Consider the following 105,108-nt stretch of genomic DNA (forward strand, 5'->3'; position numbering starts at 1 on the left):
TGCCCGCCGCGTCCCGGGTGTGCACCGTGACGGTGTGCTGGCCGGCCTTGAAGGCGAGCGCCTTGGTGACTGCGGCGCCGGTGGTGGCGACGGTGACCCAGGCCCCCGAGTCCAGCTTGTACTGGATGTCCTTCACGTCCGAACCCGGCGGCGTGAAGGTGAAGTTGCCGGTGAAGTTGCCGGAGGCGTCGGCGCTGCCCGACCAGGCGCCGGCCGGGAAGTCGGTCGAGCCGATGGTGGTCGCGCCGGGCGCGGTGGTGTCCACCGTGAAGGTCTGCCAGGCGGACCAGGTGCCGTTCCAGATCAGGCCGTCGTAGACGGCGGCCCGCCACTTGTACGCGCCGGGGGCCAGCGCGGTGGCCGGGGTCCAGGGGGCGTTGGTGCCGGAGGCGACGAAGGCCGACTTGCCGGTCTGCAGCGCGGCGGTGCCGTTGGCGGCCCAGATCTCGTAGGAGAGCTGGACGGTGTTGCCGTCCGGGTCGCTGGCCTTGCCGGTCAGGGTCGGGGTGGAGTCGTTGGTGAGCGCGCCCGACAGCGGGGAGATCGGCGCGGCCGAACCCGGCTTGGTGTTGTAGGTCACCGACAGGTAGGGCGTGTTGGAGGCCGCGTTGCCGGAGTTGAACTTCTTCCAGGCGTACTCGTCGGTCTCGTCGGTGGCCCGGATGCCCAGGGTGTTGTTGGCGTTGCCGTTGTTGGCCCAGGCCTGCGCCAGCGTGGTGATGTCGGTGTTCACCCAGCCGTCGCCGCAGGTGCTGGAGTAGCCCTTGGTCGAGGTGGAGGAGGCCCACTTCTTGTTCCAACCGGGCTGCGCGGTCCACCGGGTGGCGGTGGTGGCACTGGCCGTGTCCCAGACCTCCCAGCCCTTGGCCGTGCAGGACCAGGAGTGGAAGTTCCAGAGGTTGAGCTTGGCGCTCTGGATCTGCTTGCCGGTGATCTTCGCCATCGGGAACTGCAGGAAGGAGCGGGCCACCTGGCCGGAGCCGTTGTTGCCGAGCTTGAGCTCGGTCTGGCTGGAGACGTCGGTGGCGTAGCCCTGCTGGACGAAGGTGTCGAAGCCGACGCCGAGGTTGACCGCCGGGTCGACGGTGACCGGGTACTGGGTCTTCGGGTCGTTCAGGAAGGCCGCGTCCGGGGTGAGCGTGAGCTCGACGAGGTCGCCGTTCTGACGGACCTTCAGGCCGACCGGGGCGGTGTTCTTGTGGTCACCCGTGCGCGGGTCGACCTGGGCGTCCCACATCACCGGCGCGGGCAGCACGCCCGCCTCCTTGCCGGTCTTCGGGTCGACGAAGGAAACCGAACGGTCCTCGTTCGCCCGGGCGGTGAGGCCCTTGGCGTCCAGGGTCATGGTGACCGAGCCGTTGGCCGCGACGGCCGAGCGGTCCTTCAGCTCCAGGAACTGCTCGAAGCCCGTCCGGGTGGACTCGATGACCAGGTCGGTCGCGGTCAGCGCGTCCGGGTAGCGGGCCTTGGTGCCCTCCAGGACGGGAGTGGGCAGCTCGCCGTGCCAGTTGAGGGTCATGGCCGGGCCGCCCTCACCGCCGTGCAGGGTGACCAGCGGGGTGCTGGGCGCGGCCTCGGCCGCGGCGGCCTCCGCCGACGGGGCGCCGGACTTGGCCTTGGCCTTCGGTGCGGCGGCGCTCTTCCCGGCCAGGGTGAGGCCCAGCGGGTGGCCCTTGGCGGTGACCTTGCCGTCGGCCTGCTGGACCAGGGCGACGTCCACGTCCTGCCACCGGCCGCCCGCGTCCTTGAACCGGACCGGGCCGGTGGCCATGTCCTGGGTGGTCGAGCCGTCCGGGTTGGCCCAGAGCGTGACGGTCTCCGAGCGGGCGTCCAGGATCTCGATCCGGCGGTTCTCCAGCCGGGCCTTGACCCGGGCGCTGGCCTCGTCAGCGGCCGTCGCCGGACCGGCCGGCTTCGCCGCGGGCAGCTCGATCCGCGCGGAGTTCGGGGTGACGGCGAAGGCCTGACCGGTGCTCAGCACCGCGACGCCGCACTCGGCGGCCATCAGTACGGAGAGTGCGACCGCCAGTGGCCGCAGGCCGGCGCGGGTGCTCCGCGGTCCGGAGGACGACGGCGGTGTTCCGCCGCCGGGAAGGCGTGACATGGGTCTCCTTCAAGACATGCCCATGACAGCGATCCGTCGGTGACGGGCCGCTGCCGCGGGCGGTTCGGGGGGAGGAAGGGAAACAGGTGGGACCGGCCGGCCGCCGGAAGCGGCGGAAGGAGCGTGGTGGGCCTCCCTCCGCGCGGGCAGGGAGCGCACCCCGGCCTCCGGTCGGCGCAGGGGGTGTGACGGTGGATCAGGCCCGGACGGTGACGGTCAGCCCGGCGTGCGCGGCCGAGCCCAGCACCCGGGCCAGCAGCAGCCGGGCCCGTGCGGACGCCGCGGCGCGGGAGGCCGCGTGCAGGAAGAGCACCAGGCCGATGCCCTCGGGAAGGGCCAGCGCCCGGACGTGCTCCAGCCCGTCGGCCGGAGCGGCGTGCGCCCAGACCGCGTCCTGCACGGCGCCGGCCTCGTCCGGCCCGGGCGGGCCGGCGCCCGGACGGACCAGGACGAGGTCGACGACGTGCACGGCGCGGCTCCGGCGGCGACCCGCCCGGTCAGGCCCGGCCGGACTTGAGCGGGGCGTCCCAGCCGATGCCCTCGCCCGCCTGGACGGTCCGCTTCGGCGGAGCGTCCCAGCCGATCCCGTCACCGGCCAGGACGGCCTGCACGGGGGAGGCGACGGCCAGCACGGACCAGGCCGCGAGGGCGGTGGTGAGCAGGACGGCGGCACGGCGGGCGGAGTTGGGCACGGTGGTTCCCGGTTCTCTGGAATCTGATCTTCCGACGCCTCGATCCTGCCCTTCCGCCGCCCTCTCCGAGGAGGACCTCCGGCCGACCTGAACCTGCCAGGCAGCATGCTGCCCGGGCCGCCGGGGACGGGCTTGCGCACCGCACGCGCGGAATGTGAAGATCCGGATCACGCGCGCGCGACGCGTACACGACGAGCTGTGGGGGGCTGCCGACGTGCTGGAACTGCTGGGCCTGGATCCGACCGCCGAGACCGTCTACCGCGAGCTGCTGGCCCGCCCGGACGGCTCGCTCGCCGAACTGTGCGAACGGCTCTCGCTCTCCGAGACGGTGGCCCGCGACGCCCTCGACCGGCTCGCCGACCTCACCCTGCTGCGGGCCTCCCGGGACCGCCCCGGCCAGCTGCGCCCCGTCAGCCCGGAGCGCGGCCTGGAGCTGATCCTGCGCCGCCAGGAGGAGGAACTCGCCCGCCGTCAGGGGGAGTTGACGCTCAGCCGGGCGGCCGCCGCACGGGCCGTGGCCGAGTACGCGGACCTGCGCCCGGGCGCCGGCGCGGTGCAGGCCGAGCGGCTCCAGGGGCTGGACGCGATCCAGGCCAAGCTGGAGGTGCTCACCGAGGGCCTGACCGAGGAGTGCCTCTCGGTGATGCCCGGCGGGGCGCAGTCCGCCGCCAGCCTGGAGGCCTCCCGGCCGCTGGACCAGGACGCGATGGCGCGCGGAGTCCGGCTGCTGACGCTCTACCAGGACTCCGTCCGCAACGACCTGCCGACCTTCCTCTACGCCCAGTGGATGGCGGACCACGGCGGCCAGGTGCGCACCGCGCCGATGCTGCCGCCCCGGCTGCTGGTCTTCGACCGCCGGGTGGCCGTGGTGCCGATCGACCCGACCGACACCAGGGCCGGCGCCCTCTGCACCACCGAACCGGGCCTGGTCGCCTCCCTGGTGGCCCTGTTCGAACAGGCCTGGGACACCGCCACCCCGCTCGGCACCGACCCGGCCTCCTGCGGTGAGACCGGCCTCAACCCCACCGAGCGCGAGCTGCTCCGCCTGCTCGCCACCGGCCTCACCGACGAGGCCGCCGGCAAGCGCCTCGGCGTCTCGGTCCGCACCGTCCGCCGCCAGATGGCCGCCCTGATGGAGCGCCTGGACGCCGCCAGCCGCTTCGAGGCCGGCCTCAAGGCGGCCCAGCGCGGCTGGCTCTGAACGCACCGAGGACCCCCGGGCAGCCGCCCAGGGGTCCTCCTGCCGTGACGGTGGCTCAGTCGCGGGCCGCGGCGGCGCCCTTGGCCATCGCGGCCGTCCAGCGCTCCTCGACCCGGGCGAGCTTCCAGTAGCCGTACGCCGCGGCCCAGGTGAGCACGAACAGGCCGACGATGGCGTAGCCGACGAGGTCGAGGTCGATCGCCCCGATCCAGGCCACCGGGCCGGAGGTGATCTCCAGCTTCTCGCCGAGCAGGCCCACCAGCTCGATGGTGCCGATCACCAGCGCGACCAGGACCGAGAGGCCGGTGACGGTCAGGTTGTAGTAGATCTTGCGGACCGGCTTGGAGAGCGCCCACTCGTAGGCGAAGTTCATGAACGAGCCGTCGATGGTGTCCAGCAGGCTCATCCCGGCCGCGAACAGCACCGGGAGCACCAGCAGCGCGTACCAGGGCAGCTGGAAGGCGGCCGCACCTCCGGCCAGCACCAGCAGCGAGACCTCGGTGGCGGTGTCGAAGCCGAGGCCGAAGAGCAGGCCGACCGGGTACATGTGCCAGGGCTTGGTGACCGCCCGGGTCACCTTGCCGAGGATCCGGTTGAGGAATCCGCGCTTGTCGAGCTGACGCTCCAGCTCGGCCTCGTCGTACTCGCCGACCTTCATCTTGCGGAAGACCCTGAGGATGCCGTTGAAGGCGCCCAGGTTGATCAGGCCGATCAGCAGCAGGAACACACCCGAGACGCTGACCCCGATCAGGCCGGTGACGTCGTGCAGGGTGGAGTCGTCCGACTCGACCTGCCCGGCCAGCGACTGGATGCCGAAGGCGAGCAGCGCGCAGAGGCCGAAGACGATCGAGGAGTGGCCGAGCGAGAACCAGAAGCCGACCGAGAGCGGGCGCTGGCCCTGGCCCATCAGCTTGCGGGTGGTGTTGTCGATGGCCGCGATGTGGTCGGCGTCGAAGGCGTGCCGCATGCCGAGGGTGTAGGCGGTCAGGCCCATGCCGACGCCGAAGACCTGGCCGCCGACGTCGTACTTCTCGGGGGCGACCAGGGCGATCAGGGTGAACCAGCCGACGACGTGCAGGGCCAGCACGAAGCCGCCCATGCCGGCCAGCCTGATCCACTCCTCGCGGGTGAGCCGGTCGCGCAGTCTCGCGGGCGCAGCCATCCGGTGGTCCTCCAGGTAAGTCGTACGAGATGCCCAGTGCGCTGAGCTGGGCCATCCTTCCCCCTGACGACTCCCACTTGCAAGCCGTTCGCAACTGCGCCACCCCGGCGCACGGGCTCACTCGGCAGCGCCCGGCGGCGCCCTGACGGCCGCCCAGCTCACACCCCGTCAGGAAATCGACATAAATGTCCCTTATTGTCTGTTCCTGTGACCACGGACACCGAGCGCAAGGACCCCTCCCTCCTCGACCACTCCTTCTTCGGGCACCCCAGAGGGCTGCTGACCCTCTCCGGCCTGGAGGTCTGGGAGCGGTTCTCCTTCCTCGGCATGCAGGCCATCCTGGTCCTCTACTTCGCCGACTCGGTGGCCGACGGCGGACTGGGCATGGCCCAGGGGACCGCCGCCTCGGTGGTCTCCGCCTACGGAACGCTGGTCTACCTGACCTCGGTGGTCGGCGGCTGGGTCGCCGACCGGATGCTCGGCTCCTACCGCGCGGTGCTCTACGGCGGGGTGCTGATCGCCTGCGGCCACTACGCGATGTCGGTGCCCACCGCCACCATGACCTGGGCCGGTCTCGGTCTGATCGTGATCGGCACCGGCTTCCTCAAGCCCAACGCGGCCACCCTGGTCGGCGGCCTCTACGCCACCGACGACGACCGCCGGGACGCCGGCTTCGCCCTCTACTACATGGCCATCAACATCGGCGCCTTCGCCGGCCCGCTGGTCAGCGGCTGGCTCGGTCAGAACGTGGGCTGGCACTGGGGCTTCTCGGCCGCCGCGATCGGCATGACCTTCGGCGTGGTCCAGTACGTGCTCGGCCGCTCCACCCTGCGGCGCGAGCAGGGCCCGGTGCACCCGCTCACCCCCGCCGAACGCGTCCGCTGGACCAGGGGCGCGCTGATCGGCGCGGCCGCGGTGGCCGCCGCCGGGCTGCTGCTGTGGGCCGTCGGCTGGCTCACCATGGACCGCACCGTCGACCTGATCACCCTGGTCTCGGTGCTGGCCCCGATCGCCTACTTCGCCGTCATGTTCCGCTCCCCCGAGGTCAGCCGGGAGGAGCGCGGGCGGCTGCGCCCCTACGTGGTGCTCTTCCTGGCCTCGGTAGTCTTCAACCTGGTGCTCTTCTCCTCGTACACCACACTGGCCCTGCTGGCCGTGGACCACGTGGACAACTCGATCTTCGGCTGGCACTTCCCGTCCAGCTGGTGGACCTCGATCCTGGGCGCCATCGAGGTGCTGCTGGCCCCGGTGGTCGCCGCCCTCTGGGTACGGATGGACCACCGCCAGCCGCACGCCTCCCGCAAGATCGCCTACTCGCTGTTCGCCGCCGGGGCGTCCTTCCTGATCCTGGTCCCGGCCACCGCCGGGAAGAGCGGCGACTACCGGATCGCCGGGCTCTGGCTGCTCGGCTGCTACCTCTTCATGGGCGTCGGCGACATCCTGCTGGAGACCACCGGCATGTCCGCCACCAGCAAGCTGGCGCCCCGTCACTTCGCCAGCCAGACCATGGCCGTCTGGTTCCTCTCGCTCGCCCTCTCCCAGGGCATCGCCGCCCAGCTCACCAAGGTCTACGGCGAGGTCTCCGACGCCGCCTACTACGGCTGGCTCGGCGCCCTCGCGGTGGCGGCCGGGGTCGCGCTGTACCTCGCCCTGCCCTGGATGCGCCGGACCATGCACCCCGTCCACTGATCCCTCCCGGAGGACCCCGATGCAGCACCCGTCGCAGTACCCGTACGGGACCACGCGCCAGGACCTGCGCATCCCGCTCTCCGACGGGATCGAGCTGTACGCCCGGATCTGGCGCCCCGTCACCGACGAGCCGGTGCCCGCCCTGCTGGAGTACCTCCCGTACCGGCTGACCGACTGGACCGCCCCGCGCGACGCCCAGCGCCACCCCTGGTACGCCGGCCACGGCTACGCCTCGGTCCGGGTGGACGTGCGCGGGCACGGCAACTCCGGCGGCCTGCCCGGCGACGAGTACTCCGCGCAGGAGCTGGCCGACGGCGTCGAGGTGGTGGAGTGGCTGGCCGCGCAGCCCTGGTGCAGCGGGAAGGTCGGCATGTTCGGCATCTCCTGGGGCGGCTTCAACAGCCTCCAGATCGCCGCGCTGGCCCCCGAGCCGCTCAAGGCCGTCGTCACCGTCTGCTCCACCGACGACCGGTACGACAACGACGTGCACTACATGGGCGGTTCACTGCTCGCGGTCGACATGCACGCCTGGTCAGCCACCATGCTGGCCTTCGTCGCCCGCCCGCCGGACCCGAAGTACGTCGGCGAGGACTGGCGCCGGATGTGGCTGTCGCGCTTGGAGTCCGTCGAACCCTTCGTCCACCCCTGGCTCACCCACCAGGTGCGGGACGACTACTGGCGGCACGGCAGCGTCTGCGAGGACTACGGCGCGATCACCGCCGCGGTGCTCGCCGTCGGCGGCTGGGCCGACCCCTACCGGGACACCGTCCTGCGACTGCTGGAACACCTCGACGCACCGGTGCGCGGCATCATCGGCCCCTGGTCGCACCAGTACCCCGACCGCGGCCTGCCGCCCGGCCCCGCGATCGGCTTCCTCCAGGAGACCCTGCGCTGGTGGGACCACTGGCTCAAGGGCGTCGACAACGGCGTCATGTCCGAGCCCGCACTGCGCAGTTGGATGAACGAGTCGGTCCCGCCCGCGACCGTGTACGCCAACCGGCCCGGCCGCTGGGTCGGCGACGACACCTGGCCCTCCCCCGACGTCCGCGAGGTCGGCTACGGCCTCGACGACGCGCTGCGCACCGCCGGCACCTCCGCCGACCGCTACGTGGAGGTCCGCTCCCCGCAGCACACCGGCATCGACGCCGGGCGGTTCTTCCCCTTCGGCAACGCCTCCGACCTCCCGCCGGACCAGCGCGAGGAGGACGGGCGCTCGGTCTGCTTCGACTCACTGCCGCTGCCCGAGCCGGTGGAGGTCCTGGGGCGGGCCTCGGTGCGGCTGCGGGTGCGCAGCCGGGCCCGGCGCGGGCAGGTCGTCGCCCGGCTCTGCGACGTCGCCCCCGACGGCTCCTCCACCCTGGTCACCCGCGGCGTGCTCAACCTGAGCTCCCGTCAGGGCCGCGACCGGGTGGTCGAATGGACCCCGGGCGAGGTCGAGGACGTCACCTTCGAACTCGTCTCCATCGCCCACGCCTTCCCCGCCGGCCACCGCCTGCGGCTCGCCCTCTCCTCCGCCTACTGGCCCTGGATCTGGCCCCAGCCCGACCCCACCGGCTTCGAGGTCGACCCCGGCCACAGCCGCCTGACCCTCCCCGTCCGCCACCTGGCCGCCGACGCCGGCTCCCCACCGGTCACCTTCGAACCCCCCGAGCAGTCCGAGGGCCTGGACGTCACCTACCCCGAACCCCTCACCGCCCGCCCCGAACGCCTGCTCATCCGCGACGTCGCCACCGGCGAACACCGCCTGGAGGTCGACCCCAACTACGGCGGCACCCGGATCTACCCCGACGGCCTGGTCTACGACGAACACGCCCTGGAGTCCTACGCCGTCCTCGCCGACTCCCCCCTCTCCGCCACCACCCGCTCCGACTGGACCGTCCGCCTCCAACGCCCCGACCTCGGCTGGGACACCACCGTCCGCACCCGCTCCGAAATCACCTGCGACGCCCACCACTTCACCGTCCACAACCACCTCACCGCCCTGGAGGGCGGGGACGTCGTCTTCGAACGGGACTGGCAACGCCGCATCCCCCGCACGGCGAGCTAGCGCCTTGGACGCACCGGACAGCAGGACTCGACGTGGGTGACCGGGCGCAGGGCTCCGGGGCACCGGCGGGAGGGTACTCCGGGACGCCGCTCGCCAAGAAGATCGGCATCAGGGCGGGCGACCGGGTTCAGGTGTCGCACCGGCCCGGCGGGTGGGAGGTCCCGGACCTGCCCGAGGGGACCACTGTCGCGGCCGGCGGTCCGCAGGGGGCCGATGTGGCCCTCGCCTTCCACCGGTCGTTCGCCGTGCTGGCCACGGAGGCCGCCCAACTGGTCGGGGAGCTCGACGATCACACGATGCTGTGGATCGCCTGGCCCCGGCGGGCGGCCGGGCACGACAGCGACATCACGGAGAACGGGCTGCGGGAGCTGTTCCTGCCGCTCGGCGTCGTCGACGTGAAGGTGGCCGCCCTCGGTGACGACTGGTCGGGGTTGAAGTTCGTCCGGCGCAGGGAGAACCGCGGCTCCCCGAAGCGGTAGGTGGCGGGGACGGGCTCGTCGTGGCCTACAGGTACGTGACCTGGACGATGTAGATCTGCTCGTGCCGCACCACGGTCAGGAACTCGAACATGCCGCCCCGAACGTCGGCCGTACTCCTCGCTGGGGAGGTACTCCCAGGACCAGGTCATGTGCCCAGCGCTCGGTACGCGGCTCGGACGATCTCGGCGGCAGCGAGCGCATGACGCCGGGAGTCATCCGGTTCCACTGCCACCTGCATGAGGTATTCGGCTCGGCGGAGCTTGGAGGCCGTCGCCGGATACCGCTCGATCTCGATCACGACCGCCCATCGCAGGAGGAACCCCCGGAGAGGATCGAGGGTGTCGGAGTCGATGGCCTTCGTGATCGCTTCGGCCTGCTCGCTCTGCATCTCCAGCAGACGGTCCGGGGCTACGACAGCAAGGGCAGCCCTGAGGGCGGTGATGGTCCGCTCAGGGCGCGGGATCAGCTCCTCGGCACGGTGCTCCGGTTGCGCGGTCACGTCTCCTCCGTACAGGTAGGCCGCTACCACGCTACAACGCGGCAGGACCACTGATCCTCCGGTTCGGCCGGCACGACGTCTCTCTCCTCCCGCCAACCGGTGTGGTCAGTGGGGCCGAGCCTCGGCGTGCGGGGGTTCGGTGGACCAGTCGACGCGGGTGTGCGGGGTGGCCTCGATGGTCTCCAGGGACGGGGTGGCGAGGAGGAGGGCGGCGGTGGGGGTGTCGCAGGCGACGTAGGTGGAGAGCAGGTCGTAGTCAGTGCAGACCACCCAGGTGCGGTCCTCGGGCCACCAGTACTCCGGGCCGGAGTCGCCCACGAGCGCGGCCGCCTCGGTGCGCACGGCCTCCAGGCCGGCCAGCGGGGCGGTGCGCAGCAGCGGGGCGTCGAGGCCGTTGGTGACTGCGGCCAGGTCCCAGGCGTAGTGCACGGGCTGATCCCCCGTCACCGTCTCCAGGGCGCCGGCCAGCGCGCGGCGGCTCGCCGCGTCGAGCGCCCCGTCCTCCGCCACCCAGCGGACGGTGGTCACCTCGCCGTCCTCGTCCTGGGTCTCCAGGCCGTCCTTCAGCCAGCGGTGCGAGAGCTCCGGGAGGAACGGGACGCCCGACCGCTCCGCCCACTCCCGCCAACTCGGGCCCTGGACGGCGCCGTCGAGGCTCTCGAAGCGGTGGAAGATCCGGACGTACGCCTGGTACCCGTCGGGCAGCAGCTGGGACACCAGGTGCCCGGGGCCGGGCTCCGGCCGTCCGAGCCGGGCCGACAGCCAGGCGAGTCCGGTGCCGTCATGGGTCCATTCGCGGTGCTCTGTCACGGTTGCGATTATCCCCTGAAGCCACGTCAGGACCTCACAGGTGCTGCCTCGCCGTGGCCACGAACTCGTCGATCAGCAGACGGGTGGCGTCCCGCCGGGCGATGACGTCCGCCAGGTCGGTGGCCCGGTCGATCCGGCCGACCGTCTCGAAGGCCGATGCCGCGACGGCGGCGATCTCGGGCGTCCTGGCGGTCAACTGGACCTGGAAGAGCGCGTGTTGGGCGCGGGAGCGGAGCTCGAAGGAGCGGTTGCGGAGGGTGGGCTCCTCGGCGGCGTCGACGCCCTGGTGCACGCAGTGCCAGTGGTGCAGCAGCGCCTGGCGGAACTCCACCAGCACCCCGGCGAAGGCCCCGAAGGCCTCGATCCGCTCCTGCCGGTGCCGCTCCGCCCGTGCGCTCCACTCCGTCTGCCGAGCCGAACGCTGCTGGAACAGATGGGTGAGCAGGGAGCCGAACAGGGTCCCCAACACGGCTATGACACTGGTGAGTATGGCGCTCATGGAGCCCCATGCAAGCAGATCAGCCCTCCCGGCGCTCCACCCGGAAGGGGAACGGCACCGTCCCCGGGTCCAGCGCGCTGATGCCGCCGTCGACGTTGAGCACCGCACCGTTGACCAGGCTCGCCGCCGGGGAGAGCAACCAGGCCACCGCCTCGGCGACTTCGGCCGCCTCCCCCGCCCGCTCCAGGGGATTGAGCCGGGTCGCCTCCTCGTACGCGGCGTCCACGTCCTCGTGCCCGCTCAGCCGCGCGAGGCGCCCCATCGGGCGGTCGGCCATCTCGGTGCGGACCCAGCTGGGGCAGACCACGTTGGACCGCACGCCCTGCCAGCCGTAGTCGACCGCCACCGAGCGGCAGAGCTGGAGCAGCGCGGCCTTGGAGGTGGCGTACGCGGCGTTGCCGTGCCCGCTGCGAATCGCGGAGACCGAGGCGACGCCGACCACGGCGCCACCGCCCTCCGCCGCCAACAGGTGCGGCAGCGCGGCGCGCAGCACCAGGAACGGCCCCGTGACGTTGGTCCGCAGCACCGCCTCCCAGTCCTCCACCGCGAGCTCCCCGACCGCCCCCGGCCGCCCGATCCCGGCGTTCAGCACCAGCCCGTCCAGCCGCCCGAACCGTTCGACCGTCGCCGCGACCAGCCCCTCCACCTGCCGCTGATCCGTGGTGTCCGCCACGTGCGCGACCGCCCCGGTCTCCCGCGCGACCGCCGCCAACGGCTCCGCCCGCCGCCCGGACACCACCACCTCGTGCCCGGCCTCCCGCAACACCCGAGCGGTCGCCGCCCCGATCCCCGTCCCGCCCCCGGTGACGACCACGACCCGCTTCCCGCCCACGACTCCCCCACTCCCCCGACCGGCCTCGTCCGCCGATCATACGTACGCCGGTCCCAGCAGGGTCGTCAGCGGGCCATCGCCAGGCTCAATTCGGCTGCCTTCAGACGCAGTTCACCGACCTGACCGTCCGTCACGGGCCGCGCCGGCACCTGCACGTCCCTCAGCTCCCAGGCCGGCCCGGAGCCCGTCGGCTCCCACCCCGGCCCGACACCGGCCCGGTCCGCCAGCACCAGCGTCGTCAGCACGAAGCCCTCGCTCAGCGCCCGGATCACGGCGTGCCCTGTCCGCAAGTGCCGGTCCAGCAAGGCCTGCGCGAAGACTCCCAGCACCGGCGGACTCACCTGGGCCTCGTCCGCCCTCATCCGCGAGATCCCCGCGAACAGCCCGAGCTCCTCCTGGAACACGTCCACCTGCTGACGGAACAGGCCTGACGCCCCGTTCGACGGGTTCCACAGCGTCTCGTCACCCACCATGTAGTACTGACTCATCCATCACTCCTCTCGCCGCGAACCAGCGAGAGTAGCGCCACCGCCCGTCGAGGGCCCGTCGATTTCCCCTCTCAGGAAGCGAGGGCTCCGGTCCTGGTCGGCCAGGGCGCGTACTCGTCCTCGTCCTCCGCCGGGGCGGTGAGCACCTCGCGCACCAGGATCTCGACCTCCTCGGGCCGTTGGTCGGCCAGGCGTACGCTCCGACCGTCCGGCGAGGAGACCGAGATCCGTACCCCACCGGCACCCGGCCGGGTCAGGAAGCCGTGCAGCGCCCCGGCCAGTGCGCCCGCCGCCCCGCCGTGCCCGACCGCCACGACCAGCACTCCGTAAGGGAGGCCGAGCTCACCGCGCCAGCGCCGCGCGGCGCGCGCCCGGATCCGGCCGCACAGCAGCGGATCGATCTCCAACCACCGCTCCAGTTCACGCAGTTCGCACACCGCGTCGCCGCCCCGCACCGAAAGCCAAGCCTCCACTGCCCCTCCTCCGCTCCGCCTTCCTTGGAGTCTCGGCGGCCGGAAAACGGTTTGGCAACCCCCTAACGGGGCCGCCGGATCACGGTGTTAGGAGTTCCGACGGGTTCGGTCCGGGCCCTGTCCATTCCCGTGGCGATGCGGCATGATCCCCGCCGTCGGACCCGACCGATCGGTCGGGCCGCCGCAGTCCGCCACCAGCCCGCCCTGGAGGAGCCTTGTCCCGTACCACCCGTGCTTCCCGCCTCGCCCTGGCCACCGCCGCCGCCCTGGCCACCCTCGCCGTCCCGGTCTCCCCGGCCGTGGCCGCCCCCGCCGCCCCCGCCGTTCCCACCGGCCAGGTCTTCCGGGTCAACCCCGTGCAGGCGACCGGGGACCAGTCGCTGACCGACGCCAAGGACGCCGATTCCGCCGTGCCGGCCTCCGCCTACGCGACCGTGGCACTGCGCAACCTCGACGCGAGCGGCGGCCTCTCCGGCCGCTGGGCGGCGGTCCGTTCGGAGACCGGAACCCCCGCGCGGTCGGCCGCCGGGGACTTCCGGTACACCCGCAGCGACGACCGGTTCGAGCAGGTGATGGCGTACTTCTGGGTCAACGAGGCGCAGGAGTACCTCCAGGGCCTGGGCTTCGGCGGCGAGCTGCGCGGGGCCAACGACAAGGTCCAGCAGGTCCGGCTCAACCAGTGGGGATCCGACAACTCCTTCTTCACCGACAAGAAGAACGAGATCCGCCTCGGCAAGGGCGGCGTGGACGACGCCGAGGACGCCGAGGTGATCGTGCACGAGTACGGTCACGCGGTCCACGAGGCCCAGGTGCCCGGCTTCGGCAGCTCGGTGGAGGCCGGATCGATCGGCGAGGCCTTCGGCGACTACCTCGCCCTGGCGGTCGGTCAGGCCGCCCAGGCCCGGTACGGCTGGACCGGCCGGGCCGAGGAGGCCTGCGTCGGCGACTGGGACTCGACCGCCTACACCACCACCACGCCGCACTGCCTGCGCCGCCTCGACACCGGCAAGACCTACGCCGACCGGGTCGGCGAGGTGCACGCGGACGGCGAGATCTGGTCCCGGGCGCTGTACGACGTCCGCAAGGCGCTCGGCGCCCGCACCGCCGACCGCGTGATCGTCAACGCCCAGTTCTCCTTCGCCCCCGACACCTCCTTCTCCGCCGCGGCCCAGGCCACCGTGGCCACCGCCCGGGCGATGTACGGCGACCAGGCGGCGGCGACGGTCCGTCAGGCCTTCGCCGCCCGGCAGATCCCGGGCCTGTAGCCGGTGCGGTGCCGCCGTCCCCGTGGTTCAGCGAAGGGCTGCCGCGAGGGCGGCGGCACCGCTCCGGCGGTGGCCGGCGCCGAGCAGGACGGCGGCGATCCCGGTGAGGGCGTACACCGTCCAGGGGCTGTCCGTGACGGTGCCCGCCAGGGCCATCGCGCCGTGCGGGTCAGTGGCGGCCAGGACGGGGGCCAGATCGGCGCGGGCGGCCTGCTCGGCCTCGGGGTCGCCGATGGTGCGGGTGATCTCCAGGGCACGGCCCGGGTCGGCGGCACCGGCCACGACGGCCACGGCGGCCAGGGCCTCGGCGCGGCGGGAGCGATCGGTGATGGTGTCGGCGAGGCGGGCGGCCCGCCCGGGATCGGTGGCGGCCACCGCCCGGCAGACGCCCACCAGGGCGTGGGGGTAGGCCTGTTGGTCCGCATGGGGGGCGAGGAAGGCCAGTGCCCGGTCCGGGTCGACGGCCGCCAGGGCCTCGGCGACGGAGAGCGTCTCCCAGGGCCTGCAGCGGTCGGGCAGCAGCCGGAGGGCGCGGCCGGGGTCCGCGGCTGCCAGGGCCAGGGCGACGCGGGCGCGGGCCACGGTGCGGGAGTAGCCCTCCGGCAGGGCGTCGGCGAGCTCCTCCGCGCGGTCCGGCGCGAAGGCGGCGACCGAGCGCACCACGTCCTCCCAGCGGACCGAACTCTTCCGGCTCGGACGCTTGTCGGACAGGAAGTAGGTGTCCAGCAGGTACAGTCCGTCGGCCCGGTCGCGGTGGCCGTCGACCCGGGCGCTCTCCACGATGGCCTCGCTCCGGTAGGGCTCCCAGAGGCTCTGTGCCATGTCGATGGCCCTGAAGGGGTCCTCGGCGGCGAGCACCACGGCGATGTCCGCCGTGATCGACTGTCGTCGGTCCGGGTCGGAGACGGTGGCGGCCATGCCCAGGGCCTGCTCGACCGAGGCCTTGGCGACCACCGGGGCGACGGCGGCGAGGAGGATGCGCCGCAGCTGCTTGGTGTCCGCCCGCGCGGTGTGCCGGAGCGCCTGTTCGATCGCCCGTTCCGCGACCTCGGGGACGGCCTTCCGCCCCGGGGACGCCGGCCCGGTGACGGCTGCGTGCACCAGGACCGGGAGCGCCTGCCCCACTAGCGGCCGATGGCCCGGACGGGCCTGCCGGTTGCGGACCAGCCCCAGCTCGCCGGCCGTGTCGGTGCCGAGGTGCTGCGGCAACGGGAGTCCCTCGGCGGCGAGTTGGGCACGGAGGTGCCGGAACAGGTCCGCCGGGGTGAGCATCGGCCCGGCCTGCGGGCTGCCCTCCTCCAGCAGCCGGAGCAGCCGCCCGGTGAACGCGGTGTGCGGCTCGCCGTCCAGCATCAGGGCGGCCCGGTTGGCCGGGGCCGAGGTGAGGGTGAAGGCACCGGAGACCTCCAGCTCGGCGAGGTGCGGCTGCGACGACTCCGCCATCGGGCGGCCCACCGCCCGGCCGCTGAAGCAGCTGTCCAGGATCAGCACGCGGTTCTCCGCCCGACTGTCCAGGAAGGTCTCCCGGACGGCCTCGAAGGGCAGGGCGGTGTAGGGGAGCCGGTCGACGTGGGTGCCGGCCAGGCCCAGGTGGAGCTTGCCCCGCCGGTCGATCAGGCCGTGCCCGGCGAAGTAGACCAGCAGCAGGTCCTCCGCCTCCTCGGCAGCGGCCGCCAACTCCTCCCCCACCCGGGCCAGGTCGGCGTCCGGCGGCACGGTGCGGCAGTGCTCCGCCGGGAAGCCGCCGAGCCCGGGATCGGTCAACACCCGTTCCAGATCGGCGACTCCGGCCGCGACCACCCCCAGATCGGGCAGCCGCTCGTCGCGGTAGGCCGACGTACCGATCAGCACCACCCGCGACCGCCCCGGGTCGACCGCCCGGCTCATGCCTCGACCTCGCCCCGTCCCCCGCCCTCGACTTCGGCCCCGGCCCTGCCGGGCTCCTCCGTGGCGGCGATCACCTGGCGCAGCAAGGCCTCGACGTCCTCGACCCGTTGGGCCTCCAGCTCGACGCTCTGCCCGTCCGGCGAGGAGACCGAGATCCGCACGTCGGCGCCGCGCGGGCGGGTCAGGTAGCCGTGCAGCGATCCGGCCAGGACGGTGACCACCCCGCCGCTGCCGATCGCCGCGATCAACACGTCGTACGGCGCGCCGAGTTCACCGTGCCCCGGCCGGGCGGCCCGCGGCCGCACCTTCCCCCGCAGCTCCGGTTCCTCGTTCAACCACCCGTCGAGTTCCTGAAGTTCGCGCACCGGGTCCCCACCCAGTACGGAGATCCATGCCTCCACTGCCCCTCCTCGCCTCCGGACTCCACGGAGTCTACGACCGGAGGCCGGACGCGGAAGGGCCGACCGGGGTGGTCCCCCGGCCGGCCTCAGATGGTTCCGCTCAGCGGCTGCGGTGGGCCGCTATCAGCTCGGCGTAGCGCAGGCCGCTGGTCTTGACGGTGCGTCGCTGGGTCTCGTAGTCGACGTGGACCAGGCCGAAGCGCTTGTCGTAGCCGTACGCCCACTCGAAGTTGTCGAGCAGGGACCAGGCGAAGTACCCGGCCAGCGGGGCGCCCTGGGCCACGGCGCGGTCGCAGGCGGCGAGGTGCTGCTCCAGGTAGGCGGTGCGGCCGGGGTCGTGGACGGCGCCCTCGGGGGTGACGGTGTCGGCGTAGGCGGACCCGTTCTCGGTGACGTAGATCTTCGAGGCGCCGTACTCGTTCGACAGACGGAGGATCAGCTCCTCCAGGCCGGGGGCGTGCACCTCCCAGTCCATCGCGGTGTGCTCCGCGTTCGGGCCGCGCACCTGGCGGAAGCCGGGCGCCGGTCCGGACGGGTCGTCGGTCACGAACTGCCGGAAGTAGTAGTTCAGGCCGATCCAGTCCAGCGGGGCCCCGATCAGCTCCATGTCGCCCTCCCGGACCGGGAGTTCGACGCCGTAGAGCTTGACCATGTCCTCGGGGTAGCCGCGCCCGAAGACCGGGTCCAGCCACCACCGGTTGATGTGGCCGTCGGCGCGGACGGCGGCGGCCAGGTCGGCGGCCGAGCCGGAGGCCGGCTCGATGGTGCTGAGGTTGTTGACGATGCCGATCTTCGCGCCCGGCACGGACTCCCGCAGGACCTGGACGGCGAGGCCGTGGCCGAGGTGCAGGTGGTAGGAGGCCCGGACGGCGGTGGTGAGGTCCTTGATGCCGGGGGCCATGTTGCCGTCGAGGTGGCCGATCCAGGCGGAGCAGAGCGGCTCGTTGAGGGTGGCCCAGTTGGTCACCCGGTCGCCGAGGCGCTCGGCCACCACGGCCGCGTACTCGGCGAAGCGTTCGGCCGTGGCGCGCTCGGCCCAGCCGCCCCGGTCCTGCTGGGCCTGCGGGAGGTCCCAGTGGTACAGGGTCGGGAAGGGGGTGAGGCCGGCCTCCAACTGGGCGTCCACCAGCCGGTCGTAGAAGTCCAGCCCGGCCGGGTTGACCACGCCGTCGGCCTGCGGCACCACGCGGGGCCAGGCGATCGAGAAGCGGTAGGCGCCCAGGCCCAGCCGGGAGGCCAGGCCGAGGTCCTCCGGCCAGCGGTGGTAGTGGTCGCACGCCACGTCACCGGTGTCCCCGTTGTCGACCTTGCCCGGGGTGTGGGAGAAGGTGTCCCAGATCGACGGGGCCCGGCCGTCCTCGGCGACGGCGCCCTCGATCTGGTAGGCGGCGGTGGCCGCGCCCCAGACGAAGTCGTCGGGGAGAGAACGGAGTTCCATGTCAGCTTGCCTTTCGAAGGGGACGGAGAGGAGGGTCACTTGACGGCGCCGGCGGTGAGGCCGGCCACCAGGTAGCGCTGCAGCAGGAGGAATCCGGCGACCACGGGGACGCTGACCACCAGGGAGGCGGCCATCACCTGGTTCCAGTACACGTCGGTCTGGGTGGCGTACCCCTGGAGGCCGACGGACAGGGTGCGGGTGGTCTTGTTGGTCATCACCGAGGCGAACAGCACCTCGCCCCAGGCGGTCATGAAGGCGTAGACCGAGACGGCGATGATGCCGGGGGTGGCCGCGGGGACCACGATCCGCAGCAGCGTGCGCAGCGGGCCGCAGCCGTCCACCGCCGCCGCCTCGTCCAAGTCCCGCGGGATGGAGTCGAAGTAGCCGACCAGCATCCAGATCGAGAACGGGAGCGAGAAGGTGAGGTAGGTGAGGATCAGCCCGCCCCGGCTGCCGTAGAGGGCGATGCCGGTGGCGTTGCCGAGGTTCACGAAGATGAGGAAGAGCGGCAGCAGGAAGAGGATGCCGGGGAACATCTGGGTGGAGAGCACCGTGACGGTGAAGAGCTTGCGGCCGCGGAAGCGGTAGCGGCTCACGCCGTAGGCGGCGAAGACCGCGATGGCCACCGAGCAGAGCGTCGCGCTCACCGACACGATCAGCGAGTTGACGAAGTAGTCGGCCAGCGGGACGGTCGTCCAGATGTCGACGTACGGACGGAGCGTCAGCTCGCTGGGGATCCAGCGGAACGGGCCCTGGACGTCGCGCAGCGGCTTGAGCGAGGAGCTGAGCATCACCAGCACCGGCGCCAGCACGAAGGCGGTCAGCAGGGTGAGGAACACCCGGCGGGCCCAGCGGAAGGACGAAGGAGGCTTAAGCATCGGCGTCCCTCCGGCGCGAGCCGACGAACAGGTAGACCGCCGTCACCAGCAGCAGGAAGAGCAGCAGCAGCACGGACATGGCCGAGCCGGAGCCGAAGTTCCAGGTGACGAAGGAGGACTGGTAGATGTGGATGGAGATCAGGTCGGCCTGCTCGGGGGCGGACTTGCCGAACAGCACGTAGGGGGTGTTGAAGTCGTTGAAGGTCCAGAGGAAGAGCACCAGCACCAGCACCTGGTTGACCGGCCGCAGGGACGGCAGGGTGATCCGGCGGATCTGCTGCCAGACCCCGGCCCCGTCGATCGCGGAGGCCTCGTAGAGCTCCCGCGGGATGTTCTGCAGGCCGGCCATCAGGGTCAGGAAGGCGAACGGCCAGGTCTTCCAGACCGCGACCACCACCAGGGCCCAGAAGCTGTTCTCGCCGATCAGCCAGAACGGCTTCTCGTCCAGCAGGTGGAGCTGGTCCACCAGGAAGTGGTTCACCAGGCCGGTGTCCCGCTGGAACATGAACGACCAGGTGATCACCGCCGCGTAGACCGGCAGCGCGTACGGCACCAGGAACAGGGTGCGGAGCAGGCCCCGCCCCCGGAACTCCTGCTGGAGGAAGACCGCCGCCGCCGTCCCCAGCAGCCAGGAGAGCCCGACCGCCAGGGCGGTGAACGTACAGGTGACCCAGAACGAGTGCAGCAGCGATCGGCCGATCGGTGCGTCGAAGTCCACCGCCACGCGGTAGTTGGCGAGGCCGGACCAGGGCGCGGCCGACCAGTCCCGGATGAAGAACTGGGTGAGCTGCTTGAAGCTCATCGCGATGCCGACCACCATCGGGACCAGGTGGATCAGCAGCTCCAGGGCGAGCGCCGGGAGCAGGAGCAGGTAGGGCAGGGCACGTCGGCCGAATCGCTGTCGCATCAGATCAAAGAGCTTCCGGCTGTTGGGGGGTGGGAGAAGGAGCGGCGTCCGGGCCGAGTCTGGGCGGCGCCGACGAAGGAGTAGCAGCGGAGCTGCGGCGACTGAGGAGAAGCCGTCCAGGCGACAGCCCGGGCGTCGTGACGCCGCCCCCCAACAGCCGGGAGCTCTAGGCCGGCATCTGCTGCTGGGCCTTGGTGAGTTCGGCCTTGACCGACTCGTCCGTGACCGGCTTGCCGGAGGCGGCCGCGGCCAGCAGGTTCTTCACCGCCGTGCCGACCAGGGTCTCGAACTGGCTCTCGTTCGCCACCTGCGGCAGCGGGGCGGCGCTGGTCTGCAGCACGGTGGCCAGGGTCTTCAACTCCGGGGTGGAGAAGGCGGGATCGGCCTGGGCCTCCTTGACCGGCGGGATGGAGCCGTAGGTCTTGTTGAGCTGGACCTGCTCCTCGTTGCTGGTCATGAACTTCACGAACTGCAGCGCGCCGTCGGTGTTCTTGGTGTTCTTGAAGACCGCCAGGTTGATGCCCGCGACCATCGAGGTGGTGGCCTTGGCGCCGGTGGCGCCCGCCGGGAGCGGGATCGGCGCGACGGCGTAGTCCTCGGGGGCCATGCCGTGCGACTTGAGCGAGGCACCGGCCGCCTGCCACATCAGCATCGCGGCCTTGCCGCTGGCGAAGTCGGTCACCGACTGGTTGGCGGCGTACTCGGCGTTGCCGGGGGCGACGATCTTGTCCTTGGCGATGAAGTCGACGTACTGCTTGACCGCGGCGACCGCCTCGGGGGTGGCGAAGGCGGGCTTGCCGGAGGCGTCGAACCAGTCGGCGCCGTGCTGCTTGCCGAAGGCGAAGGCGTGGTGGACGTTCTCCGAGACGTTGCCGCCCTCGATGGCGAGGCCGAACTTGCCGTCCTTGGTGAGCTTCTGGGCGTCCGTCAGCAGCTCGTCCCAGGTGGCGGGGGGCTGGGCGATGCCGGCCTGCTGGAAGAGCTTCTTGTTGTAGTAGAGGCCGTAGGCCATGGAGTACAGCGGGACGGCCGCCGGGTCCTTGCCCGCCGCGCCGGCGGAGGCGATGGTGGACGGCGTGAAGCGGTCCTTGCCCCCGATCTTGCCGAAGGTGGCCTCGTCGAACGGCAGCAGGGCGCCGGTGGCCTGCAGCGAGGCGGACCAGGTGTTGCCGATGTTCAGCACGTCGGGGCCCTGGCCGGACGCAGTGGCGGCCAGGATCCGGTTCAGCAGGTCGGACCAGGGGACGACCTCGAGCTTGACCTTGATCCCGGTCTGCTGCTCGAACTTTCTCAGTTCGGGCTCCAGGACCTGCTTGTCGTTCTCCAGGCTGGTGCCCTGGTTGCTGGCCCAGTAGGTGAGTTCCTTCGGGGCGCTGTTGTCGCCGCCCTCGGAGGAGGACCCGCCGCCGCAGGCGGTGGCGGTCAGGGTGAGGACGGAGACCAGAGCGGTGGCTGCGGCGAGACGGTGGAAGCGCATGACCGTGTCCCTCTCGGACGAGTGGGTGGTGGGATTCGGGGGAAGTGTGAGCCGCCGTGGAACCGCGAGCTCAGATGCTTACTTCGGACCGTGATTTAACGTGTGAGAAAAGCTGGCGTCAAGAGTCCGCGCAGCGATAGATTCGAGTCAGGAGGGAGACCAGATGGCAGAGCGAGGCAAGCAGACCGTCCGTGACCTGCGACGGGGCAGCCGTTCCACCCTGTTGCACCGGCTGTACTTCGAAGGTCCGCTGAGCAGACAGGAGTTGGGGCGGATCAGCGGCCTGAGCGGCGGCTCGGTCAGCAACGTGGTGGGCGAACTGATCGCCGACGGGCTGGTGGAGGAGTGCGGCTCGGTCGACTCCGACGGCGGCCGCCCCCGGATCCTGCTCCAGGTCACCCCCGACCGGGCGCACCTGATCGGGGTGGACGTGGGCGAGACCCAGGTGCGGGTCGCGCTCTTCGACCTGGCGCTGACCGAGCTGGCCGCCAGCGACCACCCGCTCTCCGACCACGGTCACGACGTGGACCACGTGGTCGAGCTGATGCTCACCGGCATCGGCGAGGTGCTGGAGCGCACCGGAGTGGACCGCGGCACCGTGCTCGGGGTCGGCATCGGCGTGCCCGGCATCGTGGAGCAGGGCGAGCCCGACTCGGACGGGTACGGCGTGGTGGTGCACAGCCAGACCGTCGGCTGGGACGCCGTGCCGCTCGGCCGGTTGCTCCGGGCCGGCACCGACCTGCCGCTCTACGTGGACAACGGCGCCAAGACCCTGGGGCAGGCCGAGATGTGGTTCGGTGCCGGGCAGGGTGCGCGGCACGCGGTGGTCGCGCTGTTCGGCTCCGGCGTCGGGGCCTGCGTGATCGCCGACGGCTCGCGCTTCCGCGGCGCCACCAGCAGCGCGGGCGAGTGGGGCCACACCAAGGTGCACGTCGGCGGGCGGCTCTGCCGGTGCGGCTCCAAGGGCTGCCTGGAGGCGTACGTCGGCGCGGAGGCGCTGGTCGAGCGGTGGGGCGCGGCGCCGCCCGGCAGTTCGGAGAAGGAGGGCCTGGCCGCCCTGCTGGCCGCCGCCGAAACGGGCGACCCGGCGGCGGAGGCCCTGCTCGCCGAGGCCGCCGAGTACCTGGGCGCGGCCATCGCCGATCTGGTCAACCTCTTCAACCCCGAACGGATCGTGATCGGCGGCTGGGCCGGGCTGCTGCTCGGGCCGCGGCTGCTCCCGGGCATCGAGGCCGCCGCCACCGAGTACGCCCTGCGCTTCCCGCGCGCCCAGACCACCATCACCCTGGGCCGGCTGGGCCCGGACGCCGTCACGGTGGGCGCGGCCACCCTGCCGCTGACGCACTTCCTCACCTCGGGCGGGGAGCTCCGCCGGCTCGCCCCCGCGTAGCGGGAACCGGCTGCCGACCGGAGTCGCCGCCTCCAGCGGATCTCCGGCCCGAGACGCGGGAGCGGGACGGGGCGAGATCCGGACGGGGCGAGGGGCGGCGGCACGGCGAACTCCGGAGGCCGTCCGCACGGGTACGCGCAGGGTCCCCCACCTGCGCGAACTCCCTTCCAGGAGCCCGCACTTGGGCGTACACGTCGGGTCTTCCCGGTTTCCGTCAGGTTTCCACCGGGTGCTTGACAGCCGCGAGTTGGGCCCTCCAGACTCCCACCGGGGAGCGCTCTCCGAAGATCCGCCGGTGTGTAGTGTCCACCGCCCGCGCCTCCCGACCCCCACCCCCCACCCACCGCAGGAGAAGCCCGTGAGGCTCACCTCGGCACGCGGCACGGCCGCGACCGCCACCACGCTGGCACTGCTCTCCGGAGCACTGCTCGCCCTGCCCGGCACCACCGCCCACGCCGCCGACGCCCTGATCTCCCAGGGCAAGACGGTCACCGCCTCCTCCACCGAGAACGGCGGCACCGCCGCGGCCCTCGCCGTGGACGGCTCCACCGCCACCCGCTGGTCCTCCGCCGCGAGCGACCAGCAGTGGCTCCAGGTCGACCTCGGCGCCAGCTCCACCATCAGCAAGGTGGTGCTCAACTGGGAGGCCGCGTACGGGAAGTCGTACCAGATCCAGACCTCGGCCGACGGCAACGCCTGGACCACCATCCACACCACCACCAACGGCACCGGCGGTGTGGAGACCCTGAACGTCACCGGCACCGGCCGCTACGTCCGGATGAACGGCCTGACCCGGGGCACCGGGTACGGCTACTCGCTCTGGGAGTTCCAGGTCTTCGGCACCCAGACCGGCGGCTCCACCTGCTCCACCACCGACGCCGCCCAGGGCCGCCCCACCACCGCCTCCTCCACCGAGAACGGCGGCACCCCGGCCTCGGCCGCCACCGACGGCAACTCCGGCACCCGCTGGGCCTCGGCGGCCAGTGACCCGCAGTGGCTCCAGGTGGACCTCGGCTCGGTCCAGCAGCTCTGCCGGGTGGTGCTCAACTGGGAGGCCGCGTACGGGAAGTCGTACCAGATCCAGACCTCGGCCGACGGCAACGCCTGGACCACCATCCAGAGCACCACCAACGGCGCGGGCGGCACCGAGACCCTGGACGTCTCCGGCTCCGGCCGCTACGTCCGGATGAACGGCCTGACCCGGGGCACCGGGTACGGCTACTCGCTCTGGGACTTCAAGGTCAACACCGGCACCGGCCTGCCCCCGATCCAGGGCGGTGGCGACCTCGGCCCCAACGTGATCGTCTTCGACCCGTCCACCCCGAACATCCAGGCCAAGCTGGACCAGGTCTTCCAGCAGCAGGAGTCGGCCCAGTTCGGCAGCGGGCGTTACCAGTTCCTCTTCAAGCCGGGCACGTACAACAACCTCAACGCCCAGGTCGGCTTCTACACCTCGGTCAGCGGCCTCGGCCTCTCCCCCGACGACACCACCATCAACGGTGACGTCACCGTGGACGCCGGCTGGTTCAACGGCAACGCGACCCAGAACTTCTGGCGCTCCACCGAGAACCTGGCCCTCAACCCGGTGAGCGGCACCGACCGCTGGGCCGTCGCCCAGGCCGCGCCGTTCCGCCGGATGCACGTCAAGGGCGGCCTCAACCTGGCCCCCAACGGCTACGGCTGGGCCAGCGGCGGGTACATCGCCGACAGCAAGATCGACGGCCAGATCGGCAACTACTCGCAGCAGCAGTGGTACACCCGGGACAGCTCGATCGGCGGCTTCTCCAACTCGGTCTGGAACCAGGTCTTCTCCGGCGTCCAGGGCGCTCCCGCGCAGAGCTTCCCGAACCCCGCCTACACCACCCTGGACACCACCCCGGTCTCCCGGGAGAAGCCCTTCCTCTACCTGGACGGCGCCGACTACAAGGTCTTCGTCCCGGCCAAGCGCACCGACGCGCGCGGCACCAGCTGGGGCAACGGCACCCCGCAGGGCAGCTCCATCCCGCTCTCCCAGTTCTACGTGGTGAAGGCCGGCGCCACCGCCGCCACCATCAACGCGGCGCTGGCCCAGGGCCTCAACCTGCTGTTCACGCCCGGCGTCTACCACGTCGACCAGACGATCAACGTGACCCGCCCGGACACCGTGGTGCTCGGCCTCGGCCTGGCCACCCTCGTCCCGGACAACGGCGTCACCGCGATGAAGGTCGCCGACGTGGACGGCGTGAAGCTGGCCGGCTTCCTGATCGACGCCGGCACCGTCAACTCCCCCACCCTGCTGGAGGTCGGGCCCACCGGCGCCTCGGCCGACCACACCGCCAACCCCACCACCGTCCAGGACGTCTTCGTCCGGGTCGGCGGCGCGGGCGCCGGCAAGGCCACCACGGCCGTCGTGGTCAACAGCGACGACGTGATCGTGGACCACACCTGGCTCTGGCGGGCCGACCACGGTGACGGCGTCGGCTGGGAGACCAACCGCTCGGACTACGGTCTGATCGTGAACGGCGACGACGTGCTGACCAGCGGTCTGTTCGTCGAGCACTTCAACAAGTACGACGTGCAGTGGTTCGGCGAGCGCGGCAAGACCATCTTCTTCCAGAACGAGAAGGCCTACGACGCCCCCAACCAGGCCGCGGTGCAGAACGGTTCGACCCAGGGCTACGCCGCCTACCGGGTCGGCCCGGACGTCCAGACCCACGAGGGCTGGGGCCTGGGCAGCTACTGCTACTACAACGTGGACCCGAGCATCCGTCAGGAGCACGGCTTCGAGGCCCCGGTCCGCCCGGGCGTGAAGTTCCACGACCTCTCGGTGGTCTCGCTGGGCGGCAACGGCCAGTACAACCACGTGGTCAACTCCACCGGCGCCGCCACCTCGGGCACCGGCACCACCCCGTCCACCGTGGTCTCCTTCCCGTGACCCCGGCCCGCTGACGCGGCGGCCCGCCCCCACCTCGGCGGAGGTGGGGGCGGGCCGGCGGCCTGCGGTCAGGCCAGCTTCTTCATCTGCCGCGCGATCGCCGGGAGTTGCTCGTCGGCCGCCCGGTGCGAGTGCAGCAGGGCCTGCCCCGCCTCGGTGCGCAGCCGGCCGGCCAGCCGGACCGGCAGCGAGACGGTGAGCAGGTGACCGCTCCCCTCGAAACCCTCCACCAGCCATGACACCCACGGGAGTTGGACGCTGGCCGCCGGGCTGAAGGCGATCGGCCGGTGCCCCTCGAAGGCCAGCTCGTAGACCCCGGAGCGGGACCAGGTGGAGAGGGTGAAGGTCTTGGCTCCCGGGTCGAAGCCGAGCGGGACGCACTCGCGCAGCCGCTCCCGGCCGAGCCCGGCGAGGAAGTCACGGTTGGTCCGCAGGCTGAGGTGGTCGGTGAGGAATCCCTCCACCCCGGCCCGGATCTCGGCGGCCAGTGCGGCCGGATCGGCGTCGGCCGGGCAGCTCAGCACGATCTCCCCCAGCACGTTGCCCAGACCGCCGGCCGGCAGGCCCAGGTGGCGGCGCACGTTCACCGGCAGCACCAGGGTGCGGGCCTCGTGGTCCTCGTCCAGCCGGCGGACCGCGGTGACCACATGGGCGCAGAGCACGTCGTTGACCGACAGCCGGCGCCCCGCCGACTCCTCGAACCCGTCCCGCAGCCGGGCGACTTCGGCGTCGGTGAAGTACACCTGTACGGTGCGGTTGGCCCGGGCCGCGACCGCGAACTCCCGGCCCAGCAGCTCCGCCTCCTCCGCCCCGGGGATCCTGAACCCCAGCCGCCCGGAGTCCCGCTCGGGCAGCACCGAGGCCAGGTACGCCTCCCGGTCCTCGACCGGCAGCACCTCCGGCAGCTCGGCGCCGTCCACCGCCGCCGACCAGGCCCGCATCAGGGTCATGAAGGTCTGGACGTCCCCGAGCACGTGGTGCCAGGAGCACCCCAGTGCCGTCCCGCCGTCCGCGAGGCGGGTCAACCGGACGGTGAACAGCGGGAGTTCGCCCTCGTGAACGGCCTGGGCGGCGACGTGGTCGACGTACCCGGAGGCCGCCAGGGTCATCCGGCCGAGCGCCTCGCCCAGGGCCTCGGGGGCGTCCGCCGAGACCATCGGGACGCCCGCGTCGGAGCAGACGATCTCCAGGTCCGCACCGGTGCTCCGCAGCCGTCCGGCGAACATCGGCACCCGGCCCAGCGCCACCGCCAGGCCGTCCGCGAGCCGCTGCTCGTCCAGCGGGCGGTCGTAGAAGAAGACGACGGAGACCGCCAGCTCGGCCAGCATCGCGTCGGAGACCCCGCAACGGATCACCTCGCCGGAGGCCGTCCCGGCCCGGACGGTGCGCACTCGCTCGGTGGTGGTACTGGTGGTGGTCATGGCTGGCCCTCCCGGTGGTTGACCGGCACGATAGCGGCTAACCCAGGTGGTCTACACCATTCGAGAGGCGTACGAACCTCCGCCCGGCACCGAGCAGTTCCGGCAGCGCGGCGGCGAAGCCGGTGGCGGTGCCGTGCCCGGGCCGGTTGACGTGCGCGATCACGATCGCCCCGGGGCCGACCGCGGCCAGCGCCTGCCGCACCTGGGCGGCGCTGAAGGTGGCCCCCGCGTCGGCGTTCACGGTGAACCCGGCCACCCGCTCGCCCAGCTCACCGACCACCCGGACGGCGGTCTCGTCGTAGTGCGCGGTGCCGGAGCGGAAGAAGCGCGGCGGACGGCCGGTCAGTTCGGCCAGCCCCTGGTGGTTGGCGGCCACCTCGTCGTAGACCTCGCCGACGTCCCGGGTCCCGGCGATCCCGTACGCGGAGCGGCCGTCCACCGAGAGCGGGCGGTGCGCGGTGCCGTGGTTGGCCAGCTCGAACAGCGGATCGGCGGCCAGCTCCCGGGCCCGCCCCGGATCGGCCGCCAGCCAGCGCGCGTTCACGAACAGGGTGGCGGGCACGGCGTGCTGACGCAGCGTCCGCAGCAGCGCCTCGTCGCAGCCGCTGCCCCCGGGGCCGCCGCAGGCGTCGAAGGTGAGCGCGACCTCCTCCCCCGCCAGGCGGCCGAGCACGCCGGGCACGTCCGTCCCCCAGCGCCCGGCGGGCTGCCCGCCGTACCGGGCGAGCACCTCCGCCCGGGTCGGCGGGGGCGCGGGCGTCGGGGAGGGCGACGGGCTCGGCGGGTCGGAGGACGGCGGAGCCGAGGACGCGGCGGGTGACGGTGGTCCCGTCACCGGGCCGCCGCAGGCAGCCACCAGGCCCGCCGTCACCCCGCCGAGGAGCGCCCTGCGACTCACTGACATCCCGTCACCGTAGGCGCGGGACCGGTCGGATCAGAGCCAGCCGCGCTGACCGCCCACCGAATGGAGCCACTGGTGCAGGTACCCGGCCCAGTCCGTGGCGTTCACGTCCGCGTGCGCGACGGTGAAGGAGCGGAAGGTGTCGGACCCCTCGGTGAAGAGGCCGCCCTTCTTGTCCATCTCCAGCACCACGTCCACCGCGTGCTCGTCCGCCACGAAGGAGAGCTCGACCTGGTTCAGGCCCGGGTACTGCTGCTGCGGCGCGAAGAACTCGATCTCCTGGTAGAACGGCAGCCGCTGGCGGGTGTTGCGGATGTGGCCGCGCTCCAGGTCCGCGCTCCGGAAACCGAAGCCGAGCCGGCCGAACGCGTCCAGGATCGCCTGCTGCACCGGGAGCGGGTGGACCACGATCGGGTCGAGGTCGCCCGCGTCCACCGCGCGGTCGATCGCCAGCTCGGTGTGCACGCCGAGCACCATGCCGCGCAGCTGCTGCCCGCCGACCGCCGTCACCGGCGTCTCCCACGGCACCGGAATCGCGAACGGCACGGCGTGCAGCGCGCCCTCCTTGAGCTCGAACTCCCCGCCGAGCCGGGTCGGCTGGAAGCGGATGTCCTGGTGGTGCTCGCCCTCGCCGCTCTCCACCTCGACCCTGGCCTGGAGGCTGAGGGTCAGCCCCTCGATCCGCTGGTCCACCTTGCCGCCCTGGATCCGCACCTCACCGTGGAGCGTGCCTCCGGGCAGCACGTTCGGGTCGGCGAGGACCGTCTCCACCGAGGCACCACCGGCCCCGAGACCGGCCAGCAGTCGCTTGAATCCCATCGCGCTTCCTCTCATCGGATCTGCCCCGAGTCTCCCACCTCATCCCCGAATGTCGGAAGTCCCGACCCATCGGTGCGGCATTGTTACGGTCAATTCCCTTGAACAGCAAGGGAATTCACTTAACATTTCCCCCGGCCCGCCAAAACGGGCCTTCCACGGGGGAGGAAATCACACATGACCGGATTCACCGGTTCCAGGGTGCGCACGGCACTGGCCTCAGCCGGAACGTTCGCCCTCGTCCTGCTCACCGCACCTCCGGCCGGTGCCACCACCGGCGCGCCGGCCGTTCCCACCGACCTGTTCAACGGGCTGAACTTCTGCTCCACCGCGCCCGGAGCCCCCACCCGGCTGTGGGGCGGCAACGGGGTCGAGCTGATGGGAGTCCCGCAGCACACCTACCCCACCGGGCACCCCTACCTGGCCGCCGAGTACCGGTTCTGGCCCGTCGAGGACCCGGCCCGGACCGCCACCCTCACCAGCACCGAGGTGAGCACCCGCTTCGAGGCCCCGGTCACCGTGCCGATGGCGGCGCTCACGGAGGGCCCCACCTACGGCTGGGCGGTGCGCAGCGTGGCCGGGAGCGAGGTCTCCGGCTGGTCCGCACCGTGCTACTTCGCCGTCGACAACACCCGCCCGGCCACCGCGCCGCTGGTCACCTCCTCGAACTACCCCGAGGGCAAGTGGAGCGACGGCGGCGAGCCGGTCGAGTTCACCTTCGACGCCAACGGCACGGGGGACGTGGCCGGGTTCGAGTTCTCCTGGGGCGAGCTGCCGGTGCACGGCACCGCGATCGGCCAGTACGGCATCCCCAAGCCCACCGACCCGTACGCCGACGCCGACCACTACGTCCGCGCCGACCGGCTCGGCGGCCGGGCCACCGTCAAGCTGCTGCCGCCGGCCGGCTGGTTCTCCCGCCACACCCTCACGGTGGTGAGCCTCGACCGGTCCATGAACCAGTCCTCCCGGGTGACCTACCAGTTCAACCTGCGGTCCACCGCCCCGTCCGTCGCGGCCGTCCCGCCGCTGGTCGAGTTGGGCACCACCGTGCCGCTGCGGCTGACCCCGAACGCGCACGCGCAGTCCGTCAGCCGGATCGTCTCCTACGCGGTGGAGATCGAGTCGGAGGACGACACCCGGACGGTCGAGGTGGCGGCAAGGAAGGACGGCACGGCCGTCCTTCCGGTCCTGCTGACCGAGGGGACCAGCCTCCGGGTGTCCAGCCGGAGCGCCAACGGCTGGATCAGCGACGAGCGTTGGTGGTTCAGCGGCGAGGCGGTCGCCACCGGTGTCGGCTCGGCGGTCTACCCGGAGAACCGGTGCGGCGGCGGCGTCGGCACCCCGGGCACCTTCACCTTCACCCCGCACGCGCCCGGCGTGGTCTCCTACGTCTACTCCGTCGACGGCGGCGAGGAGCACACCCTTCCGGCCCGCCACCACGGCCGGGCCACCCTCACCTGGACCCCCACCGAGAGCGGTGACCACTACCTCGACGTCCGTGCGAGGACGGCCGACGGCCGCGAGTTCGGCTCCCGCCCCTACGGCTTCTGCGTGACCTGACCCGTCAGGGGCACGAGGAACTGCGCGAGTCCGGAAGGCGGACCGGCGTGGGATCGGGGCACGTGAGCCAGTTGCACGTGTTGCCGTTCCCCTTCCGGCCCTCGGCGGTCAGGCGGACTCGCGGACCACGAGCTCCGGTTCGAAGACCACCGAGGCGGGCCCGGCGGCCGGGTCGGCGACGCGTTCCAGCAGGATGCGGGCCATCTCGGCGGCCATCCGCTCCACCGGCTGACGGACCGTCGACAGCAGCGGAAGCCCGCCGGTGGCCGCGCTGCTGTCGTCGAAGCCCACCACCGCCACGTCCTGCGGCACCCGCCGCCCGTGCTCGGCGAGCACCGCGACCGCGCCCCGGGCCATCAGGTCGTTGGCGGCCACCACACCGTCCAGGTCCGGGTGCGCGGCGAGCAGCCGCGCCATCGCCGCCGCCCCGCTGGCCTGTCCGAAGTCGCCCTCGGCCGACGGCAGGTCACCGAGCACCTCGCGCACCCCCGCCTCCCGGTCCCGCCCGGCGGAGATCGCGGAGGGCCCGGCGATGGAGACGATCCGGCGGCAGCCGCGGTCCCGCAGGTGCCCGGCGGCCAGCCGGCCGCCCTCGACGTTGGCCAGGTCGACCCAGCTCAGCCCGTCGGCCAGGCCCTCCGGCGGGCTGCCGAAGACCACCACGGGCAGCCCGGCCTCCACCAGTCGGCCGGGCAGCGGGTCCCCGGCCCGGGTGGAGACCAGCATCGCGCCGTCGGCGTTGCCCTGCCGGAGGAAGGAGAGCACCTCCTCGCGGGCCGCCGCGTCGTCCGCCAGCATCAGCACGGGGTGCACGCCGAGCGGGCGCAGCGCGCCGATCACTCCGCTGACGACCCGTCCGAAGAAGGGGTCGGTGAAGATCTCGCCCTGCCCGGGCGCACCGGAGAAGACCAGCGCCACCGCCCCGGCCCGTCTGGTCACCAGGGCCCGGGCGGCCGCGTTGGGGACGTAACCGGTGGCGGCCACCGCGTCCCGGACCACCTGTTGGAGCTCGGGGTCCACGTTCCGGATGTTGTTGATCACCCGTGAGACGGTCGATCGCGAGACCCCCGCCTCCCGGGCCACGTCCTCCAGCGTCGCGGGCCGCCGCGCCAGGGCTTCGCTCATGCGGCCGTTTATAGCACGAGCGGGAGGGCAGCCCCGGCGTGATCGCGGGGGCAGACCCGGTGCGGAACGGGGCAGTCCGGGGCCCCGGAGCACCGGACACAGGAATCTCTCATCTACGATCAGCAAGTGCCCAGCTTGACCGGAACCCCGATCCAGATCGTCGCCGTCGTCCTCGCGGTGGTGGCGTTCGTGCTCACCATGTGGCTCTGGCCGCGGCTCGCGGGGAAGGGGTGGAAGGCCTGGGCCGGGCGGATCGGCGCCTTCCTGGTGGCGCAGGTCGCCCTGCTGGCCGCGATGGGCCTGGTGGCCAACTCCTACTTCGGCTTCTACACCAGCTGGACCGACCTGCTCGGCACCAGCGGCAGCCCCGGCGTGGTGGTGGAGCAGCAGCCCGGCAAGGCGGTGGCGCTGCGCGGGGAGCAGAAGGTGTACTCCTCGCAGGGCTCCTCCCGCGAGCGGGCCGGGGTGATCCAACAGGTCACCATCAAGGGCGCCAAGTCCGGCATCAGCGGCGACGCCTACGTCTACCTGCCGCCGCAGTACTTCCAGACCGACTACGACCACCGCAGGTTCCCGATGGCGCTGGTGCTCTCCGGCTACCCGGGGTCGGCCGAGAAGCTGATCTCGCTGCTGGAGTACCCGGCCTCCACGCTGGCCGCGATCGAGTCCGGCAAGCTGCCGCCGACCGTGCTGGTGATGATGCGTCCGACCGTGGTCGGCAACCGGGACACCGAGTGCGTCGACGTCCCGCGCGGCCCGCAGGTGGAGACGTACTTCACCGAGGACCTGCCGAAGGCGGTCGCCGCCTCCTACCGGGTGTCGGACCAGCCCGACCAGCGGGTCGCGATCGGCAACTCCACCGGCGGGTACTGCGCCCTCAAGTTCGCGCTGCGCAAGCCGGACTCGTACCGCACGGCGATCTCGCTCTCCGGCTACTACACCACCCCGATCGACGCCACCACCGGCGACCTGTTCGAGGGGGACGAGCAGCTGAAGAAGGAGAACGACCTGGTCTGGCTGCTGAAGAACCGGCCCGCCCCGGCGGTCTCGCTGCTGCTGGCCACCAGCTACAACGAGTACAACTACCAGGCCACCAAGGAGATGGTCGCCAACTTCAAGGCGCCGACCCGGATGGCGACCATCACCCTGGACAGCGGCGGCCACAACTTCCACACCTGGACCAGGGAGATCCCGCCCGCGCTGGAGTGGCTCGGCAAGCACCTGACGCAGGTTCAGTCCGCCTGAGCCCCGCCGGGGAACGGGGCGGCCGGATTTGAAAGCGGCTCACAGCCGCCCCTCATCGGAATCTCAGGGGGACGCCCGAGCGTATCCCCATGACCACGACCAGTTCCCCACCTCCGACCAGCGAACCGTGGCCCGAGGCTGCGAACTACCCGCCGCCGGAGCCGCCCGCCGCCCCGACGCCACCGGCCCGGGCCGAGGTCCCCCCGCTCTTCCCCTCCCTCCCGCTGCCGGCCACCGGCCCCAAGGGCCCGGCCACCTGGTCCGCCCGGCTGGCCACCCTCCCGGCCCGCACCTGGCGCGGCCGCCCCGACGACCCGGCCTGGGCCCGCCCGGCGCTGCTCGGCCTGCTGGCCCTGACCGCGGTCCTCTACTTCTGGAACCTGACCGCCAACGGCTGGGCCAACTCCTTCTACTCGGCGGCCGTGCAGGCCGGTTCGCAGAGCTGGAAGGCCTTCTTCTACGGCTCCTCCGACGCGGCCAACTTCATCACCGTCGACAAGGCGCCGATGTCGCTCTGGCCGATGGCGCTCTCCGCCCGGGTGTTCGGCCTCAACTCCTTCAGCCTGCTGATGCCCCAGGTCCTGATGGCGGTGGGCACCGTGGCCACCGTGTACGCGACGGTGCGCCGCCGGTTCTCCCCGCTCGGCGGCCTGGTGGCCGGGGCGGTGCTGGCGCTCACCCCGGTGGCCGCGCTGATGTTCCGCTTCAACAACCCGGACGCGCTGCTGGTGCTGCTGCTCACGCTGGCCGCCTACGGCACCGTCCGGGCCACCGAGACCGCGAGCACCCGCTGGCTGGTGTTCGTCGGCGTGATGCTCGGCTTCGGCTTCCTCACCAAGACCCTCCAGGCCTTCCTGGTGCTGCCCGCCCTCGCCCTGGTGTACCTGGTGGTCGCACCCACCGGTCTCGGCCGACGGGTGGTCCAACTGCTCTACGGCGCGCTGGCATTGATCGTCTCCGCCGGCTGGTGGGTGGCCGTCGTCGAGCTGGTCCCGGCCTCCTCCCGCCCCTACATCGGCGGCTCGCAGGACAACGACTTCCTCTCCGTCACCTTCGGCTACAACGGCCTCGGCCGGATCACCGGCGAGGAGACCGGCAGCGTCGGCGGCGGAGGCCGCCCCGGCGGCGGGCAGGGCGGCGGCATGTGGGGCAGCACCGGCATCAGCCGGCTGTTCGACGGCGACATCGGCGGCCAGATCGCCTGGCTGCTGCCGGCCGCCCTGATCCTGCTGCTGCTCGGCCTCTGGGCCACCCGCCGCGCACCGCGCACCGACGGCGCCCGCACCGCCTTCCTGGTCTGGGGCGGCTGGCTGCTCTGCACCGGCCTGACCTTCAGCTTCATGTCCGGGATCTTCCACCAGTACTACACCGTGGCCCTCGCCCCGGCGGTCGCCGCCCTGGTCGGCATGGGCGCGGACGGCCTCTGGCGGGCCCGGGCCAGGGTCCCGTACGCGACCCTGCTGGCGCTGACCGTCGCCGTCACGGCGGTCTGGGCGTACGTCCTGCTCGGCCGCAGCTCCGAGTTCCTCCCGTGGCTGCGCTGGGCCGTGCTCGCCGTCGGCCTGGTGGCGGCGCTCGTGCTGGCCCTCGCCCCCGTGCTGACCCTGCCCGGCCGCACCGGCGCCCGACTCGGCGCGGTGGCCGGCCTGGCCGCCCTGGCGGCGGCCCTCGGCGGTCCGGCGGCCTACGCGGTCGAGACCGTCGCGACCCCGCACACCGGCTCCATCGTGACGGCCGGCCCCCGGGTCGAGGGCGGCAACGGCTTCGGGCCGGGCGGCGGCGGGCCCCGGATGCGGATGAACGGCGACGGCGGGGGCTTCCCGCAGGGCGGCACCGGGCGCGGCCAGTTCCCGGGCGGCACGGGGCAGTTCCCGGGCGGCAACGGCCAGCTCCCGCAGGGCGGCGGCCAACTCCCGGGCGGCAACGGCCAGTTCCCCCAGGGCGGCGGCCAGCTCCCCGGCGGCACCGGTCAGCTCCCCGGCGGCGGCGAGGCCCGGTTCGGCTTCAGCACCGGCGGCATGGGCGGCCTGCTCAACGGCGCCAAGGTCAGCGACGAGGTGGCCCAGCTGCTCAGGCAGGACGCCGACAAGTACACCTGGACGGCCGCCGCGGTCGGCTCCCAGAACCAGGCCAGCTACCAACTCGCCAGCGGCGAACCGGTGATGGCGCTCGGCGGCTTCAACGGCTCGGACCCCTCCCTCTCCCTGGAGCAGTTCAAGCAGTACGTCGCCGACGGCAAGGTGCACTGGTTCATCGGTGGCGGCGGGATGGGCGGCGGCGGCATGGGCGGCTCCAACTGGTCCTCCGAGATCGCCTCCTGGGTGACGGAGAACTTCACCGCCAAGACCGTCGGCTCCACCACGCTCTACGACCTGACGGCCCAGCCCAAGGGCTGACGGCCCACCACCACGCGCCCCTCGGCGGCTCCCCCGCCGAGGGGCGCGTGTGTGCTTGCACACTCCGTTCCGACGCGCCGTCGCGCCGACTTGACCCCCCGTGAGGCGGCTGCTGTGCTGGTGCACCGTCACCGACCGCACCACCGACCCGGGGGAAGAAACGTGCGCGCCCGCAGGACCACACTCACCGCGACCGCCCTGCTCCTGCTGCTCGCCCCGGCCCTCGCCGCCTGCGGCCCCTCCGGCTCCTCCCAGGACAAGGCCCCCTCCTCCGCCGACGGCGCCGCCCTGGGCACCAACCCGCTGCAGAACCCGGACGGCACCAAGCCCGGCCTGGCCCCGATCACCGCCGACGCGGACAGGAAGGCCGCCCGCGACCTGATCGCCAAGGTCACCACCGCCGAGCCCGGCTCCCAAGCCGGGTACGACCGCGACCAGTTCGGCCCGCCGTGGACGGACAACGTCGACGGCGTCCCGTTCGGCCACAACGACTGCGGCACCCGCGACGACCTGCTCGCCCGCGACGGCCGGTCCGTGGCCCGCAAGGACGGCTCCGCCTGCGTGGTCACCGGGATGACCATCTACGACCCCTACACCGGGCAGACGGTGCAGTGGACCAAGCAGCAGGCCACGAAGATCCAGATCGACCACGTGATGCCGCTCTCCTACGACTGGAAGCAGGGCGCCTCCGCCTGGACCAAGGCCAAGCGCGTCCAGATCGCCAACGACCCGCTCAACCTGATCCCCGCCGACGGCTCGCAGAACGCCTCCAAGGGCGACTCCGGCCCCTCCGCCTGGCTCCCGGCCAACGAGGCGGTCCGCTGCTCCTACGCGGTCCGCTTCGCCCAGGTCTCCCTCAAGTACCAACTCCCGGTGGTCCCGGCCGACAAGAAGACCATGCTGGGCCTCTGCGGCGGATAACGAGATGATCACCGGGGCGGTCGGATGATAGCCATGGGCGGTGATCACCGACACCGCCCGGCTCTCCGGCCGCCTGCTCCCCGTCGCCCTGGCGGCCGCCCTGCTCGCCGGGTGCACCTCCGGCACCGAGGCGGCGGCGCCGAGCAGCTCCGCGAGCCCGACCCAGACCACCACCCCGAGTGCGAGCCCCAGCCCGGCCCCGAAGCCGACCGGCGAGGCCGATCCCGCGCTCAAGCCGTACTACGGCCAGCAGTTGGCCTGGGCCGCCTGCACGGACGACCCGAAGACCGCGAAGCTCGACGAGTCCACCGCGGAGTGCGCACGCCTGCGCGTCCCGCTGGACTACGCCGCCCCGGGCGGCGAGACCATCGAGATCGCCCTGTCCCGCCGCCGGACCGCCCAGGACGGCAAGCGGATCGGCTCGCTGGTGCTCAACCCCGGCGGCCCCGGCAGCTCCGGCGCCGGCATGGTCCAACGGGGCACCGAGTTCGGCAAGGACGGCCTGCGCGAGAGCTACGACCTGGTCGGCTTCGACCCGCGCGGCGTCGGCGCCAGCACCGCCGTGCACTGCATGGACGACCGCGCCCGGGACGCCTTCGACAGCACCGACACCCGGGACGGCACCCGCGGCAAGGCCATGGCCGACGCCTGCCGGGCCAACTCCGGCACGCTGCTCCCCCACGTCGGCACCCGCGACGCCGCCCGCGACATGGACGTCCTGCGCGCCGCCCTGGGCGAGGCCAAGCTCAACTACTTCGGCTTCTCCTACGGCACCTACCTGGGCTCCCGCTACCTGGAGCAGTTCCCGGACAAGGCCGGCCGGGTCGTCCTGGACGGCGCCGTGGACTCGACGCTCAGTCAGCTCGACCACGCCGTCCAGCAGAACATCAGCTTCGAGAAGGCCCTGCGCGCCTTCGCCGCCGACTGCGCGCAGCAGAAGCAGTGCAGCCTCGGCAAGGACCCCGAGCAGGCGCCCGCCAAGCTGGCCGCCTTCCTCGACGGCCTGAAGAAGGAGCCGCTGACCACCACCGACGGCCGCTCGCTCACCTCGTCCTCCGCCTGGACCGGCACCCTGAGCATGCTCTACGGCAACGCCACCAGCTGGGAGTACCTGCGCAACGCCCTCGGCTGGGCGATGCTCCGCGACAAGGGCGACTACCTGCAGGCGATGGCCGACGACTACTACGACCGCGGCGAGGACGGCAAGCACAGCAACATGCTCGACGCCTACACCGCGATCCACTGCGCGGACCCGGGCGCGGACGTCCCCACCGCGGCGCAGCTCGCGGCCGCCCGGCAGAAGCTGCACGACGAGGCACCGCTGATCTCGGCCCGCTACACCGACGAGGACCTCTTCGACCCGGACTGCCGCAGCTGGCCCTACCGGACCACCGAGCAGCCCGCCCCCACCAAGGCCCCCGGCGCACCCCCGGTCCTGGTCGTCGGCACCACCGGCGACCCGGCCACCCCGTACGCCTGGGCCGAGCAGCTCACCACCGAGCTCGGCAACGCCACCCTCCTCACCCGCGAGGGCGAGGGCCACACCGGCTACAACAAGAACCCCTGCACCACCACCGCCGTCAACACCTTCCTCACCACCGGCACCCTCCCCGCCCCGGGCACCCGCTGCAAGGACTGACCGCCGCCGGCAGGGCAGCGCGCCAGGGGCGCGAGGAACTGCGCGCCGTGGAAAGGCAGCACCTGCAACTGGCTGACGGTGGTTCAGTTGCCGGTGCGCCGCCTTCCGACCCGCGCAGTTCCTCGCGCCCCTGAGGCCGCTGCCCTGCCGAGCGTCCGCCGTCAGCCCCCGATGGCCGACATGGGGCGGGCGGGCTGGACGAAGTCGGCGGAGCTGATGTCGTGGCCCGGGCCCTTGCGGGCGATGGTGTTGCGCCAGGCGCGTTCGATCGCCGCGTCGTCGGCACCGCCGCGCAGCAGCGCCCGCAGATCGGACTCCTCGGTCGCGAAGAGGCAGTTCCGCAGCTGCCCGTCGGCCGTCAGCCGGACCCGGTCGCAGCCGCCGCAGAACGGCCGCGTCACCGAGGCGATCACCCCGACCACCACGTCCGTCCCGGCGATCCGCCACTCCTCCGCCGGGGCGTTGCCGTGCCGCCCCACCGGCACCAGCTCCCAACGCTCCGTCAGCACCGCGAGCAGCTCGTCCGCCGTGATCATCCGGTCCCGCTCCCACGCGCCCTGCGCGTCGAGCGGCATCGACTCGATGAACCGCATCCGGTACCCGTGCTCCGCCGCGAACTCGACCAGCTCCACGATCTCGTCGTCGTTGACGCCCCGCACCGGGACCGCGTTGACCTTCACCGGCGCCAGTCCGGCGGCCTGGGCGGCGGCGAGGCCCGCGAAGACGTCGGCGATCCGGTCCCGGCGGGTGATCTCGGCGTAGCGTTCGGGCCGCAGGGTGTCCAGGCTGACGTTGACCCGGTGCAGTCCGGCGGCCTTCAGGTCGGCCGCCGTGCGGGCCAGCCCGATGCCGTTGGTCGTGAGCGAGACCTCGGCCCCGAGCACGCTCAACCGCTCCACCAGGCCCGGCAGGCCGCGGCGGAGCAGCGGCTCGCCGCCGGTCAGCCGCAGGGCGGTGATGCCGAGGCGGGTGACGGCGATCCGGGCCAGCCGTTCGACCTCGTCGTCCGTGAGCACCTCGGCCCGGGGCAGCCAGTTCAGACCCTCGGCCGGCATGCAGTAGGTGCAGCGCAGGTTGCAGCGGTCGGTGAGCGAGACCCGCAGATCGGTGTGGACCCGGCCGAAGCGGTCCACCAGCGGGCTTGGTGCGGTGTCCATCTGCCCAGTACAGGGCCCGCCCCCCGGCGAGCACCAGCGGCGGAAGCACCGGCCCACCCCGCTGACCTGCGGCGGCGCCCTGTGCGATCGCACAACTGCCCCGTCCTCCCCACCGGCCCCAGACTCTCCGTACGGGGCCCCGGGGGTGCGCCGTGGAGCAGGATGGGCCGTACGGCACGCCACGCGGTGCGGCGAGCGCAGGAGGAGAGCAGCGGCATGAGTCCCGTGAACGTCCCGGCACTGGTCCTCGCGGCGGGCGGCGGACGCCGCCTGGGCGGGCGCCCCAAGGCGCTGATCACCCGTCAGGGGCGCCCGCTGCTCTCGCACGCGCTGAAGGTGGTCCGCGAGGGCGGCTGCGCCGGAGCGGTGGTGGTGCTGGGTGCCGCCGCCGAGCAGGTCCGGGCCGCCGTGGACACCGGGGCGAGCGTCCTGGTGGACAACCCCGACTGGGAGGGCGGCATGGGCTCCTCGCTCCGCGCCGGGCTGGCCGCACTGCCAGCGGACGCCACCGCCGCCCTGGTGATGCTGGTGGACACCCCGGGCGTCACGCCGGCGGCCGTGGCCCGGCTGCTCGCCGCCCACGCGGCCGGTGCGGACCTGGCCGCCGCCGGTTACCACGGGCGGCGCGGCCACCCGGTGCTGATCGGTGCCCGCCACTTCGCCGAGGCGGCCGCCGGTGCGGTCGGCGACGCCGGGGCCCGTGCCCTGCTCGCCGCCCATCCGGTCGAGCTGGTCGAGTGCGGCGACGTGGCCGTCCCGGACGACCTGGACACCCCGGAGGACCTGGCCCGCTGGGGCGCGGGCTGAACCCCCGCCCGACGGGACCGTGCGCCCCTGACGTGCCCCTGGTCTCTCCCTGAGGATTGCCGATATCCGGGCCGACGGCCGGTCGGATCGGGGACGATGGGACCGACCAGGCCAGGCGACCAGAACGGACGGTGTGCACGATGCCCGGAGCACCGCTGCCCGACGACTTCGACGAGCCGGCGGCGGACCGGCCGCACGGTGCGAGCCCGATCCGCTGCCCGGCCTGCCGCCGCGAGCACCTGTACGACCCGCCGAGCCTGCCCTGCCCCTGCGGGGCCCGGCTGCGGGTGCCACTGCTGCGCGGCGGCATACCGGTGCAGATCCGCTTCCGCTCCTGGGAGGACTCCTGGCTGAGCATGCGCTGCCCGCACTGCGGCCGGGACGACCAGTGGCCCCAGCCGGAGTTCACCTGCAACTGCGGCGCCACCGTCCGCCTCCCGGTGGACCGGGCACCCCGGCTGCAGAGCGCCGGCCCCGGCCCCGGGCACCAACGCCCGGCCGCTCACCGGCCGTTGGACAGCCGCGCGCTCGACGGGCTGGACGGACTGCCGGCCGACCGGCGGCCCAGCGTCCCGGTCCAGGGCGGGCCGTCCGCCTGGGAGTACCGGCCGCCGTTCCGCCCGCACCCGGTGCGCTCCGAGGACGACGCGGTGCTCACCGCCGCCCGCTACCTCCGCTGGCTGGGCTTCGACGACCTGGAGATGACGGAGGATCAGGAGACCTCTCTGGTCACCCTGTTGGGCGGCCGGATGGTGGCCCAGGTGGACGGCTCCGGGGCGCCGGCCGACCTCCGCACGGTGGAGTGCCTCTGGCTGCGCACCCTGCACGCGGAGGAGATCGCGGCGGCACTGTTCAGCCGCTCGGGCTTCACCCAGCAGGCGCTGGTGCGGGGCGAGCAACTGCTGGTGGCGCTCTTCCACCTCGACGAGTCCGGCATCCCGCAGCCGGCCAACGGAGCGGCGGAGGCCCTGCTGGAGACGGGGTGGACCTCCTGATCCACCGCCGCTCCGGCGGTCTGGACCAGTCGATCAGGAGGAGCTGATTCCGGATCATCTCGCGCTCGTGATCTGGTGCACAAGCTCACCCCCGTGTTGAATTGCCGCCACAGCGGCCACGCCCGCTCGCTGGACACCGCGCACAAGGAGGTGGCGTTGTCGGAGCACGGAACGGCCCTGGGGGGCAGCAAGACGGACGCGGTCTGGCGGCTACGGTCCCGGGGATGTTGGCAGGAGGCCGCCGAACTGCTCCTGCCGGCGGCCCGTGACGACCCCTCGACGGCCCTGGCCCGGGCCGAACTCCTCATCGAGCAGTGCATGTTCACCGCCGCGCACTGGGAGCAGGGCGAGGAGGCGCTGCGCGCGGCGGAGGCCCTGGCCGCCTCCCCCGACCAGCGCGCCGCCGCCGCCTGCGCACGCGGTTTCCTGGCCTACGTGGCCAGCGTGCTGGGCCCGCGGGACCGGCTGGACGAGGCCCAGGCCGCGCTCGGCCGGACCTCGGCCCTGCTCCCGCCGGACGCCCCGGGGCGTCCCCTGCTGGACTTCCGGCGCGGCCTGGTGGCGGAGAACCTGCTGCACGACCGGCAGGCGGCCTGGATCGCGTACCGGCGCGCGCACGACGGCGCGGCCGAGCGAGGTGACGAACTCCTGCGCTCCTACACCTGGCGCCACCTGGCCTCGCTGGCGCTCGCGGCGGGCGATGCCGAACAGGCCCGGGAGGGCTTCCGGGCCTCGCTGACGATCCGTGAGGAGCTCGGCTTCACCGTGGGGGTGGCACCGGCCCTGGCGGCGTTGGCCGAGGTCTCGGAGCCGGCCGAGGCGGCCCGGCTGCGGGCGGAGGCCGCCCGGCTGGTGCAGGCGCTCGGCGGCGTGCCGGTCTGGCTCGCGCGGCGGCTGGACACCGTGCCCGCTCCGGCGGCTCCCCCGGACGGCGGAAGCTGACGGGACGTCGGAAGGGGCATCAGCTAAGGTGAGCCTAACCTGTCCGGTGGGACCCACCCCGGGCAGGTCCGGCTCGCCCGTGCGGGCCGGCCCGTACCGCCGTCCCGGGCTCCCCGAGCGCCGGCCCACCTCCGGGGGCCCGCATGACCGCCAGCAGCACCGAGGCCCGCCCCACCGGCCCCGGCCCCGGCCCCCTCGCCGACGGCCACCTCGCCGACGGCCCGCCGCTGCTCGGCAGCTACGCCCGCCAGCACCTGGTCTTCCCGGCCCTGCGGATCCTCGCGGGCCCGCTGCCCACCGGCCGGGGCTGGGTCTCCGCCACCGCGCTGGTCGGCGAGGAATCGGTACGCCAGGAGCTCATCGCCCACGACCAGTCACTGGCCCTGGCCGACTACGGGCAGCTGCTGCGGCCCGACGTGGCGGCCGGCTTCTGCCTGCACCGCTTCGTCTGGCCCGCCGCACTGGCCTTCACCCTGCCGTGGTTCCTGGAGCGCCGGGTGCCCCGGCTGCCCGCCGACCGGGTGGCGATCGACCGCGCGGCCGGGGAGCTCGCCGTCGACCCGGACGGCTTCGCCTGCCTGCCGGACGATCCCGCGGCCCACCTGCCGGGCGCCCGGGTGGTGCCGGACGAGGCCGCCCTGCGGGCCGAACTCCGCTCCGCGCTGACCGAGTTGCTCACCCCGACGCTGAACGCCTTCCGCCCGGCCATGCGGCGCGGCTCGCGCACCCTGTGGGGAATGGCCACCGACGACGTGATCGAGGGGCTCTGGTTCCTCGGGGGCCTGCTCGGCGAGGAGGAGCGGGCCGCCGCCGCGGTGACCGAACTGCTGCCCGGCCCGTCCGAGCGCCCGTTCGTCGGCGGGGCGGACTTCAGGCGGTTGACGGACGGCCCGGCCGCCCGGACCAGGACCCGGGTGAGCTGCTGCCTGTTCTACACGGTGCGTCCGGAAGAAACCTGTCTCACCTGCCCGCGGAGCTGTCCGGAATAGCGCGTTCCGGGTCGGAATCAGCTCGACCATTTCATATGACCGTATGGATTCAACGACTTCGGAATTCCCTCTCCTCGGTGCATTGGCCCGGAATCGGCCGAAAGGCCGTCAGTCATCGGCCATAGTGGTGACTCGCCATCACAAGGCGGGAAAGCGAGGCTGGTTCCGGCCATGAAACTGTCCGATATTCCACTGGGCTGGGCCGTCACGGGCGTGGCCGGTCTGGTGGCGGTCGCCGTCCTGGTGACCTTCCTGCGCACCAGGACCGCGGCCGCCGCGGCCGCCACCGGTGCGACGGACTCCTGGGAGCGCAGCGAGGAGCGCCGCCGCCGCAAGGAGTCGATGTACGGGGTCTCCGCCTACGCGCTGCTCTTCTGCTGCGCGGGCGTGGCGGCGGCCCTCTCCTTCCACGGCCTGGTCGGCTTCGGGGTGCAGAACCTCGGGCTCTCCGGCGGCTGGGAGTACCTGGTGCCGTTCGGCCTGGACGGCGCCGCGATGTTCTGCTCGGTGCTCGCCGTCCGCGAGGCCAGCCACGGTGACGCCGCGCTCGGCTCCCGCCTGCTGGTCTGGCTGTTCGCAGGCGCCTCCGCCTGGTTCAACTGGGTTCACGCGCCCAGGGGTTACGGCCACGTCGGCGCCCCGCAGTTCTTCGCCGGGATGTCGCTCTCGGCCGCGATCCTCTTCGACCGCGCGCTGAAGCAGACCCGCCGGGCCGCCCTGCGCGAGCAGGGCCTGGTGCCGCGGCCGCTGCCGCAGATCCGGGTGGTCCGCTGGCTGCGGGCGCCCCTGGAGACGTACGCCGCCTGGTCGTTGATGCTGCTGGAGGGCGTGCGCAGCCTGGACGAGGCGGTCGAGGAGGTCCGCGACGACAAGCGGCAGGCCGCACTGGACCGCGAGCGCCAGCGGATGGCCAGCCGCCGGGAGCGGGCCGAGATCCGCGCCATCGGGCGCCAGCCCGGCAGTGCCTGGCGGGCCCGGGGGGCCAACCGGCAGCTGACGCCGGGAAGTTCGGAGCCCGTCATAGAACCGTCGCAGAACTCGCAGGGATCGCCGAGCTCCCCGAGCTCCCCGAACTCCCGGGGCTCCGGGGCGACAGCCCCCGCCGCTCCGGCCACCGAGGGCGCGCTGCCGGTCCGGCGCAGCATCGACCTGACGCCGGAGGAGGAGACCATGCCGCTGCCCCGGCTGGACTCCCTGGAGCAGAAGCTCAAGGACCTGGAGCAGCAGTTCGGCTGACGGACCTTCCGGCCGGGCGCGGCTAGACCGCGGGGCGTCGGGCAGCGGCGCGTGGTTGGCCCCCCACGCCCCCGGCGCAACCCTTGACCGGACCGATCAGGCCACGGCCCGGTCCTGCCGCGGCCGCCGCCTGACGGTCCGTCCGGTTCAGTCGGCGGAGAGTTCGAACCACATCCGCTTGCCGCTGCCGCGCGGCTCCACGCCCCAGGCGTCGGCCAGCGCCTCCACCAGCATCAGGCCGCGCCCGGAGGAGGCCTGCTCGCCCGGGGTGCGCCTGGTCGGCCAGAGGTCGGACTCGTCCTCCACCTCGACCCGCAGCCGGGCCCGGCCCTCCCCGGAGCCCTCCCGGTAGAGCCGGGCGGTGAACATGGCGTCCCGGTCGGTGTGCCGGATCGCGTTGGTGACCAGCTCGGAGGCGAGCAGCTCGGCCGAGTCCACCAGCTCCGCCACGCCCCAGCGGCGCAGCGCGTCCCGCAGCTCGCCGCGCAGCTCGGAGATCCGGGCCAGGTCGGCCTGGCCGATCCGGCGGCGCAGCTGCTGCGCGGCCAGCCCGCCCGCCGGGCCGTCCCAGCGGAGCAGCAGCAGCGCTATGTCGTCCTCGCGCTCGGTCGAGTCGGCGGCCAGCGAGGCGATCCGGTCGGCCAGTTCGTCCAGCGGGTCGCGCGGGCCCTCGCCCCGGCCGGGCAGCTCGCGGGCGACGGTGTCGCAGAGCCGGGCGTATCCGGTGTCCAGGTCCATGTCGCGGGCCTCGACCAGGCCGTCGGTGCAGAGCACCACCGTCTCCCCCGGATCCAGCGAGAACCGGGTGACCCGGTACTCCTCGTCCGGGGAGACGCCGAGCGGCAGCCCGCCGGCCACCGGGACGGCGGTGGCGGTGCCGTCGGCCCGGCGGACCACCGGGTCGAGGTGGCCGGCCCGGACGGCGTAGACCACGCCGTAGTCCACGTTCACCTCGGCGTAGGTGCAGGTGGCGAAGTGGTCGGTGTCCAGGTCGGCCAGGAAGCGGGAGGCCCGGGCCATCACGGCGGCGGGCGGGTGGCCCTCGGCCGCGTAGGCGCGCAGCGCGATCCGCAGCTGGCCCATGATCCCCGCCGCGTGCACGTCGTGGCCCTGCACGTCGCCGATCACCAGGCCGACGTGGCCGCCGGGCAGCGGCACCACGTCGTACCAGTCGCCGCCGATCTGCAGGCCGGAGCCGGCCGCCAGGTAGCGGACGGCGGTGGTCACGCCGGAGACCGAGGGCACGGTGCGCGGCAGCATCACCCGCTGCAGGCCGGCCGCCAGCTCGTGCTCGGCGTCGTGCAGCCGGGCCCGGGCCAGCGACTGGGCGACCAGGCCGCCCAGGGTGGAGAGCAGGGTGCGCTCGTCGGCGTCCAGCTCGCGGTCGTCGTCGAAGCCGACCACGCAGACGCCCGTCACCCGGCCGCTGGCCACCAGCGGCAGGAAGGCCCAGGCGCTGCGCTGGCCGTTCTCGGCCATCTGCGGGTAGGCGTCCGGGTAGCGCTCGCGGTACTCCTCGCGGCTGGAGATGAAGACCGGGGCGCGGTTGCGGATCGCCTCGGCGGCCGGGTGGCCGGGCGGGACGGGCGCGCGGTCGTACTGGCGCAGGTCGCCGTCGCGGTAGCCGCTGGCGCCGAGCACCTGGAACCGGCCGGCCTCCAGCGAGGCCAGGATCAGGCCGTCCGGCGGCAGGCCGGGCAGCGGCAGCTCGGTGAAGACCCGCGCCACGTCCCGGACGGTGACGGCCTCGGAGAGCGCCCTGGCCGCCTCCTTGATGAACCGCGAGCGCTCCTCGCGCAGCGCGGCCATCGCCCCGGCGCGCTCGCGCTTGTGCAGCTCGACGGTGGCGTCCCAGACGAAGCCGACCATCCGGGACGGCCGCCCGAAGGCGTCGGCCAGCACCCGGCCGCGGAAGCGGGCGGCATGCAGCTCGCCGCCGGGGAAGACGGTGCGGTAGTAGGCGCCGCACTGGCCGAGCTCGGCGACGGCCCGCTCGACCCGGCGGCGGACCACCGGGGCGTCCTCGGGGTGCAGCATCGCCAGGAAGGAGGCCGCGCTGCGGTCGAAGCGGCCCGGGTCGAGGCCGAGGATGGCGCAGGCGCGCGGATCGCCCTCCAGCACGTCGCGGCGGATGTCCCAGTCGAAGGAGCCGATGCCGTTGGCGGCCATCGCGGGTTCGAGCCAGTCGGGGGTGGAGTCGCCCGTCCTGGTGGGCAGGCCGCGCGGGACCACCGGGGCGATCCGGCCGGCCGCCAGCCCGCTGCCGGCGGCGGCGGGGCGCAGCGCGTTGACCGCCGACCGGCCGTGGCCGGCCGTGCCGCGGGCCGACTGGGCAGGCGGGGTGCGGCGTGCGGGCCCCGCGGACTCGGGCTCAGTCGCCATTTTTCTCCTGCCGCTGCCGTGCCGTCCGGTCCGGGCGGACCGTGACAGCCGTGTGCCGAGTGGGTGGGCGGTGCTCGGGTCGAGGGCGGTCAGTCGAGGCTCGGATCTCCCCGCTGCCTTCCCGGGCACACATTCTCACTATCCTGCCGAAAGATTACTAGTACCGCCTCACCAGCGGGCTTTCGGGTGACGGGGCCGGCCGCACGCGCGGGACGTACCCGAAAGGCCAGGACCAGATGAGCACAGGACGGCGGTGCGGGCAATGAGCCGGGTGCATTTCGTGACCGGGCGGTGACGCGGCATATGCACGGGGGACGGTCGCGGGGTCGGCCGGGAGGGGCGGGCGGGGAGGGGTCGGGCCGGGAGGGGCGGGGCGGAACCGCTCAGGCGGCGCCGAGCTCGAACCAGGTGACCTTGCCGTCACCGCGCAGCTGGACGCCCCAGTCGTCGGCCAGCGCCTCGACCAGCTGCAGGCCGCGCCCGGAGGTGGCGGTCTCGCTCGCGATCCGGCGGCCCGGGAGCCGGGTGGTGCCGTCCTGGACCTCGATCCGCAGCCGGTGCTCGGGGCTGAGCACCGCGTCCAACACCGCGCCGCGCTCGGTGTGCAGCAGCGCGTTGGTCACCAGCTCGGAGGTCAACAGCTCCGCCGTGTCGGCGAGTTCGGGGACGCCCCAGAGGTCGAGGGCGGCCCGCAGGCGGCGGCGGACGGCGCCGACTCCGGTCAGGTCGGCCGGGCTGAGCGCCGCGTGCAGCCTGCGGTGCAGGGCGCAGCCCGGCTCCTGCGGCGCCCGCCCCTCGTGGGTGTGCTGGTCGTGGCCCCTGGCGCGGGCGGAGTCCCCGCCGGCCGCCGTGCTGCTCGAAGCCGTCCGCTGACGCGGGAACCTGGCCTTGCCTTCCATCACGTAACGCCCCCCACAGCCCTTCTCACGGACAGTTGGCCGCGTCGCGTCCCCCGCTGGCGGACTGTCCCGATACCGACGACCATCCTCATGCCCACTGGCGGGGACACGCAACAGTGTGCGGACGGTCACCTGTGGTGAAGCGGGGCTCAGGGGGCTCCGAGTGATCCTTTCCGGGGCTGCCGGGAGGTTTGGACCGCCACCGGCCCCCTGCCGGTGGACCGCTACGGGCGCAGGGCGGTCGCCGCCCGCCGCAGCAGGGCGCACAGCTGCTCGCGCTCCTCGGGGGCGAAGGCCGACCAGAGCGCGGCCTCCACCCCCACCGCGCGGTCGTCGGCCTCGGCGAGCAGGCCCTCCCCGGCCTCGGTCAGCCGGGCCAGCATCACCTTGCCGTGCACCTCGGACTGCTGACGCTCGATCAGGCCCTTGGTCTCCAGGTTCGCCAGCACACCGGCCATGGTCTGCGGGGTGACGGCGGCGCCCCGGGCGAGCTGGGCGCCGGAGCGGTCGGTCCGCTCGGCGAGCTGGAGCAGCACGGCGTACTGCGGCACGGTCAGGCCGAGGCCCCGCAGCGCCTCCACCTTGGCGGCCGTCACGCTCTGCTCGGCCTGCCTGATCGCGGGGCCGAGGCGGAGCCGCGCCCCCTTCGGTCCGGCCAGCAGGACGGCGGGGTCGGTGGCGGCACTCATCAGCCGGGGCTCCATTCACTGGGCTGTGCACGGACGGCCCCAGTATCGACCCGCGCCACCCGCGGTGTCCGGCCCTCCCGCAAGCATCCGCCACACGATTGCGACGCCCGGCGCGCAGAACACCCCGGAACGGACAAGGCTGGACACGGCGGCGCCGTCCGGGTTCAATGGCCGGACAGAGAGTTTGAACGGCGTTCTAAGTTGAGCGGCCGCCGCCACGGCGAGGAGAGCGAGGCACCGTGCGACTGACCCCCACCGAGCGGGACCGGCTGCTGATCTTCACGGCCGCCGAACTCGCCCGCGCCCGGCGGGCCCGGGGCGTGAAGCTGAACGTCCCCGAGGCCACCGCCCTGATCGCCGACGCCGTCTGCGAGGCCGCCCGGGACGGCCGCCGGCTGGCCGAGGCCGTCGAGGCCGGCCGCACCGTGCTCTCCGCCGCGGACGTGCTGCCCGGCGTGGCCGACGTGGTGACGGTGGTCCAGGTGGAGGCGGTCTTCGACGACGGCACCCGCCTCGCGGTGGTCAACGACCCCTTCCGGGGCGCCGGTTCGCTCGGCGACGAGGCCCCCGGCGGTGCGCTGCTGGGCAGCGGCGAGGGGTACGACCCGATCGAGGAGACCCTGCTGCTCCCGGTGCACAACACCTCGGACGTGCCGATCTCGGTCACCTCGCACTTCCACTTCTTCGAGGCCAACCCGCGGCTCGCCTTCGACCGCTCCGCCGCCTACGGCACCCACCTCGCCGTACCGGCCGGCTCCTCGGTCCGCTTCGACCCGGGCGCCACCGTCGAGGTCGGCCTGGTGCCGATCGGCGGGGCCCGGGTGGCGATCGGCTTCGCCGGCCTGGTGGACGGCCCGTTGGACGCCCCCGGCGCCCGCGAGGCCGCGCTCGCCAAGGCCCGGGCCACCGGCTACCTGACCGGCTTCGACGACGCGGAGCTGGACTCGTGACCGCGCCCGAGCTCGCCCCCGCCCCTGCCCCTGCCCCGCTCCAGGAGGCCGGCCGATGACCGCCATCACCCCGCACGACTACGTCTCCGTGCACGGCCCCCGGGCCGGCGACCGGATCCGGCTCGGCGACTCCGGGCTGATCGTCCGGGTGGAGTCCGACTCGCAGGCCCCCGGTGACGAGTTCCTGGCCGGCTTCGGCAAGACCGCCCGCGACGGCCTGCACCTCAGGCCCGCCGCCGTGCGCGACACCTGTGACGTCGTCATCTCCAACGTGCTGGTGATCGACGCGGTCCTCGGTATCCGCAAGACCTCGATCGGCCTGATCGGCGGCCGGATCGCCGCGATCGGCCGGGCCGGCAACCCGGACACCCTGGACGGCGTCGAGGTGGTGGTCGGCACCGGCACCACGATCGTCTCCGGCGAGGGGCTGATCGCCACCGCCGGCGCGATCGACACCCACGTCCACCTGCTCTCGCCCCGGATCATGGAGGCCTCGCTCGCCTCCGGCGTCACCACGGTCATCGGGCAGGAGTTCGGCCCGGTCTGGGGCGTCGGCGTCAACTCCCCCTGGGCCCTGCGCCACGCCTTCAACGCCTTCGACGCCTGGCCGGTCAACATCGGCTTCCTGGGCCGCGGTTCGTCCTCCGACCCGGCCCCGCTGGTCGAGGCACTGGCCGAGGGCGGTGCCTCGGGCTTCAAGGTGCACGAGGACATGGGCGCCCACACCCGCGCGCTCGACACCGCGCTGCGGGTCGCCGAGGAGCACGACGTCCAGGTCGCCCTGCACACCGACGGCCTCAACGAGTGCCTCTCGGTCGAGGACACCCTGCGCGTCCTGGACGGCCGTACCATCCACGCCTTCCACATCGAGGGGTGCGGCGGCGGGCACGTCCCCAACGTGCTCAAGATGGCCGGGGTCCCCAACGTCATCGGCTCCTCCACCAACCCCACCCTGCCGTTCGGCCGGGACGCCCTGGGCGAGCACTTCGGCATGATCGTCTCCGCCCACGACCTCAAGGTCGACCTCCCCGGCGACGCCGCCATGGCCCGCGACCGGATCCGGGCCGGCACCATGGGCGCCGAGGACGTGCTGCACGACCTGGGCGTCATCGGCATCACCTCCTCCGACGCCCAGGGCATGGGCCGGGCGGGCGAGACGGTGCGCCGCACCTTCGCCATGGCCGGCAAGATGAAGCTCGAACTCGGGCCGCTGGACGGCGGGTTCGGCACCACCGAGGCCGGCGACGACAACGAGCGGGTGCTCCGCTACGTCGCCAAGCTCACCATCAACCCCGCCATCGCGCACGGCCTCTCCCACGAGGTCGGCTCGATCGAGGTGGGCAAGCTCGCCGACATCGTGCTCTGGCGCCCGGACCACTTCGGCGCCAAACCGCAGCTGGTGCTGAAGTCCGGCTTCCCCGCCTACGGCGTCACCGGTGACCCCAACGCCTCCACCGACCGCTGCGAACCCCTGGTCCTGGGCCCCCAGTTCGGCGCCCACGGGGCCACCGCCGCCGACCTCTCGGTGGCCTTCGTGGCCCGGGCCGCCGTCGAGAACGGGGACGCCATGCCCACCCGGCGCCGCCGGGTCGCCGTCCGCGGCACCCGGGGCATCGGCCCCGCCGACATGGTCCGCAACGCCCGCACCGGCACCGTCCAGGTCGAGGCCACCACCGGCCTGGTCACGCTCGACGGCGAACCGATCCGCTCGGCCCCGGCCGACTCCGTCTCGCTCAGCCGCCTCTACTTCCTCTGACCAACCCCCGTCCAACCCCCGTCACCCACCGAGGACTTCACACCCATGACCGCCGCCACCCCCGCCCAGCTCGGCTTCCGGATGCCCGCCGAGTGGCACCCGCACGACCGCACCTGGATGGCCTTCCCCACCGACAACCAGACCTTCGACACCCCCGAGCAGCTGCACGCCGCACGGGAGGCCTGGGCCCGGGTCGCCAACACCATCGTCCGCTACGAGCCGGTCACGATGATCGTCAACACCGGCGAGCTGGACGCCGTCCGCCGCTACGTCGACGGCGCGGTCGAGCTGGTCGAGCGCCCGCTGGACGACGCCTGGATGCGGGACATCGGCCCCACCTTCCTGATCAATGGCTCCGGCGAACTCGCGGCCACCGACTGGGTGTTCAACGGCTGGGGCGCGCAGTCCTGGGCCCGGTGGGACAACGACCAGCACATCGCCGAGGAGGTCACCAAGCTCACCGAGGTGCAGCGCTTCGCCTCCCGCCTGATCAACGAGGGCGGCGGCATCCACGTGGACGGCGAGGGCACCGTGCTGGTGACCGACACCGTCCAGCTCGGCGAGGGCCGCAACTCCGACTGGACCAGGGAGCAGGTCGAGGCCGAGCTGCACGCCCACCTCGGCACCACCAAGGCGGTCTGGCTGCCGCGCGGACTCACCCGCGACTACGACGACTTCGGCACCCGGGGCCACATCGACATCGTCGCCTCCTTCGTCCGCCCCGGTGTGGTCGTCGCCCACGTCCAGCCCGACCCCGCCCACCCGGACCACGAGGTCTGCCAGGAGCTGGTCGCCATCCTGCGGGCCTCCACCGACGCCCAGGGCCGGCAGCTGGAGGTCATCGAACTCCCCGCCCCCACCGTCCTGTTGGACGAGGAGGGCGAGCCGGTCGACTACTCCTACATCAACCACTACGTCGCCAACGGCGCCGTCGTCCTCTGCGCCTTCGACGACCCGCGCGACCAGGTCGCCGCCGCGCTGCTCGCCGAGGCCTACCCGGGCCGCACGGTCGAGCTGGTCGACGCCCGCGAGATCTTCGCCAACGGCGGCGGGATCCACTGCATCACCCAGCAGCAGCCCAAGCCCTGACGCCCCGCCAGAGCCACGAGGGCCGTCCGGCACACCACGTGCCGGACGGCCCTCGGCCGTTCGAAGCTCAGAGCCCCGGGGCCCACTCCCGCCGGTAACCCGGGTGGTCCACGTACGGCAGGGCGAGCAGGCGCAGGGTCGCGAGCGGGGTCACCGGCGGCGGCGCGAAGCGGGCCCCGGTGTCGTCCCGGAGCCAGCGGCCGCCGTCCTCCTCGACGTGCAGCGGCCCCATCCACCGCAGGCCGCACCCGGCGTCGAAGGCGTGCTCCACCCGGCAGGCGGGTGCGCACTCCGCGTTGGCGAGCTCCAGCAACTGCTGCTTGGCGGCGGTCTCGGCCAGCACCCGCGAGGGCCTCCAGCGGGCCAGGTACCGCTCGACCGGCGTCGCGGCGTCGGCCGCCCACCACCCCGACGCCGCCTGCGGGTGCGCCTCCAGGGCGGCCTGCCGGTCCTCGGCGAAGCGGGCCCGCAGGAAGGCGGGCAGGTCCTCGGTCATGCGGACATCATCCCCTGACCTGACACAACCGCAGGCCGTTTCGGACCACCCTTGTGCGGCGGGACGTCGGCCTGCGAAGATCACCAGCCCGACCGGTGCGGTCGGGCTGGAAGGATCACGGGGGTCCCGATGAACATCCGCGCCATGGCCGCAGCAGCGGCCGCCATCGCCATGGCGGCCTGCCTCACCGACGCCACCTCCGCCTCGGTGGCCCACGTCCTCAGCGGCGTGACCCCCTACGCCAACTACACCACCCCGGTCGCCGAGCACCTCGACCCGCAGCAGCAGATCTACGTCGGGGACTGAACTCCCCTCCACCCTGGGCCGGTTAGGCTGACGGCATGTCGGGACACGTCGAACCGCTGCTGCCCGCCGGGTACCGGAGCCACCCCGTCCGACCCGAGGACGTACCCGCGGTCGAGGCCCTCCTGGCCCGCTGCGAACAGGAGTTGTACGGCAGGGCCGGCCACGGCGCCGGGCAGGTGACGGCCGACCTGGCGCGGCCGGGGCTGGTCGCCGAGCTGGACACCGTCGTGGTGCGGGAGACGGCCGGGGCGGTGGCGGGCTGGGCCTGGGTGGACCGGCGGTCCGTGGTGCGGGTGCATCCGGAGCACCGGGGGCTCGGACTCGGGGCGGCACTGCTCGACTGGGCCGAGGCCCGGGCCAGGGCGGCCGGCGGGGAGCAGATCACCCAGGTCGTGCCGGACGCCGACGCCGCGGCCGTCTCCCTGGTCCGCTCGCGCGGGTACCGGCCCCGGGTCACCGAATGGCTGTTGGAGCACACCGCGACCCTCGCGGACCTCCCGCCCGCACCGCCCGGCAGCACCGTCCGCCCGTACCGGGAGGGTGACGGCCCGGCACTCCACGCCCTGGTCCAGGACGCCTTCGACGAGTGGCAGCAGCGCCGCCACGGCTACCACGAGTGGGCCGCCCACACCCTCGCCCACCCGTCCTTCGCCCCGGCCGCCACCCTGCTCGCCTTCACCGGCGGCCACCTCACCGGCGCCACCGTCTCCCTCGACTCCCCCGAGCCGGACGAGGGCTGGATCGAACAGCTGGCCGTCCACCCGGCCCACCGCCGCCGCGGCCTGGCCCGCCACCTGCTGGCCGCCACCTTCCAGGCCTTCACCCGGGCGGGCCGCCCCACCACCACCCTCGGCACCCACTCCGAGACCGGCGCCCTCGACCTCTACCTGCACGTCGGCATGCGGGTCCGCCACAGCTCCACCGTCCACCGCAAGGAGATCAGCCACACCCCGGAGGGACCGTGACCGAACGCTTCGCCGCCGCCTACGACGCCCTGCTCGCCCGCTGGCCCGCCGGCACGGCCGAACTGACCGTCCCCACCCCGTACGGGCCGACCCGGGTGCACGCGTACGGCCCGCCGGACGGCGCCCCGCTCCTCCTGCTGCACGGCGGCGGAGCCACCGGCACCGTCTGGTACGCCAACGCGCCGGCGCTCGGTGCGCACCACCGGCTCTACGCCGTGGACATCCTCGGCGACGTCGGACGCAGCGTCCGCGCGGGCCGGCCGCTGCGCCGCCCCGCCGACCTGACCGCCTGGCTCGGCTCCGTCCTGGACGGCCTCGGGCTCTCCGCCACCGCCGTCTGCGGCCACTCCTACGGCGCCTGGCTGGCCGTCACCTTCGCACGGCACGCCCCGCAACGGGTGACGAGGCTGGCCCTGCTCGACCCGACCCAGGTGTTCGGCGGCTTCCGCCCCGGCTACCTGCTGCGCGCACTGCCCGTGCTGCTGCGCCCGACCGAGACCCGGGTCCGCGACTACCTCCGCTGGGAGACCGGTAGTTCGGCTCCCGACCCGGCCTGGGCCGATCTCTACGTGCTCGGCGCCACCGCACCCAGGGTCGGCCGCCCGGTCAGCGGCCGCACCACCCGCCCACCCGGCCCGGCCGTCCCCACTCTGGTGCTGTTCGCCGAACGCAGCCGCACCCACGACGCGGCCGCCCTCGCCGCCCGGGCCCGGCGTCAACTGCCGCACGCTGAGGTCGCGTTGCTGCCCGGCCTGTCGCACCACGCGATCCCGACCGCCGACCCGAGCGCGCTCGACGGCCGACTGCTGGACTTCCTCGCCCGGGACGGCGGACCCGCCGCCGCCCCGGGCGAGACCTCCGGCTAGGCCACGCCGCCGAGCGCGTCCTCTGCGACCGCGGCGGCACGCTGGTCGCGGAAGTTCTTCAGGTAGGCGTCGTGGACGGCCGCGTCCTGGTACTTCAGCAGGGCCTCGTCGGTCTCGGTGAGGCCCATGTTGGTGTAGGGGTGGCTGCCGGTGAAGACGAGCTTCTGGTCGGCCTGGCCCTGGTAACCGCCCTCCACCAGCAGGTACTTGGTGTGGGTGGCGGAGCCGCCGCGGGTGTCGTTGTTGAGGCGGTGCAGCGAGATCTTGCCGTTCTTGGTGGAGCGGGTCAGCCAGAAGCCGATGTCGCGCTGCGGGCCGGGGGCGTCCCAGTCGTTGAGCAGGCGGTAGACGACGTCCACGTAGCAGCCGGCCTCGGCCAGCTCCCAGAGCTTCTGCGCGACGGCCGCCCGCGAGATCTGGTGCTGGGCGATCCGGATGACGGTGCGGCCCTCGGGGTTCTCGGCGGTCCTGGTGTTGCCGTAGCAGACCGGGGCGGTGCCGATCGGGTCGTCCACCGTGTTGAGGAGGTCCACGATCGGGTCGGAGGTGGCGCGCGGGAAGAAGTAGGCCCGGGCCGCCCCGGCCTGCACCTCGACGGGGTAGTCCTTGGTCTGGAGCGAGCCGTCGGGGGCGGCCTGAGAGGCCGTCAGCTTCTCGAAGTAGGTGCGGTAGGCGGCGTGCAGCTCGGCGTTGCCGACCACCGTCATGGCGTCGTTCCAGCCGTACTTGAGGTCCCAGAGGGTGAGGTTCCCCGAGGACTGCACGGTCACGTCGTCCAGCGGGACGCCCAGGGTGGGCGAACCGCTGCCGGTGGTGCGGGAGAACAGGAAGAACTTGTTGTGGTTGTTGCTGAACGGCGCGTACTGCTCGGCGTTCTTCGCCAGGCAGGCCTGGTCCGGCGCGCAGACCCGGATCCAGGAGGTGCCGTAGGTCTTCCCGGCGGGTGCGGTCTCGGCGAACGCGGCGTCCAGGGTGTTCTTCACCTTCAACCCGGGGGTGGCCCCGGAGCCGTCGGCCTCGATGCTGGTGTGGTCCACCAGGACCTGGACGTTGACGCCGTTGCGGTGCGCCTCGGCCAGCTTGCCCGCGTACCAGTCGGAGCGCAGCGAGTAGATCGAGATCCGGACGGTGGAGCCGGGCAGCGCCCCGCCGGTGAGCCGGCCGAGGTGGCCGAGTATCGCGTTCTGGCCCGCGGTGTCGGGCGCCTTCGGGTTGTTGAAGACCGGTCCGGTGGTCACGTAGGTGGTCGGCTCAGCGACCGCGGCGGTCGGGACGGCGGTGGCCAGCAGGAGGCCGCAGAGCAGCGCGGGCAGCAGCCGCCGGGCCTTCGGCGCCGTGGCGCCGAGCGCCCTGAGGGTCAGTCTCTCGGTGATCATGGCGGGCCACTCTAGACCAGCCCGCGGCTCACTGACGCGCCGTCAGGCTCCGCCACCGGTGGCCGCCGCGCGGGCAGTCGCGATCCAGCCGGGCACGGGCGGCCCCGGGGGTGTCGGTGATCACCGCGTCCGCCCCGTGCTCGGCCGCACGGCTCCAGCCGTCCGGGTCGTTCACGGTCCACACGTAGACCCGGCGGCCGGCGGCGTGCTCGGCCCGGATCCGTTCGGGGGTGGCGAGCACCTGCTCCAGCGAGACGGCGTAGAGCGGCAGCTCCTCCGGCTCGCGGGCGGACCAGGAGGCCTGGAGCAGGGTGACCGGGAGGTCCGGCGCGGCGGCGTGGGCGGCCCGCAGGTACTGGGGGTGGAAGGAGTACAGCTCCACCTCCGTCCCGGAGGCGGCCGCGGCACCCGCCAGCCGGCCGATCAGGGCGGCCTCCTCCGGGCGGCCGACGTCCTTGATCTCCATCAACAGCCGGACCCCGGTGCCGCGCAGCCGGTCCAGCAGTTCGGCCAGGTGCGGGATCGGCTGCGGGCCGCCGGGGCCCACCGTGACGCGCAGCCGGTCCAGTTCGGCGATCCGCAGGTCGGCGACGGCGCCGTGGCCGGTGCCGCCGGTGACCCGGTCCACGGTCGGGTCGTGCATCAGCACGGGGACGCCGTCCCTGCTGACCAGGACGTCCGTCTCCAGCCAGTCGGCACCCTCCCGGAGGGCGGCCTCGAAGGAGGCCATGGTGTTCTCGGCCGCGACGGTGGGCGCGCCGCGGTGCCCCACCACGGGGACCCGGGAGCAGGCGGTGGCCCGCTCCCCCGCCCCCGTGGTGGCCGCCGGCACCACGTCGGAGGAGATCGGCAGGGCTGCCGCGAGCGCGAGCAGCGAGGTGAGGAGCACGGTACCGGTTCGTCCCATGCGTCCAGTGATGACCCGTCAGGGCCTCCCCGGCCCGGGAACCGGCGGACAATCAGACGAACGGGTGAGCGCCGACGGCGCGCTCACCCCGGCGTGCACGCCCACGGCGGGCCGCCGGGCGGCCCGCTCCCGGCAGCCCGCGGGACGGCTCCGTCAGCCGATGGTCGCGGCGTACGAGGTCTGCGCGGCGAAGCCGTAACCCGGCGCCGCGTCCCAGGGGTTGGGCAGGGTGTCGTCGGTGGCGTAGGCGTAGCCGGCGCCCCGGGCGAACGCGGTGTCCAGCGCGCTCTTCATCTCCACCTGGCCGGGCACGCCGTAGACCAGGTGCCAGAAGGCCGTACCGCTCGGGTCGAAGGAGGCGCCCGAGTAGTAGCCGGCCGTCAGGTTGAAGACGTTGCCGCCGAGCCAGCCGCCTCCGGTGTAGCCGGCGTAGGTGCCCTCGTACGTCACGAAGGTGTCGGCGGTGCGGTGGCCGGGCTCCAGGTAGCAGTCGGCGATCGCGGTGCCGGGGTTGTCGATCACCAGCTCGTCGGTGCCGGGCGCCACCGACTCGACGGTGGACTGGACGTACTGACGCAGCGCCAGGTAGTGGTCGCGGGTCGCGTCGCCCGCGCCGCAGTCCCGGCTGACCACGTCGAAGAAGATGCCGTCCACGTGCAGCCTGCCGTCGGCGGTCTTCAGGTAGTTGTCCACCGAGGCCTTCACGGCGGCCGCCGAGCGGGTGCCGTTGCCGGTGTGCACGTAGCCGAGCACCTTGGTGTGCGCGCCGGTCGCGGTGACCCCGGCGCGCAGCGCGTCGGCCTGCGCCTGCCAGGCGGCGGTGAACGGGCTGTCGCCGTTGCCCGGGTTGAGCACCACCACCGAGGCGGCGGGCGAGGTGCCCTGCAGGGCGGTGGTCATCGGGTCGCCCGGCCAGACGTACGCCGGCACCGCGATCTCCAGGCCCCGGCTGCCGGCCGCGGCCGCGCCGGTGGCACCGGTGGTCGAGACGGCCGTCAGGGCCAGGACCGAGCTGAACGCGAGGGCCAGCAGGCCCTTCGCACGTGCACGCATGAATCCCCCATGGGTTGGTTGTGGCGTTCCCTCCGCCCCGAGCCGGATGCTACCCGGCCGAGATGACCTTCCCCCCGTCCGCCGCTCCCGCACCAGCCGCCCCGGCCTCGATCACGGCGATCAACGGCCGCAGGTCCTGCTCCACCGTCAGTTCCCGCAGCAGGGTGGTCCATCGGCCGCCCTCCCGGCGCCAGGTGAAGTCGTACAGCGTCGGCACGCCGTCCTCCTCCCGCCGCATCACGATCGACCCGTGGTCCGCCCGCACCGTCGTCGCCAGGAACGACACGTCGGCCAGCGAGTCCCCGATCACCCGGCCCTCCGCCCGCAGCGCGCGGAACCGGTGCATGAACTGCTCCTTCACCAGCCGCACGCTCAGCCCCGACCGGTCCACCCGCAGGTTCTCGAACTCCGGGTCGTACAGCGCGTCGAGGGCCTCCAGGTCCATCGCCAACCCCGCGTGCAGGTAACGCCACATCCGGTCCACCAGTGCCTGATCCATCGTCAACTCCCTCTCGTTCACCGGGAGTCCAGAATCACAGGGCCCACCCACGACTCACCGACGGGCGGATGACGGATCGCTGACAGCCCGCCGACACCCCGCTGTCACCCCTCCACCGGCCGCCGCAGCTCCTCCTGCCGCACCCGCATCAGTCCGGCCGCCCGCGTGAACCAGTCCGCCAGCACGGCGACCTCATCGGCCGTGTAGTCGGCGAACAGCTCGTTCAGCCGCGCGTAGAACGGCCCGTACACCTCGTACAACCGCCCCGCCGCCGTCCCGTCCGCCACGATCCGCACCCGCCGCCGGTCCGCCGGGTCCGCCTGCCGCCGCGCGTAACCGGCCTTCTCCAGGCGGTTGACCACCCCCGTGACGGCCCCGGTGGTCAGGTTGGCCCGCTCGGCCAGCTCCCCGGCGGTGATCGGCTCGGCCCCCGCCCCCAGCACGTGGCCGAGGCAGGTGAGGTCGGTGACCCCGAGCCCCAGACGCTGCGCGATGTCCTGCTGGCCGGTCAGGCTCAGCGCGATCAGCTGGTCCATCGCCGCCAGGGCCTGCTCCGGGGACGCCTCGGGACGCGGCTTGCCCTCCACCAAAAATCTCCTTACAGTCTAAGATACTTAGCAACTAAGACATCTGCCCTACGTCCCCCATCATGACGAAGGAGCACCGCCATGAGCGGCATCCACGGCCACCACGACATGGGCCACACCCTCGCCGGCTGGACCGGCACCGCCATCGTCACCCTCGGCACCGCGCTCGCCGGCACCGGCCTCTGCGCCGCCTCCCCCGCCCTCCTCCGGTCCGGCGCCGCCACCATCCTCCTCGGCGCCCTCACCACCTGGGTCCTCCACCTCACCGGCTGGGGCAAGCCCAGCGGCCCCCGCCCCGAATCCCAGTGGCCCTGGCGCGTCCGCGACACCACCGCCCACACCGACTGCCTCGGCTGCCGCCTCGCCGGCCGCCGGGACCGCCAGGACTCCGCGACCGCGCGTCGGCGCCGCGAGGCCGCCGGATCATCGGCGCGCGCCCTTCCGTGAGAGGCTGACCGGGCCCAGCACCACAGCGACCCCGAGCAGGGAGGACAGCCCGATGGCCGAGCCGCGGACCCGTCGGCCGGCGCGTCCGCGCGAAGAGGTCTTCGCCACCGCGCGGGCCGCCATCGCCGAGCACGGGCTGGCGAAGCTGACCATGGCCGGGCTCGGCAAGCAGCTCCAGATGAGTGCGGGTCACCTCCTCTACTACTTCGGCAGCAAGGACCAGCTGCTGCTGGAGACCCTGCGCTGGAGCGAGGAACAGCTCGGCGAGCGGCGCCGGGCCGCGCTGGCCGACCGCGGGGTGACGGTCCGGCAGCGGCTGGCCGCGTACGCCGGCCTCTACCTGCCGGAGGGGCCGGGCGATCCGCGCTGGGTGCTCTGGCTGGAGGTCTGGGGGCGCTCCCCCGCGAGCGCGGAGATCCGGCAGGGGCAGCTGGAGATCGAGGCGCCGTGGCAGGCGGATCTGGTCGCCCTGCTCGAAGAGGGCGTCGCGGAGGGCGAGTTCGGGGTCGGGAGCGCCGGAGTGGCCGAACGCGCCGTCCAGTTGCGGGCGATGCTGGACGGCTTGGCCGTCCCGGTGGCCATCGGGCTCCCGGGCGCCGACCGCGCCACGGCCGAGTCGCAGCTCGACTCCGTCGCCCGCGCCCTGCTGCGCGACTGACCTCCGACCGGACGCCCTGCCAGGCCGGCCGGACGCGGCGCGCCGCGACCCCTCTGACGCGCCGTCACTCGGTCCAGAGGGCGACGGCGGTGCGGTCGGCGGCGTAGCCCTTGGCGCGGACCTGGATCTGGCGGAGGAAGTCCACGGTGCCGGGCGGGTGCGGGTGAGCCCAGTGGTTGGCGAGGAAGTGGGCCACCGAGGGCTCCTCGGCGAGGGGGTCGGCCAGGCCCGGGGTGGAGAGCAACAGGATGTCGCCGGGGGTCGCGGGGACCAGCCGGAAGCGGAACGAGCGGGGGGACGGGCCCGCCGGGTGCGGGGGCTGGCCGTCCGGGTGGTGGAGCAGGCGGGCCGCGTAGGCGTCGATCCAGTGGCCGGAGCGCAGGAGGTAGAGGCCGCCGGGCCCGAGGCCGAACGCCGCCCGGTGGGTGGCGGTCGGGTCGAGCGAGATCATCAGGCAGTGCAGCGCGGCTTCCTGCGGAGCGTCAGGAGGCGTACCCGGGGCGCGCAGTGGGGCGAACGCGCCGGTGGCCAGGCGCTGGAGCCCGTAGCGCAGCCGGTCCCGCGCGCCCGCGCGCAGGTCCGCGGCGAGCTCCGCCCGGCTCCGGCCGACCGCCGCCGCCAACTGCCGGCAGGCCTCCGCCGCCAACGGCGAGGGCTCGGGCGTGGTGCCGACCACCGCCAGCAGCAGCCCGTCCTCCCCCTCCCCGAACCGGGTCAGCAGCAGCGCGTCCCGCCGCCCCTCGCCGCGGTACCGGGCCGAATCCCCCCGCACCGAGACGGCCCGGACGGTCGCCCCGCCGTACTGCGCGCCGTCCACCACCGTGTCGGGGGTCAGCAGGGCCAGCTCGTCCGGCTCCACGGCGGTGACGGCGGTCGGCTCCGGCCCGTACGTCGGCGGGCGGTCGCCCACGTGCGGCACCGGCTGCTGCGCGTACGCCCGCCGCGCGGGCGGCGTCAGCGGCGGGACGGACAGCTCGGCGGACACGGACGGCGGGACGGTCTCGGCTTCGGGTTCGACCTCGGTCTCGGCCTCCGGTTCGGGGTCGGCCACCACGGTCTCGGCCTCGACCGCCTGAGCCACCGTCACGCGCTCCGGCTCCGGCTCGACGGCCGGCTCGGGTTCGACAATCGGCTCGGGTTCGACAATCGGCTCGGGTTCGACAATCGGCTCGGGTTCGACAATCGGCTCGGGTTCGACAATCGGCTCCGGCTCGGCCTCGGCGGCCGGCGCCTCCGCCGCATCTGACGGAGCCTCCGCCACCCGCTGGGCCCCGATCATCCCGAGCGCCGAGTCGAACCACTCGTCCACCGTCGGCTCTGCCACGACGGGCTCGACCGGCTCCTCGACGGCCTCCGCCTCCGCCGTCCGCTGGGCGCCGATCATTCCGGCCGCCGAGTCGAACCACTCGTCCACCGTCGCGTCCTCGGCCGCCGCGTCGGGCACCGCCAGGGCCTCCGGCAGGGTGGCCGCCGGACCGGTGTACACCTCGTGCCACCAGCCGTCGCCGCGCTGCAACGGTGTGCCCTGGTTGCTCATCCGGCTGCTCCTCGTAGGTCTCTGGCCGTCTGCCGAGCGGGCCTGCTCCCGGACTCGGCGTCATTCTTCCGAACGGAGAACGACGCTGTCCGGCATTCGGCGACAACCGGTCACTCCATGGGCTCAGCGGCCGGAACGGCACCCTCCGGACCGAGCGGCAGCGGCCTCGCACGGTGCCAGCTGGGTGAATTCCCGGCGGCGAGCCGGGAGGGGGGTGGTGATCAGACCCCCGAAGGGGCTCTACCCTCACCCGTTCGGCTGATTAATATGTGCGCATGACCGCGCCAGGGGCCACCAGACCACAGCCGGGGAGGGCCCGCGCGGGCCACCACCCCGTCGCTGCGCTCTGGGCGTTCCTGCTCGCCGGTCTTCTGCTGGCCCTGCCGTGCTCGGGCCCGGCCCACGCGGTGGCCCGGGCGGCCGCCGCGCCCGCCCCGCTGACCACCGTGACCGCGCTCCCGGGCGCCCACGTCCAGCTCCGGTTCCACCAGGACGGGCAGCCCACCGCGCACCACCGGTCGGACGCCGCCGGGCTCCCGTCGGAGCTGGTCTGGTGCTCGGTCGACGGCGAGCGGCCGTTCCCGGGCAGCGGTTGCTCCGGGCACACGTACTGCGGGCCGGAGGCCCAGCTGCCGAACGCTCCGCCGCAGCCGGTCCCGGCCGTCGCGGCGCGGCTGGTCCCGCCGCAGGTGCTGCCCGCGCCCTCCCGGCCCGTGCCGGTGGGCGATCTCGACCTCGCGCCCGACCTGCACGTCCTCCAGGTCCAGCTGAGCTGAGCGGAACCCACCGCCCGGACCACTCCGGCCGACCGGCCGGACCGGGCGGCTCCGCTTCCCCTGCCAATCCGCATACCGCCGGCCGGACACCGCCCGGCGGGGACAAGGAAACACTTCCATGGGTTCCGCTTCCAAGCAGCCGACCAAGCAGCAGTCCGCCAAGGGCAAGGGCAACGTGAAGGGCAGCACCGCCGACCGGCGTGCCCGGATCGCCGAGCTGCGCGCCGAGGAGCAGCGCCGCGACCGCCGCAACAAGATCGTGGCGATCAGCCTCGGCGTGGTGCTGGTCGGCGGCATGATCGGCGGCGGTGCGTGGATCGCGCTCGACGCCAAGGCGAAGAAGGACAAGGAGACCGCGGCCGCCAAGGCCCCGATCGACGGCGTCCAGACCTTCGACAACCTCTCGCGCAACCACGTCACCACCACCGTGACCTACCCGCAGACCCCGCCGGTCGGCGGCGACCACAACCCGCAGTGGCTCAACTGCATGGGCACCGTCTACGACAAGCCGGTCGAGAACGAGAAGGCCGTGCACGCCCTGGAGCACGGCGCGGTCTGGGTGACGTACAGCTCGAAGGCCTCGGCCGAGGACATCACCACGCTCTCCACCAAGGTGAAGTCCACCCCGTACTCCTTCATCAGCCCCTACCCGGACGAGAAGGGCACCATCACCCTGACCGCCTGGGGCACCCAGCTCACGGTGGAGAGCGCCTCCGACCCGCGGGTCGGCACCTTCTTCACCAAGTACGTGAACGGCCCGCAGACCCAGGAGCCCGGTGCCTCCTGCAGCGCGGCGGTGATGTGACCGTGACCGTCGAGGACGGAGCCGTCCGGGACGAGAGCGCCGTGACGGAGGGTCAGGAGCCCGCCGCGCAGGCGCGGGGCAGCCGCCGACGGGTCTGGTGGCCGGCCGCGCTGGCCGCCGCCGTGGCCCTCGGGCTCGGCGTGCCCGCACTGGTCAGCAGCAGCTCCGGCGGGCCGGCCGCCGCGGCGCCCGCGCAGGAGTCGGCGGACGCCGGCTTCGCGCGGGACATGTCGACCCATCACCAGCAGGCCGTGGACATGTCGTTCATCGTCCGGGACCGGACCCAGGACCCCGACGTCCGGACCCTGGCCTTCGACATCATCAACACCCAGGCCAACCAGCGCGGCATGATGACCGGCTGGCTGGACCAGTGGGGGCTGACCCAGCACTCCGGTGCCGCCCCCATGGCGTGGATGAAGATGGACCACCAGTTCACCGCCCACGACGGCGCGCTGATGCCGGGCATGGCCACCAACACCGACCTGGACAAGCTGCGTTCGCTCAGCGGCCGGGACGCCGAGGTGCTCTACCTCCAGCTGATGATCGAGCACCACAAGGGCGGCGTCGGGATGGCCCAGGGCTACCTGGACACCGGCTCCGACGCGGTGGAGAAGCGGCTCGCCCAGACCATGGTGAACGGGCAGACCGCCGAGATCGACCTGATGACCTCGATGCTGGACAAGCGCGGCGCCAAGCCGCTCTCCTGACCGGAGCGGCGGCGGGCACCGGCCCGACGGGGCGCGGCACGGACGGTACGCCGTCCGCGCCGCGCCCCGTCGGCGTCTCCCGACGCTCCGTCAGCCCTGCCGGGCCCGGGCCGACTGCCGTGGCAGGGCGGGCCGATCGGCCGGGCCGCGCGCCGGGGTCCGTACCCGCCCCGCGGCCAGGGCGGCCGCCAGCGCGACCAGGACCAGCAGCGCGAAGACCGCACGGCCCCCGGCGGCGGGCCCGGCCAGGTGGAGGCCGAGCACCGGCAGCGCGGTGCCGAGCGCCGTACCGAGGCTGCGCACCATGTTGACCAGCCCGCCGCCGACCGCTGAACTGGCGGGCGGGATGGCCCGCATCACCTGCGCGTTGTTGGCCGGCAGCAGCAGCCCGAGCCCGTACCCGGCGGCCGCCAGCGGCACCGCCATCGCCACCGGGGCGGCGGGCAGCGCGGCGGCCCCGGCCAGCCCCAGCGCCGCCAGCAGTGCCCCGAGGCGGCAGCGGGCGCCGTCCGTCCAGCGCGTGGGCAGCAGCGCGCCGCCGACGGTGGCCGCCACCGCGAACGCCGCCGGCAGCGCGGTGATCACCAGCCCCGCGGCCGCCACCGGCACCCCGGCCCCCGCCAGCACCACCGGGCCGAGCACCAGGGGGCAGAACAGCAGCAGGTAGCCGACCAGGGCGATCAGCAGGCCGGTGCGGATGCCGGGGGTGTTGACCAGACCGGGCGGGATCAGCGGGCGGTCCGCGCGGCGCTCCTGACGGGTCAGGGCGAGCGCCAGTGCGGCGGCGAGCAGCAGCAGGACGGCCACCGCCCAGGCGGGGAGCGGGAGTCCGGAGGCGGCGGAGAGCCCGAGCAGGGCGGAGGTGGTGGCCCCGGCCAGCAGGAGGAGCCCGGCCAGGTCGAACTTCCCTTCAGGGCGCGGGGGTCGGCGCGAGCAGCGGTCCGGGTGGGTACGGGGCAGCAGGAACCAGCCGGCCACCAGGCCGACCAGTCCGACGGGCACGTTGACCCAGAACGCCCAGCGCCAGGAAGCGTGTTGGACCAGCAGGCCGCCGAGGGTCGGGCCCAGCGCGAGGCCCAGTGCCTGGGCCGCCGCCTGGACACCGAGCGCCGTCCGCATGGCCCGCTCGGGCACGCCCCGGGCGACCAGCGCGACGCTGTTGGCCTGCATCATCGCCCCGCCGACCGCCTGCACCGCCCGGCAGGCCACCAGTACCCCGAGGCTCCCGGCCGCGCCGGCCCCGAGGCTTGCGAGCGCGAAGACCGCGAAGCCGCCCAGATAGACGGTCTTGCGCCCGATCAGGTCGGACAGCCGCCCGACCGGGGCGAGCAGCGCCACCAGCACCAGCAGGTACGCCAGCGAGACCCAGGCGACGGCCGCGAAGCCCGCGTCGAAGGCGGACTCCAGGGCGGGGAAGACCAGTGCGGTGACGCTCGCGGTGAGCTGCCCGAGGAAGGCCCCCAGGCAGACCGCACCGACGGCCAGCCAGTGCGCGTACGGCCGGGAGGCGATCAGCCGGGGCCGGGGACGCTCGACCAGCAGGCGTCCGGTCAGCTCTCGCACAGTGGTCATATGACAAATGTATCTGTCACCGATCCATTCGGTCCACAGAGCTACCCGTCCAACCAGCGGAACGTGACCGGATCCCCCCGCACACCGCGAGCTACGCTGTCGCCCATGTCCGTACAGCCCGACCCCGCGCCGCCCGCCCCCACCCCCGCCCACCCCGAGGCCGAGGGCACCACCCTGGAGCGGGCCCAACGGCTGACGGACGTGATCACCCGGCTGCGGCGGGCGCTGCGCAGCAGCATCCGCACCGACTACCCGTGGGAGTCCCTGCCGATGGCGCAGGTCGAACTCCTCCAGACCCTGGCCGCCGCCCCGCTCCGGGTCGGCGAACTGGCGGCCCGTCAGCGCCTCGCCCCCAACACCGTCAGCGGCCTGGTCGGCAAACTCCTCGACGCCGGCTTCGTCGACCGCCAGCCCGACCCCGGCGACCGCCGCACCGCCCGCATCGCCCTCACCGAAGCCGGCCGCCGCCAGCTCCGCGACTGGCAGCTCGCCCACGAACGCCGCCTCGCCTCCGCCCTGGAGAGCCTCGGCGAGACCGACCGCGACGCCGTCATGAACGCCCTCCCCGGCCTGGAACTCCTCGCCCGCGCCCTCACCTCGGTGGACGACCGCCACCCCTGAGCCGGCACCGGGCGGCCGCCCCTGCCCGGCGCTCAGAACAGGGCGGGCCGCTCCAGCGCCAGCAGCTGCCGCTTCCGGTCCACCCCGGCCGCGAAGCCGGTCATGGCGCCGTTCGCGCCGAGCACGCGGTGGCAGGGGAGGATCACCAGCAGCGGGTTGGCACCGACCGCGCCGCCCACGGCGCGGACGGCGGCCGGGGGCTGGCCGGCCATTGCGCCGAGCTCGCCGTAGGTGACGGTCTCGCCGTACGGGATCTCGGCCAGGGCGGCCCAGATCGCCCGGCGGAAGTCGCTGCCCTCGGGGTCGAGCGTCAGCGAGAAGTCGGTCCGCTCCCCCGCGAAGTACGCGTCGAGCTGCGCAATCACCTCGGCGAAGGCCGCGTCGTCGGCCACCCACCCGTCGGCCGGCCCCTCCGGGGCGCCCTTCTGGCCCGGCGCGGTGACGGAGCGCAGCGCGACCCCGCCGGTGCCGTCCGGCACCCCGCTGAGCAGCAGGCGCCCGAGCGGGCTCTCCATCGTGGTGTACACCGTCGCCGTCATGCCGCCGTCCCACTTCCTGACGCACCGTCAATCACAGTCCCCCGCTTGCCCTTCCGAGGATTCTCCCCGACCGGCGGGGTGAGCGAGGCCCACAGCCGGTGCACCGCGTACGAGCGCCAGGGCGCCCAGGCCGCGCCCGCGACCGCCGCCGACTTCGGGTCACCGGCGTGCCCGAGCCGGAGCAGGCCGTGCTTGACGCCGATGTCGCTGGGCAGGAAGACGTCCGGATCGGCCAGCGCCCGCATCCGCAGGTAGCCGACCGTCCAGGGGCCGATGCCGGGCAGGGCGAGGAGTTCGGCGGCGGCCGCCTCCCGGTCGACGCCGCCGTCGAGGCGCACCGTGCCGTCCGCCAGGGCCGCGCAGAGCCCGCGCAGCGCGCGCTTGCGCGCGTCCGGCATGGCCAGGTCCTCGGGGGCCGCCCCGGCCAGTGCGCCGGCGGTGGGGAAGAGCAGCCGCAGCCCGCCGTTGGGCTCGGCCAGCGCCGCGCCGTACTTCTCGGCCAGCCGCCCGGCCAGCGTCCGGGCGGCGGCCACCGTCACCTGCTGGCCGAGGACGGCGCGCACGGCCAGCTCGTGCGGGTCGACGTGCCCCGGGGAGCGCACCCCGGGGCGGGAGCGGACCAGGGCGCCGAGCACCGGGTCGGCCCCGAGCTGTCCGTCCACCGCGTCCGGGTCGGCGTCCAGGTCGAAGAGCGCGCGCAGCCGGTGCACGGCGGTGGTGAGGTCGCGCAGGTCGGTGAGCTGGAGCCGGCAGTCGAGCCAGCCGCGGTCAGCCCGCTCGCCGGGGCCCAGGCCGTCCACCTCCGCGACGGCGTGGCCGTAGGGAAGGTCGAGCGTGCGCCGGTAGGTCCGCACCCCTGACGCGGGGTCGGCCGCGACCTCCTCCACGCCGGGAACGGCGCGCAGGGCGAGGAAGTCCAGCAGGTGGTCGCTGTCCAGCGAGCCCCGGTAGGCGAGGCGGAGCCCGATCTGCCCGGCGGTCACGGCGCCCGGGCGGTGGCCGTTGGCCTCCGTGCGCAGGCCGCTCGGGGTGCGGTCGTAGACCTCGCGCACGGTGTCGTTGAACTGACGGACCGAGGAGAACCCGGCCGCGAACGCGATCTCGGTGACCGGCAGCTGCGTGGTCTGGAGCAGCAGCCGGGCGGTCTGCGCGCGCTGCGCCCGGGCCAGCGCGATCGGGCCGGCACCCAGCTCCGCGCTCAGCTGCCGCTGCAACTGCCGTGCGCTGTAGCCGAGTCGGTCGGCCAGACCGGAGACCCCCTCCCGGTCCACCACACCGTCGCCGATCAGCCGCATGGCCCGGCCGACCAGGTCGGCCCGGTGGTTCCACTCCGGCGAGCCGGGCACCGAGTCCGGACGGCAGCGGCGGCAGGCCCGGAAGCCGGCGCCCTGGGCGGCGGCCGCCGTCGGGTAGAAGGTGCAGTTGGCGCGCTTGGGCGTGACGGCGGGGCAGCTCGGACGGCAGTAGATGCCGGTGCTGCTGACGGCGGTGAAGAACACCCCGTCGAAGCGGGCGTCCCGGCTGTCCACCGCCCGGTAGCGGGTGTCGTCGGTCAGGGTCTCGGTCACGTCCTCCAGTCTGCGCCACCCCGGAGGGTGCGACTGGCGGAAATCGGACGCCACCGTCGCCTGCCGCGCGCCCCTGGAGGATCACCTCTTGAGAGCGCTCTCACACCCGGCCCGATACGAGTAAGCTCTGTACCGGCACATCCCCCACGTCCCTGCCCACAGCCCTCCCGAGGAGTACCGAGGTGGCCCAGCCGCAGCCCGAGGCCGAGTCGGCCGCCCCGCTCCCCCGCCCCACCCTGGAGTCCGTCGCGGAGCGGGCCGGCGTCTCCCGCGCGACCGCCTCCCGGGTGATCAACGGCGGCACCGGAGTCCGGGAGCCCCTGCGGGAGAAGGTCCAGAAGGCCGTCGAGGAGCTCGGCTACGTGCCCAACCTGGCCGCCCGCACCCTCGTCACCCGCCGCAACCAGGCCGTGGCCGTCGTGGTCGCCGAACCGGAGAGCCGCCTCTTCTCCGACCCCTTCTTCGCCCAGCACCTGCGCGGCATCAGCCGCGAACTCTCCGCCGCCGACAACCAGATGGTGCTCCTCTTCATCGAGGACCAGCAGGACTACCAGCGGGTCGGCCGTTACCTGGCCGGCGGCCACGTGGACGGCGCCCTGCTGTTCTCCCTCCACCAGAGCGACCCGCTCCCGGAGATGGCCCGCCGGGTCGGACTGCCCACCGTGATCGGCGGCCGCCCCGGCTGGCCCGGCGCCGAGTCCGACCGCGAACTGGTCTACGTCGACAGCGACAACCGCGGCGGCGCCCGCACCGCCGTCCAGCACCTGCGCTCCCTCGGCCGCACCAGGATCGCCACCATCACCGGCCCGCTCGACCAGACCTCCTCCATGGACCGCCTCGACGGCTACCGCGACCTCCTCCCCGACGGCGACCCCGCCCTGATCGCCGTCGGCGACTTCACCCCCGAGGGCGGCCGCCGCGCGATGGCCGAACTCCTCGAGCGCCGCCCCGACCTCGACGCCGTCTTCGCCGCCTCCGACCAGATGGCCTCCGGCGCCCTCCACGTCCTGCGCACCCACGGCCGCACCGTCCCCGACGACGTCGCCGTGGTCGGCTTCGACGACGTCGAATCCATCGCCGCCTGGACCGAACCCCCGCTCACCACCATCCGCCAGGACATCGAGGAGATGGGCCGCCTGATGGCCCGCCTCCTCCTGCGCCGCCTCAACACCCCCTCCCAACCCCTCACCCCCACCTCCGTCATCACCCCCACCCGCCTGATCCTCCGCGGCTCCGCCTGACCGTCGGACGGGTACCCGGACCGGAAACGGGAGTGACCTGGGCACCGGACCCACGGTTGTCACCGGCCCAGCGGAGCGTGGACCCCGGGGTGTCAGAGGCCGACGGCCCCCTTCGTCAGGGTGCTGAGCCCACCCGCCAGGGCGATGCCCAGGACCGCCCGCCGGGCCCAGTGCTCCGGGACTCGTCCGGCCAGGGCCGCGCCGATCAGCGCGCCGGCCGCGGTACCGGCCGCCGCCGAGGACCATCCGGCGCGGGAGAGGTGGGGCAGGCCCTTGGCTGCGACGGAGAAGACGTTGACGACGAAGCCGTAGAAGAGGGCGTTGGGGAGGAACTCGCGGACGGTCCAGCCGGCGTTGACGGCGTAGAGGGAGAGGGCCGGGCCGCCCACGCCCGCCGAGGAGTTCATGAAGCCGCTGGCCGCGCCGGCGACCACCGCCCCGCCGGTGCCGCGCAGGGCGGCGGCCCGCGCACCGGCCAGCACCACCACCACGGCGAGCGTCACCACCAGTCCGATGCCGACCAGCAGGACGGGGCCCGGCAGGCGTTCGGCGACCCAGACGCCTGCCGGGACGGTGCAGCCGGCCGCCAGGACCAGCGGGACCATGGCCCTCGGCCTGACCTCCCGCCAGTTGCCCGCCAGCCCGAGCAGGCTGATCACCCCGGACGCGCAGTTGGCCAGGGCGACTCCTTCTCCCGGGCCGATCAGCAGGGCCAGTACCGGTACGGCGACCAGCGCGAGCCCCATCCCAGCCATCCGCTGCACCGTCGAACCGAGCAGCACCACCCCGCCCAGCGCCAGTTCCGCCACCCAACCGCTCGTCATGACGGGCACTCTGCTCCGCTCTCCCCGCATGATCAACGGAATTCCGGATGCGGGTGCCGGCAGGGTGGGATGATGCCCCGTCATGGACGAGGAGACGTGGAGTGCCCAGGCCGGGTACGGGGTGCGGTTCGAGTGGGGGCCGGTCGGCGCGGCGCGGCTGGTGCGGGCCGGGGCGGCCGCGCTGGTGGTGGTCGACGTGCTGTCGTTCACCACGGCGGTGAGCGTGGCGGTGGAGCGCGGGACGCGGGTGTATCCGTACCCCTGGCGGGACGGCACCGCGCGGGAGTTCGCGGCCGGGCAGGCGGCGGAGCTGGCGGTCGGGCGGCGGGAGGCCTCGCCCCGGGCGCCCTGGTCGCTCTCCCCCGCGGCGCTGCGCACGGCACCGTTCACCCCGCGCCTGGTGCTGCCGTCCCCGAACGGGTCGGCGATCGCGGCCGCCGCCCGGGGTCTGCCGGTGTACGCCGCCTGCCTGCGCAATGCCACCGCCGTCGCCCGTCACCTGCACCGGGAGGGCCTCGGCACGCCGGAGCGGCCCCTCGCCGTGGTCGCGGCCGGCGAGCGCTGGCCGGACGGTTCGCTCCGCCCCGCCGTCGAGGACCTGCTCGGCGCCGGTGCGGTGATCGCCGCCCTCGCGGGGACGGCGTCGCTCTCCCCCGAGGCCGTGCTCTCCCCCGAGGCCGCGCTCGCCGCCGCTTCCGCCACCGGGACGCCCGACCCGGCCGCCACCGTCCGGGCCTGCGCCTCGGGCCGCGAACTGGCCGACGGCGGCTGGCCGCAGGACGTCGAGGCGGCCGTCGAGATCGATTCGTCCACCGTCGTCCCGCTGCTGGACGGCCTCGCCTTCGGGAGCGCCCGATGACCCCCACCACCTGGGACCCGACCACGGCCGGGATCCTCCGTCTGCCCTCCGGGCGGCTGGTCCGCGGCCGCGGCCTGAGCCACCCGCAACCGCCCGGCCCGGAGCCGGAGTTCGCCCTCTACCTGCTGGGCCGTCAACCTCCGCCCGTCCCCTGGGAGTTCCGCTGGCTCCGCTGGCCCGACTTCCGCCTCCCGGCCGACCCGGCGGCCACCACCGAGGCGCTCCGGGAGGCGTGGCGCCGCTGCTCCGCCGAGCGGGTCGAGTTCGCCTGCGCCGGCGGCCGCGGCCGTACCGGTACCGCCCTGGCCTGCCTCGCCGTCCTGGACGGGGTCCCCGCGGACCGCGCGGTCGCCTACGTCCGCGAGCACTACTCGCCGCACGCCGTCGAGACCCCGTGGCAGCGCCGCTACGTCGCCCGGTTCGACCCCTCGGACTGACCCCGGCCCCGGCCCTCGCCCCGGCCCTCGCCCTGCCCCTCGACCGTGGTCCCCGTCATCGTGTTCCCAGCCGTCCCGGCCCCCGTCATCGGAGCCTCGGCGAAGGCCACCCGGGGCAGCGCGGCGGGGTGGTGGTGGCGGAGGTGACGGATCAGCTCCTCCCGTGCCCAGCAACGGAGTTCGAAGGCGTCATCGGCGTTGCGGGCGGTCATCAGCGCGCGGACCACGATGGTGCTGGGCGTGGTGTCGACGACCTGGAGGGCGCGGCCGGCGCCGTCCCACAGGGGGTGCTCGGCGATCCGGCGCTCGAACTCGGCGCGCAGCTCACCGACCGGGGTGCTGTGGTCGAGGTGCAGGACGGCGGTGCCGGTGATGCCGGGGCCGCGGCGGGACCAGTTCTCGAAGGGCCTGCCGACGAAGTGCGAGACGGGCATGACGATCCGTCGCTGGTCCCAGGTGGCGACGGCGACGTAGGTGAGGGTGATCTCCTCGATCGTGCCCCACTCACCGTCGACCACCACCACGTCGTCGATGCCGACCATGTCGCTGAAGGCGAGTTGGAGCCCGGCGAAGAGGTTGCCGAGGGTGCTCTGGGCGGCCACCCCGAGCACCAGTCCGACCAGTCCGGCCGAGGCGAGCAGGCTGGTGCCGACGGTGCGGACGGCCGGGAAGGTCATCAGCACCCCGGCCAGCGTGAGCAGCGCGATGGCCGCCCCGCAGACCCGGCCGAGCAGGCTCGCCTGGGTCCGCACCCGCCGCACCCGCGCCGGATCGCGGTCCGGCCGCCCGCTCGCGTACCTGCTCAGCCCGGTGACCAGCAGCAGGGCCACCATCCGGGCGGCCAGCCAGCCGCAGCTCACCAGCAGGGCGATCAGCAGCCCGTGCCGCACCACCCCTGCGGCGGGGAGGGCCACCCATCCGCCGGCCAGCAGCAGCGCCGCGCCGGCGGCGGCCAGGAACGGCACCCGGCAGCGCCGCAGCACCGGCCAGGCCACGGCCTCGGGGTGGGCGGCGGTCAGCCGCCGCAGGGCGCGGCGCACCACCCGGTCGACCACCACCAGCACCACCAGGACGGCGGCCACCGCCACGGCGGGCCGCAGGACGGTCCAGATCTGCACGCGTGAACTCCTCGAGTGGGAAGGGCGGAAGCGTCCGGGCCCGCCGGGCCGACGCCCGCCGGACCGACGCCCGCCAAACCAGCGATGGTCGGGCCACCGACCGTCAGGCCGCCGCGCGGCGACGGCGACGCGAGGCGCGGAACAGCCGCTCCCGCTCGTCCTCGGTCTGCCCGCCCCAGACGCCGTAGGTCTCGTGCGCGAGCAGGGCGTGGCGCAGGCAGGCCTCCCGCACGGGACACCGCGCGCAGACCTCCTTGGCGCTCGCCTCCCGGGCCTCGCGCTCGGGCCCGCGCTCGCCGAGCGGGGTGAAGAACAGGTCGGTGCTGACGGTGCGGCAGGCAGCGCGCAGCTGCCAGTCCCACTCGTGCTCGAAGGCGCCGGGCAGGCGCGAGACGACGGTCATGGGGGGCTCCTTCGCTCGTTCCGGTGGTACGGCCCGGCGTGCGTCTCACCCGGTTGCGCCGGGCGAAACCCACCATCCGTACACTCACCGTCCTTGTGGCGCAGGCCACTTGCCCCGTGAAGACCGACAACCGGAATCCGTGCGCTCCGTGCCGACCCTGTGACGATCGCGTGTGCGCGGACATGGCACGGAGCACCCCGGGTAACCGCGGTCTCGACGCGGAAGCCCGAGGAGAGGAACGACATGGCGATCATCACCACCGCCCTGGCGGACACCGCCCCCGTCCCGCCCGCCCCGTCGGGGCTGCGCCGGAGCGCCCTGTCCGGGCTGCCCGAGCTGCAGGACGGGCCCGCACTGGACCGCCCCCGCGAGGTGGCCGCACCGGACGCCCGTCAACTGTCCCGCGTGCTCTTCGCCCGGCTGCGCGAACTGGAGGAGGGCACGCCCGAGTACTCCTACGTGCGCGCCACGCTGATCGAGCTGAACGTCTCGCTGGTGCGCTTCGCGGTCCGGCGCTTCTCCGGCAGCCGGGAGCCGCTGGAGGACATCGTGCAGGCCGGGACGGTCGGCCTGATCAAGGCGATCGACCGCTTCGAGCCCGAGCGCGGGCTGGAGTTCACCACCTTCGCCGTCCCGACCATCGTGGGCGAGGTCAAGCGCTTCTTCCGGGACAGCACCTGGGCGGTGCACGTCCCGCGGCGCCTCCAGGAGGCCCGGCTGGCCGTGGTCCGGGGCAGCGACGAACTGGAGCAGCGGCTGGACCGCAGCCCCACCGTGCCCGAACTCGCCGAGCACCTCGGCCTCTCCGAGGAGGAGGTGCTGGAGGGCATCGGCGCGGCCGAGGCCCGGACGGCCAACTCGCTGGAGGCCCGGCTGGACGACGCCGACGCCGGGGAGGGCCCCTCGCTGGAGGCACTGCTCGGCGCGGAGGACCCACGCTTCGAACGGGTCGACGCCGTCCAGGCGTTGAAGCCCACCATCTCCGCGCTCCCGGAGCGGGACCGCCTGCTGCTCGCGATGCGCTTCAGCGAGGAGCTCACCCAGTCCCAGATCGGCGAGCGGCTCGGCGTCTCGCAGATGCACGTCTCGCGGCTGCTCGCCCGGGTCCTCGGCGAACTGCGCGCCGCCCTGGTCGCGGACCCGTCCTGACCCACCGTACGCAGCCGGACGAGAACAGGGAGGCGACCGGTGACGGCATCACGGACCGCACCCCCGCCGTCGGCGCGGGTGCGACGGATCGACCTGGCGGGGCTGCCCGCCCCGGTCACGGCAGCCCGGCACGTGGTCCTGGCGACCCTGGCCGACTGGCTGGTCCAGCGGGCCGGGCGCGGCGACGTCGCCCTGGTGGCGAGCGAGTTGGTCGCCAACGCGGTCCTGCACGGCGGCGGCCCGCACCGCCTGGTGCTGACCGAACTCGACCGCGCCGACCCGGGCCCGGCCGCCGTCCGGGTCGAGGTGACGGACGGCAGCCCGCACACCCCGGCCCAGCGCCCCGGCGGCCACGGCCTGCTGGTCGTCCGCCACCTCAGCCGCGCCTGGGGCCACCGCCCCACCCCTCCCGGCAAGACGGTCTGGGCCGACGTCCCGCACGGCTGAGGCCGACGGGCCGCACGCCGAAGGCAACGGACCGTCAGACCTCGATCGCGCCGCCGACCAGGCGCAGGTGCTCGCGGAAGGTGTACGCGGGATCGGCGGCGCGGCGGGCCAGGTAGTCCTCGAAGGAGGTCTGGCGGCGCAGCGTGTCACCGGCCCGGATGCGGTCGGCCTGGGCCCGCTCGGTGGTGTGGATCGCGGCGGCGGTCTCGGCCAACTCCCGGGCGTGGGAGGCGGGGAGGAAGAGCACGCCGTCCCGGTCGGCGACCACCAGGTCCTCCGCCGTGACCAGGTGGGGGCCGAAGCGGGCGGAGGCGAGGGCCTCGGGTTCGCGCGGGTCCACCCGGAGCGGGCCGAGCGGGTTGCTGCCGTAGCTGAACACCGGCAGGCCGATCTCCTCCAGCTGCGGGGTGTCCCGGTGCAGGCCCCAGATCACCACGCCCGCGATCCCGGCCGCAGCGGCCTCCAGCACCGCGAGGTCGCCCGCGCAGGCCTCGTCCGCCCGGCCGCCGTTGTCGATCACCAGCACCTGGCCCGGGCCGGCCGTGCCGTACGCCTCCAGGAAGACGTCCACGCTCCCGTAGTGCCGCACCGGAAGCGCCCGCCCCAGCACCCGCTGCCCGGGGGTCACCGCCGCGATCCCGGGCGGTGCCACCCGCACCGGCAGGCCGAGCCGCACGGCGGCGTCGGCCAGCTCGGGGGTGGAAAGCTCCAGGGCGGACAGCTCCGCGAACTCCTGCGGCATGAAGGTCTCCTGACCGTGCATCAGCCCGAACCGGACGTCCGCAGCCTACTCCCGCCCCCGCCGCCACCACCGCTTCGGCGGCCGGTCCTCCGGAGGCGCCGGCGGCGGTGCGGTGTCGTACGCGCGCGAGACCACCTCGACCCGGCCGGTGGCGTGGTCCACCCGGACGGTGTCCAGGCCCATCCGCTCCAGCTCGGCGATCTGGTCCGCGTGGGTGGTGCGGTTGAGGGCCAGCGCGGAGACCATCGGGTCGCCGTCGCCGATCAGCAGCTCCTCGGTGAGCAGCGCCTGCATGAGGGGGTGGCCGGCGTTGCCGGGCGGGTCGGCGTCCACCGCCAGGTGCACCAGCAGGTGCTCGGCGCCGGTGTCGAGCCAGCGGGCGTGCGAGACCCAGACACAGTGGATCTCCGGGAAGTCGCGCACCCGGGCGGCCGCCGCGTCCCGCAGCGCCACGGCGAGGGGGTGGGTGGACCAGGTCAGCCGGAGCCGCTGCCCCGCTCCCCTGACGCCGCGTCCGGCCATCGCCTCGAACAGCGCCTCCACCGGCAGCAGCACGGTCGCCCCGTCGGGACCGAAGAGCACCAGGCGGGCCGCACCGTGCTCGCGGATCAGCTCCAGCAGCCGGAGCGCGTCGCAGTAGACGGTGCCGGCGGCGTGCGGGAGGTGGGCGGCGCAGTCGGGCTCGGCGGTGAAGCCGGGCAGCGCGGGCACACCGTCACCGGACCGCTGGACCAGCAGGACGCCGCCGTCCTCCCGGACCGGGACGTAGAGTCCCTGGTCGATGACGGCGCCGAGCACCTGGGGCACCAGCTCCTCGGGCCCGCCCCGGGCGATGAAATCGGCCAAGGCCGCATCGAGAGTCACCGGCCGATGATAGGACAGTCCTACGACCCTTCCCCGGGCGCCGCACGGGCTCCCGTGGTGGTCACCATCCACCACGGGAGCCCGTACGCCGGCGACCTGCCGTCCCGTCAGTTGAACGGCAGGCGGACCACCGAAGCACTGCCCTGGGCCTGGGTGGCACCCACCCGCAGCGAGGCCGGGGCGTTGCCGATCGCGGACCAGACCTCGATCCGGACGGTGCCGTTGCTCAGGTTGCCGAGCGCGCCGGTGGAGGCGGCCAGCCCGGCGGTGGCCGAGTAGCGCTCCCAGCCGGTGACCGGGTCGGTGGCGAAGTACCGGTAGGTCTCGGTCCGGTCGAAGCTCCCGTCACCGGTCAGGTCGTAGGAGACCCGCAGCTGCTGGCCGAGGCCCACGGCCGGGCCGGCGTCCAGATAGAGGTCGAACTCCGTCGCGGCGCCCGCCCGCAGGCTCGCGTTGACGTTGCGCACCTCGTAGACGGTCGGCTGGTACGGCGTGCCGTCGTGGTTGGTGCCGCCCGCCGAGGCGACGGTGTCGGAGGAGGCCCCGGCCCCGTACCCGGTGGTCAGCTTGCCGCCGGGCTGGAGGTAGAAGGTGTTCCCGCCGACCGGCGGCACCGACGGGGACGAGGTGGGCGAGGGGGAGGGCGACGGCGAGGGGGACGGGGTCGGCGTGGGCGTCGGCGTCGGCGTCGGCGAAGGCGAAGGCGAGGGCGTGACCCCGCCCGTGCCGCCGTCCTGGAAGCTGCCGCGCTCGCTGGCGGTGGACCGGGCCGGCACGTTCAGCACCGCGCCGTCCGAGAAGCGGACCGTCCGCGCCGCCGTCGAGAAGTTGTGCGCGACGTGGGTCCGGGTGGAGCCGCTGACGAAGACGGCCGCCGTCGGCAGGTCGGCGGTGACCGCCGGGTCGAGGGTGCCGAGCACCGCCAGGTTGCCGATCCAGTGCTGGACGTGGGCCTTGGACTCGCCCTCCTCCGGTGTGTAGGAGTCCTTGCCCGCCTGCCAGTTGGCCTTGGCCCCGGCCGGGTCGGCGAGCGCCTGGAACTCCCAGGCCAGGTCCCGCCAGTCGGTCAGCACGCCACCGTTGTTGGCCTTGTGCTCCGCGAGGTTGGCCAGCAGGTCGTCCTGACGTCGCGCCAGGTAGAGCGAACCACCGGTGATGGGCAGGTAGTTGATGCCGTGGATCATGCCCGGGCTGGCGGTCCACCAGGTGGAGTAGGCGGCGCCGCTGCCCCACACCATGCCGACGGTCTGGTGGCCGAAGGAGGACGGGAAGACGGCCTGGTCGGCGTTGAACCAGTACTGCTCCACGGCCCGCGACTCGGTGGTGTAGAGGTAGAGGCCGAGGTCGCGCAGCGCGGTGTCACCGGTGGCGGAGCCGTAGAGGATCAGCCCGGCGCTGAAGTTGAGCGATTCGGAGGAGGACTCCTCGTTGTTGCCCGCCGCGAAGCCGGCGTGGCCGGAGGCCCAGCCCATGCCCGCGTACGGGTCGAAGCTGCGCAGCCAGGGGAAGCGGGTGTCGGCGCGGTCGGCGTTGGCGGCGTCCTTGGCGAGCAGCTTGACCATGCCGCCCCAGGCCGAGTCCGCGGCCCAGGCCGCGTCGTAGCGCGCCACGGTGGCGGCGGCCTGGATGTAGTAGCCGTAGTGGAAGTGGTGGTCGTTGAGCTCGCCGTCGGTGCCGTAGGAGGCCGGGTAGCCGATCAGGGTCTTCCACTGGTCGTCGTAGGCGAAGACGGTGGAGCCGGTGCCGGCGAACCACTGCTGCAGCTTGCCCTTGATCAGGCCGAGCAGCTTGTCCCTGGTCGCGGTGTCGCCCAACTGATCGGCGATCGGCACCAGTTGGGCCAGGCGGCCGAGGGCCTTGCCGGTCCAGTAGGTGTCCGTGGCGCCGCTGAACGGATCGGCCGCGTCGGCCGCCTCGCGGACCAGCGCGCCGAGCGTGGCGCGGTCGGCGCCGCCGACGTCCGGCAGCGAGGGCAGGATGGCGTCGGCCTTCATCACGGTGGAGAAGCCGCTGCCCTGGCGGACCTTCATCTGGCCGCGCGGGGAGGTGTAGCTCAGTGCGGTGAGCTGGTCGGAGGTGGCCAGCCACTGGTGCCGGTACAGGGCCAGCAGGGTGCCGCTCTGGCTGCCCTCGACCGGGGTGGTGGTGGCGGTGTAGTTCGTGGTCAGCGAGCCGTTGTCGTAGGCCCAGGAGACCTTGGTGTCGGTGACGAAGCTGTACGCGTAGGTGCGGTAGAGCGCCAGGTCACCGGGCGAGGGCAGGACGGCGACGGAGTAGTAGTCCTTGGCGCCGAGCGCGGCCGACAGGGTGGAGCCGTTGACGTTCCAGCTGGTGCCGGTGGGGGCGAACAGGCCGTAGTGGTGGCCGCCGACGGTGATGCCGAGGACGTTGCCCTGGCTGGCGAAGACCGTCGGGGTGCCGGCCGCGGTGATCTGGGCGGCGCCGCCGGTGGCCCGGGCGTAGACGTAGGGCAGGCCGTGGCCGATGGTGGCGGTGAAGCTGTGCCCCGCGTCGGCCCAGGCGGGGGTGACGGTCCAGTCGGTCCAGCCGTCCACCTTGGTGTCGGGCGAGTTGAGCCCGGCCACCCCGAGGGTGAGGTCCTTGGTGTGGGTGAAGTCGTACTGGCGGCCGTCGGAGGTGACGGTGGGCGAGGTCGGGTAGCCCACCTCCAGGCCGGAGTTGACGGCCTTGAAGGTGAACGGGTGGGCGTACATGTTCTCGGAGTACGGGTTGCCCGCGTAGCGCTGGAAGACCAGCGAGGACCACCAGTCGTTGGTGGGCACGGCCTTGCCGGCCATCCGGGCGGTGACCTTGGGCGCCACCGGGGCGCCGGCGGAGTTGCTGGGGCCGACGGTGCCGGCCGGGCGGGTGTCGGTGTACCCGCCGAGGCCGACCTTGACGGTGGCGGCGGAGGCGCTGGGCGCGCCGACGGTCGCGGTGAGCGCGGCGGCGGCGAGGGCCAGGGCGGTCAGGACGGCGGCGGGGCGCCGCGGTGGCTTCACGATGAGTCACCTCAACTGGAAGTGGGGGAAGGTGAGAGCGCTCTCAGCCCCGGACCGTAGGGGCGGCCCCGGAAGGGTGTCAACGGGCCGGACGAAACCTTCCTGACTTCGGACTGTGAAACCAGGACTCCCCGAACTCCCCAGATCACGTTCAGGTTTCGACCACTTGACGGCCGGGACGCCGCCCGGCACGCTCCTTCCAGCGCTTGAGAGCGCTCTCAGAACTCGATCAGGAGGCACCCCCATGCGCCCGTTCAGAGCCGCCACCCTCGGCAGCGCCGCCCTTGCCGCCGCCCTGCTGCTGACCGCCTGTGGTTCCGGTTCCACCGGCTCGTCCGATGGCGGCGGCGACGGCAAGGTCACGCTCACCGTCGACCTGTTCGGCACCTTCGGGTTCAAGGAGGCCGGCCTCTACGACGAGTACATGAAGCTGCACCCGAACGTCACCGTGAAGCAGACCGACACCCAGGACGAGGCCCAGTACTGGCAGGCGCTGCAGACCAAGCTGGCCGGCGGCGGCGGTCTGGCCGACGTGCAGGGCCTGGAGGTCGGCCGGATCGCCAGCGTGATGCAGAAGCAGGCCGACAAGTTCCAGGACCTGCGCTCGCTGGGCGCCGCCGAGGTGAACGACGGCCTGGTGCCCTGGAAGGCCGCCGCCGTGAAGACCGCCGACGGCAAGGTGCTGGCCGCGGGCACCGACATCGGCCCGGAGGCGATCTGCTTCCGCACCGACCTGTTCAAGGAGGCCGGTCTGCCGACCGACCGCACCGAACTGGCCGCCAAGTGGTCGACCTGGGCGGGCTACCTGGAGCTCGGCAAGGAGTACGTGGCCAAGGCCAAGCCGGGCAACGGCTGGACCGACAGCGCCGCCGGGATGTTCACCGCCGAGGTCGGCCAGCAGAAGGTGCGCTACTCCGACGAGGCCGGCAAGCCGGTGCACGACACCAACCCGGCCGTGCAGACCGCCTGGGCGGACGCCACCAAGCTGGTCGCCGACGGCCTCTCGGCCAAGCTCCCGCAGTGGACCCCGGAGTGGAACAAGGCCTTCTCCACCGGCAAGTTCGCCACCCTCAGCTGCCCGGCCTGGATGATCGGCTACATCAAGGGCCAGGCCGGCACCTCCTTCTCCGGCAAGTGGGACATCGCGCCCGGCCCGGGCAAGACCGGCAACTGGGGCGGCGCCTACCTGGCGATCCCGAAGACCGCCAAGCACCCCAAGGAGGCGGCCGAGCTGGTCAAGTGGCTGAACGCCAAGGAGCAGCAGGCCACGCTCTTCGCCAAGCAGGGCTCCTTCCCGTCCTCCACCGCCGCGCAGGCCGAGATCAAGTCGGTCAAGGACCCGTACTTCAACGACGCCCCGATCGGCGAGATCTTCAGCGAGTCGGCCGTCAACATGCCCGCCCAGGTGCTCGGCACCCAGGACGGCGTGGTCACCAAGGCGTTCACCGACGCCCTCGGCGAGGTCGAGCGCACCGGCACCGCCCCGGGCACCGCCTGGCAGCACGCGCTGGACAACGTCAAGAAGGCCTCCGGCAACTGACGGCCCCTCCGACGCCCGACTCCCCCGGGGCGGGGCCGCTCCGCTCTGCGGCCCCGCCCCGGGAAAGGACCCCCATGGCCACGCTCACCGCCCCCCGCCCCACGACCAGGCCCGCCCCGCGCCCGGGCCGGCTCGCCGGGCGGCTGGCCCCGTACGGCTTCCTCGCCCCGTTCTTCGTCCTGTTCGCGGCCTTCGGCCTGTTCCCGCTGCTGTACACCGCGTACGTCTCGCTGCACCGGGTCGAGCTGCAGACCTCCGAGCAGATGGACTGGCTGGGACTCCAGAACTACACCCGGCTGTTCGAGGACCCGTACTTCTGGAACGCCCTCGGCAACACCTTCACCATCGGCGTGCTCTCCACCGTCCCGCAGCTGCTGATGGCGCTCGGCCTGGCCCACCTGCTCAACTACCGGCTGCGGGGCCGGACGTTCTTCCGGGTCGCGATGCTGATGCCCTACGCCACCTCGGTGGCCGCCGCCACGCTGGTCTTCGCCCAGCTCTTCGGGCGCGACTACGGGCTGATCAACTGGGCGCTGCAGTCCGTCGGGTTGAGCCCGGTGGACTGGCAGGCGTCCACCTGGGCCTCGCAGTTCGGCGTCTCGGCGATCGTCACCTGGCGCTGGACGGGCTACAACGCGCTGATCTACCTGGCCGGGATGCAGTCCATCCCGAACGAGCTCTACGAGTCCGCGGCGGTGGACGGCGCCTCCCGCTGGCAGCAGTTCCGGCACATCACCGTGCCCGGTCTGCGGCCGACCATCGTCTTCACCGTGGTGGTCTCCACCATCGGCGCCACCCAGCTGTTCGGCGAGCCGCTGCTCTACGAGGGCAACTCCGGCGGCGGCATCTCGCACCAGTACCAGACCCTCGGCCTCTACCTCTACGAGCAGGGCTGGACCTTCTTCCACCTCGGCCGGGCCGCCGCCGTGGCCTGGGTGATGTTCCTGCTGATCGTGGTGCTGGCCCTGACCAACGCGGCCGTCGCCGCCCGGCGCAACCGTACGGACGGGTGAACTGCCATGGCTTCCACGACCCTTGTGCTCAAGCGCGGCAGCAGCCGGGCGGCGGGGCGGCGCTCGCCGCTGCAGGGCGGACCGCTGGCCTACGCGGTGCTGGCCTTCGCCACCCTGCTCTTCGTCTTCCCCTTCTACTGGACCCTGGTGGCCGCCAGCCGCTCCAACTCCGAGCTCAGCTCGGCGACTCCGGCGCTCACCCCCGGCCCCAACCTGTTCCACAACATCGGTGAGGCGCTGGAGCAGGCCGCGATCGGCACCGCGCTGCTCAACTCACTGGTGGTCTCCGCCGCGGTCACCGTCGGGGTGGTGCTCTCCTCCACCCTGGCCGGCTTCGCCTTCGCCAAACTCCGGTTCCGGGGGCGGGGGTTGCTGCTGGCGATCACGGTGGGCACGATGATGATCCCGCCGCAGCTCGGGGTGATCCCGCTCTTCATGGTGATCGTGAAGCTGGACCTGCAGAACAAGCTGCCCTCGGTGATCCTGCCCTCGCTGGTCTCCGCCTTCGGCGTCTTCTTCATGCGCCAGTTCCTGCTCCAGGCGCTGCCGGACGAGCTGATCGAGGCCGGCCGGATGGACGGCGCCTCGTCCCTGCGGATCTTCCGCTCGATCGTGCTGCCGGTGGCCCGCCCCGGCATGGCGGTGCTCGCCATGCTCACCTTCATGGCCACCTGGAACGACTTCTTCTGGCCGGTGGTCGCACTGAGTTCGCAGAACCCGACCGTGCAGGTCGCCCTGAAGTCGCTCGGCCAGGGCTACGTGCCGGACCAGTCGATCGTCATGGCCGGCACCCTGATCGGCACCCTCCCCGTGCTCCTGGTCTTCGCCCTGTTGGGCCGTCAGATAGTCGGCGGCATCATGCAGGGCGCCGTCAAGGGCTGAGCCCTCTACCGTAGTCACCCATGGAAGGCGACATGTCCGTAGCAGCCCTACCGGCCCCCGTCCGCTCCGACCGTCCCACCGACTTCCCCACCGGCTTCGTCTGGGGTGCGGCCACCGCCGCGTACCAGATCGAGGGCGCCGCCGCCGAGGGCGGCCGCTCCCCGTCCATCTGGGACACCTTCAGCCGCACCCCCGGCAAGGTGCGCAACGGCGACACCGGCGACATCGCCTGCGACCACTACCACCGCTACCGCGAGGACGTCGCGCTGATGGCCGAACTCGGCCTGGGCGCCTACCGGTTCTCGCTCTCCTGGCCGCGCGTGCGGCCGGGCGGCACCGGCCCGGCCAACGAGACCGGGCTGGACTTCTACGACCGTCTGGTGGACGAGCTGCTGGGCAAGGGCATCACGCCCGTGGTCACGCTCTACCACTGGGACCTGCCGCAGCAGCTGGAGGACGCGGGCGGCTGGCTGAACCGCGACACGGCGTACCGCTTCGCCGAGTACGCCACCGTCGCGGCCCGCCGCCTGGGCGACCGCATCCCGACCTGGACCACGCTCAACGAGCCCTGGTGCTCCGCCTTCCTCGGCTACGGCTCCGGGGTGCACGCCCCCGGCCGGACCAGCCCGGTGGAGGCGCTGACGGCCCATCACCACCTGCTGCTGGCCCACGGCCTGGGCACGGCCGCGCTGCGCGCCGAGCTTCCGGACTCCGCGCAGGTCTCCCTCACCCTCAACCTGGCCGCCGTCCGCCCCGCCGGCCAGTCCCCCGCCGACCTGGACGCGGCCCGCCGGATCGACGGCCTGGCCAACCGGATCTTCCTGGACCCGGTGTTCAAGGGCAGCTACCCCGCCGACGTGCTGGCCGACACCGCGCACGTCACCGACTGGGGCTTCGTCCACGACGGCGACCTGGCGGAGATCTCCCGCCCGGTCGACTCGCTCGGCATCAACTACTACACGCCCACCGTGGTCGGCGCCGACGACCCGTCGGCACCCGCCGCCCGCCAGGACGGCCACGCCGGGGAGATCTCCCCCTGGCCCGCCGACGAGGGCGTGCGCTTCCTGCCCGCCGAGGGCAGCCGCACCGCGATGGGCTGGCCGGTGGACGCGGACGGCCTCTACGAGCTGCTCACCCGCCTGCGGGACGAACTGCCCGGCCTGCCGCTGCTGGTCACCGAGAACGGCGCCGCCTACGACGACTACAGCGACCCGAGCGGCGCGGTGCACGACCCGGAGCGGGTGGCGTACCTGCACGGGCACCTGGACGCGGTCCGGCGGGCGGCGGCGGACGGGGCGCCGGTGGGCGGGTACTTCCTCTGGTCGCTGCTGGACAACTTCGAGTGGTCCTTCGGGTACGGCAAGCGCTTCGGCATGGTGCACGTGGACTTCGCCAGCCAGCGCCGCACGCCCAAGGACAGCGCGCGCTGGTACGCCGAGGTGATCCGGACCGGGCGGCTGCCCGAGGCGTGAGACGGCGTACCGCCACCGTGAGACGGCCGAGGGCCGCGACCCGCTCCGGGTCGCGGCCCTCGCTCGCGCTACTTCTTCGGCGAGCCGCCGGCCCGGACCGACTTGGTGATGGTCTTCCACTTCTTCAGACGCTCGGCCGCCAGCCGGGCGTCCGTCCGGGAGGCGATCCAGTCGTTCTCCTTCTGGAGCTTCTGGTAGCTCTCCCAGCGGCGCACCGGGAGGGTGCCCTCCTCCAGCGCGGCCTGCACGGCACAGCCCGGCTCCCCGGCGTGGCGGCAGTCGTGGAAGCGGCAGTCGGCGGCCAGCTCCTCGATCTCGGCGAAGGCCGTCGCGAGGCCCTCGCCGCCGAACAGGCCGGCGCCGCGCAGGCCCGGGGTGTCGATGACCACGCCGCCGCCGGGCAGCGGGATCATCTCGCGGGTGGTGGTGGTGTGACGGCCCTTCTCGTCCACCGAACGGGTGGCCTGGACGACCATCGCCTCGGAGGAGGAGAGCGCGTTGGTGAGAGTGGACTTGCCCGCGCCGGACTGGCCGATCAGCGCGCTGGTGGTGCCCAGGCACGCCCGGAGCACGTCGATGCCCTCGCCGGTCTCGGCGCTCACCGCGAGCACCGTGACGCCGGGGGCCACGCCCTCGACGTCGTCCCGGACGAAGTCGGCGTCGCCGACCAGGTCGCTCTTGGTCAGCACGACCAGCGGCTCGGCGCCGGACTCCCAGGCGAGCGCCACGAAGCGCTCGATCCGCCCGAGGTCCGGGTCGGCGGCCAGCGAGACGGCGATCATGACGGTGTCCACGTTGGCCGCGAGCACCTGACCCTCGGAGCGCTTGCCCGCGGTGCTGCGGATGATCGCGGTGGTCCTGGGCAGGACGCTCGCCACGCTCGGCAGCGGAGCGGTCGTCAGGTCGACGCCGACCCAGTCGCCGGTGCAGACCCACTCGGCCGGATCGGAGATCCGCACCGGGCGGAGGTCGGCCCGGACGGTGCCGGGCGCGCCGGAGCCGTCGTCGTCGAGGAAGACGTCGCACAGACCCCGGTCGACCCGGGTGACCCGGCCCGGACGCAGGTCCGTGCCGGCGAAGAGGGAGAACTTGGAGGCCCACTCGTCGTTCCAGCCGTAGCCGGACAGCGAGCGGTCAGAGGTGGTGGAGGTGTTCAACTTCGGGGTGACCCTTCGAGGGGGTGGCCCCGGCGTCCCGCGCGCGGCGCGGGTGGTGAAGGAGTGTCAGCCGGAGACCACGGAGGTGAGAACGAGGACCTTCTGGGTGCGGACGGAGTCCGCGACGACGACAGTCAGCACGGTCGTCACCTCCTTGTTCACTCAACGGCTTTCACAGGGGGCGGTACGCCCCCGGCCCGGGCGACGATAGCGAACCGCCGCACGCCCGCGCACCCCTTTTTTCCACCGCCCGTCAGACGTGCCAGGAGCCGCCCGGCCGGTCGCTGTCCGGCGGGGGCGGCGGACGGCGGCGGCGGTGCGCCCCGGCGTTGCCGAGACGGCCGCGCAGGTTGCCCGGGGGCAGGAAGTCCGCCCAGCGCTCGGGGTACTCGGAGGGCGGGTGGTCACCCTCGTCGTCCTCGTCCAGGTCGTCCTCGTGGCCCTCGCCCAGGCCGAGCTCGCGGGCCAGCCGGGCGCGCTCCACGGCCCGGCGGGCGGTGGCCTCGCGGACCACGGCGGCGGCGGCCTCCTCGCTGGCGCGCTCGTTGGCGGCGCGGGCGTCGGCGGTCTCGGTGGTGGGCCAGCGGCGGTCCAGCGCGGCGTTCATCGCGGCGCCGATCAGCACCGCGAGGGCCACCACGCCGATCCAGAGCAGCACCGCGACCGGCGCGGCCAGCTGCCCGTACACCGAGCGGCCCTCGATCGAGCTGACCAGGTACAGCCGGAGCAGCACGCTGCACACCACCAGCACCACCAGGGCCACCAGGGCGCCGGGGATGTCCTCCCGCCAGGGCGTGGAGACCGGCACGGCCACGTGGTAGAGGGTGGTGAGGAAGACGACCAGCAGCATGATCGCCACCGGCCAGTAGAGCGCGTCGATCACCCCGGCCGAGTCCGGCAGCGCGTTGCGCACCAGCCCGGGCCCGGCCAGCAGCAGCGGCAGCACCAGCGAGCCGATCACCAGGGCGCCCAGGTAGAGGCCGAGCGACATCATCCGGGTCTTCACGATGCCGCGCTTGCCGTCGAGGCCGTACATCACGGTGATGGTGTCGATGAAGATGTAGAGCGCCCGCGATCCGGACCAGAGCGAGAGCAGGAAGCCGATCGAGATCAGGTCGGGCCGGCCGCCCTCGTCGAAGACGCTGTCGAGCAGCGGCTGGACGATCTGCTGGATCGAGCTGGGGGCCAGCACGGTGGCGCTGGCCTGGAGGATGTCCTGCTCCAGCTTCTGGATGGTGCCGGCGCCGAGGATGTCGTCCAGGTAGCCCAGGGTGCCGGCCAGGCAGAGCAGCAGCGGGGGGATGGAGAGCAGCGTGAAGAAAGCCGCCTCCGCCGCGAGTCCGGTGACCCGGTACTCGACGCACGTGTTGGTGGTGTCCTTGACCAGCGTCCAGGCGGTCGTGCGCCACGTCGACTCGCGGCGGCGCCGTCCGCGACGGCGGCGCCGGGAGGGGCGCTCGGCCCCCGTCCTGCTGGTTTCCCCTGCTGCTTGCACGCCCCTAACCTATCGGTCCCGGGGCGGCTGACCCACGTGCAACCTGACGGGGTCTCACCAGGCGCCCGGGCTGCGGCGGAGCGGGCGGTGTCTCAGGAAGCGAAACTCACGAGTCCACCATCCGGACGTTGGTGGACCGGGGGTCGTGCGGCGTGCGAATCTCTTGCCATGCCGAGCGCCGGAACCACCCTAGTAGGTCGACTTCACGTCGATCTCCTTCGCGTGTCCAGCGCCATCTGTCCGGTGACCTGAGCCCACCCCGCCGCCTTCCACCGCACGCCGGCGCGAACCTCTTCGCCGTCCCCGCCGCTGCGGATGCGCGAGCCCCTGGCAAGGTCACTGCTCCCCCGTACCTCGCGGAGAACCCGCAGGTCGTCGCAGGTCCGTGCCCGGAAGCCCCGCAGCCGCCCCCAGAGCCACTGCCGTAAGGACTTCACCATGGCCAGCACCCCCGAAACGGACGAGCCCCAGGCCGCCGGCGCCCCCGTGCGCCGCCCCGCGGCCGCCCGCAAGGTGACCCGCCACCGTGGCGAGGGCCAGTGGGGTCTCGGGCACCGCACCCCGCTCAACGCCAACGAGCAGTTCAAGAAGGACGACGACGGTCTCAACGTGCGGACGCGCATTGAGACGATCTACGCCCAGCGCGGCTTCGAGTCCATCGACCCGGCCGACCTGCGCGGCCGGATGCGCTGGTGGGGTCTGTACACCCAGCGCAAGGAGGGGATCGACGGCGGCAAGACCGCGATCCTGGAGCCGCACGAGCTGGACGCCGAGTTCTTCATGCTCCGGGTCCGGATCGACGGCGGCCGCCTGACGGTGGCCCAGCTGAAGGCGATCGCCGAGGTCTCGGAGAAGTACGGCCGCGGCACCGCCGACCTGACCGACCGCCAGAACGTCCAGTACCACTGGATCCGGATCGAGGACGTCCCGGCGATCTGGCAGACGCTGGAGGCGGTCGGCCTGTCCACCACCGAGGCCTGCGGCGACACCCCGCGCGTCATCCTGGGCTCCCCGGTCGCCGGGATCGCCGAGGACGAGATCATCGACGGCACCCCGGCCATCGACGAGATCATGAGCCGCTTCATCGGCAACAAGGACTTCTCCAACCTGCCGCGCAAGTTCAAGTCGGCGATCTCCGGCTCGCCGCTGCTGGACGTGGCGCACGAGATCAACGACATCGCCTTCGTCGGCGTCGAGCACCCCGAGCACGGCCCGGGCTTCGACCTCTGGGTCGGCGGCGGCCTCTCCACCAACCCCAAGCTGGGCGTGCGCCTGGGCGCCTGGGTCCCGCTGGACGAGGTGGCCGACGTCTACGGCGGCGTGATCGGCATCTTCCGCGACTACGGCTACCGCCGCCTGCGCAACCGCGCGCGGCTGAAGTTCCTGGTCGCCGACTGGGGCCCGGCGAAGTTCCGCCAGGTGCTGGAGGACGAGTACCTCAAGTACCAGCTGGTGGACGGCCCCGCGCCGAAGGAGCCCAGCGGCACCTGGCGCGACCACGTCGGCGTGCACCGCCAGAAGGACGGCAAGTTCTACGTCGGCTTCGCGCCGCGGGTCGGCCGGGTCAACGGCAAGCTGCTCGGCCAGATCGCCGAGCTGGCCGCCGAGCACGGCTCGGACCGCCTGCGCACCACCGCCGAGCAGAAGATGCTGGTCCTGGACATCCCCGAGGACCGGGTCGAGTCGCTGGTGGCCGGCCTGGAGGCACTGGACCTGCGGGTCACCCCCTCGCCGTTCCGCCGCGGCACGATGGCCTGCACCGGCATCGAGTTCTGCAAGCTGGCGATCGTCGAGACCAAGGAGCGCGGCCGCACCCTGATCGACGAACTGGAGGCCCGCCTCCCGGAGTTCGCCGAGCCGCTGACCATCAACATCAACGGCTGCCCGAACGCCTGCGCCCGCATCCAGGTCGCCGACATCGGCCTCAAGGGCCAGCTGGTGACCGACGAGAACGGCGAGCAGGTCGAGGGCTACCAGGTCCACCTGGGCGGCGCGCTCGGCCTGGAGGCCGGCTTCGGCCGCAAGGTCCGCGGCCTCAAGGTCACCAAGGACGGCCTGCCGGACTACGTGGAGCGGGTCCTGACCCGGTACCAGGAGGACCGTCAGGAGGGCGAGCGCTTCGCCCAGTGGACGGCCCGGGCCAGTGAGGAGCAGCTGTCGTGAGCGAACGCGCCGCACCCTTCCACTGCCCGTACTGCGGCGACGAGGACCTGCGGCCCTCGGAGGCCGGCCACGGCGCCTGGGAGTGCCACTCCTGCCGCCGGGCGTTCCAGCTGAAGTACCTGGGCCTGCTGTCAACCACCCACGGGGGAACGGCACATGAGCGAGCGTAGCGAGCGAATCAATCAAGCTGCGCGTTGTGCGAAGCACCCGACGAGCGCCAGCGAGGAGGGGGCATGAGCAGCGTGACTGACTACGAGGCGATAGCGGCCAAGGCCGCCGTCGACCTCGAGGAGGCCCCGGCGCAGGAGGTCCTGCGCTGGGCCGCCGAGACCTTCGGCAAGCGGTTCTGCGTCACCTCCTCGATGGAGGACGCCGTGGTGGCCCACCTGGCCTCCTCGGTCTTCCCCGGGGTGGACGTGGTCTTCCTGGACACCGGCTACCACTTCGCCGAGACCCTGGGCACCCGGGACGCGGTGGCCGCGGTGATGCCGGTCAACGTCATCACCCTCAAGCCGCTGCAGACCGTGGCCGAGCAGGACGCCCAGTACGGGCCGAACCTGCACGACCGGGACAACGACCTCTGCTGCGCGCTGCGCAAGGTCGAGCCGCTCAACCGCGGCCTGGCCGCGTACGACGCCTGGGCCACCGGCCTGCGCCGGGACGAGTCGCCGTCCCGGGCCAACACCCCGGTGGTGGCCTGGGACGCCAAGCGCCGCAAGGTGAAGATCGCCCCGATCGCCCGCTGGACCCAGGACGACGTGGACGCCTACGTCGCCGCCAACGGGGTACTGCTCAACCCGCTGCTGTGGGAGGGCTACACCTCGATCGGCTGCTCGCCGCTCTCCTGCACCGCCAAGCCGGGCGAGGGCGAGGAGGGCCGGGCCGGCCGCTGGGCCGGCTCGGGCAAGACCGAGTGCGGCATCCACCTCTGATCCACCGACCGACCGTCAACCACCCCTAGGAGTACGACCCGTGAGCACAGTCCACACCCTGGCCGCCGACGGAGCCGCAGAGGCGGCCCCGCAGGCCGCCCCCTGCGAGCGCGGCGCCACGGTGTGGCTGACCGGGCTGCCGAGCGCGGGCAAGACCACGCTGGCCTTCGCGCTGGCCGGGCGGCTGCGCGCCGAGGGCCACAAGGTCGAGGTCCTCGACGGTGACGAGATCCGTGAGTTCCTGTCCAAGGGGCTGGGGTTCAGCAAGGAGGACCGGCACACCAACGTGGCGCGGATCGGCTTCGTCGCCGAGAAGCTGGCCCGCAACGGCGTGAAGGTCCTGGCCCCGGTGATCGCCCCCTACGCCGACTCCCGGGCCGCCGTCCGCGAGCGGCACGCCGAGCTGGGCACCGAGTTCCTGGAGGTGCACGTGGCCACTCCGGTGGAGCTGTGCTCCGAGCGGGACGTCAAGGGCCTGTACGCCAAGCAGGCGGCCGGTGAGATCTCCGGCCTGACCGGCGTGGACGACCCCTACGAGGCCCCGACCGCACCGGAGTTGAGGCTCCAGACGCAGGGCCGCCTGGTGGAGGAGTCCGCCGCCGAGCTGTACGCCTTCCTGACCGAGAGGGGCCTGGCATGACCACCGCGACCCACACCCCGCAGCTCACCGAGTCGCCGTTCGCGCTGTCCCACCTGGACGCGCTCGAAGCGGAGTCGGTGCACATCTTCCGCGAGGTGGCGGGCGAGTTCGAGCGGCCGGTGATCCTCTTCTCCGGCGGCAAGGACTCCATCGTCATGCTGCACCTGGCGCTCAAGGCCTTCGCCCCGGCGCCGGTCCCCTTCGCCCTGCTGCACGTGGACACCGGCCACAACTTCCCCGAGGTCATCGAGTACCGCGACCGGGTGGCCGCCAAGCACAACCTGCGGCTGTACGTGGCGAACGTGCAGGACTTCATCGACGACGGCCGGCTGCGCGAGCGCCCCGACGGCACCCGCAACCCGCTGCAGACCGTCCCGCTGCTGGACGCCATCGAGTCCCACAAGTTCGACGCCGTCTTCGGCGGCGGCCGCCGCGACGAGGAGAAGGCCCGCGCCAAGGAGCGCGTCTTCTCCCTGCGCGACGAGTTCGGCGCCTGGGACCCGCGCCGCCAGCGCCCCGAGCTGTGGTCGCTCTACAACGGCCGCCACGCGGCCGGCGAGCACGTGCGCGTCTTCCCGCTCTCCAACTGGACCGAGCTGGACGTGTGGCAGTACATCGAGCGCGAGCAGATCGAGCTGCCGGGCATCTACTACGCCCACGAGCGCGCGGTGTTCAAGCGCGACGGCATGTGGCTGACCGCGGGCGAGTGGGGCGGGCCCAAGGAGACCGAGCAGGTCGAGACCCGACTGATCCGCTACCGCACCGTCGGCGACATGTCCTGCACCGGCGCCGTCGACTCCGACGCCGCCACCAACGCGGACATCATCACCGAGATCGCCGCCAGCCGCCTCACCGAGCGCGGCGCCACCCGCGCCGACGACAAGCTCTCCGAGGCCGCGATGGAAGACCGCAAGCGCGAAGGGTACTTCTAAGATGAGCACCACCCAGGAAGCAACCGCCACCTCGCTGCTGCGCTTCGCCACCGCCGGATCCGTCGACGACGGCAAGTCCACCCTGGTCGGCCGCCTGCTGCACGACTCCAAGTCCGTGCTGGCCGACCAGCTGGAGGCCGTCGAGCGCGCCTCCCTGAGCCGCGGTCAGGAGGCGCCGGACCTGGCGCTGCTCACCGACGGTCTGCGGGCCGAGCGCGAGCAGGGCATCACCATCGACGTGGCGTACCGCTACTTCGCCACCGCCCGGCGCCGGTTCATCCTCGCCGACACCCCCGGCCACGTGCAGTACACCCGCAACATGGTCACCGGCGCCTCCACCGCCGAGCTGGCCGTGGTGCTGGTCGACGCCCGCAACGGCGTGGTCGAGCAGACCCGCCGCCACGCGGCCGTCGCCGCCCTGCTGCGCGTGCCGCACGTGGTGCTGGCGGTCAACAAGATGGACCTGGTCGAGTACGCCGAGCCCGTCTTCGCGGCCATCGCCGAGGAGTTCACCGCCTACGCGGCCTCGCTCGGCGTCACGGACATCGTCGCCGTCCCGATCTCGGCCCTGGCCGGGGACAACGTGGTCGAGCCGTCCGCGCACATGGACTGGTACGGCGGCCCGACCCTGCTGGAGCACCTGGAGAACGTGCCGGTCGGCACCGACCCCAGCGACGAGCCGGCCCGCTTCCCGGTCCAGTACGTGATCCGTCCGCAGACCGCCGAGCTCCCCGACTACCGTGGCTACGCGGGCCAGTTGGCCTCCGGCGTGCTGCGCGTCGGCGACACCGTCACGGTGCTGCCGGCCGGGCGGACCACCACCGTCACCGGGATCGACGCGCTCGGCACCGAGACCGACATCGCCTGGGCCCCCCAGTCGGTGACGGTCCGTCTGGCCGACGACATCGACATCTCCCGCGGCGACCTGATCGCGGCCGGTGCGACTCCCGTCCCCACCAAGGACGTCGAGGCCACCGTCTGCCACCTCAACGAGCGCCCGCTGACCATCGGGGCCAAGGTGCTGCTCAAGCACACCACCCGCACGGTGCGCGCGATCGTCAAGGACATCACCTACCGCATCGACATCGACAGCCTCGAACGGCGCTCCGGCGCCCAGGGGTTGGAGGTCAACGAGATCGGGCACGTGGTCCTGCGCACGGCGGAGCCGCTCGCGCTCGACCCCTACACCGACAACCGCCGTACCGGGTCCTTCCTCTTGATCGACCCGGCCGACGGCACCACCCTCACCGCCGGCATGGCGGGCGAGGCCTTCGACACCACTCCCAACGCACAGGAACCGGACGAGGAGGACTGGGTCTGATGCCCAGCGACGCGTTCTCGGGCATGGACAAGGAAGGCGGCCGCATCGGCAGCGGCGTCCTCGGCAGTGGCCAGGGCGGGCTGACGCGATGTGCAGGCGGACAGGGGCTCTGAGCCCCTGTCACCGGGGCGGCCGCTTCCCACAGCGGCGGTCGCTCCGGATCCGCAGGCACCCACGCCCGACTTTCTTTCTTTCTTCCATGAACTTGCCAGAGGACGAAGCAATGACTGCGCAGAACAGCACCTCCGCCCGCTTCAGACGGACCGCTGCCGCCACCGTGGCCGGTCTGACCGCGATCAGCCTGCTCTCCGCCTGCGGCTACGGCTCCAAGAGCGAGGACAAGGCGCCCGCCGCCGCCCCGGCCTCCTCGGCGGGCGCCGCGAAGCTCTCGGCGGACACGGTGAAGATCGGCTACTTCGCCAACCTGACCCACGGCACCCCGCTGGTCGGCCTCAAGGAGGGCCTGATCCAGAAGGAGCTCGGCGCCACCCAGATCAAGACCCAGATCTTCAACGCCGGCCCCGCCGAGATCGAGGCGCTCAACGCGGGCTCCATCGACATCGGCTGGATCGGCCCCTCCCCCGCCATCAACGGCTACACCAAGTCCAACGGCGAGGCCCTGAAGATCATCGGCGGCTCGGCCTCCGGCGGCGTCAAGCTGGTCGTCAACCCCGACAAGATCAAGTCGGTGGACGACCTCAAGGGCAAGAAGATCGCCACCCCGCAGATCGGCAACACCCAGGACGTCGCCCTGCTCTCCTTCCTGGCCGGCAAGGGCTGGAAGGTCGACGCCAACTCCGGCGCCGGTGACGTCTCGGTGGTCCGCTCGGACAACAAGGTCACCCCCGACGCCTACAAGTCCGGCTCCATCGACGGCGCCTGGGTCCCCGAGCCCACCGCCTCGAAGCTGGTCACCCTGGGCGCCAAGGAGCTCCTCAACGAGAAGTCCCTCTGGCCGGACAACAAGTTCGTGATCACCAACATCATCGTCTCGCAGAAGTTCCTCAAGGAGCACCCGGACGTGGTCGAGGCCGTGCTGCGCGGCTCGGTGAACACCAACGCCTACATCAAGGCCAACCCGGCCAAGGCCAAGGAGGCCGCCAACGCCGCCATCAAGGAGGCGGCCGGCAACGCGCTGGAGCCCGCCATCCTCGACCCGGCGTGGGCGGACATCGACTTCATCGACGACCCGCTGGCCTCCACCCTGCAGAAGGAGGCCGACAACGCGGTGACCGCCGGTCTCCTCAAGAAGCCCAACCTGGCCGGGATCTACGACCTGACCCTGCTGAACAAGGTGCTCAAGGAGAAGAGCCAGGCCGCCGTCGCGGACGCCGGCCTGAGCGCCAAGTAAGCAGCGCCCGTCAAGCTCCGAGGTCCGTGCCCCCGCCCAGCCCGGTCGATGCCCAGTCAAACGGGCCGGGCGGGGCCGGACCCCGGCTCCCACTCCCTTCGCCAGCCGCCAGACCAGTCACCCAGGAGGTGCCCGGAGATGACCACGGCACTGACCACCTCGAAGAGCGCGCAGAGCGCCGAGGTCCCGACCGGCGTCCCCGCCGTCCGGATCTCGCACGTCCACAAGTCCTTCGGCCGCCCGGGCGCGGCCACCCACGTGCTGGACGACATCACCCTCGACGTCGCCCCGGGTGAGTTCGTCACCCTGCTCGGCGCCTCGGGCTGTGGCAAGTCCACCCTGCTCAACCTGGTGGCCGGGCTGGACAAGCCCACCGCCGGTGACATCCAACTCGCGGGCGGACGGCCCGCGTTGATGTTCCAGGAGCACGCGCTCTTCCCCTGGCTGACGGCCGGCAAGAACATCGAGCTCGCCCTGCGCCTGGGCGGCACGCCCAAGGCCGAGCGGCGCGCCGAGGCCGAGCGGCTGCTCGAACTGGTCCGCCTGCACGGCGCGCACGGCAAGCGCGTCCACGAGCTCTCCGGCGGCATGCGCCAGCGCGTCGCGCTGGCACGGGCGTTGGCCCAGGGCAGCGACGTGCTGCTGATGGACGAGCCGTTCGCCGCGCTCGACGCCATCACCCGCGACGTGCTGCACGACGAGCTCACCCGGATCTGGGCGGAGCGCAAGCTCACCGTCCTGTTCGTGACCCACAACGTGCGCGAGGCCGTCCGCCTCGCCCAGCGGGTCGTCCTGCTCTCCTCGCGCCCCGGACGGGTCGCCAAGGAGTGGCGCATCGACCTGCCCCAGCCCCGCCGCATCGAGTCCGCCGGCGTGGCCGACCTGTCCATCGAAATCACCGACGAGCTGCGTGGGGAGATCCGCCGCCATGGCCAGCACTGAGACCACCCCCCTGCTCGACAAGAGCCCGAGCCCCAGCAGCGCCGACGTCGGCGCCGGCCTGGACGCCCTGGACGCGGTCGTCGCCACCCGCACCCCGCTGCTGGTGACCCTGCGTCAGAAGGCCCTGCCCCCGGTCATCGCCATCGCCCTGGTGCTGGTCGTCTGGCAGAGCGCCTTCAGCCTGGAGCTCACCGACGAGTACAAGCTCCCCAGCCCCGGCATGGTCTGGGCCTCGCTCGCCGACCTCTGGGGCCAGGGCACCCTGTTCAGCATCATCTGGACCAGCCTCTGGCGCGGCCTGTCCGGCTTCGTCGCGGCCGTGGTCATCGGCACCCCGATCGGCCTGCTGGTCGCCCAGGTCAAGCCGGTGCGCGCCGCGATCGGTCCGATCCTCTCCGGCCTGCAGTCGCTGCCCTCGGTCGCCTGGGTCCCCGCCGCCGTCATCTGGCTCGGCGTCAACAACCAGACCATGTACGCCGTCATCCTGCTCGGCGCCGTCCCCTCGGTCGCCAACGGCCTGGTGGCCGGCATCGACCAGGTGCCGCCGATCCTGCTCCGGGCCGGCCGGACCATGGGCGCCAGCGGCCTCGTCCAGGCCCGGCACATCCTGCTGCCCGGCGCCCTCCCCGGCTACCTGGCCGGCCTCAAGCAGGGCTGGGCGTTCTCCTGGCGCTCCCTGATGGCCGCCGAACTCATCGCCGCCTCCCCCGACCTGGGCATCGGCCTGGGCCGCTACCTGGAGAACCAGCGCGAGTTCGCCGACATGTCCGGCGTCCTGCTCGGGATCATCCTCATCCTGATCGTCGGCGTCGCCATCGACCTGCTCGTCTTCAGCCCGCTGGAGCGCCGCGTGCTGCGCAACCGCGGTCTGCTGCACGGCACCCGGTAAGGCCGCTCCGATGCTGCTGCACCACGGCCGCCCGCCCGCGCCCCGCCACCCCGGCGGCGGCGCGGGCGGCCCCGCCCTGCTGCTCATCGCCCACGGCAGCCGGGACCCCAGGCACGCCGCCACGGTGGAGGCCCTCTCCGGACGGGTCCGCGCTCTACGCCCGGACCTGGACGTCACCACCGCCTACCTGGACCACTGCGCGCCCCGCCTCGGCCAGGTCGCGCCCCGGCTGCGCGGCGCCGTCGCCGTCCCCCTGCTGCTCAACCGGGCCTTCCACGCCCGCAGCGACATCCCCGCCGCCCTGCGCGAGGCCGGCGCCACCACTCTCCCGCTGGCCGACGTGCTCGGCCCCTCCCCGCTGCTGCTCGCCGCCCTGGACCGCCGCCTCACCGAGGCCGGGCTGGACTTCGCCGACGCCCCGCACACCGGCCTGGTGCTGGCCGCCGCCGGCTCCTCCGACCAGACCGCCAACGCCGCCACCCGCGCCGTCGCCGAGGAGTACCGCCGCACCCGCGGCTTCGCCGCCGTCGAGGTCGCCCACGCCTCCGCCGTCCCGCCGCACCCGGCCGACGCCATCGCCGCCCTGCGCGCCACCCCGGGCGTACGCCAACTCGCCGTCGCCCCCTACCTGCTGGCCCCCGGCCTGCTCCCCGACCGCATCACCGAGGCCGCCCGCACCGCCGGCGTCGACCTGGTCGCCCCGGTCCTCGGCGCCGCCCCGGAGATCGCCGAACTGCTCCTGCACCGCTACGACCAGGCCCGCCACACCGCCCTGCGCGCCGCCTAGCGCGGCTCGGCCGTCCAGGGCTCCTCGGCCGCCCGGGCCCCGCGGACGTTCGCCACCATCCGGCGCAGCACCCTCAGGGCGGCGGCGTACTCCTGGTCGTCGACGCCCTCGTGCACCACCGCCCTCAGCTCGGTCACCAGCGCCCGCAGCCTCAGCCGCGCCGCCTCGCCGTCGTCCGTGAGGTACAGCCGGTCCTCGGCGTCGGAGCGCAACCAGCCCCGGTACAGCAACTGGTCGACCGTCCGCCCGATCTCGTCCGGCCCGGCCGCCATCGGGGTCAGCTGGGCCAGCGCCTCCGCGCGGGCCGGGGCGGCCGGCCCGCCGTGCACCCGGTTGAGCACCCAGTACTGCGGCTGGGTCACGTCGATCCTGGCCATCGCGTCCCGCAGGTGCGCGGTCACCACCTTGTGGGCCAGCCCGGCCCAGTAGCCGACCGGTTGGGAGGCCAGTGCCTCGTCCGCCACCGCCGGGTCGGCCGGCGCCTGGTCCGTCACGGAGCCGCCACTCCGCCGGCCGCCAGCGCCTCGGCGATCGCCCGGTGCATCTGCCAGCGGGTCTGCCACCTCCGCCGGGAGACCCGCTCGACCACCCGGGACAGCCAGGCCTCGTCGGCGAGGCGGTGCAACTCCTGGGCCTCGGTGAGGTGTCCGAGCAGTGCCTCCAGGATCGACACCTCCATCAGCGCGTACCAGTGCGGGTGGCGGTCGAAGAAGACCGTGTGGTCGTCGTAGGGGTGACGCACCGTCATGTGCAGGTAGCCACCACCGCGCCCACGGAACGGTCCGGGCATCGCGGCGACCAGGCCGAGCGGGCTGACGGTAGCACCGTGCTGCGTGTACCTGGCACCGATCCTGACCCCCATGCCGTTCATGATCCGGGTCCAGGGCAGCAGCTCCTCCCCGCCGTCCCGCGCGTGCGCGAGCATCCCCTCCGGGCGGAACTCCACCCAGGCGCCCCCGCCCCGGCGCTCCGGATCACCCAGCGCCCAGCGGCCGTCGGTGAACTTCAGCGGGCCCAGGGAGGTACGCATCGTGGTCATACTTCCATTCGATCATCCTGACATCCCGTCAGGCCAGGGAGAATCCACTCGTCAGGACCGCCCCGGTCGGCCAGCATGGGCCGCATGACGCTTCTCCTGCTCGCCCCCCGGATCAACGAGACCGGTCTGCAGCTGCTGACCCGGGCCCGGCGCCGCGGGCTCACGGCCCACACCGCCGTGCGCTGGGAGGTGCCGTCCGAGCTGGCCGGGGTGCGGCCCGCGCACCTGTACGGCGGGCCGCTGTTCGCCGACGTGGCGGCCGGGGTGCTCGGCGTCGCGCCGCTGGAGCCGCCGGACGACTGGCTGACCACCCTGCCGCAGGAGCTGCTGGGGCGTCAGGTGGCGGCCGTCACCCTCGCCGAGGCACGGGAGCTGCGCCGCCCCGCCTTCCTCAAGCCACCGGGCGACAAGCTCTTCGCGGCCCGGGTCTACCCGGACGGCAGCGGCCTGCCCGGCCAGGACGCCCTGGACGACGACACCCCGGTCCTGGTCAGCGACGTGGTCACGTTCGCCACCGAGTACCGGCTGTTCGTCCTCGACGGCACCGTCCGCACCGCGAGCCGCTACGCGGTCGGCGGTGAGCTGGCGGTCTCCCCGGAGCTGCCGCCCGCCGCCCTGGCCTTCGCCGCCGAGGTGCTCGCCACCGGCGGCCTGCCGAGTGCGGCCGTGGTCGACGTCGGACGGCTCGCCGACGGCAGCTGGGCCGTGGTCGAGGCCAACCCGGCCTGGGCCAGCGGCGGTTACGCCTGTGACCCGGACGCCGTCCTGGACGTGGTGCTCCGCGCGGCCGGCCCGGCGGAGGCGCTCGCCCTCACCGACCGGTCGTACGTCCGGCCCGTGCCCGAAGTGGTGCGTTAGTCCGGCAGGGCCCAGCGCAGCGCCGCCGCCGAGGCGCCGGCCGCGTCCAGGTCGGCCCGGGCCCGGCGCGGACCCACCGCGTCGGCGAGGACGGCCACCAGGAAGCGCGGCGAGCTCGGGTCGGGGTCGGCGGCCACCGCCCGCAGCAGCGCCGGGTAGTGCTCCAGGACCCGCTGCCGCGGCCCGGCCTCCAGGGCGCGGAACACCAACTGCCGCTTGTGGCCCACCCGGTGGTACTGCGGGTAGAGCGGCTGGCGCGCGGCCAGCGCCTCGACGCGCGGGTCGGCGGGCTCGTCCCAGGCCAGGCCGAGTGCGGTGAGCAGCTCGTCCAGGCACCGTTCCTGCTCACCGAGGCTCTGCTCGTCAAGGCGCTGCGCGTCGAGTTCCATGGGTCACAGCCTACGCAGGGTGAACCGGTCGTCCGTGGTGCCGCCGAACAGCAGGTCCATCCGGCCGGACAGCGTGAAGACGGAGCCGTGCGGGCCGGCCACCACCGCCGTCGGCGCCGGGTCGGCGGACGGACGGGCCGTCAGGACGGCGGTGCGCCAGCCGTCGGTGGAGCGGATGTCCACCAGGGTGTCGGCCCCGGCCCCGCCCAGGGTGTTGGTGACGCCCAGCAGGCGGCCCTCGGAGGCGCTGTACAGACCGTCCAGACCGATCGCCTTCGGGCCGGTCAGCCGGACCTGACGGAAGTCCTCCGGCCGGTCGACCGGCACCCGCCACAGCGTGCCGTCGTCGTACTTGGCGATCAGCAGCGTCCGGCCGTGCCGCACGATCCCGTTCAGCCCGAAGCCGCCCACCGGAGCGGCCAGTCGCTGGTCCCGCAGGATCACCGAGGCCCGGCCGTCCGGCCGCACCCGGTACAGCACCGGGGCGAAGGAGTCGGTCACGTACGCCTCGCCGTCCGGGCCCAGCACCATGTCGTTGGCGAAGTGCCGCCCGCCGTCGGCGGCCACCGCCGCCAGGTCGGTGTAGAAGATCCGCCGCCCGGTCTCCAGGTCGTAGGCCCCGATGCCCGCGACCACCTTCGCCGCGTCGTGGCGCAGCCCGAAGCCGGGGTCGGCGTTGGCGACCAGCACCCGGTTGCGGGCCCGGTCGATCTGGATGCCGATCACCGAGACCAGCTTGGCGGGGTCGTCCACCAGGGTGCGCACCGAGCCGTCGGGGCGGACCACCGAGACCGTGCCGTGCCGGATCGAGCCGACCAGGAAGCGGCCGTGCCCGGCGTCCCAGACGGCGTCCTCGGGGTGCAGGCTGTCGGCGTGCCCGGCCAGCACGGGGGCGGAGGCCACGGCCTGCGGACGGGGGCGGGCGGCCACGGCCGGGGCCACGGCGGTGCCCAGCAGGGCGGCGGCCACCACGGCCACGGCGGCGGCACGGATCGGACGGTTCGTCATCTCGGTACTCCTTCAAGAGCGGTGCTGCTACACCAGCGGTGCTGCTTCACCAGCGGTGCTGCGTCCTTGCGATGCCTCCACCCTCCCGCCCGGCGCCGGAACGCAGCAGTGCGTGGTGATACTGGTAGTGGCGCTACCAGGACCAGGGGGAACCAGATGACCGTCACCGAGCTGCGGCGCAGCGAGCTGTCCGACTTCCTGCGCACCCGCCGGGCCCGGCTGACCCCCGAGCAGGTCGGCCTCGCCCCGGGGGTGCGGAGGCGCACGCCGGGCCTGCGCCGGGAGGAGCTGGCGCTGCTCGCCGGGGTCGGGGTGACCTGGTACACGTGGTTGGAGCAGGGCCGCAGGATCAACCCCTCCGCCGAGGTGCTGGGCAGCCTGGCCCGGACCCTGCGGCTGGACCGGGCGGAGACCGACTACCTGTTCCGGCTGGCCTCCGACCCGTCCGCCGCCCAGGACCCGGCTCCCGCCGAACTGCCGGGCCCGCTGGCCCGGTTGACCACCGCTCAGTCCCCGGCCCCGGCCTTCCTGATGGACGCCGACTGGCAGGTGCGGGCCTGGAACCCGGAGGCGGACGCCCTGTTCACCTTCTCCCGGCACGCCCCCGCCGACCGCAACCTGGCCTGGCTGGCCTTCGCGCACCGGCCCAACCGTGACCGCACCGTCGACTGGGAGCAGCACGCCCGCCGCCTGATCGCCCAGCTGCGCGCCGCCGCCGGCGACCGCCCGGCCCTGGCCGCCACCCTGGAGCGCCTGCGCGCGCACTTCCCGGAGGCAGGCCGCTGGCTGGACGAGCACCAGATCAGCGAACGCTCCGGCACCGCCAAGGACTTGGCCCACGAGACGCTCGGCCTGCTCCGGATCGACCAGCTGGTCCTGCAGGCCCCGGACGGCTTCCAGCTGGTGGTCTTCTCCCCGCGCGACCAGGAGACCACCGAGCGCCTGCGCGGCCTGGCCCGGACCTGCTGAGCTCCCGGCGTGCCGATCTCCCGGCGCCCCGGCCTCCCCGCCTCCTGACGCCCGCTCAGCCGTGGAAGGCCGCCACCAAGGGGTCGGCGTTGCGCGGCAGATCGGCCGTCACCCCGGCCCAGGAGCCGTCCGCGAACAGCAGGTCGATCCGCCCGCGCTGGAGGACGCCGGTGGCGTTGCGCCGCAGCTCCCGCACCTCGTGGCGCGGGACGGCCCAGTGCAGCGCGTACTCCTCGCTGAACAGCTGCCAGAGCGCCGAGCGGTCCACCGCGACCGCCACCCGCCGGTCGGTGACCGCGAACAGGCCGCTGGTGTGGCCGCCCTCGGTGTGCAGTCGGATCACGAACCGGCCGGCCGCGCTCTCCCAGCCTCCGCCCATCCCGGTGCCGTGGAAGACCGAGTCGGGCACCGCGCCCACCATCCGGTCCTCCACCGCACCGACCGCGCTGGAGAGCGGATTGACGGCCGTGTAGGCGCGACGGAGCAGGCCGAACGGCTTGGCCAGCCGCTCCTCCACCGCACTCGGCCGGGCCGGGGTCAGGTACTGCTCGGGTGGCCGCGGGATGCCGGGCACCAAGGTCACCCGAGCCGCCTCGATCAGCTTCTCGCCCGGCTCCAGCAGCGGCTGCACCACCACCCGCACGCTCTCCAGCATCGGCCCGCCCTCCCCGTCGACCCGACCGGCCGTCAGCCGAAGGCCTGGTCGAAGCGCCGCTTGCGCTCCTCGGGGCTCAACTCTACGGTCGGGGGCAGGTTCTGCGGGTTGATCCGCTTGTCCGCCTCGTCCGCGCCGTAGATCAGGCCCTGCTCGATCGCGGTCTGCCCCGCCTCGCCCACCGGATCGCCGGTGAGGCCGACCGCGCCGAGCGCGGTCTTGCCGACGGTCTTGACCACCTTCTTCGCCGCGTACGCCTGGAGCATCGCGGGGTTCCGCCAGGTGGAGGGCCGCAGCACGCTGGCGCGCGGGCCGGCGGAGATCTCCTTGAGCTTCTGCATGGCCTTCGCGACCTTCTCCAGGGCGGTCGCCAACTTCCTTACCAGCATGGCGATCCGGGCGCTGGCGATGGCCCCCTCGGCAGCGGCGGCCGCCGCCTCGGCAGCCAGCGAGACGCCGGCGGTGACCACGCTGAACGCGGCCGCCGCGGCCAGGCTGATGATGGCCCACTCGATCAGCTCGCGGATGACGGTCTCGACCATCTCCTGGGCGAACCGGCACTGCTCGGCCGCCTCCTCCAACTGGAAGGCGGTGTTCTCCATGTCGTCCGCCTCCTCCTCCAGCCCCCGCTCGAAGGTGTCGAGCTCCTGCTGGAAGCGGTCGGCGGCCTCGCCGGTCCACTCGTGCCGCAGCGCGGCCCGGTCCCGGCGCTGGTCGGCGATCACCTCGCGGAGCGCGTCCGCCTGCTCCTTCCAGAGCTTGGACGCCTCCAGCAGCCCCTCCGGGTCGCCGGTGACGAACTCCAGCATCTCCGCGAGCGGTTCGACGATCGGCCGCATGATCTCGTCGATCACGCTGCCGAGCGGGCTCATCCAGTCACTGACCTTGGCGTAGGCGTTGGCCGCCTGCGAGGCCGGTCCGCCGCTCATGCGCCCGTCCCCCCGGCCATCGTGGTCAGCTCGTCGGAGAGCCCCTGCTCGATGCCGTCGTAGGAGCGGGCCAGGCCCTGCGCGTACTCGTCCAGCCGCTCCATGGACTCGGCAGCGGCACCGGTGTTCTCGATCGCCGCTTCGCTGCGCTCCTGGTAGTCCCGGGTGATCTCGTCCGACTCCGGCAGCTTGCCGAACGCGCCGGCGGGCAACTGGTGCGCCCCCAGGCGAGCCCGGATCTCCCGCAGCCTGGCCGCCCGTTCCTCGGAGGTGCGGCCGAAACGCCGTATCGCCTCCGGATCGACCTGGTACCCACCCGACATGTCAGGCTTCCTTCCCCCGTGCCCCGTCGTCAGCCGCCATCCTGCGGCGGCGCAGAACGTAGCACACCCCCGACGGCCGTTCCGGTGCGCGTCCGTGACGGAACGTGCACGCGAACGCCACAGGGGCGGCGGACCGCGAAGGTCCACCGCCCCTGTGGGGAGCCCGTGCCGACGCTCAGTCGGACTTGCGGCGCTGGCGGCCGGTGCCGTAGTTGGAGCCGCTCTTGGAGCCGGAGCCCGGGTTGCGGCCGGAGGACTTGCCGATGAAGCCGGCCGCCGTGCGGCCGCCGCCGGAACCACCGGAGCCGGAACCGCCGGCGCCGATCCGCTGCTTGGGGCGGGGGCGGCGGGCGTTGCCGTTCATGTCCACGTCGGCGGGCAGGCCGGAGCGCTTGGGGGCGCGGCGGCGCGGCTGGGCCGGGGCGGCGTTCGGGTCGGCGGCCGGGGCGGCCACCACGGGCGGGGCCAGGGTGACGGCGACGCCGCTCGGGGTGCGGGCACCGGTGATCTTGGCCAGCTCGGCGTCGCCGGGGCGCACCTTGGTGATGGTCGGCCGGATGCCGGCCGTGGTCATCAGGCGGCTGACCTCGCGGCGCTGCTCGGGCAGCACCAGGGTCACCACGGTGCCGGACTCGCCGGCCCGGGCGGTGCGGCCGCCGCGGTGCAGGTAGTCCTTGTGGTCGATCGGCGGGTCCACGTTGACGACCAGGTCGAGGCCGTCGATGTGGATGCCGCGGGCCGCCACGTTGGTGGCGATCAGCGCGGTGACGTGGCCGTCGCGGAACTGGTCCAGCACCCGGTTGCGCTGGGGCTGGGACTTGCCGCCGTGCAGCGCGGCCGCCCGGACGCCGCTGGCCAGCAGCTGCTTGGCGAGGCGGTCGGCGCCGTGCTTGGTGTGCACGAACATGATCAGGCGCCCCTCGCGGGAGGCGATGTGCGCGGCGGCGGAGACCTTGTCGGTCGCCTCCAGCTGCAGCACGTGGTGGTCCATGGTGGTCACGGCACCGGCCGAGGGGTCCACGGAGTGGGTGACCGGGTCGGTCAGGAAGCGCTGCACCAGGCGGTCGACGTTGCGGTCCAGGGTGGCGGAGAACAGCATCCGCTGCCCGCCCGGGGCGACCTGCTCCAGCAGCTTGGTGACCTGCGGCAGGAAGCCCATGTCGGCCATCTGGTCGGCCTCGTCGAGCACGGTGATCTGCACGTCGCCGAGCTGCACGTCCTGACGGTTGATCAGGTCGTCGAGGCGGCCCGGGGTGGCGACCAGCACCTCGGCCCCGCGGCGCACCGCGTTGGCCTGGCGGTTGATCGACATGCCGCCGACCACGGTGGCGATCCGCAGGTTCACGGCGGTGGCGTACGGGGTGAGCGCGTCGGTGACCTGCTGGGCCAGCTCGCGGGTGGGCACCAGCACCAGGGCCAGCGGGCTGCGCGCGGAGGCGCGCTTGCCGGCGGTGCGGGCCAGCAGCGACAGGCCGAAGGCCAGCGTCTTGCCGGAGCCGGTGCGGCCGCGGCCGAGCACGTCGCGCCCGGCCAGCGAGTCCGGCAGGGTGGCGGACTGGATCGGGAAGGGCTCGGTCACGCCCTGCTGCCCGAGCGCCGAGAGCAGGCCCTTGGGCATCTCCAGCTCGGCGAAGGTGGCGGCCGGCGGACGGGCCGGGGTGCCCTCGACCACGGTGAAGTCGGCGGGGGCCTGCGGAGCGGTGCGGGCACGCGGGGCGCGGCGGGCGCCGCCGCCCTGCTGGCCACGGGCGCCCTGCTGGCCGCGGCCGCCGGTGCGGGACTGCTGGGTGCGCTCGCCGGACCGCTCGCGGCTCGGGGCCTGGGCGCGGTCGGCGGACTGCTGCGGGCCGCGGCGGGCGCGCGGCGGACGTGCGGGGGTGCTCATACGGGGTGGTACTCCGTCCTGGACGTCCGATGGCCACCGGCGGGCACATGGGTGCGCGCGTGGCGATCGTCCTGGTGATCGGCCGTCAGGAAGGTGTTGCCGCCCCGGCCGTTCGGCGGCATGAGGGAGGGCCCGCACCGAGCGGTACGGGCCCTCGCTCTCGCGTGGATCAGCTTCAGCCGATGACGCGGATGTTCTCGGCCTGCGGGCCCTTCTGGCCCTGGGTCACGTCGAACTCGACCTGCTGGCCCTCGACGAGCTCACGGAAGCCGTTGGCCTGGATGTTCGAGTAGTGGGCGAACACGTCCGGGCCGCCACCCTGCTGCTCGATGAAGCCGAAGCCCTTTTCGCTGTTGAACCACTTCACGGTGCCGGTAGCCATAACCGTCTCCTCTAAAAACTGGGGCAAGGAACCCACACCTCGTAGGCTCCAAGTAGCCGCGATCCCCATCCGGAGACAAAACACCGGACAAAACAAATGCGCCTGTTGGTTGGTACCAGCAGGCGCACACATACGTTCATGGGAACCAAAACTGCAACTGCTTCGACTGTAGCACGGGTGGAGCCGAGAAGATCAGAGATTTTTTCCCGCACCCGGGGCGGGGGCTACGGCCTGCGGCGCCTCAGTGGCGGCCGGGCGGCTCCGGGGTCCGCAGGTCCGCCGGCACGGCGCCGGGGCGCGGCCGGGGGGCGTTGCCCGGCCACCCCGCCCACCTGCC

102 protein-coding genes (1 of these 102 running past the window's edge) are annotated in these 105,108 nt (G+C 73.3%); 52 read left to right on the top strand and 50 right to left on the bottom strand.

From position 1 onward, the window contains the following. The 3 genes from ACWCYY_RS23210 to ACWCYY_RS23220 all read right to left on the bottom strand — a co-directional run. On the bottom strand, positions 1-2,104 hold the start of the coding sequence (locus ACWCYY_RS23210) for a DNRLRE domain-containing protein (protein ID WP_449797094.1). Its footprint begins 4,253 nt before the window's first position; only the first 2,104 of its 6,357 coding nucleotides appear in the window; it begins with the start codon at positions 2,102-2,104; its stop codon lies off the left edge, out of view. Positions 2,105-2,300: 196 nt separating this feature from the next. Beyond that, positions 2,301-2,573: a hypothetical protein gene (locus ACWCYY_RS23215; RefSeq protein WP_345289362.1), complete on the bottom strand. Its 273-nt coding sequence runs from the start codon at positions 2,571-2,573 to the stop codon at positions 2,301-2,303. A gap of 28 nt (positions 2,574-2,601) precedes the next feature. Beyond that, positions 2,602-2,796, bottom strand: a complete 195-nt coding sequence (locus tag ACWCYY_RS23220; protein ID WP_345289361.1) for a hypothetical protein — start codon at positions 2,794-2,796, stop codon at positions 2,602-2,604. Positions 2,797-3,010: 214 nt separating this feature from the next. Between ACWCYY_RS23220 and ACWCYY_RS23225 the strand changes: the two genes are divergently transcribed. Continuing rightward, positions 3,011-3,997, top strand: a complete 987-nt coding sequence (locus ACWCYY_RS23225; RefSeq protein ID WP_449797095.1) for a helix-turn-helix transcriptional regulator — start codon at positions 3,011-3,013, stop codon at positions 3,995-3,997. Positions 3,998-4,052: 55 nt separating this feature from the next. On the opposite strand, the gene ACWCYY_RS23230 is transcribed toward ACWCYY_RS23225, so the two are convergent. After that, positions 4,053-5,159, bottom strand: a complete 1,107-nt coding sequence (locus ACWCYY_RS23230; RefSeq protein ID WP_345289359.1) for a Nickel transporter NicT — start codon at positions 5,157-5,159, stop codon at positions 4,053-4,055. Between the two features lie 207 nt (positions 5,160-5,366). Here ACWCYY_RS23230 and ACWCYY_RS23235 point away from each other — a divergent pair, with 207 nt between their 5' ends. Genes ACWCYY_RS23235 through ACWCYY_RS23245 form a run of 3 tightly spaced genes read left to right on the top strand, consistent with a single transcriptional unit; the run spans position 5,367 to position 9,374 of the window. Next, positions 5,367-6,848, top strand: coding sequence for a peptide MFS transporter (locus tag ACWCYY_RS23235; protein ID WP_449797096.1), 1,482 nt, complete (start codon positions 5,367-5,369; stop codon positions 6,846-6,848). A gap of 19 nt (positions 6,849-6,867) precedes the next feature. Next, a complete protein-coding gene (locus ACWCYY_RS23240) occupies positions 6,868-8,895 on the top strand; it encodes a CocE/NonD family hydrolase (RefSeq protein ID WP_345289357.1) in 2,028 nt (675 codons plus the stop codon). 32 nt (positions 8,896-8,927) lie between these two features. Beyond that, complete coding sequence (locus ACWCYY_RS23245) at positions 8,928-9,374, top strand: DUF3052 domain-containing protein (RefSeq protein ID WP_449797097.1); 447 nt, start codon at positions 8,928-8,930, stop codon at positions 9,372-9,374. Positions 9,375-9,519: 145 nt separating this feature from the next. On the opposite strand, the gene ACWCYY_RS23250 is transcribed toward ACWCYY_RS23245, so the two are convergent. The 6 genes from ACWCYY_RS23250 to ACWCYY_RS23275 all read right to left on the bottom strand — a co-directional run bounded on the left by ACWCYY_RS23250 (position 9,520) and on the right by ACWCYY_RS23275 (position 12,975). Beyond that, entirely contained in the window at positions 9,520-9,873 is a 354-nt protein-coding gene (locus ACWCYY_RS23250; protein WP_449797098.1) for a hypothetical protein, read from the bottom strand. 105 nt (positions 9,874-9,978) lie between these two features. Then, on the bottom strand, positions 9,979-10,683 hold the full coding sequence (locus ACWCYY_RS23255; RefSeq protein ID WP_449797099.1) for a hypothetical protein: 705 nt from the start codon (positions 10,681-10,683) through the stop codon (positions 9,979-9,981). A gap of 34 nt (positions 10,684-10,717) precedes the next feature. After that, entirely contained in the window at positions 10,718-11,182 is a 465-nt protein-coding gene (locus ACWCYY_RS23260) for a hypothetical protein (protein ID WP_449797100.1), read from the bottom strand. A gap of 19 nt (positions 11,183-11,201) precedes the next feature. Further along, positions 11,202-12,014 (bottom strand): SDR family NAD(P)-dependent oxidoreductase, encoded by an 813-nt coding sequence (locus ACWCYY_RS23265; RefSeq protein WP_449797101.1) that lies wholly within the window; start codon positions 12,012-12,014, stop codon positions 11,202-11,204. Between the two features lie 65 nt (positions 12,015-12,079). Continuing rightward, positions 12,080-12,502, bottom strand: a complete 423-nt coding sequence (locus ACWCYY_RS23270; protein ID WP_449797102.1) for a DUF6086 family protein — start codon at positions 12,500-12,502, stop codon at positions 12,080-12,082. Positions 12,503-12,573: 71 nt separating this feature from the next. After that, entirely contained in the window at positions 12,574-12,975 is a 402-nt protein-coding gene (locus ACWCYY_RS23275; RefSeq protein ID WP_449797103.1) for an effector-associated constant component EACC1, read from the bottom strand. A gap of 215 nt (positions 12,976-13,190) precedes the next feature. On the opposite strand from ACWCYY_RS23275, the gene ACWCYY_RS23280 reads away from it, so the two are divergent. Further along, positions 13,191-14,240 (top strand): M4 family metallopeptidase, encoded by a 1,050-nt coding sequence (locus ACWCYY_RS23280; protein WP_449797104.1) that lies wholly within the window; start codon positions 13,191-13,193, stop codon positions 14,238-14,240. Positions 14,241-14,267: 27 nt separating this feature from the next. Here the strand turns inward: ACWCYY_RS23280 and ACWCYY_RS23285 are convergent, their stop codons facing one another. From ACWCYY_RS23285 to ACWCYY_RS23310, 6 genes are all read right to left on the bottom strand, one after another. Then, complete coding sequence (locus tag ACWCYY_RS23285) at positions 14,268-16,127, bottom strand: caspase family protein (RefSeq protein WP_449797105.1); 1,860 nt, start codon at positions 16,125-16,127, stop codon at positions 14,268-14,270. After that, positions 16,124-16,492 (bottom strand): effector-associated constant component EACC1, encoded by a 369-nt coding sequence (locus ACWCYY_RS23290; RefSeq protein WP_449797106.1) that lies wholly within the window; start codon positions 16,490-16,492, stop codon positions 16,124-16,126. Before ACWCYY_RS23290 ends, ACWCYY_RS23285 begins: the two co-directional genes overlap by 4 nt. Positions 16,493-16,628: 136 nt before the next feature. Next, entirely contained in the window at positions 16,629-17,966 is a 1,338-nt protein-coding gene (locus ACWCYY_RS23295) for a GH1 family beta-glucosidase (RefSeq protein WP_449797107.1), read from the bottom strand. A 35-nt stretch (positions 17,967-18,001) separates the two neighbouring features. Next, a complete protein-coding gene (locus tag ACWCYY_RS23300) occupies positions 18,002-18,844 on the bottom strand; it encodes a carbohydrate ABC transporter permease (protein WP_345289338.1) in 843 nt (280 codons plus the stop codon). After that, positions 18,837-19,871: a carbohydrate ABC transporter permease gene (locus ACWCYY_RS23305; RefSeq protein ID WP_380148937.1), complete on the bottom strand. Its 1,035-nt coding sequence runs from the start codon at positions 19,869-19,871 to the stop codon at positions 18,837-18,839. The genes ACWCYY_RS23300 and ACWCYY_RS23305 overlap by 8 nt, the downstream gene beginning before the upstream one ends. A gap of 46 nt (positions 19,872-19,917) precedes the next feature. Continuing rightward, positions 19,918-21,228: an ABC transporter substrate-binding protein gene (locus ACWCYY_RS23310; RefSeq protein ID WP_345289337.1), complete on the bottom strand. Its 1,311-nt coding sequence runs from the start codon at positions 21,226-21,228 to the stop codon at positions 19,918-19,920. Between the two features lie 163 nt (positions 21,229-21,391). Between ACWCYY_RS23310 and ACWCYY_RS23315 the strand changes: the two genes are divergently transcribed. Next, positions 21,392-22,618 carry an ROK family transcriptional regulator gene (locus ACWCYY_RS23315; RefSeq protein WP_345289336.1) on the top strand — a complete coding sequence of 409 codons (1,227 nt, stop codon included), beginning with the start codon at positions 21,392-21,394 and terminating at the stop codon, positions 22,616-22,618. A 358-nt stretch (positions 22,619-22,976) separates the two neighbouring features. Next, complete coding sequence (locus tag ACWCYY_RS23320) at positions 22,977-25,532, top strand: discoidin domain-containing protein (RefSeq protein ID WP_449797108.1); 2,556 nt, start codon at positions 22,977-22,979, stop codon at positions 25,530-25,532. Between the two features lie 68 nt (positions 25,533-25,600). Here ACWCYY_RS23320 and ACWCYY_RS23325 read toward each other — a convergent pair whose 3' ends face one another. From ACWCYY_RS23325 to ACWCYY_RS23335, 3 genes are read right to left on the bottom strand one after another with little or no spacing between them, the layout of a single operon-like run. Further along, complete coding sequence (locus ACWCYY_RS23325; protein ID WP_449797109.1) at positions 25,601-26,953, bottom strand: acyltransferase; 1,353 nt, start codon at positions 26,951-26,953, stop codon at positions 25,601-25,603. Between the two features lie 37 nt (positions 26,954-26,990). After that, a complete protein-coding gene (locus tag ACWCYY_RS23330) occupies positions 26,991-27,857 on the bottom strand; it encodes a polysaccharide deacetylase family protein (protein WP_449797110.1) in 867 nt (288 codons plus the stop codon). Positions 27,858-27,887: 30 nt separating this feature from the next. Beyond that, a complete protein-coding gene (locus ACWCYY_RS23335) occupies positions 27,888-28,673 on the bottom strand; it encodes a sporulation protein (RefSeq protein ID WP_345289332.1) in 786 nt (261 codons plus the stop codon). Positions 28,674-28,847: 174 nt separating this feature from the next. On the opposite strand from ACWCYY_RS23335, the gene ACWCYY_RS23340 reads away from it, so the two are divergent. Next, on the top strand, positions 28,848-30,230 hold the full coding sequence (locus ACWCYY_RS23340; RefSeq protein ID WP_449797111.1) for a hypothetical protein: 1,383 nt from the start codon (positions 28,848-28,850) through the stop codon (positions 30,228-30,230). A 108-nt stretch (positions 30,231-30,338) separates the two neighbouring features. Here ACWCYY_RS23340 and ACWCYY_RS23345 read toward each other — a convergent pair whose 3' ends face one another. Next, a complete protein-coding gene (locus ACWCYY_RS23345) occupies positions 30,339-31,355 on the bottom strand; it encodes a LacI family DNA-binding transcriptional regulator (protein WP_345289330.1) in 1,017 nt (338 codons plus the stop codon). A 126-nt stretch (positions 31,356-31,481) separates the two neighbouring features. On the opposite strand from ACWCYY_RS23345, the gene ACWCYY_RS23350 reads away from it, so the two are divergent. The 4 genes from ACWCYY_RS23350 (at position 31,482) to ACWCYY_RS23365 (ending at position 37,556) form a co-directional block, all read left to right on the top strand. Beyond that, complete coding sequence (locus tag ACWCYY_RS23350) at positions 31,482-32,600, top strand: alpha/beta hydrolase (RefSeq protein ID WP_345289329.1); 1,119 nt, start codon at positions 31,482-31,484, stop codon at positions 32,598-32,600. 89 nt (positions 32,601-32,689) lie between these two features. Continuing rightward, a complete protein-coding gene (locus ACWCYY_RS23355) occupies positions 32,690-34,996 on the top strand; it encodes an ArnT family glycosyltransferase (protein ID WP_380148835.1) in 2,307 nt (768 codons plus the stop codon). Positions 34,997-35,158: 162 nt separating this feature from the next. Then, complete coding sequence (locus ACWCYY_RS23360) at positions 35,159-35,917, top strand: HNH endonuclease family protein (protein WP_345289327.1); 759 nt, start codon at positions 35,159-35,161, stop codon at positions 35,915-35,917. 40 nt (positions 35,918-35,957) lie between these two features. Continuing rightward, positions 35,958-37,556, top strand: a complete 1,599-nt coding sequence (locus tag ACWCYY_RS23365; protein ID WP_449797112.1) for an alpha/beta hydrolase — start codon at positions 35,958-35,960, stop codon at positions 37,554-37,556. A gap of 161 nt (positions 37,557-37,717) precedes the next feature. On the opposite strand, the gene moaA is transcribed toward ACWCYY_RS23365, so the two are convergent. Continuing rightward, a complete protein-coding gene (moaA, locus tag ACWCYY_RS23370) occupies positions 37,718-38,713 on the bottom strand; it encodes a GTP 3',8-cyclase MoaA (RefSeq protein WP_449797113.1) in 996 nt (331 codons plus the stop codon). Between the two features lie 216 nt (positions 38,714-38,929). On the opposite strand from moaA, the gene ACWCYY_RS23375 reads away from it, so the two are divergent. The 5 genes from ACWCYY_RS23375 (at position 38,930) to ACWCYY_RS23395 (ending at position 43,682) form a co-directional block, all read left to right on the top strand. Further along, positions 38,930-39,520, top strand: coding sequence for a nucleotidyltransferase family protein (locus ACWCYY_RS23375; RefSeq protein ID WP_449797114.1), 591 nt, complete (start codon positions 38,930-38,932; stop codon positions 39,518-39,520). 140 nt (positions 39,521-39,660) lie between these two features. Further along, positions 39,661-40,515 carry a hypothetical protein gene (locus ACWCYY_RS23380; RefSeq protein WP_449797115.1) on the top strand — a complete coding sequence of 285 codons (855 nt, stop codon included), beginning with the start codon at positions 39,661-39,663 and terminating at the stop codon, positions 40,513-40,515. 156 nt (positions 40,516-40,671) lie between these two features. Then, positions 40,672-41,457 carry a hypothetical protein gene (locus ACWCYY_RS23385; protein WP_449797116.1) on the top strand — a complete coding sequence of 262 codons (786 nt, stop codon included), beginning with the start codon at positions 40,672-40,674 and terminating at the stop codon, positions 41,455-41,457. 143 nt (positions 41,458-41,600) lie between these two features. Next, a complete protein-coding gene (locus ACWCYY_RS23390) occupies positions 41,601-42,446 on the top strand; it encodes a (2Fe-2S)-binding protein (protein ID WP_449797117.1) in 846 nt (281 codons plus the stop codon). A gap of 171 nt (positions 42,447-42,617) precedes the next feature. Next, positions 42,618-43,682: a DUF2637 domain-containing protein gene (locus ACWCYY_RS23395; RefSeq protein ID WP_380148838.1), complete on the top strand. Its 1,065-nt coding sequence runs from the start codon at positions 42,618-42,620 to the stop codon at positions 43,680-43,682. A gap of 147 nt (positions 43,683-43,829) precedes the next feature. On the opposite strand, the gene ACWCYY_RS23400 is transcribed toward ACWCYY_RS23395, so the two are convergent. The 3 genes from ACWCYY_RS23400 to ACWCYY_RS23410 all read right to left on the bottom strand — a co-directional run bounded on the left by ACWCYY_RS23400 (position 43,830) and on the right by ACWCYY_RS23410 (position 47,652). Continuing rightward, positions 43,830-46,064, bottom strand: a complete 2,235-nt coding sequence (locus tag ACWCYY_RS23400) for a SpoIIE family protein phosphatase (protein WP_345289320.1) — start codon at positions 46,062-46,064, stop codon at positions 43,830-43,832. A gap of 383 nt (positions 46,065-46,447) precedes the next feature. Then, on the bottom strand, positions 46,448-46,963 hold the full coding sequence (locus ACWCYY_RS23405) for an ATP-binding protein (protein WP_345289364.1): 516 nt from the start codon (positions 46,961-46,963) through the stop codon (positions 46,448-46,450). Between the two features lie 224 nt (positions 46,964-47,187). Continuing rightward, the gene (locus ACWCYY_RS23410; RefSeq protein ID WP_345289319.1) at positions 47,188-47,652 is read right to left on the bottom strand and encodes a MarR family winged helix-turn-helix transcriptional regulator; all 465 of its coding nucleotides are present in this window, start codon (positions 47,650-47,652) and stop codon (positions 47,188-47,190) included. Positions 47,653-47,891: 239 nt separating this feature from the next. Between ACWCYY_RS23410 and ureA the strand changes: the two genes are divergently transcribed. From ureA to ACWCYY_RS23425, 3 genes are read left to right on the top strand one after another with little or no spacing between them, the layout of a single operon-like run. Next, positions 47,892-48,602, top strand: a complete 711-nt coding sequence (gene ureA, locus ACWCYY_RS23415; RefSeq protein ID WP_449797118.1) for an urease subunit gamma — start codon at positions 47,892-47,894, stop codon at positions 48,600-48,602. 55 nt (positions 48,603-48,657) lie between these two features. Next, a complete protein-coding gene (locus ACWCYY_RS23420) occupies positions 48,658-50,358 on the top strand; it encodes an urease subunit alpha (RefSeq protein WP_449797119.1) in 1,701 nt (566 codons plus the stop codon). Between the two features lie 45 nt (positions 50,359-50,403). After that, on the top strand, positions 50,404-51,447 hold the full coding sequence (locus ACWCYY_RS23425) for an agmatine deiminase family protein (protein WP_449797120.1): 1,044 nt from the start codon (positions 50,404-50,406) through the stop codon (positions 51,445-51,447). A gap of 67 nt (positions 51,448-51,514) precedes the next feature. On the opposite strand, the gene ACWCYY_RS23430 is transcribed toward ACWCYY_RS23425, so the two are convergent. Continuing rightward, the gene (locus tag ACWCYY_RS23430) at positions 51,515-51,943 is read right to left on the bottom strand and encodes a DUF6221 family protein (protein ID WP_345289314.1); all 429 of its coding nucleotides are present in this window, start codon (positions 51,941-51,943) and stop codon (positions 51,515-51,517) included. A 144-nt stretch (positions 51,944-52,087) separates the two neighbouring features. Between ACWCYY_RS23430 and ACWCYY_RS23435 the strand changes: the two genes are divergently transcribed. The 3 genes from ACWCYY_RS23435 to ACWCYY_RS23445 are packed head-to-tail and all read left to right on the top strand — an operon-like array spanning position 52,088 to position 54,080. Continuing rightward, positions 52,088-52,249, top strand: a complete 162-nt coding sequence (locus ACWCYY_RS23435) for a hypothetical protein (protein WP_449797121.1) — start codon at positions 52,088-52,090, stop codon at positions 52,247-52,249. A gap of 35 nt (positions 52,250-52,284) precedes the next feature. Then, positions 52,285-53,214, top strand: a complete 930-nt coding sequence (locus ACWCYY_RS23440) for a GNAT family N-acetyltransferase (protein WP_449797122.1) — start codon at positions 52,285-52,287, stop codon at positions 53,212-53,214. Beyond that, entirely contained in the window at positions 53,211-54,080 is an 870-nt protein-coding gene (locus ACWCYY_RS23445; RefSeq protein ID WP_345289311.1) for an alpha/beta fold hydrolase, read from the top strand. The genes ACWCYY_RS23440 and ACWCYY_RS23445 overlap by 4 nt, the downstream gene beginning before the upstream one ends. Here the strand turns inward: ACWCYY_RS23445 and ACWCYY_RS23450 are convergent. From ACWCYY_RS23450 to ACWCYY_RS23470, 5 genes are all read right to left on the bottom strand, one after another. After that, positions 54,077-55,456, bottom strand: coding sequence for a phospholipase D-like domain-containing protein (locus ACWCYY_RS23450; protein ID WP_449797123.1), 1,380 nt, complete (start codon positions 55,454-55,456; stop codon positions 54,077-54,079). The two genes, ACWCYY_RS23445 and ACWCYY_RS23450, sit on opposite strands and share 4 nt — an antisense overlap. 28 nt (positions 55,457-55,484) lie before the next feature. Then, a complete protein-coding gene (locus ACWCYY_RS23455) occupies positions 55,485-56,363 on the bottom strand; it encodes a glycerophosphodiester phosphodiesterase (protein ID WP_449797124.1) in 879 nt (292 codons plus the stop codon). Between the two features lie 153 nt (positions 56,364-56,516). Next, positions 56,517-57,416 carry a spherulation-specific family 4 protein gene (locus tag ACWCYY_RS23460; RefSeq protein ID WP_449797125.1) on the bottom strand — a complete coding sequence of 300 codons (900 nt, stop codon included), beginning with the start codon at positions 57,414-57,416 and terminating at the stop codon, positions 56,517-56,519. A gap of 49 nt (positions 57,417-57,465) precedes the next feature. Further along, a complete protein-coding gene (locus ACWCYY_RS23465; RefSeq protein WP_449797126.1) occupies positions 57,466-57,915 on the bottom strand; it encodes a hypothetical protein in 450 nt (149 codons plus the stop codon). Between the two features lie 104 nt (positions 57,916-58,019). After that, the gene (locus ACWCYY_RS23470; RefSeq protein WP_345284115.1) at positions 58,020-58,502 is read right to left on the bottom strand and encodes a MarR family winged helix-turn-helix transcriptional regulator; all 483 of its coding nucleotides are present in this window, start codon (positions 58,500-58,502) and stop codon (positions 58,020-58,022) included. Between the two features lie 81 nt (positions 58,503-58,583). Here ACWCYY_RS23470 and ACWCYY_RS23475 point away from each other — a divergent pair, with 81 nt between their 5' ends. The 6 genes from ACWCYY_RS23475 (at position 58,584) to ACWCYY_RS23500 (ending at position 63,432) form a co-directional block, all read left to right on the top strand. After that, entirely contained in the window at positions 58,584-58,949 is a 366-nt protein-coding gene (locus tag ACWCYY_RS23475; protein ID WP_449797127.1) for an HGxxPAAW family protein, read from the top strand. A 52-nt stretch (positions 58,950-59,001) separates the two neighbouring features. Further along, a complete protein-coding gene (locus ACWCYY_RS23480) occupies positions 59,002-59,607 on the top strand; it encodes a TetR/AcrR family transcriptional regulator (protein ID WP_345284119.1) in 606 nt (201 codons plus the stop codon). A 1,145-nt stretch (positions 59,608-60,752) separates the two neighbouring features. Further along, complete coding sequence (locus ACWCYY_RS23485) at positions 60,753-61,406, top strand: hypothetical protein (RefSeq protein ID WP_449797154.1); 654 nt, start codon at positions 60,753-60,755, stop codon at positions 61,404-61,406. A 13-nt stretch (positions 61,407-61,419) separates the two neighbouring features. Beyond that, positions 61,420-61,920: a hypothetical protein gene (locus tag ACWCYY_RS23490; RefSeq protein ID WP_449797128.1), complete on the top strand. Its 501-nt coding sequence runs from the start codon at positions 61,420-61,422 to the stop codon at positions 61,918-61,920. Positions 61,921-62,038: 118 nt separating this feature from the next. Further along, the gene (locus ACWCYY_RS23495; RefSeq protein WP_345284125.1) at positions 62,039-62,725 is read left to right on the top strand and encodes a DUF3105 domain-containing protein; all 687 of its coding nucleotides are present in this window, start codon (positions 62,039-62,041) and stop codon (positions 62,723-62,725) included. 41 nt (positions 62,726-62,766) lie between these two features. Further along, the gene (locus tag ACWCYY_RS23500; RefSeq protein WP_380148941.1) at positions 62,767-63,432 is read left to right on the top strand and encodes a DUF305 domain-containing protein; all 666 of its coding nucleotides are present in this window, start codon (positions 62,767-62,769) and stop codon (positions 63,430-63,432) included. Positions 63,433-63,522: 90 nt separating this feature from the next. Here ACWCYY_RS23500 and ACWCYY_RS23505 read toward each other — a convergent pair whose 3' ends face one another. Further along, positions 63,523-65,004, bottom strand: coding sequence for an MFS transporter (locus ACWCYY_RS23505; protein ID WP_449797129.1), 1,482 nt, complete (start codon positions 65,002-65,004; stop codon positions 63,523-63,525). A 105-nt stretch (positions 65,005-65,109) separates the two neighbouring features. Here ACWCYY_RS23505 and ACWCYY_RS23510 point away from each other — a divergent pair, with 105 nt between their 5' ends. Continuing rightward, the gene (locus ACWCYY_RS23510; protein WP_449797130.1) at positions 65,110-65,625 is read left to right on the top strand and encodes a MarR family winged helix-turn-helix transcriptional regulator; all 516 of its coding nucleotides are present in this window, start codon (positions 65,110-65,112) and stop codon (positions 65,623-65,625) included. A 32-nt stretch (positions 65,626-65,657) separates the two neighbouring features. Here ACWCYY_RS23510 and ACWCYY_RS23515 read toward each other — a convergent pair whose 3' ends face one another. Together ACWCYY_RS23515 and ACWCYY_RS23520 are read right to left on the bottom strand one after the other, a co-directional pair. Beyond that, positions 65,658-66,164, bottom strand: a complete 507-nt coding sequence (locus ACWCYY_RS23515; RefSeq protein ID WP_449797131.1) for a methylated-DNA--[protein]-cysteine S-methyltransferase — start codon at positions 66,162-66,164, stop codon at positions 65,658-65,660. Next, positions 66,161-67,732: an AlkA N-terminal domain-containing protein gene (locus tag ACWCYY_RS23520; protein WP_449797132.1), complete on the bottom strand. Its 1,572-nt coding sequence runs from the start codon at positions 67,730-67,732 to the stop codon at positions 66,161-66,163. The genes ACWCYY_RS23515 and ACWCYY_RS23520 overlap by 4 nt, the downstream gene beginning before the upstream one ends. A gap of 182 nt (positions 67,733-67,914) precedes the next feature. Here ACWCYY_RS23520 and ACWCYY_RS23525 point away from each other — a divergent pair, with 182 nt between their 5' ends. Continuing rightward, positions 67,915-68,973 (top strand): LacI family DNA-binding transcriptional regulator, encoded by a 1,059-nt coding sequence (locus tag ACWCYY_RS23525; RefSeq protein ID WP_449797133.1) that lies wholly within the window; start codon positions 67,915-67,917, stop codon positions 68,971-68,973. A gap of 92 nt (positions 68,974-69,065) precedes the next feature. On the opposite strand, the gene ACWCYY_RS23530 is transcribed toward ACWCYY_RS23525, so the two are convergent. Then, entirely contained in the window at positions 69,066-69,797 is a 732-nt protein-coding gene (locus ACWCYY_RS23530) for a TSUP family transporter (RefSeq protein ID WP_449797134.1), read from the bottom strand. Between the two features lie 82 nt (positions 69,798-69,879). Between ACWCYY_RS23530 and ACWCYY_RS23535 the strand changes: the two genes are divergently transcribed. Then, a complete protein-coding gene (locus ACWCYY_RS23535; RefSeq protein ID WP_449797135.1) occupies positions 69,880-70,656 on the top strand; it encodes a 2-phosphosulfolactate phosphatase in 777 nt (258 codons plus the stop codon). Further along, entirely contained in the window at positions 70,653-71,093 is a 441-nt protein-coding gene (locus ACWCYY_RS23540; RefSeq protein ID WP_449797136.1) for a protein-tyrosine phosphatase family protein, read from the top strand. The genes ACWCYY_RS23535 and ACWCYY_RS23540 overlap by 4 nt, the downstream gene beginning before the upstream one ends. Here the strand turns inward: ACWCYY_RS23540 and ACWCYY_RS23545 are convergent. Then, the gene (locus ACWCYY_RS23545; protein ID WP_449797155.1) at positions 71,063-72,205 is read right to left on the bottom strand and encodes a mechanosensitive ion channel family protein; all 1,143 of its coding nucleotides are present in this window, start codon (positions 72,203-72,205) and stop codon (positions 71,063-71,065) included. The two genes, ACWCYY_RS23540 and ACWCYY_RS23545, sit on opposite strands and share 31 nt — an antisense overlap. A 109-nt stretch (positions 72,206-72,314) precedes the next feature. Beyond that, on the bottom strand, positions 72,315-72,614 hold the full coding sequence (locus ACWCYY_RS23550; RefSeq protein WP_345284147.1) for a WhiB family transcriptional regulator: 300 nt from the start codon (positions 72,612-72,614) through the stop codon (positions 72,315-72,317). 243 nt (positions 72,615-72,857) lie between these two features. On the opposite strand from ACWCYY_RS23550, the gene ACWCYY_RS23555 reads away from it, so the two are divergent. Further along, positions 72,858-73,763 carry a SigB/SigF/SigG family RNA polymerase sigma factor gene (locus tag ACWCYY_RS23555; RefSeq protein ID WP_449797137.1) on the top strand — a complete coding sequence of 302 codons (906 nt, stop codon included), beginning with the start codon at positions 72,858-72,860 and terminating at the stop codon, positions 73,761-73,763. A gap of 39 nt (positions 73,764-73,802) precedes the next feature. Beyond that, positions 73,803-74,210, top strand: coding sequence for an ATP-binding protein (locus ACWCYY_RS23560; protein WP_345284150.1), 408 nt, complete (start codon positions 73,803-73,805; stop codon positions 74,208-74,210). 34 nt (positions 74,211-74,244) lie between these two features. Here ACWCYY_RS23560 and ACWCYY_RS23565 read toward each other — a convergent pair whose 3' ends face one another. From ACWCYY_RS23565 to ACWCYY_RS23575, 3 genes are all read right to left on the bottom strand, one after another. Next, positions 74,245-74,973, bottom strand: a complete 729-nt coding sequence (locus tag ACWCYY_RS23565) for an RraA family protein (protein ID WP_449797138.1) — start codon at positions 74,971-74,973, stop codon at positions 74,245-74,247. Positions 74,974-74,997: 24 nt separating this feature from the next. Then, positions 74,998-75,816 carry a hypothetical protein gene (locus ACWCYY_RS23570; protein WP_449797139.1) on the bottom strand — a complete coding sequence of 273 codons (819 nt, stop codon included), beginning with the start codon at positions 75,814-75,816 and terminating at the stop codon, positions 74,998-75,000. A gap of 107 nt (positions 75,817-75,923) precedes the next feature. Next, positions 75,924-78,821, bottom strand: coding sequence for a glycosyl hydrolase (locus ACWCYY_RS23575; RefSeq protein ID WP_449797156.1), 2,898 nt, complete (start codon positions 78,819-78,821; stop codon positions 75,924-75,926). Positions 78,822-79,062: 241 nt separating this feature from the next. Here ACWCYY_RS23575 and ACWCYY_RS23580 point away from each other — a divergent pair, with 241 nt between their 5' ends. The 4 genes from ACWCYY_RS23580 (at position 79,063) to ACWCYY_RS23595 (ending at position 83,725) form a co-directional block, all read left to right on the top strand. Continuing rightward, positions 79,063-80,358: an ABC transporter substrate-binding protein gene (locus ACWCYY_RS23580; RefSeq protein ID WP_449797140.1), complete on the top strand. Its 1,296-nt coding sequence runs from the start codon at positions 79,063-79,065 to the stop codon at positions 80,356-80,358. Between the two features lie 74 nt (positions 80,359-80,432). Then, complete coding sequence (locus ACWCYY_RS23585) at positions 80,433-81,371, top strand: carbohydrate ABC transporter permease (protein ID WP_345284160.1); 939 nt, start codon at positions 80,433-80,435, stop codon at positions 81,369-81,371. A gap of 6 nt (positions 81,372-81,377) precedes the next feature. After that, complete coding sequence (locus ACWCYY_RS23590) at positions 81,378-82,253, top strand: carbohydrate ABC transporter permease (protein WP_345284162.1); 876 nt, start codon at positions 81,378-81,380, stop codon at positions 82,251-82,253. Between the two features lie 32 nt (positions 82,254-82,285). Continuing rightward, entirely contained in the window at positions 82,286-83,725 is a 1,440-nt protein-coding gene (locus ACWCYY_RS23595; RefSeq protein ID WP_449797141.1) for a GH1 family beta-glucosidase, read from the top strand. Positions 83,726-83,793: 68 nt separating this feature from the next. Here the strand turns inward: ACWCYY_RS23595 and rsgA are convergent, their stop codons facing one another. Beyond that, entirely contained in the window at positions 83,794-84,882 is a 1,089-nt protein-coding gene (gene rsgA, locus ACWCYY_RS23600) for a ribosome small subunit-dependent GTPase A (RefSeq protein WP_345284165.1), read from the bottom strand. A 253-nt stretch (positions 84,883-85,135) separates the two neighbouring features. Continuing rightward, the gene (locus ACWCYY_RS23605) at positions 85,136-86,377 is read right to left on the bottom strand and encodes a YihY/virulence factor BrkB family protein (protein WP_345284166.1); all 1,242 of its coding nucleotides are present in this window, start codon (positions 86,375-86,377) and stop codon (positions 85,136-85,138) included. A 168-nt stretch (positions 86,378-86,545) separates the two neighbouring features. Here ACWCYY_RS23605 and ACWCYY_RS23610 point away from each other — a divergent pair, with 168 nt between their 5' ends. From ACWCYY_RS23610 to ACWCYY_RS23660, 11 genes are all read left to right on the top strand, one after another. Continuing rightward, a complete protein-coding gene (locus ACWCYY_RS23610; RefSeq protein ID WP_310593185.1) occupies positions 86,546-86,629 on the top strand; it encodes a putative leader peptide in 84 nt (27 codons plus the stop codon). A 186-nt stretch (positions 86,630-86,815) separates the two neighbouring features. Beyond that, a complete protein-coding gene (locus ACWCYY_RS23615) occupies positions 86,816-88,540 on the top strand; it encodes a nitrite/sulfite reductase (RefSeq protein ID WP_449797142.1) in 1,725 nt (574 codons plus the stop codon). Beyond that, on the top strand, positions 88,537-88,710 hold the full coding sequence (locus ACWCYY_RS23620; RefSeq protein WP_449797143.1) for a hypothetical protein: 174 nt from the start codon (positions 88,537-88,539) through the stop codon (positions 88,708-88,710). Before ACWCYY_RS23615 ends, ACWCYY_RS23620 begins: the two co-directional genes overlap by 4 nt. A gap of 63 nt (positions 88,711-88,773) precedes the next feature. Next, positions 88,774-89,472: a phosphoadenylyl-sulfate reductase gene (locus tag ACWCYY_RS23625; RefSeq protein WP_345284171.1), complete on the top strand. Its 699-nt coding sequence runs from the start codon at positions 88,774-88,776 to the stop codon at positions 89,470-89,472. Between the two features lie 58 nt (positions 89,473-89,530). Beyond that, positions 89,531-90,112 (top strand): adenylyl-sulfate kinase, encoded by a 582-nt coding sequence (gene cysC / locus ACWCYY_RS23630; RefSeq protein WP_345284355.1) that lies wholly within the window; start codon positions 89,531-89,533, stop codon positions 90,110-90,112. After that, positions 90,109-91,044, top strand: coding sequence for a sulfate adenylyltransferase subunit CysD (cysD, locus tag ACWCYY_RS23635; protein ID WP_345284173.1), 936 nt, complete (start codon positions 90,109-90,111; stop codon positions 91,042-91,044). Before cysC ends, cysD begins: the two co-directional genes overlap by 4 nt. A gap of 1 nt (position 91,045) precedes the next feature. Further along, on the top strand, positions 91,046-92,365 hold the full coding sequence (locus ACWCYY_RS23640) for a sulfate adenylyltransferase subunit 1 (RefSeq protein ID WP_449797144.1): 1,320 nt from the start codon (positions 91,046-91,048) through the stop codon (positions 92,363-92,365). Between the two features lie 223 nt (positions 92,366-92,588). Beyond that, positions 92,589-93,716: an aliphatic sulfonate ABC transporter substrate-binding protein gene (locus tag ACWCYY_RS23645; protein WP_345284177.1), complete on the top strand. Its 1,128-nt coding sequence runs from the start codon at positions 92,589-92,591 to the stop codon at positions 93,714-93,716. Between the two features lie 138 nt (positions 93,717-93,854). Beyond that, positions 93,855-94,658, top strand: a complete 804-nt coding sequence (locus tag ACWCYY_RS23650) for an ABC transporter ATP-binding protein (protein ID WP_449797145.1) — start codon at positions 93,855-93,857, stop codon at positions 94,656-94,658. Next, on the top strand, positions 94,645-95,547 hold the full coding sequence (locus tag ACWCYY_RS23655) for an ABC transporter permease (protein WP_345284181.1): 903 nt from the start codon (positions 94,645-94,647) through the stop codon (positions 95,545-95,547). Before ACWCYY_RS23650 ends, ACWCYY_RS23655 begins: the two co-directional genes overlap by 14 nt. A gap of 10 nt (positions 95,548-95,557) precedes the next feature. Next, positions 95,558-96,334 (top strand): sirohydrochlorin chelatase, encoded by a 777-nt coding sequence (locus ACWCYY_RS23660; protein WP_449797146.1) that lies wholly within the window; start codon positions 95,558-95,560, stop codon positions 96,332-96,334. On the opposite strand, the gene ACWCYY_RS23665 is transcribed toward ACWCYY_RS23660, so the two are convergent. Further along, the gene (locus tag ACWCYY_RS23665; protein WP_449797147.1) at positions 96,331-96,828 is read right to left on the bottom strand and encodes a MarR family winged helix-turn-helix transcriptional regulator; all 498 of its coding nucleotides are present in this window, start codon (positions 96,826-96,828) and stop codon (positions 96,331-96,333) included. The genes ACWCYY_RS23660 and ACWCYY_RS23665 overlap by 4 nt on opposite strands. Further along, complete coding sequence (locus ACWCYY_RS23670; RefSeq protein WP_345284187.1) at positions 96,825-97,373, bottom strand: hypothetical protein; 549 nt, start codon at positions 97,371-97,373, stop codon at positions 96,825-96,827. Before ACWCYY_RS23670 ends, ACWCYY_RS23665 begins: the two co-directional genes overlap by 4 nt. An 84-nt stretch (positions 97,374-97,457) precedes the next feature. On the opposite strand from ACWCYY_RS23670, the gene ACWCYY_RS23675 reads away from it, so the two are divergent. After that, positions 97,458-98,231, top strand: a complete 774-nt coding sequence (locus tag ACWCYY_RS23675; RefSeq protein WP_449797148.1) for an ATP-grasp domain-containing protein — start codon at positions 97,458-97,460, stop codon at positions 98,229-98,231. Here ACWCYY_RS23675 and ACWCYY_RS23680 read toward each other — a convergent pair. Continuing rightward, entirely contained in the window at positions 98,228-98,620 is a 393-nt protein-coding gene (locus ACWCYY_RS23680; RefSeq protein WP_345284191.1) for a hypothetical protein, read from the bottom strand. The two genes, ACWCYY_RS23675 and ACWCYY_RS23680, sit on opposite strands and share 4 nt — an antisense overlap. Before the next feature lie 3 nt (positions 98,621-98,623). Beyond that, the gene (locus ACWCYY_RS23685; protein ID WP_449797149.1) at positions 98,624-99,628 is read right to left on the bottom strand and encodes a hypothetical protein; all 1,005 of its coding nucleotides are present in this window, start codon (positions 99,626-99,628) and stop codon (positions 98,624-98,626) included. 156 nt (positions 99,629-99,784) lie between these two features. Here ACWCYY_RS23685 and ACWCYY_RS23690 point away from each other — a divergent pair, with 156 nt between their 5' ends. Next, positions 99,785-100,597, top strand: a complete 813-nt coding sequence (locus ACWCYY_RS23690; protein ID WP_449797150.1) for a helix-turn-helix domain-containing protein — start codon at positions 99,785-99,787, stop codon at positions 100,595-100,597. A 55-nt stretch (positions 100,598-100,652) separates the two neighbouring features. Here the strand turns inward: ACWCYY_RS23690 and ACWCYY_RS23695 are convergent, their stop codons facing one another. From ACWCYY_RS23695 to ACWCYY_RS23715, 5 genes are all read right to left on the bottom strand, one after another. Beyond that, positions 100,653-101,252: a hypothetical protein gene (locus ACWCYY_RS23695; protein WP_345284197.1), complete on the bottom strand. Its 600-nt coding sequence runs from the start codon at positions 101,250-101,252 to the stop codon at positions 100,653-100,655. Between the two features lie 32 nt (positions 101,253-101,284). Then, entirely contained in the window at positions 101,285-102,181 is an 897-nt protein-coding gene (locus ACWCYY_RS23700; protein ID WP_449797151.1) for a WXG100 family type VII secretion target, read from the bottom strand. Continuing rightward, positions 102,178-102,504, bottom strand: coding sequence for a hypothetical protein (locus tag ACWCYY_RS23705; RefSeq protein ID WP_449797152.1), 327 nt, complete (start codon positions 102,502-102,504; stop codon positions 102,178-102,180). The genes ACWCYY_RS23700 and ACWCYY_RS23705 overlap by 4 nt, the downstream gene beginning before the upstream one ends. Positions 102,505-102,679: 175 nt before the next feature. Further along, positions 102,680-104,389, bottom strand: a complete 1,710-nt coding sequence (locus ACWCYY_RS23710; protein WP_345284201.1) for a DEAD/DEAH box helicase — start codon at positions 104,387-104,389, stop codon at positions 102,680-102,682. 175 nt (positions 104,390-104,564) lie between these two features. Continuing rightward, complete coding sequence (locus ACWCYY_RS23715) at positions 104,565-104,771, bottom strand: cold-shock protein (RefSeq protein ID WP_345284203.1); 207 nt, start codon at positions 104,769-104,771, stop codon at positions 104,565-104,567. Positions 104,772-105,108: the final 337 nt, after the last annotated feature.

The organism is Kitasatospora sp. NPDC001664 (assembly GCF_053596675.1).

Excerpts from the sequence above, each read along its gene's own strand:
- ACWCYY_RS23675 (WP_449797148.1), top strand. The coding sequence starts at position 97,458 with ATGACGCTTCTCCTGCTCGCCCCCCGGATCAACGAGACCGGTCTGCAG.
- ACWCYY_RS23340 (WP_449797111.1), top strand. The coding sequence starts at position 28,848 with ATGACCGGATTCACCGGTTCCAGGGTGCGCACGGCACTGGCCTCAGCC.
- ACWCYY_RS23430 (WP_345289314.1), bottom strand. The coding sequence starts at position 51,943 with ATGACCGAGGACCTGCCCGCCTTCCTGCGGGCCCGCTTCGCCGAGGAC.
- ACWCYY_RS23390 (WP_449797117.1), top strand. The coding sequence starts at position 41,601 with ATGACCGCCAGCAGCACCGAGGCCCGCCCCACCGGCCCCGGCCCCGGC.
- ACWCYY_RS23715 (WP_345284203.1), bottom strand. The coding sequence starts at position 104,771 with ATGGCTACCGGCACCGTGAAGTGGTTCAACAGCGAAAAGGGCTTCGGC.
- ACWCYY_RS23420 (WP_449797119.1), top strand. The coding sequence starts at position 48,658 with ATGACCGCCATCACCCCGCACGACTACGTCTCCGTGCACGGCCCCCGG.
- ACWCYY_RS23610 (WP_310593185.1), top strand. The coding sequence starts at position 86,546 with ATGCCGAGCGCCGGAACCACCCTAGTAGGTCGACTTCACGTCGATCTC.
- ACWCYY_RS23405 (WP_345289364.1), bottom strand. The coding sequence starts at position 46,963 with ATGGAAGGCAAGGCCAGGTTCCCGCGTCAGCGGACGGCTTCGAGCAGC.
- ACWCYY_RS23685 (WP_449797149.1), bottom strand. The coding sequence starts at position 99,628 with ATGACGAACCGTCCGATCCGTGCCGCCGCCGTGGCCGTGGTGGCCGCC.
- ACWCYY_RS23440 (WP_449797122.1), top strand. The coding sequence starts at position 52,285 with ATGTCGGGACACGTCGAACCGCTGCTGCCCGCCGGGTACCGGAGCCAC.
- ACWCYY_RS23490 (WP_449797128.1), top strand. The coding sequence starts at position 61,420 with ATGACCGCGCCAGGGGCCACCAGACCACAGCCGGGGAGGGCCCGCGCG.
- ACWCYY_RS23495 (WP_345284125.1), top strand. The coding sequence starts at position 62,039 with ATGGGTTCCGCTTCCAAGCAGCCGACCAAGCAGCAGTCCGCCAAGGGC.
- ACWCYY_RS23300 (WP_345289338.1), bottom strand. The coding sequence starts at position 18,844 with ATGCTTAAGCCTCCTTCGTCCTTCCGCTGGGCCCGCCGGGTGTTCCTC.
- ACWCYY_RS23330 (WP_449797110.1), bottom strand. The coding sequence starts at position 27,857 with ATGTCAGTGAGTCGCAGGGCGCTCCTCGGCGGGGTGACGGCGGGCCTG.
- ACWCYY_RS23435 (WP_449797121.1), top strand. The coding sequence starts at position 52,088 with ATGGCCGCAGCAGCGGCCGCCATCGCCATGGCGGCCTGCCTCACCGAC.
- ACWCYY_RS23700 (WP_449797151.1), bottom strand. The coding sequence starts at position 102,181 with ATGAGCGGCGGACCGGCCTCGCAGGCGGCCAACGCCTACGCCAAGGTC.
- ACWCYY_RS23240 (WP_345289357.1), top strand. The coding sequence starts at position 6,868 with ATGCAGCACCCGTCGCAGTACCCGTACGGGACCACGCGCCAGGACCTG.
- ACWCYY_RS23455 (WP_449797124.1), bottom strand. The coding sequence starts at position 56,363 with ATGGGACGAACCGGTACCGTGCTCCTCACCTCGCTGCTCGCGCTCGCG.
- ACWCYY_RS23615 (WP_449797142.1), top strand. The coding sequence starts at position 86,816 with ATGGCCAGCACCCCCGAAACGGACGAGCCCCAGGCCGCCGGCGCCCCC.
- ACWCYY_RS23480 (WP_345284119.1), top strand. The coding sequence starts at position 59,002 with ATGGCCGAGCCGCGGACCCGTCGGCCGGCGCGTCCGCGCGAAGAGGTC.
- ACWCYY_RS23510 (WP_449797130.1), top strand. The coding sequence starts at position 65,110 with ATGTCCGTACAGCCCGACCCCGCGCCGCCCGCCCCCACCCCCGCCCAC.
- ACWCYY_RS23640 (WP_449797144.1), top strand. The coding sequence starts at position 91,046 with ATGAGCACCACCCAGGAAGCAACCGCCACCTCGCTGCTGCGCTTCGCC.
- ACWCYY_RS23310 (WP_345289337.1), bottom strand. The coding sequence starts at position 21,228 with ATGCGCTTCCACCGTCTCGCCGCAGCCACCGCTCTGGTCTCCGTCCTC.
- ACWCYY_RS23230 (WP_345289359.1), bottom strand. The coding sequence starts at position 5,159 with ATGGCTGCGCCCGCGAGACTGCGCGACCGGCTCACCCGCGAGGAGTGG.
- ACWCYY_RS23325 (WP_449797109.1), bottom strand. The coding sequence starts at position 26,953 with ATGACCACCACCAGTACCACCACCGAGCGAGTGCGCACCGTCCGGGCC.
- ACWCYY_RS23690 (WP_449797150.1), top strand. The coding sequence starts at position 99,785 with ATGACCGTCACCGAGCTGCGGCGCAGCGAGCTGTCCGACTTCCTGCGC.
- ACWCYY_RS23530 (WP_449797134.1), bottom strand. The coding sequence starts at position 69,797 with ATGACGAGCGGTTGGGTGGCGGAACTGGCGCTGGGCGGGGTGGTGCTG.
- ACWCYY_RS23680 (WP_345284191.1), bottom strand. The coding sequence starts at position 98,620 with ATGGAACTCGACGCGCAGCGCCTTGACGAGCAGAGCCTCGGTGAGCAG.
- ACWCYY_RS23705 (WP_449797152.1), bottom strand. The coding sequence starts at position 102,504 with ATGTCGGGTGGGTACCAGGTCGATCCGGAGGCGATACGGCGTTTCGGC.
- ACWCYY_RS23595 (WP_449797141.1), top strand. The coding sequence starts at position 82,286 with ATGTCCGTAGCAGCCCTACCGGCCCCCGTCCGCTCCGACCGTCCCACC.
- ACWCYY_RS23655 (WP_345284181.1), top strand. The coding sequence starts at position 94,645 with ATGGCCAGCACTGAGACCACCCCCCTGCTCGACAAGAGCCCGAGCCCC.
- ACWCYY_RS23695 (WP_345284197.1), bottom strand. The coding sequence starts at position 101,252 with ATGCTGGAGAGCGTGCGGGTGGTGGTGCAGCCGCTGCTGGAGCCGGGC.
- ACWCYY_RS23540 (WP_449797136.1), top strand. The coding sequence starts at position 70,653 with ATGACCCCCACCACCTGGGACCCGACCACGGCCGGGATCCTCCGTCTG.
- ACWCYY_RS23645 (WP_345284177.1), top strand. The coding sequence starts at position 92,589 with ATGACTGCGCAGAACAGCACCTCCGCCCGCTTCAGACGGACCGCTGCC.
- ACWCYY_RS23335 (WP_345289332.1), bottom strand. The coding sequence starts at position 28,673 with ATGGGATTCAAGCGACTGCTGGCCGGTCTCGGGGCCGGTGGTGCCTCG.
- ACWCYY_RS23515 (WP_449797131.1), bottom strand. The coding sequence starts at position 66,164 with ATGACGGCGACGGTGTACACCACGATGGAGAGCCCGCTCGGGCGCCTG.
- ACWCYY_RS23345 (WP_345289330.1), bottom strand. The coding sequence starts at position 31,355 with ATGAGCGAAGCCCTGGCGCGGCGGCCCGCGACGCTGGAGGACGTGGCC.
- ACWCYY_RS23710 (WP_345284201.1), bottom strand. The coding sequence starts at position 104,389 with ATGAGCACCCCCGCACGTCCGCCGCGCGCCCGCCGCGGCCCGCAGCAG.
- ACWCYY_RS23565 (WP_449797138.1), bottom strand. The coding sequence starts at position 74,973 with ATGCACGGTCAGGAGACCTTCATGCCGCAGGAGTTCGCGGAGCTGTCC.
- ACWCYY_RS23295 (WP_449797107.1), bottom strand. The coding sequence starts at position 17,966 with ATGGAACTCCGTTCTCTCCCCGACGACTTCGTCTGGGGCGCGGCCACC.
- ACWCYY_RS23460 (WP_449797125.1), bottom strand. The coding sequence starts at position 57,416 with ATGCGTGCACGTGCGAAGGGCCTGCTGGCCCTCGCGTTCAGCTCGGTC.
- ACWCYY_RS23425 (WP_449797120.1), top strand. The coding sequence starts at position 50,404 with ATGACCGCCGCCACCCCCGCCCAGCTCGGCTTCCGGATGCCCGCCGAG.
- ACWCYY_RS23375 (WP_449797114.1), top strand. The coding sequence starts at position 38,930 with ATGAGTCCCGTGAACGTCCCGGCACTGGTCCTCGCGGCGGGCGGCGGA.
- ACWCYY_RS23355 (WP_380148835.1), top strand. The coding sequence starts at position 32,690 with ATGACCACGACCAGTTCCCCACCTCCGACCAGCGAACCGTGGCCCGAG.
- ACWCYY_RS23670 (WP_345284187.1), bottom strand. The coding sequence starts at position 97,373 with ATGACCACGATGCGTACCTCCCTGGGCCCGCTGAAGTTCACCGACGGC.
- ACWCYY_RS23450 (WP_449797123.1), bottom strand. The coding sequence starts at position 55,456 with ATGATCACCGAGAGACTGACCCTCAGGGCGCTCGGCGCCACGGCGCCG.
- ACWCYY_RS23590 (WP_345284162.1), top strand. The coding sequence starts at position 81,378 with ATGGCTTCCACGACCCTTGTGCTCAAGCGCGGCAGCAGCCGGGCGGCG.
- ACWCYY_RS23260 (WP_449797100.1), bottom strand. The coding sequence starts at position 11,182 with ATGAGCGCCATACTCACCAGTGTCATAGCCGTGTTGGGGACCCTGTTC.
- ACWCYY_RS23270 (WP_449797102.1), bottom strand. The coding sequence starts at position 12,502 with ATGAGTCAGTACTACATGGTGGGTGACGAGACGCTGTGGAACCCGTCG.
- ACWCYY_RS23395 (WP_380148838.1), top strand. The coding sequence starts at position 42,618 with ATGAAACTGTCCGATATTCCACTGGGCTGGGCCGTCACGGGCGTGGCC.
- ACWCYY_RS23550 (WP_345284147.1), bottom strand. The coding sequence starts at position 72,614 with ATGACCGTCGTCTCGCGCCTGCCCGGCGCCTTCGAGCACGAGTGGGAC.
- ACWCYY_RS23505 (WP_449797129.1), bottom strand. The coding sequence starts at position 65,004 with ATGACCACTGTGCGAGAGCTGACCGGACGCCTGCTGGTCGAGCGTCCC.
- ACWCYY_RS23585 (WP_345284160.1), top strand. The coding sequence starts at position 80,433 with ATGGCCACGCTCACCGCCCCCCGCCCCACGACCAGGCCCGCCCCGCGC.
- ACWCYY_RS23580 (WP_449797140.1), top strand. The coding sequence starts at position 79,063 with ATGCGCCCGTTCAGAGCCGCCACCCTCGGCAGCGCCGCCCTTGCCGCC.
- ACWCYY_RS23285 (WP_449797105.1), bottom strand. The coding sequence starts at position 16,127 with ATGAGCCGGGCGGTCGACCCGGGGCGGTCGCGGGTGGTGCTGATCGGT.
- ACWCYY_RS23555 (WP_449797137.1), top strand. The coding sequence starts at position 72,858 with ATGGCGATCATCACCACCGCCCTGGCGGACACCGCCCCCGTCCCGCCC.
- cysD (WP_345284173.1), top strand. The coding sequence starts at position 90,109 with ATGACCACCGCGACCCACACCCCGCAGCTCACCGAGTCGCCGTTCGCG.
- ACWCYY_RS23650 (WP_449797145.1), top strand. The coding sequence starts at position 93,855 with ATGACCACGGCACTGACCACCTCGAAGAGCGCGCAGAGCGCCGAGGTC.
- moaA (WP_449797113.1), bottom strand. The coding sequence starts at position 38,713 with ATGGACACCGCACCAAGCCCGCTGGTGGACCGCTTCGGCCGGGTCCAC.
- ACWCYY_RS23465 (WP_449797126.1), bottom strand. The coding sequence starts at position 57,915 with ATGGATCAGGCACTGGTGGACCGGATGTGGCGTTACCTGCACGCGGGG.
- ACWCYY_RS23400 (WP_345289320.1), bottom strand. The coding sequence starts at position 46,064 with ATGGCGACTGAGCCCGAGTCCGCGGGGCCCGCACGCCGCACCCCGCCT.
- ACWCYY_RS23475 (WP_449797127.1), top strand. The coding sequence starts at position 58,584 with ATGAGCGGCATCCACGGCCACCACGACATGGGCCACACCCTCGCCGGC.
- ACWCYY_RS23410 (WP_345289319.1), bottom strand. The coding sequence starts at position 47,652 with ATGAGTGCCGCCACCGACCCCGCCGTCCTGCTGGCCGGACCGAAGGGG.
- ACWCYY_RS23315 (WP_345289336.1), top strand. The coding sequence starts at position 21,392 with ATGGCAGAGCGAGGCAAGCAGACCGTCCGTGACCTGCGACGGGGCAGC.
- ACWCYY_RS23625 (WP_345284171.1), top strand. The coding sequence starts at position 88,774 with ATGAGCAGCGTGACTGACTACGAGGCGATAGCGGCCAAGGCCGCCGTC.
- ACWCYY_RS23535 (WP_449797135.1), top strand. The coding sequence starts at position 69,880 with ATGGACGAGGAGACGTGGAGTGCCCAGGCCGGGTACGGGGTGCGGTTC.
- ACWCYY_RS23660 (WP_449797146.1), top strand. The coding sequence starts at position 95,558 with ATGCTGCTGCACCACGGCCGCCCGCCCGCGCCCCGCCACCCCGGCGGC.
- ACWCYY_RS23380 (WP_449797115.1), top strand. The coding sequence starts at position 39,661 with ATGCCCGGAGCACCGCTGCCCGACGACTTCGACGAGCCGGCGGCGGAC.